The organism is Paenibacillus terreus, assembly GCF_042138595.1.
Lineage (GTDB): Bacteria > Bacillota > Bacilli > Paenibacillales > Paenibacillaceae > Paenibacillus > Paenibacillus terreus.
Genome location: NZ_JBHIRX010000004.1, coordinates 1 through 115,343 on the forward strand (window position 1 = coordinate 1; position 115,343 = coordinate 115,343).

Consider the following 115,343-nt stretch of genomic DNA (forward strand, 5'->3'; position numbering starts at 1 on the left):
GAATTCAAGATTCGATGTCGAGTCCGCTTCCTGACTTCCTTCGTGATCAAAAGATGACTTTTTGAACTACCTCTATACGGAATTGAATTTAGCCTTTGACCGAACCCGCCGTTACCTGGATAAACGTCTTGTTTGCCAGAATATAAGCGAGCAGCATCGGCAGAATCGACAAACATGCTCCCGCCATCATCAGATGGATTTGCATGGCCGCGGAAGAGCCGTAGCGGAGATTCGCCAGCCCGACGGTGAGCGTCTGCAGCTGCGGATTGGTCATCGTGAACACCAGCGGCAGAATGTATTCGTTCCACGCATGGCGGAAGGCGAACAGCCCGGCCACGCCCAGCCCCGGTGTCAAGAGCGGCAGGATAATCAGGAAGAAGGTGCGGATGAACCCCGAGCCGTCCACCATTGCCGCTTCATCAAGCTCGCGGGGAATAGCTTTGAAGAAGCCCTGCAGCATAAAAAACGTGCTGGAATGGGCGCTGATCAGAATAAGGATCACTCCCCACAGCGTGGTATTCAGGTGCAGCGCCACCATCAGGTCAAACTGCGGGCGCAGCACAATGGCGCCGACGGATATAAACATCATCGATGCCTGCACCGTTACATACAGAGATTTGCCGGGAAAATCGCGCCGGTCCACCACATAAGCCGCCATGGAAGCGACCAGCAGGGTACCTGCTGTAACCATAATGCTGACAAAAGCACTGTTCCAGGTATAGCGGGCGAAATTAGCCTGTTTCCAGGCTTCCGCATAGTTGGCGAATTGCAGCTTGGCCGGCAACAGGCTGCCGCCGGTCATCATTTCGGCGCCGGTCTTGAGAGAACCGGACAATGTCATAAGCAGGGGAAACAAAGTCAGCATCGCCGTTGCTAATAAAAACAGCCACATGACCGTGCGGGCCACAAATCTGCCTGCATGACCGGAAATCGGGCGGGCTGCGATTTTCCCGCTCCCGTCCGGCAGTTGGGGTAACATCTGTTTGTTCATTTGCTGATCCTCCTGCACGCTAATACACTTTGTTCATTTTACGGCTCAAGAAGAAATACAAGCCGGTGATCGCACCGACGATAACAGCACTTGCGAAGCCTACGGCACTGCCGTATCCAAGCTGCTGCGTTACGGGTGAACCCGTAGATACCGGGAACAGCAGTTTGTACAGATAGAGATACATGACCTCGGTTTTGCCGATCGGTCCGCCTTCCGTGATGACCATAATGCTCTCATAGCCTTTCAGTGAAGCGATAATCGCCAGCATGATGACCATCTGAGCAACCGGGGCCAGCAGCGGAAGTGTAATGCTCCAGAACCGTCTTCCGGCGTTCGCGCCGTCAATGGCCGCGCTCTCGTACAAATCCTGCGGAATACTCTGCAGCCCGGCCAGAAACAGCAGCATATAATTGCCGACCGCACCCCATACCGCCACAAGAATGACCGTGAGCATCGCATGCTTCGGTCCGAGCCAGTCGATCGGCTGCGAAACCAGGTGCAGCTTCATCAGGACGGTGTTAACCATCCCGTTATATGAATTGAAGATATTATAAAAAACAACGGATATGACTGCGGTACTGATAACCGTCGGCATAAAATAAATGCCCCGCAGCAAATTTCCTCCCCGCAGCTTGCCGCTCAGGATAACCGCCAGCAGCAGGGATAACGGCAGCGTCAGCATCAGCTTGCCTCCGGCAAAGATAAAGGTATTGCCGACCGATTCCCAGAACAGCCCGTCGCGCATCAACCGGCGGAAATTGTCCAGGCCAATGAACAGCGCATCGCCGTACCCGGCATAATCATAGAACATATAGCGCAGCATCCAGAGCAGGGGATAGATGCCTAAGGCGGCCGTCAGAATGATGCTCGGGATCAGGAACAGAGCATTCTCCCCCAGCCGTTTCCATTTAAAGCTCATGATTCGTTCCTCCTTCCTTTTTGAACAACCTCTTCAGGAAAAGAAAAGGGGTATCCGCCAAGAGGTGCGCGGCAGCCCCATCCTCCTGTTATTCTCCCTGCGGTTTGCTTGGATCAAAAGCAGGGTTCGGCGTTACGGTAATCTCTCCTTTCTCCACAGCTTTGGACAAGGCGGTGTTGTATCTTGCGTTCAAATCTGCTGTAATCGCTTTCAAATCTCCCCCGTCGAGGATATATTTGAAGAAAGCATCCGCATAGGTGGAACCTTCCGGAGTTACGCTTGGCGCAGCAGGCCAGAGCGAGTCGTGTTCCCCGACCAGGAAGCCTTCCATCCCGCCGATCTCCGGGTTTTTGGCCTGTTCCACAATACTTGGCACAATGGCAATCCCGAAGCCTTTTTCATGATAGGTCTGCAAAACCTCGTCGCCGTACATATACTGCACGAATTTCCAGGCTGCTTCCTGATGGGCTGATTTGGCGCTGATGCCCAGCCAGGTTCCGGCGGACACGATTTCGGAAGTTCCCTTGATCTGTCCGTCCAGTGTTGGAGCCAGGGCGCCTGCCCAGTTGATTTCCGTCGGGAATTGATCCTTGTACACACCCGGTTCTGTCGAGAAGGAAAGATACATGCCGATTTTGCCTGCCGCGAATTGGGCGCGCAGCGGGTCGATATCCAGCGATTCCGCGCCGGGCAGAATGCTTCCGTCTTCATACATCTGCTTGAAATATTCGATGGACTGCGCGTAAGGCGCGAAATCGAATTGGCCTGTTTTCGGATCAAAGCCAAGTCCTTGATAGCCGCTCAGGGAGAGAATCTCCCGGATGGAACGGTCAAATGCCTGCTTGGGATTTTTGAAGTTCAGCGCGAAGCCGTAGATGCCTTCGGACTTGCCAACTTCGGTGATTTTCCTGGCATCGGCTACCATTTCCTGCAGCGATCCTGGAGGTTTCTCGATGCCCGCTTTGGCAAAGAGATCCTTGTTGTAGACCAGACGCATGGTGAGGCCGGTGTTAGCCAGAGAGTACACCTTGCCGTCAAAACGGTTGACATTGTCGATCAACAGGCTGCCGAATTTCGTTTTCATGTCATCGGTAAGATAATTGTCAATCGGCGCCAGATACCCTTTTTTGACGAACTCGGACGTATTGGCACTCTTCAGACGCAGCACATCCGGCGCCTGGTTGCTGGAAAAGGCAATGTCGACACTTTGCGTGTAATTCTCGGACATCACCGTCAATTCCACCTGGATATTGTCGCCGTTCGTCTCATTAAACTTGTTGATCAATTCCTTGATATACTCTTGGTCGTGACGGTCGTCAGTCCAGTATTTCAACTGTACGGGTGTGCCCGTTTCGGCTGCGGGAGCCGCTGCGTCCCCGCCGGGCGCTCCATTCGCCGCACCGCCATCGCTGTTGTTGGTGCCGTTCCCGCCGCAGCCTGCGATTCCGGCGGCCAGCATGAGACTCAGGCTGAGACCTAACCATTTTTTTCGCATACATTCTACCCCTTTTGATTGACGTTGGTATTGTGAGCTCATATTTATTATGGACCCTCATACTTAGAAAAGGAGTGAGGCAAATTCACTCTCCAGGGACAGAATTCTATGGTTTGCATAGCACGCGCCTCACGCGTCCGGCCGGTCCGGGTGATAACCCGCCCTGAACTCCGATGGCGTCTGGCCGGTGATCTTCTTGAACATCTCGCTGAAATATCGGCGCTCCTCATAGCCTACAGCCGCAGCCACCTCCTGCACCTGTGCCCCCTCCACCAACAGCAGCTTCGCTTTCTGGATGCGCTCCGAGGTCATATACTGGGTGACTGTCATCCCAGTCACTTTCTTGAACAGGCTGGAAAAGTAACTGGCGCTGAGATGAACATGGGCGGCGCATTCACCGACGGTGAGTTCCTCGGACAACCGGCCCTTGATATAGTCCATGGCTTCATAAATCACCCTCTGCCCTTCGGATAAGCTGTTCCGGCGCACCAATCCAGCTCCCTCCGTGCATAAGGCAAGCAATTGACGCTGCAGGGACGCCAGCGACAGCCCCGCTGTCCCTTGCACCGCCCTGAATCGCTGGATCAGCGGCTGAATGTCCGGATATGGAACCATCTCGTAAAAGGTGCGAATGGCTGATGCGGCCAGCTCATCGTATAGACTGAGGAGGTAATCCGGATTTTGCAGGGAGATCAGGCTCTGCACCGTTTCCGAAATCGTGGATAGAATGGCGCCCGTGCGGCCGACATTCCCGGAACGAAGGGCCAGCAGCAACTCATCCTTGTACTCCAGCACCAGCGGCTCCTGGCTTCCGCTCTGGTGAATATCGTCGTACATAATGGCCGCATTGCCTTCGGTGAACAGGTGATGGGAGAGCGCCCGCTGAGCCTGGCGGTAAGCATCCGGCAGCTCGCTGATCTCCTCCACTCTGCCGCCGACCCCGACCGAAACCGTAAACTTGGTATACCGCTCAATATTCCGGCAGCACTGCTCGGCAATTTCGATCGGACTGGACATACCTGCATCGTTCAGTACGGCCAGGTACCGATCATGATGGGCGCGGAAAACGACGCTGCGCGCGTAATCGGCCAGTGTCTCCTGCATGATATTCAGCAGTGAGAAACGGATCAGCTCCATCTCCCGGATGGACAACTCGGCAGCATGCTCCTGGAAACGGTCGATTTCGATCAGCATCACCACGAAGCCCTGAGGCTCCAGCTCAATGTTCAGAAAATCCCACCGCCTCGAAGCCTCTTCCCACGAAGTGCGGTGGCTCACGAGCAGCGCAAAGTATTCCTGCCGCAGCACCGGCATGCTCTCGCGGAGCTTATTCTCCATTTCCCTCAAGCTTAAGCGCTTGGACCTCTCTTCCATAATCTTAGCCTTGGCCCGCAGCACCGTCGACATGATATCTTCCTCTGAAAAAGGCTTCACCACAAAATCAAACGCTCCCAGCTGCACCGCCTGCTGCGCATATTCGAAGTCGGCATAACCGCTGATCAAAATGACCTTGCAGCTGCGGTTCTCTTCCAGAACCGCGCGCAGCAAGCTCAGCCCGTCCATTCTCGGCATCCGTATATCGGTAATGACCAGATCCGGCCGCAACCCGTTGATCAGCTTAAGCCCCTCTTCCCCATTGTTTGATACCCCCGCGACCCGAATTCCCTGTTCTTCCCAGTTCATCGCGGTCAGCCCGTCCACCATGCTTTTGATATCATCGATAATGCAGACACTGACCGCCTCATGATTGCTCATCCGAATGCTCCCCCTTCCTGGGCAAAGAAATCCGTATTTCTGTTCCGTGTTCCGGCGTACTGTCTACATGAAATCCCGCACTGTCCCCGTAATAGAGCTGAAGCCGCCGAATCAGATTGGACACGGCATAGCCCTTCTCCGATTCCCGCCAAAAGAGTGTGCGCACCTGGTCTTTGTCCATACCGCTGCCGTTATCGCGTACGGCAAGCGTCCAGCGTTCCCCGTTTCCGGCAATTTCAATCTCGATCCGGCCGCCGTTCACCAGGTCGCGAAAACCATGCAGAATGCTGTTCTCCACCAGAGGCTGCAAAATGATGCGCGGAATCGACAGCGCGGATAGATCCGGCTCGTGGACATGAATCTCATAGGAGAACAACCCTTCATAGCAGCTTGACTGCAGCTCCAGATACTGGCGCACATGCTCCAGTTCTTTCGCCAATGTCGTAATTTCCTGGCCGTTGTTCAACCCGAGCTGGAACAGCCGGGAGAGCGACATGACCATTTTTTGCGAAGGCCCGACCTGTTGCAAATTCAGCTTCCAGTAGATGGTGTTCAGGGTATTGTACAGAAAATGCGGATCCATCTGCCCCGACAGCGCCTTGATCTCCGCAGACCGCTTATGCATCTGCGCCTGCGTGACCTCTTCAATCAACACCACAATCTGCTCCAGCATCCGGTTAAACCGGAAGCCTACTTGCGCCAGCTCATCTCCGCTGCCGCTCTCAAAACGGGCGGACAAATCATTGTTCTCTACTCGCTTCATCACCTTCAGCAGCCCTTGCAGCGGCTTCAGCAGATAGCGGGTAAACGCGCCGGAAATCAGCGTTGTTACGGCGAAAGCCGCCAGAGCAACCCCGGCGATCAGCCATTTCACATATACCATGTCCTTCAGCACGCCGGCCTGAGACTGGATGGTGGTCATCGTCCAATCCGCAATGCCGAGCCGGGCATAATTGAGCAAATAAGCTTTGCTGTCCAGTTCAAAGGATTGGCTGCCTTCCGGGCGGTTCATCATATGTCTCAGATTTCCTGAGTCCACCGCCTGCCGGACCAGCGGCTCCTTCATAGGGTAGACCGTCTCGCCTTCAGTGTTCAGCAAAAAGCTGGACGCTCCTGTCCCGGTGTCTCCCTGCACCAGTTTGCGGAAGCCGTCCTCGCGGATATTCACGACAATATAGACATCGCTGACCGGAATGTCAAAGATCGGCTGCAGAATCAGCGAGATGACGCGGTCCCTGCCGGAGAAGAGCATATCCTCATGGCCCTCCACCCAGAGGTTCTTTTTCTCCTGTTCGATGCGGTCATACAGAAAGGTATCCTTGAACGTGGTGAGCCTGTTGCGGTTCATGGAGGAAGGATAGAACTCGCCAATCGGCGTAGTAACGTAGATGGACTGTATCAGCGGTTCGGCGATTCGCGCCTGTGAGAAAACGTTGTCAAGATCGTTCAGATGCGTGTAATACCCGCTGGTGTTCCCGGAGGCGGCATCCTTCAGCATGTCGTAAAAAGGTTGGCTGATCATGAACGTCATCATAATCAGCATAAGCTTGTTCAGTTTCTCATCCACGATCTGCGCGGACCTGACCACCGTGTCCTGCGTGAGCTTCAGCGCGTTCTTTTCCAGGGTGGCAGCCGAAATATAATAAGACAGCCCTCCGGTCATCAGCACGGAGATCAGGATGACGGCCAGGAATGCGGCTTTGAGTTTGTTACGGAACGATTGCCTGCGAAGGTAGTCCAAGCTTCTCACGCCTTCCGTTAGAAATCTCTATCCTTCGATTATGTCACTGCAGCCCCCTGATCGACAATGCAAAAAACGAAGCTGTCCCGAACAGCCATTTTATGGCTTTAGGGGCAGCTCCTTCGTATGATCCCATTTACGCTGACCGACCGGTAGATCGGCTCTTTTTTGACCGGTACAGAATACTGTACTTACTAAATCGGGGCAGGTGCCGTAACCAAAGCATCATCGAAATGGACGCCCGCCGAGGTGGTCCGGAATCCTATCCCCCCTGCTGTCAATTCTGTTGCAGGATTGGTCCATTCCATTTTTAATTTTCCATCCACATAACAGGTAATCTTGTTCCCTTGTATAACCGCCTTAACCGTATACCACTGCTTCTCCTTAGCCGTGAACGTAGTACTGGTTACAGACGTCAGTCGACCATTCACGGATTTGTACAACTCCAGCTTTTTATTCGATGAATTGATTCGATACATATAATAATTATTTGCATCCTGTACCCTGAAGACCATGCCAGCATTTGCATCGGTAATGGGCATTTTCATTCTGGCTTCATATGTGTAATCCGTCCATGAGTTACCGCTATTAGCGGTAATCAGGGATGTGGTTGTCTGACTCCCGCTGGACAGCACTTTATTCGTACCGTCTGTTGGTACGGTCCAGCCGCCTGTAACAGTCGTCCATCCCGCCGTATTTCCGTCTTCGAAATTATCGCTGAATAGAGGGGATGTAGAATTGGCAAAAATGACACCGTTTACATTATTGTTGGTGGTAACATTCAAGTCGTTCAGGTTTGTTGCGAGCTTGCCTCCGACATAAACATCTGTGAACGTGACACCGTTAACCATTCCGCCCTTACTGGCATTCCCGGAAAGTCTGGATTTCTGAGATCCCGTCTCGCGAACATTGATGTTCTTTAATATAACATTGCTGACATCACCGGAAGTACTGGTAGAAACCCCAAGCCAGTAGTTCCCGAATTGATTGATGCCGACACGTTCGATATCGATATTTTCAAAAGTAATATCTTGGGCGTAACCTTCCTCCGGAAGCGTATTATATTGGTAACCATGATCAACAAGCAATGCCCGGGCGCTTTGATAGACATACGAATTCCGGATGGTTACGCCGATCTGCGGCTGGGCTACTCCCATGCCAATCTTGAAAGCCGCGCATCTCGTCCAGGCAAAAGCGTCATCAAAGACGACATTTTCCAAGTGTTCAAGCGCTCCCGGCCACCCTTTGGACATTCCCGTCTGCAGCCAGGTTTTGGTGGAAAAAGTATCATCATCCGATATGCCAATGGCATGTTGAACAAGCACGTCCTGACTTTCATTGATATCGATAACGTCATTCTCGATTTTGTATAAATCCTGGAATCCCTTGAGGTTTTTTATGGTCACATGATCGGAACGAACAACCATAAACGACCAGAAGCCGGCATCCCGCAATATTAACCCATCAAACGTAAAATTTGTAGTTGCGATCGGAACGAGCAGGTTATTCAGGAACCCTTCATTTTTATGCGGCGCCGGCATCTTTCGCTCTCGCATCGCTATGCCTTTTCCATCAATGGTTCCCCTTCCCCGTATGGTGATATTGCTGGAGTCTACGGCAGTACGAATAAAATATGTTCCATCCGCGTTTCGTGAATCCTTGCGGAAATCAATCACATAGTCTTCCCCCTTGCCTGTGCCGACAATGACAGCGCCTCCGGCCAGGTAAAAGGTCACATTGCTTTTTAACGTCAGGTTTCCGCTTTTATAGACACCGGCGGGAACAAATACAACGCCGCCGCCAGCTTGATGGGCGTCATCGATCGCCTGCTGAATCGCGTCTGATGCCATCGATGTCCCCGTCTTATCTGCGTTGTATGGCGACGCTGTCACATTATAGATCCCGGCACCTGAGGATGGGGGAATATCTGTCTCCAGGGGATCTGCGGCGATGACCATCTTCTTCTTCCAGTCATTGATTTTCACGATCACATAGGTTGAGGAAGAAAGCGAAAACGTCAGCTTGTTCCCGTTAACCGTACCCTTGATGTTTTTGGCCTGTGGACTGATGGAAAAAGAGGTAATCGGCTCATTGGCGGTAACCTCGATATTGACCGTGCCGGAAAAAGAAAACTGAGCATAGTCATAGTCAGCCAGATAGCTGATGACAGGAATCGCTTTGTTATCCGCTTTCAATGAAAATACACTGGATGCGGTATAGATGGATGGCATCGGGTAATTTTGAATCGTGGCTGGGGCAGCGGCAGTCTGTGCCAAAGCTGCCGGATCAGCAGTATCCGTCATATTCACTGAAGAAATAGAATTGCTCTCAATCTCGGTCGCATCAGCAGTTCGGGGTGAAAAACTTGTGATCATAACGGCAAGCACTATCAACAGACTAATTGCTTTTCTTGTAATGGTATGCATAAAATACCTCCTCAAGATTTTTCATCTGCCCGCGGATAATAAGGCAGTGCAACTCCGTTCGCCCAATTGTATCCTTGCTTGCGGTTCGAAGAAAGCGCTAACATTTTTGTGGAAAAAAGCAACCCCATTTTCTGACGATCAAGCCCCCTTCCATTAAAACTTTTCACTGTCGAGATGGATTATAATCCCTGCCCAAAAAGAAAGGAGTGGGGTAGGCCCACTCTCCAGGGATACATTTTAACTGTCCTCCATGCACATTAGGAATGTTGATCTTCCTTTGAATCTGTTGGATATGCAAAATCTCAATGGGGTGTGCTTACCCTAACTGGCGTTTAAAAGCTTTACTGGCGAAAAAGTAAGCGATGACCATGATCCCGATACACCAGATAAGCGCAATCCAGATATCGCTGCCAACAGATCCTCCGTACAAGAAGGCACGAATCGCATTCACGATGGAAGTCACAGGCTGGTTCTCAGCGAACGCACGGACAATCTTGGGCATGGTTTCCGTGGGAACAAAGGCCGAACTGATAAACGGCAGGAAAATCAGCGGGTACGAGTAGGCTGTCGCCCCTTCCATAGACCCCGCTGTCAATCCGGGAATGACTGCCAGCCATGTCAGCGCCAGCGTAAACAGCCCGAGTATCCCGGCTACCGCGAGCCAATCCAGGATATTAGCGTTGGAACGGAAGCCCATCAAGAGCGCGACGAGGATAACTACCACAAGAGTAAGCGCATTGGAAACAAGCGAGGTCAACACATGAGCCCACAATACCGACGAGCGCTTGATGGGCATGGTAATGAAACGCGACATCAGCCCGCTCTTTACATCCGTAAACAGCCGCACGGAAGTGTAAGCGACACCGGATGCGATGGCCATCAGCAAGATTCCCGGCAATAAATAATTGACGTAATTGTCCGTGCCAGTCTCTATGGCGCCGCCAAATACGTAGACAAATAACAGCATCATCATAATCGGCGTAATTGCCACCGTGATGATCGTATCCGGGCTGCGCATGATGTTGCGCATTAAACGCCCTAGTAATACCCCTGTCTTGCTTTTCATTTACATGTCCTCCTTTTTGCCGATGATCGCGAGGAAAATTTCCTCCAATGTCGGCTGCTTCTCAATGTACTCCACTTTCGCTGGCGGGAGCATCTCTTTAAGTTCGGTAAGGGTACCGGTCGTGATGATTCTTCCGCTATGCAGGATGGCGATACGGTCCGCCAGTTGTTCGGCTTCCTCCAGGTACTGGGTCGTCAGCAAGATGGTCGTGCCGCCGCCGGCAAGCTCCTTGACCGTATCCCAGACTTCAATCCGTGCTTCGGGGTCAAGCCCTGTTGTCGGTTCGTCGAGAAAAATGACTGCTGGCGCCCCGATCAGGCTCATGGCGATGTCAATCCGGCGCTTCATCCCGCCGGAATACTTGTCTGTCCGCCGGTTGGCCGCATCGGTCAGACTGAACCTTGCAAGCAGATTGTCGGCAACTTGAGCAGGATTGGAAACTCCCCGCAACTTGGCGATCATCATCAGGTTTTCCCGTCCGGTGAGCATACCGTCTAAAGCTGCAAACTGCCCTGTCAGGCTGATGCTCTGGCGAACATGCTCCGGTTGACGCTGGACGTCAAAGCCGCAAATACTCACTTCCCCGCCATCGGGCTTCATCAGCGTTGAGAGGATGTTGACCGTCGTCGTCTTGCCTGCTCCATTTGAGCCCAGGAGTGCGAAAATTTCGCCACGCCGTACCTTAAAATCCACCCCTTTTAAGACTTCCTTGTCTTTAAAGGATTTTTTCAACCCTTTTACAGAAATCGCTGTATTGCTCATCATTTTTTCCTCCTTATATAGGAGCTCAGCAAGGCGCTTGAGAGTTCCGGAAATTACGGTCGAGCACCTTGCAGAGCTAGATTACCTATACCCTTCTATCTAGTACGACTGATAACCTGTATTACTTAGTACCAGACCAAAAATATAACTGAATAACATGGCGGCAATTTACATTTGTAGCCAGCTAATCAGTCGGTGTTACCCTTTGAACAGTCGGTACTATCTTTTGAATTTATTTTTTACCCAATCGCTTCATGATACTTTGATTCAAATCTTCACGATACTTGGCGACATAGGTTTTAGCATTTGCGACTAGCTCGTCGGCGAAGGAAGCCACGTCTTCCCCAGTGATTTCCAGCACTTGTCTGCCTTCCGCCGCACCGGCTTCGAACAACTCGATTAATTCATACTGTATGTGGAGCATATCCATTCCGCTGCCTGTTGCGAAATTCCACATATAGTTTTGGATTTTCTTAAATACATACTGGTAATCCTCAGGCAGGGCTTCAACCCGTGCCATCATCATCTTGTACTCTTTTTTATCACCGATCATTTTTTTGAACATTTCCATCATATTATTTTCCTCCTTTTTTAGGTGTTGCGGAATATCTTGTGAAGCTAGGTTGACTTCAAAACGTTGATTTTTGATGATACAAAATCCCACTTTTTCCAAAACAGTTCAAGTTCTTGGCGACCAGCCTCATTCAGTGAGTAAAATTTGCGAGGTGGCCCCATATCTGACGGTTTCTTTTCGATGTTCACCAGTTTTTTCTTTTCTAATCGCATGAGGATGGTGTAGACCGTGCCTTCCACAACCTCGGTAAACCCAAGCTCGTTCAGTCGGCGGGTAATCTCGTAGCCATAGGTTTCATGGCGGCTGATGATTTCCAGCACACAGCCTTCGAGCGAACCCTTCAGCATTTCAGTTAAATTTTCCATGTTCGGAGCCTCCTTTATTTCGTCCCTCCTCTATTTAGTCTGACTTATATTCAGTACAGCATAGTGCCAAGGGAAATTTTTACTTAATGACTTTTGGGGAATCAAGCTATTAAGTATTACTTATTACACGTACATTGTATTACCGAGTAGTGAGGGTGTCAACTGTTTTCTTAATTTATTTTTGCAACCTCACCAATCAGAAAAACGAAGAGTGAATATTTTTCATAATAGTGGCTCCCTTGGTTTATGTTATATAATCCAAATGTTCCTATATGTACCTATTTAAGATGAAATCAACATTAAAAAATGGTCTGCAGCTGCAAGACCATTTTTTAGAATAAGTTACTGTTTGTTTGCAATCACATGATTAAGAAACTTATCTGCGTCGCTATTAAATTTCCAGGTGACCCCGAACTTATCAACCAGCATTCCAAAGCACGAAGACCAAGGCGTATTGGATAACGGCATGATAACATAACCATCTACAGATAAATTGGAAAAGTAGTTTTCCAGTGTCTGTGGATCATCATTAACGATACTAATCAGTATATTGTTGCCTTTAACGAGCTCGCCCGTTACACTCTTCATCGAAGGCAGAAGATCCGACATCATGATTTTCCCGCCCGCGAATTCGATTGAAGACTCCATGATCATATTTAACTCATTTTCCGGCAGCGGATAGTTTGGATCTTGCGGGAAATCCTTGAATTTAATTTTTTTTACTTCAGTCGCTCTTAAAGCCTCCGCATAAAATTCAATCGCTTGTTCTGCAATTCCATCAAAATTTAAATATGCAATAGCTGACATAAAGCAATACCTCCTTCTCGTTATACATGTAGTATAATTGATAAAAGGTGACAGCTGTATGTCACTGTTTATTCATGAAGTAGAGAAAAAGAGGGGCAAATATGGAAAAAGTTGAGAGATTGATATCTATCATCATGATCCTGCTGAAAAAGGATGTCGTTTCAACAAATGAATTTGCACAATTATTTAATGTTTCCAAAAGAACCATACTTCGTGACATGGAAACACTGAGTTTATCCAACATCCCCATCTATTCTGTCAACGGAGTTCATGGTGGTTACGGTATTATGGATGAATACAAGTTTGATAAACGTCTTTTAAGCAACTCGGACTTGGAGAATATATTAACTGCACTGAGCGGATTGGAACAAATTCTAATTAGCGAAGAAGTTGAAGTGACGATAAAAAAAATAGAGGCAATGGTTAGTCCATTGTCTCCGAAAGGTTCAATCCAACTGTCATTTTATGATTGGGAGGGTCGGTCTGAAATTCGTCAAACCTTGAAGAAGTGTCAGGAAGCAATATTAGCGAGAAGATTAATTTCATTTGATTATATTGATAAAAATGGCATGATAACGAATCGAATGGTCGAGCCGTATCAGCTTCATTTTAGCGAAACGAGTTGGTATTTGAAAGGATTCTGTTTGCATCGTATGAGATATAGAACGTTTAAAATATCTCGGATCGATCATCTTCATATGGATGAAAAAACATTTAACCCTAGAGATTATTCGTTAGAACAGGCACATGAAGCAAGTTACCAACCGGAACTGGTCGCTATAAAAGCGTTAATTTCGCCCAGCATAAAAGATCATTTCATTGAAAGGTATGGCCGCAAGAGTATTGAAAACTATAATTCTGAACCTTTCTTGGCAACAATCCATGTTCCGCAAAACAGTATCGGATTTCAATTTTTAGCAAGCTTCGGGACAAATCTGAAAATCATAGAGCCCAAATCATATGTTGAAGAATTTCGAAATTATTTACTTGAAATGGTGAATAAATACTCTTAAGAAGTCCCGTTTTACATCAAAAGCTGCTACAGATCCTGCGGGCCTCTTCTACAATCTGATTTAGGATAGCCTCTGCAGATTGGTTGGATGTTAGCATTCTAGTTCCTTGACCTGCCCAAAGAGCCATGTATTCCAGATTGTTTTGGCGGGCAGAAGCATTTCTGATCTCTCGCGTTAATGTGTTTTGGGTAGGGAAAGGCAGAGGTTTGATATTGGATGCTTCCCAATGTTTTATAAATTCATTCTTTATTCCCCGTGCCGGCCGTCCGGAAAATGCATTTGTAATGACAGTGCTTTCCTCGGTGCTATCAAGTAATGCACGTTTATATACCTCATGTGCACCAGACTCCGCTGATGTCAAAAACCGTGTTCCCATTTGTACACCTTGTGCCCCTAAAGCGAGTGAAGCCACGACCCCTCTGCCATCCATAATTCCGCCGGCAGCAAGAACCGGAATATGGACATGATCTACTATTTGCGGGACGAGTGCCATGGTTCCGATGTTTGCCCCAGCGGGCTGAGATGATACATCGAAAGTTCCTCTATGTCCCCCTGCTTCACTGCCTTGTGCAACTATTACATCACATCCGCGTTTCTCCGCTTGAATAGCTTCCTCTACAGTTGTTGCATTCCCAATAATTTTAATACCTAACGCTTTGGCCTTCCGCATATGATGCTCAGAAAGTAATCCAAACGTTGTGCTGATAATCGGAACTTTTTCTTCCAATAAAATGCCAAACTGTTCTTCAAAATAATTGGGTGTACGTATTTCATCTTTAGCACGGTGTTTCACGCCCAGTGACTCTCGAATGGTATGCATCTCTTTGTTTACGGCATCAAAATTTATGTACTGATCAGGTCCAACATGAGCGAAAATATTTATGGCAAACGGTGCATGAGTCCGTTTTTTGATCTCGCGTACAGCCGTTCTTAGTTCTTCGGGGCTCATATAAGCAGCACCCAGGGTACCCAAACCACCTGCATTAGAAACAGCAGTGACCAGTGGTACCATGTTTGTGAACCCCGCCATCCCCGCGAGAACGATTGGAAAACGGATATTGAAGCTTTCACAGAACTTAGTGCTTAATTGAATAGACATCGAGTGTCCTCCTCATCAATTCAGACTCCATTCTATATCAGTTTACATCCAGTTTATCTATCATGTATAATTCGTAAATCAGATGTTATATATCATGATTTCAGATAGCTCCAGGAAGATTGTATTGTAAAGGGGGGGGGCACTTTGGATATTCACTTGTTGGAGATTTTTATTCAAGCCGCTCATGAAGGAAGTATTTCTAAAACAGCAAAAAAACTAAATTATGCTCAATCCAATGTTACACACAAAATTCAACAGTTAGAGGCAGATCTCCAGACAGCTTTATTTTATCGTCACAAGAAAGGGATTACGCTTACTCCTTCCGGACAAGTTTTAGTCACATATGCTGAAAAGATTTTAAATACGATGAACGAAGCCAGAGCTGCAGTAGGAAGCCGTTCCAGCCCTTCCGGTCCTCTGACTATCGGTTCCATGGAGACAACAGCAGCCGTTCGGCTCCCTTCTGTTTTCACACAATATCATTTAAAATATCCGAATGTAGATTTTTCTTTAGTTACAGGCCCCACTGAAAAGCTGCTTCAAGGAGTCCTCCATTATGAATTGCATGGGGCTTTTGTTTCCGGCCCGATTGAACACCCTGATCTAACGAAAGACAAAGTTATTGAAGAGACGCTTGTTCTTGTAACTTCACCAAAGCATCCTTTAATACAGTCGAGCCATGATTTACAAAATCGTACGATGCTGGTTTTCCCCAAAGGATGCTCATACCGTGCCAAGCTTAGCACATTCCTGCAAGAAGAAGGATTGTTACCTGTGAAATTAATGGAATTTGGAACTCTTGAAACGATCATTGCCTGTGTCAGCGCAGGATTGGGCATCACTTTACTGCCCTATTCCATAATTGCTGATTATGAATCTCGGGGAAAAGTAACCTGCCACTCCTTACCGGACAAGTATTCGTCAGTAACTACCATGTTTGTTAAACGAAAAGATACCCTGATTACACCGGCACTATCTGCTTTCTTGGAAGAGACCAAACATTCTCTAAATGCTGGATAGCCTTAGTTGACCAGGCACCGATGCCGATCAACATTGTCATTTATCATATCCAGTGCATATGTCCTCTCTATTCCTTCAGAGGTACGAAAATGGATATAGACAGTATTCAGAGTCCGGTATTGCATGGTTAGAAATTATAAATACTTCCGAGCAATGGGAATGCCTGTTCGGGAGGAACTTGAGAAGATGTTGGAGAAAATCGACATTAGAACAGACGTTAATGAAAAATCATGTGAAGTTATTCTAGGTTTGACAGGAACTATATCATTAATGCAAAAAAGCCGCCTCGTTGGCGGCTTTTTAAGCGTACATGTTCTTGTCGTCCGACGATATGCGATGTTTTCCCTTGAAATACGTTTTATTTGCAATATGTTGACCAACCTACAGCCCTTGCGGCCACGCCCGGTTGCACAATAAAATTGTTCAAACTCAGGATGATCCCTAAAGCCTGAAGAGCCATGCCGGCTGATGATCCATCCTCTTCTATCGGTTCTATAAACCGGTCATTTCTTCTCATCGCCTGCCCAGGTGGTCATCTACTTTAGGTGGCAGGGCCCCTTAGAACCGTCTACGCATGTGGTTCCATTTGTTGTGTTCCCGAGTACAGTAGCCGAATACGACAGGATAACGGGGATTGGATTTCCGTAATAATCCTTGTACACCTGGTTAAATTCACCCGGCTCAGTCGATACTTGCGCCGAGCGCATATCAAGCCCATCCATGTTGGCGCCGGTGCAGTCCGTCCCGCGTATATCCGCTTCATAGAAGCTGGCATCCGGGTTGGGAGGCTGCGTGGCCGGGATCAACTGTGCTTGCCTGAAGCTTGCGCCAACCATGACGGCATTGCCAAAATCGCAGCCAGCCAGTTGGGCGTTATCCAATTCAGCTTGAATCAAAACCGCTTTATTGAATTTCGCCAGATTCATGGTGGCACCGTGCGCGCTGGCTCTACCATCGGGATTGAGACCCGGGTAGGTCATGAATAGTGCACCTGAGAAGTCCACCCCGTCGCAGAAAGTGCCATTCAGGTTCGTGTCGATCATGAACGCTTCGGTGACGACAGCAGCTTCACGCTTGTTTGTGCTCTGATGAATCTGAGTCATGCTTTCGGATACGAGATACGCACTGTCCAAATTAGCCATCGTTAGATTGGCTCTGATCAGCTTTGCCCCTTTCAACCGGGCATGCATGAGCTGTGCCTTCTCCAGGTTGGCATTCTGAAGCTGAATCTCATACATCCGGCTGCCGATGAACGAAGCGTTGCGAAGATCCTTCTTGCTGAGGTCCAATCCATTCGGCAGTAGCGTATAGTTCGCGTTCAACGATGCGAGAACCTCTGGGATATCCGAAATTGTGGCGTCGGATAGATCAAGATAAGACCAGTTGAGGCCAAGCAGCCTATAAGGCACGACAGCCTGCACGAAGGAGGTGCGGTCCGCCTCGGCACGGGTGAAGTCAGGTGGGTACGAGAAGGAAACCGTGCTCAGATCACAGTGGTCAAACCGGGTATGATGCAGGATGGCGCTATCAAGTTTCGTGTTTACCAACGATGCACCAGTGAGATCTGCGCCAGTCAAGTCCGCTCCGCTCAGATTGGCTCCGTCCAATATCGCGCCGGTCAGATTCGCGTGCGTCAGATTCGACTTGGACAGGTCGACGCCTTTCAGATTGGCTTTGGACAGATTGGCGTAGGATAGCTGCGCCGGTGAAGGCAAAATCTTCGTTAGATTCGTTCCACTGAAATCGGCATGCGTAAAATTCGCACCTTTCAAGCTCTTGCCATCGAAAATAGCATGCTGCAGATTGGCATTGACGAATTGCGCATTCTGAAAGGATTGCACTTGGGTAAAGTTGGCCATTCTCAACACTGCATTGGTCAGATCCGCATTGTCCAAATTCAACCCGGTCAGATTCGCACCGGACAGATCCAAATCCCGGGCAGAATTCGTGATGATCAGAATAGGCAGGAGATCGCCGTCCACCTTGAACATCGTTTCTTGCCCGATTCCCACGCTGGCATTTCCGTAATCCCAATTGACCGGGTACCAGCCGCCCTTGGTGACTTGGATATACTTTCCGGATAAATGGCCGGCAGCACATTGGAAAGATACTTGGCCATGTCCTTTATTGATAAGCCGGAACTTCTGCTCGTCCCCGATTTGATCGGACTTAAAGTTGTGATCGATGTTATTCCACAGCATCATGCTGTCATTATAATGGCTATTCCAGTACCATCCCGTTTTCGGATCTTGCAGAGCAACCAGTCCGCCGCCCAGGTTGTAAATTTCATATGAACGATTGCCGGAGTCAGTGCCTACACAAATGACTGCCAAGCCGCCTGCATAGCCTAGCTGATGATAATAGCTTCCAGCATACCCTAATTGCTCTACGGACAATGTCCATTTCGTGATTGGATTCATACAGATCCATCCTTTCTTGGCGTGCTTGGCGTCCATTCGCTGACCGAAGGCTCCGTTCGACCCGGAGGGGGGCTGATTTGCTGGAAATTGAGGGTATATAAATTCCGCCACAGGTCAACCGCCAACGACGCAGCGACCAAGCCTCTCTGTGTAAGCAAGTGACTTCCGGCAGGGGTGTAAATATCCAAATAGTATTGATCCGCCTCATATCCGTTGCCATATTGGCTCAGGACATAGATGTGGCCTTGAATTTCAACGCTCATGGAGAGGTACTTGATGTCCTGCGAAGCATCGTGATTCACCAGTTCAATCCAATATGGATGATCAGGGTTGGCAAAAGCGGCTACGGGATGTCCCCCGCGGCTGAATGCCTGGATCCGCTGGTTGCCTTTTTCCAATATATAGATCGTCTGATTCGGTGCGATAGCCACCAGCTCCGGCTGCAGCAGCAGCCCCTCCCTCGTGCCAGGTCCAAGTGTGATCAACGCCCATGGCGCTTGGTCGTCAGGCTTGCCGGTGGACGGGATCCGTAAAATCTGCATGACGGGGTGAGCTGGATCGACGGCAATGATATAACCATTGGAATGGTACGCCATCGATGTCGGAAGCAGGTTGAATCGGCCCCAGCTCTCCCCTGCAGACAAATCGAATTCCCGATGCGGGTTATTCTGTGGAACCGAAGGATCGTTGATCGGTTTGATCCGCCTAAGGTGAAAGCCGCTCACTGAATCTCCTGTCGGGTCCAGGTAAAAATAAACGGCAGATCCGTCCTCCGTGCCAAACTGCGGGTAAGCAAGCAGCGGAGCTTTGTTATAGCCTGCAGGCGTATTCATGACGCCGGCATTCGGGTCCGGGCCGTATGTAATGTTCTTGAATGCATACAGCTGCAGATTGTCCCCATCGTCTCCATCAATAGGCGGAATATTCAAGCCGGATGCCTGCCAAATATAACCCAACAGACCCATATTTGAATTCAGCGTGATCCCTGCCAGGCCCTCCAATACATGTCCAGTTCCCCCTGTTCCGAGATCTGCCGCCGTTTCTGAAGGGGGTTGAGAGGTTTGCTGCCACAGATATTGACCATCCTGGTGGATCAGCAACTGGCTGTGCCGATAGTTGGTCTGTTCATTGAGCGGATACAACATCTGCTTCACGTTCACGGATGCGACCAACCGCTCCTTGCCAGGGGTAAGCAAGTTATCCAATAAGTCCGATTTACCTCCGCCAACGAGCCATCCTTCTTTGGAGTATACGGCTGCCAGAAAGGTCACTTTACCGCCGACCGGGACGTTCTTCAGCTCGAACGATAGACTGGCCACCTTCGGATCGGGAATATCGCCTCTGTACGTGCGGGTGGTATTGTCGCTATATTGTGCCGTCACAATGTAGTAGGCTGCAGTGGCTGCGAATTCGGGCTGCTGCCCACCGTCTGCCAGGGCATTAAGCGTGATTGACGCATCCATCGTCACGGTCAGTTCAAAATCGACCACTCTCGGCGCTGCGATGACCTCGCCGACCGTTTGGGCCAACTGAGCAACCGTCCCCTCAAGCGCCAAAACCTTCAGTCCCCAACCTACGACGGGAATGGCTTCTTCAACTTCTTCGGCCGACAAAATCGCGGCGAGCTCCTCTATAAATTCCGACCCTGTCAGAAGTGTGGATACAATCCGGTCTGCAAGCGAAGTAATCATGTTTTTCACGTCATTGCCTGTATTGCTTGAGTCGTTGATGATATCTTTCACGACCGTATAGATGGAATAGACGGTTGGAGCGATAAATTTGATTTTTTTGAACAACGTATCGAACATCTTGCTGCTCTCGGTGCCTACCGTCATGATCAGCGATACGGTAGGGATGACCAGATCCATCAGCGCCGTTGCCCCGATCCCGATCCACGCCGCATTAGGGTCAGCGTCGGAATGTGAGTTGCCGTTGCCGAGGCTTCCGATGGATAGGCGGAGCTTGCCGATTGGATCGGTGGTCGGCAATTTGAAGGAGAGCACGGAAGAAGCTTCCGTCACGGGAATGCCAAGGAAGGTCCCCTCCGCGCTGACGGTACTAATGAATTTCAACGATTTGGTTCCCAGAAGGAGCTGCTCCGCTTCCCCCAATGCATCCATCCATTGTTTCACTTCGAGAAGATTTTCTCCCCTCAGCAAAGCAAGCAGCGCATCCGCATTCATCTCAATGGGAGTGACGCCATCCCCTTTGTAGAAAGTCGCGTAGACCGACATATGCCGGATGAAATTATTGGTCACCTTCAGATCAAGCTCGAACGAATCGGTCAGTTTATCGACCGATACCGAAACACCGTATTGAGGTCCGCCATCCTTCAGGTTATAGTGATATCCCCCCGTACTTATGGTCGAGGCGGTGAGATTCCTCTGGTTTACCGGGATGTGACTGACGCCTTGTTGAACATTCCATCGTACGCCTCGCAGGGTAGAATCGCTGTAAATCTTCTTTTTGATGCCAACCGAAGCACCGGCGGTGAGATTTAACAAGTACGGGTGCAGGTCGTAAGTGTAGTATGGATTTCCAGATTTATCCAGAACAGGCTGTCCTTTCTCGTCCATTATGATCGTTGGCGTATTCCAGCCGTCCTTCAGCTGCTCAAGCATAAATACCATCTGACGAAGCTCGTCGGAATCATCCATATGATTCAATACGGTGTCCGAGTGGTCAGGCGTAAGGACTGTAATGCTCGGATTAAGGAATAAGATGGCTTTGGCTGTATCGGCTGCAGTGAACACTTTGCCGCTAGCGGAGGTGGAGATGGCTGCTGCTTTGAGCGTAGGGATTCCTTGGTGGTCTGGTGGGCCATAGACGCGGATCAACTGGACTTTGGAGCTGTCGTGAGGCACGGAGGAGCAATAATGAGTAGGATGTAGTTCTTTCGATTCAGAAGAGAAGCCGTTGGCCCTCAATGAATCGTTGCTGTGCTTGACAAGCGGATACGAGGCGGATCCTGCTTTCAAAATAAACGGTCCTTCTTGCGCTTCTTCGCTCAGAAATCGAAGATCATAATGAATATCGAGATTTCTGACGTTTGGTTGACTTGGATCCATAAATTACCCCTTCCCAAATTCGCATCTTTGGAAACATTATCCTATTCTTTGCATTCTCATTATAGTAAATGGGTAGATCCTATGTATTGAGTCTTTGGAACTACAAACCCTATTAACTGCGTCATTTCTTTGCAGCTTGATAGATATGAACATGCGACCCCCTGGTCCCAACCAGGGGGTCTGCCAAGCTGAACTAATTACTTCTTGATCAGGACGCCGTTCAAGTCGACCAGGCCCCATTGATAAGCTTTCATAATCGCTTCATACCGATTTCGCGCAAATTCGTTCTCACCATTCTGCTGTTGATAAATGCGGTTATACTCCTCTTCTTCAGACGGTGTCTGACGCGCAAAGTTTGGATTGATTACGCGTTGATCATCAAGTGCTGACATAAATTGATCAAAGGTCATGGAACGTGAAGGTTGAGGCTGTGGGCTCCCCTTCAATTCATTTAGAAAACGGTTGACTAAAGTCAACTTGGTGTAAGCCGCAAACTCTGGCGTAAACTTTCCGTTCGTTACAGCTGGACTTGTCATCTCTATTTCACCTCCTTTAGAGGAACCGGCTGGTTCTGCCTTATCATCTCAGGTTTCAATCGGTTGCCAACAAAGAACCCGCCAGCATTCCCCGTGCCCGATGCAGACGAGATCTGACGGCGCCTTCCGAAATCTCCAATATATCCGAAATTTGCTTGATCGTCAGGTCCTGATAATAAAACAAATGAATGACCAATCTCGGCGCATCGTCCAGCCGGTCAACGGCCTCCTGAATGTCGATCCTCTGATGATCCCCGCCATATGGCGCTAAGACCTCCTTCGGTTCGGGAAGTTTGTCCATCACGATGGCTCGTTTCCGGTTGCGCAGCAATTGGCTGCATTCGTTGATCAGAATCCGAAAGATCCAAGTAGTGAAATATTCCGGATTTTTCAAGGTATTTAGCGACTTATATGCCTTAAACAATGTTTCCTGCATTGCATCCGCGCAGTCTTCATCACGCTTCACAATGGACTTTGCCAAGCCATACATCCGCGAATCCAGTCGGCGCAAGAGCCGGACAAAGGCATCCAGATCTCCGTTTTGAGCTTTTTTGACTTCCAGTCTCATTTCCAGCAAGTTGTATCGCTCCTCTTCAAGTCTCTCCATGAATGAGATGGATCGGCCGCATGACATATGATTTGATTTGACATTATTCTTGCAGCTCGATAAGATAATTCTAAAATGACCGTGTAGTTTTTTCAAGAACTAATTGGTCATTTTGTGTTGGCGTGATCTTTTTTAAGGGGAAAAAGGTCTTCCGCCCGATGATTTTACAGAAAGCAGGGAGAACATAATGTCAAACAATATTGCAGCTCAAACCCTTCACGAACCGGGCGGGTTCTCAATGAAGAAAATCGTTGCCTCGCTTCTTGCCGTCGTAATCGGCACCTTTATGGTCATTCTTGACAGCACGGTCGTAAATGTCGCTATTCCCACGCTGGTTCAAGATTTTGGCAGTACGCTGCATACCATTCAATGGTCCGTAACTGCCTATACGCTGTCCTTATCCGCCGTTATTCCCCTTGCCGGTTGGATGTCGGATAAATTCCGGGCAAAACGAGTGTTTCTGGTCTCTGTCGGCCTGTTTACCTTTGGTTCGGTCCTGTGTGCTTTTGCCCAAACTCCGTCCCAGTTGATACTTTTTCGAATTCTGCAGGGACTCGGCGGCGGCATGGTATCTCCGATCGGGATGGCCATGGTTTATCGCATTGCGCCCCCGGAGAGAAGAGGCTCCATTATCGGGATGTTCGGAATTCCGATGCTGCTGGCTCCCGCCCTGGGTCCTGTGTTATCCGGCTGGCTCCTTGAATACGTTAGCTGGCAGTGGATTTTCTTGATCAATCTGCCCATCGGCATTCTCGGCATTGTGATCGGAATCAAATTTTTGCCATCCTTTCCGGGACATGAAGCACCCCATTTGGATATTTTAGGTATGATTTTGGGGCCGATTGCCTTTGCCCTGATCACGTTCGGCATCAGTGAAGGCAGCGTCAGTTGGACATCAGGCCGGGCATTGTCCGGTCTCATCATCGGAGGTGCTGCACTTGCAGCGTTTATCGTGTCATGCCTGATCAAAAAGCAGCCCTTGCTGGAGCTTAGAGTGTTTAAATCTTCGGATTTTACCCGCGGCATCGTGGCCTCGTGGATCATGCAAGCAGCCATGTTTGGAACGGTGCTTCTTTTTCCGCTTCTGCTTCAGCAGGTTAAGCACTACTCTCCTCTGGCCACGGGGCTTATCCTGCTGCCGCAGGCTGCCGGATCAATGATTTTCATGCCGTTGGCCGGCCGGATTTTCGATAAAGTGGGGGCTCGTCCACCCCTGATTGCCGGGATGACGTTGATTGCGGGCGGGTTGTTCGCCATGTCTTTCCTGCAGTCCGCTACCCCGTTGGGGTACATGATGATCACCCTATTCTTACTCGGTTCGGGGATGGGTCTGTCCATGATGTCATTGAACACCCACGTGCTGAACGCGACTCCGCGTCATTTGGTCAGCCGGGTCACTCCCTTGACCAGCGCGTCGCAGCAGATCGTGGCCTCGCTTGCCATCGCGGGCTTTACCGGTTATTTATCCTCCCGAATGACGGTGCATCTAAGTCAGGTGTCCGTAAAACAAGGCATGCTGGAAGCCGGCATAGCCTCCTTCAGGGAGACTTTTTTGGCAGCTGCATGCATCGCATGTGCAGGGCTTGTCCTAAGCTTCTTTATCCGCAGACCCAAGCCGGTTCTCGCAGAAGCATTCAAGTCCGAGGCAACCTGAAAGGTTCTATGCAATGCCGGCCCCGGTGCCGGAAAATATGATTATGCTGGAGGGTAGGATTATGAAATCGTTTTTTGATATCAAGGTAATGACTGCAGTCGTTATCCTTTCATTTTTGTTATCGATTGCCGTGATGGGCTTCTGTCCCCTTCACATTCCGATTCATTTTAATGGCGGTCATGCCGATCGGTTCATTAATAAGTATGTTGGGCTGTTAATTTTTCCGGTGCTGATGACCGTCGCACTGCTTCTGCAGAAACTGGAGTTCAAGACAGTCTGGGGTATTTACTTCTGCGCGCTGCTGCATCTCTATCTGCTCTACAATGCCGTCGTCGCATGACTTTTGCAGGGGACACAACTTGCTTCCCTTCAGCCGCAATTCCAGAGACTTAGATGATCGGGAGTAGTGGATGACATAATAAAAAAGCGGTAAGATAGATTCGATTTATTGAGAGATAATGACCTGAATCTTGTGTTCGGAAGCATATCTCAGCCTGATATGAATTCTTGTTAGACGTCATCTAAGGAGGCGGCACGGATGAGTGTGCTGAAGGAGAAAATTTTGCAGTCGGCGATTCGGCTGTTCGCGGAAAAAGGGTACCAGGCGACATCCATACAGGATATCGCCGATGATTGCAGCATTGCCAAGGGTTCGTTGTACAAGCATTTTGGCTCGAAAGAGGAACTGTACATCAGCATTTTGGAGAAGCGTCAGCAGGACATGATCGATGCGGTCGATCGAATCCGAAAAATGCAGCTGCCCAAAAGAGAAACCTACCTGGAGGAGATTGCCTGCCAGTTCGATTTTTACGTAGAGCACGGCTATTATATTTCGCGGGATCATAACGAGCTCCCTCCCGTCAACAACGATAAAATCGAAAACGTTCTGAGCAGGATGAGAAGAAGCATGTTTCTGTATTATCAAGACATTCTCACCCGGCAGTACGGGCAGGCCATCGAGCAATGGAAATGGGATGCTACCGCCATGCTGAGCGGCCTCATCCGGGAATATACCTTTCACCTGCTTTTCGGATACATGCCTATCGATAAAAAAGAGTTGGCATTGTTCCTTGCTGAACGAATGGACGATCTTGTGGAGGGATTGAGAAAACGATCAGGTCCCCCCCTTCTTACCGATGAGCTCATGACGGAATATGCTCAAATCGATCTCAAGGGGCTGTATGCGTCCCGCGAAGGGAGAAGAGAAGCGCTGATCCACAAAATATCGTCCATCATTCCGGATATCGCCGTGCCGAACCAGAGAAAGCAGGAATTGGCGGAGGTCACCGCCATGCTCCAGGAGGAATCCGCGCAGGAACAGCCGAGACGTTTCCTGCAGCTTGCGCTCCTTCGTGATTTGCAGTCGGAAAGCGAGCTTTCCTTTTATGCGAATCAGCTATTTCCATTGATTTAAGATACAGACACCACAGGAGGAAAAACGATATATGAAAAAATGGAATTCCATCACCTTTTCGGCTGCTGCTCTTTCGCTGCTGCTGTCGGCTGTCCCGATTTACGCGGCACCTCAATCCATGCCTGTTGAAGCGCAAACTGACCAATCATCTTCCGTCAGCCTGGACCCCGCAATCGAGGCTCAATTGACAAAAGTTCTGAATAAGTTAGCTGGCAACGCCAAGATCGAATTTACGAGCAAGGATACCGATTCAAATGGCCAACCCCTATTTGTCTCCGGGAAGCTCAGCGGCCAAATGAATGCCGAATTTAATCAGCAGTATAACCCGGCCAAAAAACGTGTGGAATCGACCAGCATTATCTACAAGTCTTCGGATATGAATACGATTTTGGGTGCAGCCCTCGCCAATAAAACAGCCGATTTTGTGAAAACCTTTGATACGGATCACAAGTTCAAGACGGAAGCCATTTGGCGCGTATACTCCCCATATCAGGATAATTCTCCCCGGAATTATTGGGTCCTCTGGGGAAACAATCAGAGCCTGTACATCGATCTGGATCATGGAAACCAAATTTCGGCCAGCATGACTTATTCTTTAGCCTCCGTCAAAGCGCAGCTTGCCAATAAAGCAAATCAGTCCCTTAAATCGCTTGGCATTAGCACCTCCCGACCGTTCGAATATGTGCTGCGCGAAAAAACTGCGAACAAGGAGTTTGTCTGGAGTTTTCGGGACGACGAAGATAATAACCATGTCGTTATCGGTGTGAAGACCGGTAAGGTATGGGAGATTCAAAACTTATACGGCCAGGATTGGACGAGCGACCAGGATTTCGCCAAATCGTTTGCCAAGCCTGTCCTCAGCAAAAACCAGGCCCTTTCCGCGATCAAACCCAAGGCCAAGGCCATATTCGGGATTCAAATGAGCGGATACTCGGTGCAAATCAAGCAGAATGAGTATGTCTTTACCAAGAAAGGCGCAGTCACCATCACCGGGAAGATTAATAAAAAAGGGAAGTTTTACCTTCTCCGAATGACACCTTTAAACGGAATCCGCAACTGATTCCTTCCCGACTACAGGGGGAATATGCTGAACCGATTTGAGGACCCAGACGCTAAGCAAAACAGCAGCGATACCAAATTTCATAAGGTTTCGCCGCTGTTTTGCTTACTTTAATATTCTCCTTTAATTACAAAAAACGAGCCCCGAATGGTTCCAGCCAGTTTAGACTTCTGCCTGGCAAACTTAAACTTCCCTTCTAACTCCTTTGGTACCTCCATCCCCTCAGAAAGCTTAAAACCAACGGCCCGCTTCTTGGGGTCATCAACCGTATACATGACATTGAGCCCCAGACCATCCTCATAAAAGACGTAGGTAAATTGGATATTTTCCACTTGAAAACGCGATGTTTCCAAAGGTTTGGCCGCAAACTCAAGATCACGTTCTTCTTTCAAAATTCGGTTCACATAATCAAGGGTCTCCTGGCTTTCACTAGCGGGTACAACCGTAAATTCATGCTTATATTTGTTCATAAAGTAACGGGCCTCATTAGCTCGTAAACCAGCCAGCGCTTCAGCTACTGGTGAAGACTCCAGGCCAACCGTAGACACATTTTTAAAATCAACGATATAGGACATTTCATTCCTCCTGAAAGTTTTGTGAGGGTTGCTTCTTAGAATCTGCTTCGAACAAAACTCACATCGGAAGCATTTGCTTAAAGTTTTGTGAGCGTTACTTCCTAACAACAGGAATCCACATTTCGCCAAATACCAATCCGTTTCGCTGCCCCATCTCAACCGTTGTATTTGGCCCGCCAACATAAGCATAATCCGTTGCTTGCGGCAAGGCTTGGCCAAAGGCAATGCCAGTAAGGGTATTACTCAACTCTTCAGCCGTCTTCCCTTCTCCTTTTACAACCAGGTATTCCCCCTTAGGAAACTGGATAACCCTGGTTGCTTCTGGCAGCGTTGTCTCTGTCATGACGCCGGCATAATGCATCATCTTGTTATTCACCGCTTCGTTCACGGCAAAAATGTAGTCATTTTCAGCTATGGCCTTTAAAGTGTCAAGCCTTCCATCTTCTTTCACCGCCTGCCAAAAGTCTGCTTTTTCCTTGTTAATGCCGGCATAATCTGTGTAATCGCTCTTAAGCTCAATTCCAATGCCTAAAACGATAAAGCTGTCTTTTTCCTCAAGAGTATAATTTGCCATATTCAAAACCGTCCTTTTTTTAAAATTAATCAAATGATGTTGTCTTTTCACTTGATGAGTTTATAATAACCATTAATCATGTCAAAAAATGAACCTGTTTAGGGGTACAAGATGAAAAAAGTTGAACGGATTAATACCATCATGCGTTATGTCAACAACCGCGCCCACTTTACCATTTCTGAAATCATGCGAGAATTTAACATCTCTCGTTCGACAGCTCTTAGAGATATCCGAGAAATTGAAGCCATGGGGTTACCACTAGTCGCTGAAGTTGGCAGGGATGGCGGGTATTTTGTTATGAACAACTCTGTCCTGCCCACGGTTCGCTTCACCGATAATGAGATTAAAGCTCTGTTTATTGCCTTTATGGCCACAAGAAATCAACAGCTCCCTTATCTGAAGAGCCGCCAGTCATTAGCCGAAAAATTACTGGGCCTCATCTCGGAAAGCCAGCAGGATGACCTTGTTCTTTTAAATCAAATATTGCTCTTTGAAGGGACCAACCCCCATAATCCCGATCTGCTTGATCTGTCAGACCTGCCCCATCCTATGCTGGAAAAACTTATCGAAATCCTTCTTTTGGATAGCTATTTATTGGTCACCATCGAGGAGGAAAAGGAAATAAAGTCTTATTCCATTGTTCTCTTGCACCTTTATCGGGAAAAAAGCTTATGGTTAATTGAAGGTTATGACTTAGAGGAAGAAAAGAGGCGGATTATTCCTGTCGACCATCTCACTGATGTTAAACCCTATCCTGGGAAGAAAAGAGTAAGCAAGAAAAAGATTTTAGAAAAACTAAGCAAGCAGGAGGAAGTCATCAATCTTGTTTTGGAGCTTGGTCCAAAGGCGATTGCCCAGTTCAAAAAATACCATCCTTTAAAAATTTCACTTTCCTATACGAATCCTTACCAAACGACAGCTATTTTAAAGGCTTTTATCAATGTTCATCATTCAGAAGAATTAACCGAAATCACAAATTGGCTGCTTTTCCTGGGTGAGGATATCAAAGTCAGAGAATTGCCGGATGAAGTCCTGGAAGGTTTACAAGAGAGATTACACTCATACTGCCCATAAGCAGTGCCGGCCAGGCATCAACCCATAGCAAATCAAAATATTAGAGAAGATGCCTGATCACCCCGACAGCTTGTACAACTCCAATTGCAAGTTCTTGTCCCCTGACCATTCATTTATACGCTGACAATGCAAACATAGCGATCGTGATCACTTCTTCGAGATCTTCTCGGCTGGCCCCGTTCGCTGCTTGGATCGTCATGCCGCCCACGAGGGTTGCGACATACCGGGCCAGGGCGACAGCATCGGCGGACTCGGGCAAATCCCCATCTTTCCTGGCTTGCTCCAACCGGGTACTTAGCGCTTTTTCGATTTGAATGCGTAGATCGGTCAACAATTGTTTGATCGGATCGGATTCCTCGCTGCATGCAAGGGCTCCTTTGACCGTTAAACATCCTGGAGAATAGTCGGGATTGACAACCGAATCCGCTGTTACACGAAGAAGTTTCTCGATGACTGATCGAGCTGTCAGTTCGTTCAGCGCAGCCACTGCAGCTTGAACCGGCCCTTCTTTTGTATATAAATCAAGCGCCATATGAAACAGGTTCTCTTTGCTGCCGAAGGTCGCATAAAAGCTTGAACGGTTGATCTTCATGGCTTCGGTCAGGTCGGACAACGAAGCTCCTTCATATCCTTTTTGCCGAAAAATCTCCACGGCGCGCTCAAGCGCTTGTTTAATGTCAAATTCCCGCGGACGTCCGGCTGCCATAACCATCTCACCTTTCATAAATCAGATAAGTGATATTTTACTACACAGCTCGTAATTTGCAATGTTTTCGGAAAATATGAAAAGATCCAAACTGCCCGGTAAGATCGGTGGCCATCCGATCTCATGACAGTCTGGATCATTATGCTTGCATAACCCGTTCCTTGTTAATCTGGCCTCCTTACGGAAACCGCTAGTGGTTAAACGCTCCCGCCTCCGTCGACATTCAGGGTTGCCCCGGTAATATAGCTGGCTTCAGGTGAGGCGATGTAAGCCACCAAACTTGCAATTTCGGATGCTCTGCCGTATCTTCCCAGCGGAACCATGTTTACGACTGAAGCAGAGGGGCCATTCGCAGGATTCATATCCGTATCGATCAATCCTGGTTGAATGTTATTGACTGTAACGCCTTGAGGCGCCAGATCGCGCGCCAGCGCCCGTGTCAATCCGGCTACCGCCGCTTTTGTCGAGACATACAGACTGTTTCCAGGGAATGGATTAAATTCGGCGGCAACACTGCCAATGTTGATGACGCGACCGCCTGGTTTCATTTGCGGGCCGGCAGCTTGAACGGCAACGAATACCGCCTTCATATTAACAGCAACCATTCGATCGAATTCTTCAAGATCAAACTGGTCATAAGGCGTTAAGCTTGCAATGCCGGCATTATTTACAAGAATATCGATACCGCCAAATGCTTGGATTGCCTCTTCGACAGCACCTTTCACTGCCCCGGCATCGGCGCTGTCCGCGCGAATCGCCAAAGCCTGACCACCTGCGCTTTTAATTTCTTGTACCAGTTCATCTGCCTTGCTTTGTGCGCTGACGTAAGTAAAGGCAACTGATGCGCCGTCTGCTGCGAGTCTTTTCACGATTGCTGCGCCAATGCCGCGAGCTCCTCCCGTGACCAATGCTTTTTTGCCGGCCAAGGGTTTATTCATTGTGCTTGTCGTATTCAAATGTAAAACTCCTCTCAATTCATTTTTGAACCTTTCGGTTCATAATTAGGCATGAGGCTATTATGTACCGAAAGGTTCAAAATTGCAAGCAGTAATTTTTATGCTTGTCAGCGGTCAAAGCTGTCGTCATCATAATTGAGGATAAATTAACGAGGGAGAAAAAGCGGGCCAAATGATCCGAGACATCTCTTTTTCCTTCTGTTCCTTGTTACTTGATGAGATGCCGCCTATATGTCAGAGGGGTTACACCCATAATCTCGCTGAAAATTTTACTGAAATACGACGGATTCGGAATCCCTACTCGGTAGCCAATTTCCGATAAAGGCAAGGTTGACTTGCGCAGCAATGAGCAGGCATGCCGGATTCGGGTCGCCCGGGTATAAGCAACAATGGTCGTGCCGGTCGATTCCTTGAACAGATGAGCTACATGGTAAGACGATAAATGAAGCTCGTCCGCCAGATCCTCCAGCCGGAAAGGCTCCATATAATGCTTCTCAATCCACCTAATGATATCTTCTACGTGATGATGATGTTTTTTCAGAAAAGCCGATTCACCGTCAGGACTTAGCTTAAGCTGATGCACAAGACTGAGCAGAAAGACACCCACATTCTCCTCGAATTCCACCTCTCTTATGCTGCCCATCGTTGAACTGAATTGCTTAAGCAGGGTTACAAACGGCTCGGTCTCCGCCATGGCGATCACCGGATGAACATTCGCCTGCTGCAGCGTTAACCGCTGGAAGAAGCTCTTCAGGCTCGGGAATTCGTGCAAATAGCCATGCAGCATAGCCGGCTCAAATACCAGCACACTCCGTATAAAAGGCTCCTCCTCCGTCACCTGAATCTGAATCCGGTGCATCCGGAATGGCGGGAATACAAGCAGCGTACTTGGCTCGATCGAATACGATTTTCCGTCGATAATGAGCAGCCCCCTGCCCTCATGCACATAAGTCAGCTCCATTTGGGAATGGGCATGAAACACCTCGCGGAAATAGTCCGTTGATGTTCTGCGATACTCGTATTGAAACCAATTATCCTGAACCATCCGTTCTCCCGCCCTTTCAAGATAACCACAAGATATAAACATTTTACCGCAAAATCGAGCGATAAAAATTCTCTTTTTCCATATATTCTAGTAGTAATTCCACTGAAGGAGATGTAATTCGCTTGAAGAGGAGATGATGGTACATTGTTGAAAATAGCCATTATTGGAGCCGGAGCCATCAGCAGGGCCCATATCGAAGCTTATCTGGCGTTTCCGGAGAGATGCACGATCGTTGCTGTCTCGGATATTTATAAGGACAAGGCCGAGAGCCGAATTGCTCAGTACCAGCTTAATGAAGCAAAAGCTTACAGTGATTACGAGGAACTGCTTAGCCAGGATATCGATATGGTTTCGGTGTGCACTCCCCCTTACACTCATGCTGAGGTGACTGTCAACTTTCTGAGGGCAGGCAAACATGTTCTGGTCGAAAAACCTATGGCCTCTTCTCTGGAAGAATGCGATGCAATGATTCAAGCAGCGGACGAAAGCGGCAAGCTTCTGTCGGTAGTCGCCCAGAACCGCTTCCGTACACCGATGATGAAGCTGAAGTCTGTACTTGACAGCGGGCTGATAGGCCCTGTCGTCCACTCGCAGGTTGATTCCTTCTGGTGGCGCGGTCATTGCTACTATGATCTGTGGTGGCGTGGAACCTGGGAAAAGGAAGGCGGCGGCTGCACACTGAACCATGCCGTCCATCATATTGACGCGCTGCTGTGGATGATGGGACGGCCAACCGAGCTTCTGGCCTTTATGAGCAATACTTCACACGATAATGCGGAAGTAGAGGATTTGTCGATTGCGATTCTGAAATTCGCCGATGGCAGCCTTGGCCAAATTACGAGCTCTGTCGTCCATCATGGCGAAAAGCAGCAGCTTATTTTCCAAGGAAAAGAGGCCCGGATTTCCGCGCCATGGGAGCTGGTCGCTTCCAGCTCTATGGATAACGGATTCCCGACTCCGAATCCAACGCTCTCCGCGGAGATTCAAGCCTATTACGACAACCTGCCGGAGGTGGCCTATGAAGGGCATGCCGGTCAGATCGATAATGTGTTTTCCGCCATCGAGAATGGGGACCCTCTGCTCATCGACGGACAGAGCGGCCGGGCAACGCTGGAGCTGATCCTCGGAATCTACAAATCCGCGAGCACCGAGAATAAAGTACAATTCCCGCTTACAGCCGATGATCCGTTCTATACACGGAAAGGCATACAGGAAAACGTTCCGCATTTCTACGAGAAAAGTTCTTCCGTCGAGAACTTCCAGGACCGCTCGATTACGATGGGCAGCAGCCTGAAAAAAGTTTAAACAGATAAAAATAGAGCCGTTAAGACCCTTATGGGATCTTAATGGCTTTTATAGTTTCAACTATTCCAGACTAAACAATCTGTTCATGGGCACTTGCAGATCTTTAAAAACGATAGAGTGGATTATCTCTTGCTCCGTATACAGATTACGTATTTGGTAGCTGCCATTCTGCAGAGAATATACATGAACTGTCCGGTTTCCTGGATCGACAATCCAATATTCCTGTACCCCGTACTTCTGATATAAATTGAACTTCTCATTAAAATCTTTCAGTGCGGTTGCTGGGGATAGCACTTCTATAATTAACGTTGGAGCTCCCAGACAGCCATTTTTAGATATTTGATCCTTCGAGCATATGACCGAGAGGTCAGGCAGAGTGACATGATCAGGCGACTTATAATCTTCACCTTCACTGAAAAACACATCAAAAGGAGCCACGAACACAAAGCAATTACGATTCTGAAAAAATGTCCGCAGTGCAAACTGAAGCTCTCCAACAATAAATTGATGTAATGAGGTCGGAGATGTTCAACCTCCTTCTGATATTTTGTGATTAGTAAATGTACTATGATCAAGCTCGGTGGAACTAACCTTTTATCCCATTATAAGTTAAGTATTACTCAAAAGAAATCTGTTGTTCCAATTACAATATTTCGATATACCCCTCTGTTCCATGCACGCGGATTCGTTGCCCGTCTTTGATCAGTTTGGTGGCATTCTCCACGCCGACAACGGCCGGCAAGCCATATTCACGTGCGATTACTGCTCCATGGGTCATCAGTCCGCCAACTTCGGTGACCAGGCCTTTGAAGGATACAAACAATGGTGTCCAGCTAGGGTCCGTAAAGGAGGTGACTAATATATCTCCATCTTCCAGGTTAGCATCTTCCATATTTAAAATGACACGTGCTCGTCCCTCGATCACTCCGGAAGATACAGCCAGACCTGCAATAGCTCCGGCTGGGAGATTTTCTCGTTTGTATTCACCTGTTATGATCTCACCATCAGACGTGAGCACGCGTGGTGGAGTCAGTTTTTCGTATAGTTTATACTCATCTTTTCGTTTGCTGATGATCTGGTGATCCAGTTTGTTGGTGCGTACGGCTTCGTGAAGTTCTGCAAAAGAGAGATAATATATATCTTCTTTTTCATGAATAACACCAGCTTGTACGAGCTGTTCGGCCTCTTTCAGCAAAGCCTGCTTATAAACAAAATAGCGGTTAACCATACCGTATTTTGGATATTCCCGATAGCCTATGAAATTCCGGACCAGGTCGATCATGCGTTTGGTTTCTTTAGCCTTTTGGTCACCATCCGGTAGTTGCTTTAATCGCTCCAATAACTCTTGTTCTTTGGCCAAAGCTTCCTGCCGCCCTTGCTCAAATTTCTGCTGGCTGGCATTAGGCGCAAAGTTTTTGACATTCCCCAGAATCAACGGGATAAGTGTAATTGGTTTTTCGCTCCAACGAGTTCTCGTAATATCGATTTCTCCGGCACATCGCATTCCGTATTTGCTGAGATAATCATTGATCGCATCAAGGGCTTCCTGCCCACCCTCAAGCTTAAGCAACTCATCCATAAAGTGATCATCTTTTACCTGCTGCAAATAAGCAACGACTTCCGGATAAGGACGAATCACATCCGCGACATCCAATAACGCCAGACCCATTTCCGATGTAATATTGTTGGGTACAGATTGAGAAAGCGTATCTGCTGCGTTTTTTTCACCCAACCACTTGTTCATGTTTTCATTGATCCATGCTGAAGCATCCATAGCAGCCATAAACACAGCCGTACTTTGCGGGTCAAATAAAATCTTCTTTAATTGCTGCTCAATATCTTCCAGGATAAAATCAAATAAATCTGATCCGGATTTTGTTTGGATATTTTGTTTTAACTCTTCGATCGAGGTTTGACTTCTCTTAATCAAATTAGAAACGATGGTAGGATCGTTCTCGATTTGTGTACGAGCACCTGCAGAGGGCATAGCTTTATTGCTTTTAGCTGGTTCTATTTCATCATTTGGTAGCAATTTGATGAAATCTCGCTCGATTATGGTCATAAGTGCGTCTTTGAAGAGCGGGTCGGATCCCACGGTATTTAATAAAGCTTCCCGGCCGACAGGTGTAGCCAACCTGGGTGCAACATCAACAAACAACCTTCCACCGGCTATACGCATGGGTGCAGGAGTCGTTAACAGCCAAACAGACAATCCCAACGGTTTCATGGGGTCTGTCATCATTTGTTGATGACCAACAGATAAATAGACGTGATTTTCTTGATCATTCTCTTCAGGGATCGGGTATAAAGTCGTGATGGGCCGGCTCTGGACAATATAAAAGGTATCATCAGCCAAACACCATTCGATATCTTGCGGCTGGCCGAAATAAGCTTCGATCTGTCTGCCGATGTGTGCCAGCTGTAAAATTTGCTCATCCGTAAGGGTTTGAATGTTTTGCTGCTCAGGAGCGATCTGCTGAGTCTCTGTTCCGCCTTCTTTTCGTCCATAGATCGCCAATTTTTTGGCTGCTATCCGCTTATCGACGATTTGCCCTTCCTGTACTTTATAACCATCGGCAGATACCAAGCCGGAGACCAGCGCTTCTCCAAGTCCAAAACTGGCGTCGATGGACAACAGCTTGCGGTTAGAAGTAATGGGATCAGCGGTAAATAATATCCCTGAAGCCTGCGGGAAAACCATCCTTTGCACGATAACGGATAAATGAACCTGGCTGTGGTCAAATCCGTTTTGCATACGGTAGATGACCGCACGATCCGTAAATAAGGAAGCCCAACATTTGCTGATATGCTGCAGGATGGCATCGATGCCGATGATATTTAAATAGGTGTCTTGTTGACCGGCAAAAGAGGCATGCGGCAAATCTTCAGCGGTTGCACTGGATCGCACTGCATACGCATGTTCCTCGCCAAACCGGGAGAGATAGTGTGCGACTGCTTTGACAACATCGGAAGGAATTTCTGCTTCCATAATGATTTGCCGAATCTTCCTGCTGATTTCACCAATTTGTTCTCGATCCTCTGCTTTTAAAATGGTTAGTTGATCCAATAAAGCTTGAAACGCTTCGTTTTGTTCGATGGCTTTTTGATATCCGACGGTTGTAACACAAAATCCTGCTGGTACTTGTATTCCTTCAATTTTTGATAATTCCCCTAAATTTAACCCTTTTCCGCCAACAAGCATAAGCTGCGTTTTTTCCATTTCCTGAAAACCGAGAACCAAAGAACTCATTCTGCATCTCTCCTGACCATTAAAATGAGAAAAAAACATTTGACAAGAATTTGCCGGCGTGGTACTATTAAAGTGTAAGATACGACTTTTATGTCTATTCGATCATGCGCAGTCGTGATTTGATTATATCATCGTATTTCTTCATATGCAAACAAAAAGAACCTGGTAAAATTGTCCAGGTTCTTTTTTAATTTTCCACTCATATTACGGCAAATGGTTACTTCCAAAATGTAATCTTGTCTGGACCTAACCGAACCGACTCATGTCCCTCTTCTTTGGCTTTTCCTATTGAAATAATCATTACCGGGGCATAACGTTCTTCATCCAAATCAAATGCTTTAGCCAACTGATCAGCTTCAAATCCAGCCATTGGATTCGTATCATACCCATGTGCACGAGCAACTAACATCAACTGCATGGCAAAGAGACTGCTATCGACTTTTGCAACTTCAACTTTCAACTCTTTTGATAAAGCCGGATACATCGATAGTATGGTTTCGAGCTGACGATCTCGTACTTCAGCTGGCATTTTTCCTTGTTCCACAGCCGTATTGTAAATTTCTTCTGCATATAAATAGCTTTGGGTATCACCAAAAATTAATAACATGGCTGATGAAGTATCATTCTGTAATGTATTGAAACGCACAAGAGGTCTTAGTTTTTCTTTTCCTTCAGGAGTGTCAACCACAATGACACGCCAAGGCTGCATATTTGCGGAGGATGGAGCCAAACTGGCTTCCGAAATCATTTCACTCATCTCTTCTTTCGATATTTTAATGTTCTCATCATACTTCCGGACAGAACGTCGTCCCTTGACTATATTGACGAAATCGTTATTCAGGATATGGTTAAACATAAAATCTCTCCTTTTGATAACATTAGATTTTTTGACATTGTGTATGTCGTTCGTTATCATATCCGTATTATGAACTATGAACCTAGGTTCATAGCAAGAAGAGGTCATATGATGAAAATAAATGAGGTTTCAAAGCGAACCGGTCTGCCCATATCAACATTGAGATTCTATGAACGTAAAAAACTGATTCCGGACGAATTCGTTAAAAGGGATGAAAATAACTATCGCATTTATTCTGAGGAGATTGTTGAGTTTCTGGATGATGTGAAGGCACTTTTATCCGTGGACTTTTCCATAGAAGAATTAAGTTTGCTGGTCAATCAGCAGCTTAACTTATCATACGAGGTAAAGAAGAACATGGTTGAGCAAAAAATCAAAGAAATTGAAGATATCCAGAAGCGATTGAGAAAGTCAAAAAAATTCTTGAGTGCAATTTTGGAAGGGAAAGCAAAATTTCAAACAAAATGTTAGCACCACCATTCGCTCTGGAAATTCCGGCAAGAGATCTGTAAATATTCAGGAGACAGCCTGATCGGCAGAATGATTTTTTATAAAAAAATCCCTTCCGGGAGGCGGCGTTAAAGACATCTGGCCAGATGTCTTTTTTCGTTCTCTGCCGTGAAGGGATATCACCGGATTGGTGGTTTGCTATTGCATTATTTATTGTTGTTGACTCTTCTTGCTTCCAGCTCCGATACAATGGCATCATGTGGCTTTTCCCATTTATAGACAAAGGCCATAATAAGGATAGCTACCACACCTAAAATAATAGGCAGCCAGATGTAGCTTAAAGATATCATTTGCAATGCTGCAGAGGTTTGCTGCTGGTTGGCGATATAACCTCCGGCAGCAAGCAGCCAAACCGGAATGGCTGCCCCAAGACCTGAACCTAATTTATTGGCGATCCCTGAAGCGGACATGAGAATTCCCGGCGCACGGACACCAGACTTCCACTCACCATAGTCAACCGTATCAGCCTTCAAAACAAACAACAATCCTGCGGGAAAGCCCATACCGATCGACCCGATGATTGTGCCCGCAATGATTAAAGATACATTTGCGCCAGCCATATAGATAATGAACTGGCCCACGATATTTATAGCAATCCCGGTAATCACCAATGCTTTTTTACTATATTTCTTCGTTAAGAAAGGGATTGCCAATATACCTATAAGCGAGCTCATCGCAAGCGTATTGACCGTGGAAATGATGTCAGGCTTGTTGATGTAATACGTCATATAATAAATACCTGCTGACAATTTCATGATATACATCGTGTAATAAGTAATTCCGAATAAGGACACGCCTATCCACGGGAAGTTCCCTCTAATCGCTTTTAACCCTTCTTTTACAGGAATAGACTCATTTCCGGAAACACTCTGTACGCGTTCCCTGGTGTTGAAGAAGGTAATCAAGAACAGGATTAATGCGGCTAACGAGAATAGTGTCATTGTATAGAAGAACCCTTTTTGCTGATCGCCGGCGCCAAAGTAAGCTACAAGCGGCAGCAGAGTCAAGTTTACAATTAATCCGCCGATTTGTCCTCCGAACATACGGAAGGTATTGGCCACGGTTCTTTCCTGAATGTTGCTTGTCATACTGGGCAGCATGGTCTGTAACGGGTTATTCACTGCTGCATATAACACGTTGGCTGCAATGTAGAAGATATAGACATAGGCCATTTTACCGGAGGCGCTTAACTCAGGGCCCATAAACAGAAGAATGGAAACGATGGAGAAAGGAATACATGACCATAAGATCCAGGGCCGGGATTTCCCCCATCTTGTGTTTGTTTTATCAATCAGGATTCCCAGGATCGGGCTGTCGATCATATCTACAATTCTGGCAATCAGCATAAGAGTACCAACTGCAGCGGCACCAATTCCATAAATATCTGTAAAGTAAAAGGTTAAATACGTAGTAATAACGGTATAGATTAGGTTGGAACCGGTATCCCCCAGACCGTAACTGATTTTTTCCAGCAAAGGGATCTTTTGATTATTGCCAATCCCCCGTCCTTCGGTCAGCTCATCCTTTATCTTTACTTCCATCACGTTCACTCCCTGAATTATGATTAAAGCGTTTACATTTTAGGTAAATACGAATACCTTTAAAAGGCACTCGGGATAGGAGGTTAGTATGCTCTTACACTCTTATTACCGTTGTTATATGACGTTATTCAAGATTTGCCTGTTGCATTGAAAGGTTAGTGCGGGACAATCGATTCCAAACAACAAATAAGGCTGGATAGTAATGTCATACTTCGCACCTGTTTGCTGCTTGGAATGATGACCGCAGAATCCATTCGTACCCTTCTCTGCCGGAAGCTAAAAATAGATAGAGGAATCCCCTGATTTCAATACGGCGATTGTCGCCCGAATATGATTTCTCATCAATTCTTCGGCCAAGTCGCCGTCCCTCTTCCCGATTGCGTCAATGATCGCCATATGCTCAGGATATGTCTCATCAGGCGAACGATATAGACCTTTCGTAAGGCTGGTTTGGATAACTTTGCATGACTCCAATGACCTGGATAAATGAAAATCTTTGGTTTCCGATGCGATTAAATTATGAAATTTCTTGTCGGCTAAATAATAGGCATCTTTGTCATGTTCTTGCCTCTTTTGATAGGCACTTTGAAAGATGGCCCGCATATAGACAATTTTATCGTCTTCAATGACCGGCGCCAACAGTCGACAGGCCAAACCTTCCAACACAGCACGCAGCTCGAATGCGGATATCATGTCCTCGAGAGTAAATTTCTTCGCATACCAGCCCTTCGACGTCCTGTATAGAAGCCCCTCCATCTCCAGCTCCGCCATTGCTTTGCGCAGAGGTGTGCGGCTGACACCCAGTGTCTCTGTCAGTTGGTTCTGGATAATCAACTGATCTGGAGGAAATTCGCCATTTATAATCATTTCTCGCAGTCGCAAGTACACGGTTTGATCCAGGGTATCCTTAACTATCCCAATATTGTTCATGCTCTCATCCTTCTATATTTTATGGTTGCACTCATATTACCATAAACGGGGAGGCTTGTATCCGGAATGATCGAGAAAATCCCTTGCTGTATCCGAACCTAGAACAGCAGGATTCAAGCCTGTCATTTTAGTAATGGCAGCCATTTTGCAGGTCATTTCGATGGTCTCAAGACACATCCGGGCTTCCTGCATAGAAGTATCAAACACGATAAGCCCGTGGTTTTTCAGAATAATAACATTAGCTTCTTTTGCATTTTCCCCGACAGCTGCCCCCAATTCCCTGCTTCCGGGATGATAATAGTCCACATAGGCGATGCGTTCAGCATAATACATGCTCTCGATAAACAGCTTGCTTTCGATCTGTAAGTCTGAGCACGCAGCCAAAGTCGTCCAGAATGGAGAAGAGTGAATCACGAACCCGGCATCGGGACGTGCCTTATAAATTGCAGCATGCATCGGGATTTCTTTGGAGGGCCGCTTCCCGCCCCCATCATACCATCCTGAAGATATCGTCACTTTAACCAGATCCGTTTCATCCAGATGTCCCATGTATGTGCCAGATCCCGTTATTAGCATCGTGTCATCGTCAATGCGCTTGCTTATATTGCCCGAATTTCCCCAAGCCAGCCCATAGGTCATCATATACTGTCCAACATTAATAATCTCTTGCCATGACGTACTGATCGTTCTCACCTCCTTCTCATCTTTTCCTTTATAGAAGTTCTTTCTTCACTCTTAAAAAATAATCTTCTTGTCCAAGCTGTCCCCCTTTGAGAGCAAGCTCCAATCCGTCTACAAGGGGATCGCAGGAATAGCATCGGTTTAAAGGCGCTCCCGGCGCGACCGGAGCAGCTATTTCCATTGCAGAGACTCCAAGCTCCTTTGTTGCGAATCCGGAAGTATCCCCGCCGGCAACGACAAACCTTCGTGTGCATTTCCGCGTAATAATACCCTTCATGATTCGCCCCAGTAATTGTCCAAGCAATTTCCCGCTTTTATCTGCCTGGATTCCTGTGGAATTCAGAGTTTCTTTCATCTCCGGAATTGAAGGATCATGGGGACCTTTTGCGGTATACAGAATAACGTCTTTGCCTGCACTTAGCAGTTTTTCCGTTGTGTCCAACATGCTTTCCAGAGCAATCTCGCCAGTATCCATATTCCAAAGGTCCTTTAACGGGAGACGTATGGTAACGAACCCTTCCTTCTCTGCGGCTTCGATCTGCTTTCTCGTAATATCAGAGGCGCTGCCAGAGAGTACTGCTATTGGATTGGATTCATCCGTGGTTGCAGGATTGACAGTATAATCCGGGACAGGACGCTTTAAACCGGGTATCGACTCCCATACTCCGGTCAATGCATGCTCTACCCCGGAGGAACCGACTACAAAGAGTGGCGTGTTGGCTTGGGCCAGTCTCCAAAGAATCTTCCCGGCAGCCATGGTATCACTTTGTTTCAGCGAGTCGAACAATATGACAGAGTCCTTCTTGTCGGTAAAGCGCTGCCAAACTTCTTCATCACCGCCTTCCAGATCAAGAACGGACATCAACCCGATCGGAAGATCCGTTTGTTTTTCAAGGTGAAGCCGAAGATCCGCCTCATCCATGGGGGTAGCCGGATGAACGGACATGATGGGATGACGGTCCAGCCGATGAATGGCATCTCCGGCCGCGGCGAAGTGCTGACCAAATACCGTATACCGGGCTAGTGGAGGTGCGCCGGCCAAAACCGGCGTAACCTGTTGATTAGTAAAACAACTTCTCCCGATGTCTATGACGCGCCCAATGCTCCCGATCTGTGGTGTAGAGTCAAATGTCGAACAGACTTTGTAGTGAACAACAGATGGCCGATAAGCCAGCAAACGCTCAAAGATCGGAACAAGCTCTTCCTCCATCTCTTCACTCTGCAAGGAACGACTTATTCCCGCGATGCCAATGCAATCAACATCCGGATAATTCCTTTTCAGTTCATCCGGATCAGGCGGATCAAGGAACAATATCGTGCGGTATCCTCGTGTTGCCAGCATTTCCATGGCATCTGTGGACCCGGTAAAATCGTCACCATAAAAAGCCAGCAGCAACGAACTCATATCAGCTCACCCCCTTCCGGCCATCGACTTTAATATTCTGCAAGGCTTGGATCAACGTACGCTTCGCGCCTGCGATCAACAGTCCGGGTTCTTCATCAACCGCTGTCATGATCTCTATGCCCAGGCCTGCTTTACGTTCAAGGGTTAAATAGCCGACATCATGAAGTGCTTGCAGGAATCGGGTTACCTCGGTTACATGATGACAACCATTGGGATAACCGAAATACGGATGTTTGTCTCCGTATCGCGCATCATCCCGTTTAGTGGAGCAATTGCCGATATGCACGTGCCCCAACCATGTCTTTGTATTGAAGACAGTATCCTCAATGGTTTCCCGCAGCAGTGGCACATGGCTCAAATCAACAAGCAGTGAAAGGTTTGTTGTTTGTTTTTCAAGTCGCCCCATCAATTTTGCTGCCATTGTGCTGTCACCAAACAACCTTTTTTTGTCTACATCCGTATCGAATAATTCCAAATCAAGCTGAAGCTTTCGCTCTGTTGCTGCCTGATCCAGAAGCAGCAGCAAATCGCAAAGCCGATCCAATTGAGCCTCGGTGTCTTCTTGCGGAGCTTTCGGACCGCTGATCACGGCTACGCGATCTGCCCCCGATTCAACTGCTTCATCCATAGCCTCAATGATTCGGTTTACCGCAAGCATTTTCTCTCCGGTATCCGAAGATTGAAGATCGTATCCGTTACCGAAAATAAGAGGCTGCAGCAAATAGGTGGCTTTCATATTGGCAATGCGCAACCATTCGTTAAATTGCTGTCTGCGCTGCTGATCGGCAATGGGAGCTATTTCAATTCGTTCGAAGAATGGATCTTCCAGCACCGAACGAACAGAGTGTTCCCATTCCTTTACATCCGAAGCGGAAGACGGCCACAGTCCGGGATGAACGATGCTGATTTCCAGCTTTTCTCTCCAATTCCCCATGGATACCTCCTAAGAAATAGAAACGACTCGCCGTTCACTAGCTGATTGATAACATGCGTAAACGATCCGTTGGGAGATCATATATTTCTCGCCTTCTGTCTCAAAATAATTGTTGTCCCCTGAAAGCAATCCGTCGATAAAATGCTGATGAGCAGAAATTACGCTGCCGCCTTTCCACCCATCAGGAATATCATAAGCATGCTCTTGCTCTGTCTCGCCGCGCAATGTAATAAAAATACGGCCGTTTTCATCAAGCCGCAAATTGCCAAGCTCGCCCTCCAGGCTCATCCAGCCATAGGTTGGCGGGCGAACCTCTGCCGTATAAACCACCCGATTGGCATCATATATGCCTGTCATCCCATTGATGAAATTGAACAGCACAATCGCGTCATCCTCACCTTTTATCAAAGGATTCCAAGTTCTCAGCTGGCAGTACACGCTCTCGATTTCTCCAAATAAATACCTGAAAGTATCGATCCAATGCACCCCGGTCTCATATAAAAGAAACTTCTCCATGTCTTTAAAATAAGGCTGCAGCGGATAAGGAGATGGGCCGAACCCATCCCCGGGACGCATCGAAAAGTATACCCGGAAAAGGCGTCCAAGCTGCCCCGAATCAATGATCTTGCGTATTTCTCTGTACCAACCTTGCCAGCGCCAATTCTCATTAATCATGACTGGCACACCCTTATCTCTACAGTAGCGCACCAGCTGCTCGCTTTCTTGCTGAGTAGGAGCAACAGGCTTTTGGCATAACACCGAAATCCCTTGATCTGCAGCGATTTTGGCATATTTAAAATGAGAATCCGGTGGAGTACAGATATCCAGAAAATCCGGTTTTAGCTTATGAATCAGCTCATCAATATCCGAGTCTGCTCCCCAATGGGGAATCTGATGAGCCTCTGCCAGCCTTCTCGCTCCTTCCGCATCCTGGCTGACAACTGCTATGATCACGCCGCCCTTAACTTGTGCCCATGCGTCCATTTGAATTTGGGCAAAATGTCCTGAGCCTACTATGATTCCTTGGAGACGCTTCACGGCTGTGCCTCCTCATGCTGATTGATTAATTCCCGAACAACCGCATCTCCCACTTCCGATGTCGAGGATTTGCCCCCAATATCTCCCGTGCGAATAATTCCTTCCTTCAATACCGCCGCCACTGCTGCCTCAATGTCTTTCCCTGCTTGAATTAAGCTGTTATCCTGATGCTGTTCGCCCAGCCAATCCAGCATCATCCCGCCAGACAGGATGGTGGCAATGGGGTTGGCTATTTGCTTGCCTGCGATTCCCGGCGCCGAGCCATGCGAAGGCTGGAACATTGCATGACGGTCGCCAATGTCACCCGAAGGCGCAAGTCCGAGTCCGCCAATGGTCGCTGAAGAAAGATCGGACAGGATATCTGCAAACATATTTTCGGCAACCAGCACGTCGTATTGGGAAGGTTGAATAACTTGATAGAAAGCCATGGCATCCACATAAGCATAGTCTTTTTCGATACCTGGATAATTTGCCGCAACCTCGTCGTAAATTTTGCGGAAGTAGGCATAAGAGCTCAACACATTGGCTTTATCCACACAGGTTACCATCGATTTGCCGTCCACCGGACGGCCTTGCCGTTTGCATGCCAGGCGGAACGCATAGTCGACAATCTTCTTCGTGCCGGTCTTTGTAATGATAATGGTATCTGTTGCTATCTCGTCACGGACATTACAGCCTCCTGTCCGCGATGCGTACAAACCTTCGATATTTTCCCGAACCACTACGTAATCGATTCCTTTTCCCTGATCGCGAAGCGGGCCGGGTACTCCTTCATAGAGCTTCACAGGGCGAACGCCTGCATACAGATCCAGATCGAAACGCAGCCGGAAAATTACGTCCCCGTTGACTTCCCTACCATCCTGATGGCGGGCTTCGAACAATCCTATTGCACCCATCAGCATGGCATCGGCTGATTTACATTGAGCAAACTGCTCTTCGGTCATGGCTTTCCCCATCTTCAGAAATTGACCGGAGCTCGCTCCGTTATTTTCAAATTCAAGATCGAAAGTGCCATGCATCTGCTGTACAGCGCGTAATACCTTTAATGCCTCCTCCGTTACTTCAGGGCCAATACCATCTCCTGCCAGCACGGAAATATTGTATCTGCTCATTTTCTATTTCTCCTCGTCTCCTAGTATGGTTTGTTATCCAAGGTTGTGCCTGTTCTATTTAAGAAGCACTTTCTTTTCGAGCACGTCTCCGGATTTCAGATGTATAACGGCCTTCCATTCCGTATCCTCCGGTTTTTCGAGCGAAGGGCTTTGATACCAATTGAATACAAAGTTCATCAAAAACGGCTCATCGTAACTTTGATATTCCAATTGACCGTTCCGGAAAAATTCTACATAATCGATCGTTTCCGGATATAAGCTGGCCAATCGTATCCACCGCTTTCCATCGAGGGTGATCTCTTTTTCCAGACCCTGCAAATAAAACTGCTGCTCAAAAGGGATTTCCGGCAGCGAAATTCCAATGATTTTGGCCATGCGGTGTGCGAAGAAACGATCTTCTCCATCTGTAATCCGCCAGTCTGTCGGCGGCTCCTGTTTGGTCAAGTTGTTATAATAGCCCCATGATGTGTGCAGGCGAGCCGCCACTTCCATATTGCCTACAGCCTGGGAATCCTCATTACAAACAATCGGAGCATTCGGGGCCCATTTCCTAAGCTGGCAAACATCATTATAGTATTGCTGCCTGGTACGGCCATTTCCATGGTAGAATACAACATCGCTCTCTTTTGCCACTTCTTCGCTAATAAAACTGGCGGTTGAACTGCACCCTACAGGAAGTCCGCCAGATTCATGTCGCGCTATTTCCAATAGAGCTACGATCCCTTCGGGATATTCAAGCAAGGAATGCTTCTTGGTCAGATCATGCTCATTGGCAATTTCGATGATCACATTCGTATATCCGCCTTGCCTGAGGAAGCGTGACGCCGTACGGGTTGCTTCCAATATGGCACGCCCATTCTTCAACTTTTCCGCCTGAAAAAAATAGAAGAAGCTTACGATGACCACCATCCCAATCTCATCAGCCGCACGGATTAAGCGGTCCAACCGATTGGCGTATGCAGGATCCAGGCTTGTGCCGTCTTCGCCAAAGGGATTATTGTGTAACTTCTCGTTGAACAATGTAAAACAAGGTCCGCCGCCTTGCAGTCCTACCGTAAATGCGCGGAGACCGTGCGCGTACCATTCCGGAAGAGCCGTGATCAAATCATCTGTGTTCCGCTCCGGATCAAATGTCCTCCCGAAACGATGGAAGCGGCCTGGGTCTTCACTGTCATCGAAGATTCCCTGAATAAATCTGGCGTTCATTAACAGGCCATGTGCTTCCGGCCGGCTGCCCTTGATTTCTTCATACACTTTTTTGCCATTGATATAAAAATCCGTTCCTTCGATGCTTAGTACGGTTTTACCCATGTTGATTACTCCCTTCTGGCGAAACAAAACTTAGTGCGAAGATATCCGTTTCCCCTCTAATCATTCGACTTACTTCTTTAAAATAATCATTATACCGGTTTTCTCTGATGCCACTATTCCAGGCCATGCAGTCTGAATATCCGTTTGGGATTTTCATAAAAAATAGCTTCTAACTGCTGATCCGTTAAACCAATATTGTGATACTTGGCCAGCTCCACTGGAATATTGCTGATATGATCGGAGCCCATTATGATTTTTTCCACCCCGACTTGGTCAATCATCTTTCGCGTCATATAAGTTTGGCACCATGATGGCTCAAGATAGATGTTCTCACAATACTTTGCCGTGACCAGTGCTTCATCCGCATACACAGCAAATCCCGCATGACAGAGAATAAAAGAGACATTTGGATAACGCTTAGCCGGATCCATCATCAGTGAGGGCAAAGAAAAAGGATTTCCTGTACCAGTATGAACTAAAACAGGAACCTGGTATTGATCAGCCATTTCGTAAATTTTGTCGCAATGTTTGGATAACGGGCTGATGTTGTGCCCTAACGGATGCAGTTTGATTGCAACAAATCCAAATTGCTTGATACAGCGCTCTACTTCTTTTACATAGACCTCTTCTTCCAGCCAAGGGTCCGGACTGGCCATTCCGTAAATTCGCTTTGGATACTTTTCCATCATGTCAGCAATGCGAGTATGGACATCGAAAACATTCTCCAATGTTGGTTGAGGCATGACGAAACCGGTTGCAATTTCGAACTGATCCATTGCTTTTATCAGATCCTCTTCCGTTGTACTCACTCCCGAAAACTTGGAAAGACCCAAATGCATGTGAGTATCAATGATTTTAATCAGGAATCATCCCTTCGCATGTTTTTTTGTATACGTTGTATACAATGTATACAGTGATTTTAATCGCTTACATTTTCGTTGTCAAACATATTTTTTAAACCCTTTACATTATTTATGAAATCTGAACATGATGAAGCGCTTAATCCTTCTAAGCTTAAAGCTTATCCTGAAGGTTAAGCGCTTCATTTCATGATAAACAGCATCCCCCATAAACCATGCCTAGCTGACTTCGGACGGGCTTTTTCCGGTAAGCATCTTGAATACCTGGCTGAAATAGGTGGCATTCCGAAATCCCGTCATCTCGCTCACCTCATACACCATGTAATGTCCCGACTTCAGCAGCTCCATCGCCCTTTGAATCCGGTATTTATTGAGATAGCTTACGAAGTTCTCTCCCGTTACCCGTTTGAACAGCTGACTCAAATATTTGGGATGAACATATAATCCCCGCGCGATGGCCTCAAAGCTGATCTCTTCCGCATAGTGCTCTTCCACATACTGTTTCACCCGGGCTACGAGCTTGTTGTTTTTCTTCTCGGCCGTCTCTTTCCGCGTTTGCTCCAGCCAGCATTGGATAATACCGTCGATCCAGCATATCAGATCCGGCAGGGTGTATTTAAGCTGAATGCCCTTCAGAAATTCACTCATGGCCAGCGGAGGGTCAAGTCTGGGGTAGCGGCGGTTCCAGCTATGGATCAGTGTGTCGAACAGGCTCACGGCCACCACCTGTACATCCTGAATGCTGGTACCTCCCCCTTCCTCCACCAAGGCACGAATCCTCTGCCACACCTCTTCTGCCAAATCAGGTCGCATATCGGCCCAAGCTTCATTCCATTGCTGCAGATACAGAGAATAATCGGGAGCTGACGGCTCAGTCCACCCGGACGCCTCATAGCAGTACACACGGCTTCCTCCCTGGAATTCAGCCGCTTCAAGCGCCTCCCGGCTCTCCAGATAGGAATCCATCAGCTCGCACAGATGAGCCTTGCGGGTTCCGATACCGGCGCTCATCTCCATCTTGAGATACGTAAATACCTGGTCGATCATTCGCTGAAGCAGCGGCTCCAAAGGCTCAGTCACATGCTCATCCTCAAGCAGCACCAGCACGAACACCCGGTCCGAGTAATCGAGCACCTCGATTTGGCCACCTGCCATCGTGTGCACGAATGTCTGTACGGTCTCCCGGATGATGTCCGCTGCCCCATAGCGAAGCAGCTGCCAGTCCCGCTCCTTCATCCGTGTCAGAAATTCAGGACGGTTTAGCTGAAGGCTGACTGCACGTACGTGCTCAGGCCTGCGGAGTCCCACGTAATCCATGCGTTCGGGGGAAAGCTCATCCTGACGATAGCGCGTGGTGAGCAGCTCGTGCAAAATCTGTTTTCTCAAATAGGGAAGCACTCGTCCAATCTCCTGCCTGTAGGTTCGCTCCAGCCGCTCGTGCCGCTCACGCACATCCAGCTCCAGCAGCACTTCGCGCAGCACGGCCTCAATCTCTTCCACTTCGGCAGGCTTCAGCAGAAAATGATTCACTCCCCAGCGCATCGCCGCACGGGCATTCTCGAATTCGTCATATCCGCTCAGGATGATAATCGGCAGATGTGGATGATCACGCCTCAGCGTCTGTGTAATCTCAAGCCCTGTCATGCCGGGCAAATATACGTCCGTCATTACCAGATCAGGCTGCACATGGCGGAACAGCTCCAGCGCATCGGTACCGCTTGAAGCCGTGCCTGCGATGCGCAATCCAAGAGATGACCAGTCAATGTGATCGGTCAGCGCCCGGATCATATGCGGATCATCATCCACCAGCATGATGGTTTTCATGCGCTCTCACCACCCAGCCAAAGTTTCAACTTCTCCTCATGATCAATGCGCGGCAATGTGATGGTTACTTCCACACCGCCCGAGTCGGCAGACCTCAGCAGTACACCATAGGCCGCTCCGCAATACAGTTGAATGCGTTGATGCACATTACGCACACCAATGCCGCAGGCTTCCTCCAGCGTCCATCCCTCCGGCAGCCCCTGCCCGTTATCCGTGATGCGAATGATCACTTTACCCTGCGGACCGCCAACATCCGCCTGCATCTCCACCCGAATGCGGAGCACTCCCTCAATCGGATGACCATGCATGACGGCATTTTCAATGAAGGGCTGCAGTATGATTTTCGGAATGTAGCAGCCGCGCACACGCGGATCAATCCGTTCGTCGTAATCAATGGAAAAAGGCAGACGCTCCGCCTGAATGCTGACATAACAGCGGGCATGCTCCAGCTCATCCCGGACCCGGATGAACAGCCTGCCCCCGCTCAATCCGATGCGCAGCAGCTTGCTCAGCTGCACAATCATGCGGCTGATATCGCGTGCCTGATAATCCATGGCACGCCAATGGATCATGTCCAGTGTATTGTACAGAAAATGCGGTTTGATTTGCGCCTCCAGCAAGCCGGTCTGCGCTTCCCGCTTCGCCCGGCTCTCCTCGCGAACCTGATCCATCAGCCCGGTCAACCGGGATGCCATATGGTTAAAACCATTCGCCAGATGGGCATATTCCTCGGTGAAGGACAGCTCGATGCGTGTATCGAAGTCCCCGCCTTCCAGCTGCCGCATCCGATGGATTAACTGCTTTAATGGCCGTACAATGCCGCGCACGAACAGCCAGGCGAGCACGGCCGAGCACATGAGCCCCAGAACGGCAACCCCCAGTACCTGCCATCCTGCTGTTTTGACCGGAGCAAGCAGCGTATGTACGGGAATGATTTGTACGAGACGCCACTGCAGCGTCGCAGGCCGGGAATAGAGAACTAGCCTCGAACCGCCCGGACCGGAGACCACCTCGAATCCGTCCCCGCCACGCGCAGCGTGTTCCTCAAGCCAGGCCTGATTAATGACGGGTTCCGGCTCCCTGCCAACTGCCATTTTCGGGTACGACGAGCCGTCAGAGCTGCCAGTCGTCTCCGCCATTTCTGTTTCACCCATTTGCATGATGAGGCTGCCCGCCGTGTCCACAAGCAGAACCTGTCCATCAAGAACAAGCGGCAGATCGGCAAACCTGCTAATGATGTCCTCTCGGCTTAAACGGATCAGAACGAAGGCCACCGTGCCTCCGTGACTGTCGAAAATGCGCTGGGCATATCCGATCAGCGAATGGCCCGATGCATTCTCCTTTAACGGCACCCAGGCTGCATCCGCCTGCTCCAATGTGCCGAACCATGGATCGGAAGTGATCGTATCTACGGGATAGATGCGGTCTGCCGTCGCTACGGTCACGCCGTTAAAGGCATCGGTGTAAAGCTCCACGGAGGTGATGCCTTCGCTTACCACCAAGGTATGCTCCAGTATTTTGGCGGCTTCACGCCGCTGGTGAATTTGTGTCAGTCTTCCTGCCCCCGTCGTATCCAGCAGATTTGACAGCTCGCGGTTGCTTGCCAGGGAGTAGGCCGTCCCCGTCACACTTGTTATGAAGTCAAAGCCCCGCCGTGTGCTCTCATTGAGCAGGGCGAGGCGCGCCTTGCTGATCTCCGTAAACGTAACCGTAGCGAACGACTGGTAGGCAAGCCACACGATCACCGACACGAGCAGCAGATTAAACGCAATAAAGCAAGTCACCATCAATGTGGTGAGCTTGCTTTGCTGCAGCTTTTGGCGGATGAACAAGGACCAGCTTCGTTTCCTCATGCAGTATCCCTCGCTTCGTCTTGGAATTATCCTTTGAGCCCGGAGGTTGCGATGCCTTCCACGAAGTATTTCTGACATACGATAAAAACAACAAAGCATGGCACCAGCGAAAGAATGGACATCGCGAACATCGGTCCCCAGTCGGATTGAGAGCTGGAATCCAGGAAAAGGCGAAGACCGAGCGGTACCGTATACTTGCTTACATCGCTCAGATAGATCAGCTGGCTGAAGAAGTCGTCCCATGTCCACAAAAAGGTAAAGATCATCGTTGTCACCAGTGCCGGAAAAGCGAGCGGAAGGATGATCTTGGTGTAAATGCTAACCAGTCCGCAGCCGTCGATCGTAGCCGCTTCGTCCAGCTCTTTGGGCAGTCCGCGGAAGAACTGCACCATCAGGAAAATGAAGAAGGCATCCGTTGCGAGCCATTTCGGCACGACAAGCGGCAGATACGTATTAATCCATTCCAGGTGGTTGAACAGAATGTACTGTGGAATGAGCGTTACGTGATGCGGCAGCATAATCGTCATCAGCATCAGTCCGAAGCAGATCGATTTGAAGCGAAAATCGAGTCTGGCAAAGGCATAAGCGGCCATGGAGCAGGAGATGACATTGCCCAGCACCGCCCCGAGCGACAGCATAACCGAGTTGATCAGGAAACGGGAGAACGGATTGCCCTGAATCCCTGTCCAGCCGTTCACGTAATTGCTCCAGTTCCATTCCCTCGGCCAAAACCATGTTTCCGTAAAAATCATATGTCCCGGCTTGAACGAGCTGCCGAGCATCCAGAGCACCGGATACAGCATGACAAAGGCAATGGCCGAAATCAGCACATGCTTCGTGACGATCCATGCCGTAGAGCTGCGTTGTCCGATCATGATTTTCTACCGTCCTCATAGTGCACCCACAGTCTGCTGCTGCGGAACACGAGCAATGTAAACACGCCGATCAGAATCACGAGTATCCATGCCATCGCGGACGCGTAACCCATCTGATAAAACGAAAATCCCTTTTTATAAAGGTACAGGGAGTACATCAGCGTTGAATTGACGGGGCCGCCGCTGCCATTGCTGACGACGAAGGCCTGCGTAAACGATTGGAATGACGTGATCAGCTGCATGACCAGATTGAAGAAGATGACCGGTGACAGAATCGGCAGGGTAATGCTGAAGAATCGCCGGACCGGACTCGCTCCGTCCACGGCTGAAGCTTCCTCATATTCCGGTGGAATTTGCTTCAGGCCTGCCAGGAAAATAATCATGGACGAACCGAACTGCCACACGGACAGCAGCACGATGGAATACAGGGCATATTTCGGGTTGGCAACCCAATCCGGGGCCTGGATGCCGATCATGGCCAGCAGCCCGTTCAGCAAGCCGTCACCGCCCAGCATTTTGCGCCACAGCATGGCGATGGCCACGCTGCCGCCGAGCAGTGTAGGAATGTAATATACGGTACGGTAAATGCCAAGCCCGCGAATGCCCTTGTTCAGCAGCAGCGCCACGAGCAGCGCGAAGATCAGCTTGATCGGTACGGAAACGGCAACATAGGTAAACGTAACCTTTAGGGACTGGATGAACAATGGATCTGAAGTAAACATCGTAATGTAGTTATTCAGACCGACCCACACAGGGGCGGTCAGGATACTGTATTCGGTAAACGAAATGTATAATGAGGCAGCCATGGGACCAAGTGTCAGCAGCAGCAGACCAACCAGCCACGGAGCCAGGAACAGGAGAGCTGCCCGGTTGTGGGCATATCTCCGCTTCACCGCCCGGGCCGCCACACGCTCGGCTCGCGTATGGCTGACCTGTGTTGTACTCATGTTAAAACCTACCTCCCCGCTCATTTAAGTTCGGTCGCATGCAAGCGGTTATTGCCCTAAGGCAAGCGCGGCCTTGGCATTTTCAATGAACTGTGCAATGACGTCCTGAGTGCTGCCCTGACCAAATGCGATCTGTTCGCTTGCGGTCTTGAAGCTTGAATCCACTTCGGAATATCCTTGCGGGTATGGCGGATCAATCTCGCTGGAGTGTTGTGACACAAGGTCGATAAATTTGAAAATCTCCTTCTCCGCGTCTGACAGCGAAGGCTGCAGCTGCTCACGAACGCTGGAGTTGACGGGAACACCGCGCTCCGAGCCCAGAATGGCTGTTGCTTCCGGATCATTCACCATAAAGTCGATAAACATGGCTACCTCTTTGGGGTGCTTCGTTTTGGCATAACCGGAGATGAACTGGCCCGGCTTCAAGTATTCACCGATTTGCTTTTCACCCACACCATGGGGAATGACCTGGATCGCCAGCTTGTGGTCCTGATTTTTGTTGACCTGCTGAAATGTGAGCAGCTGGTTCGACCAGGTAAACTCCATGGCAGCCGTCCCGACAGAGATCGGCCGTGTCTCCAGCGCGCTGGTCGTGGAGGCTGTTACTTCGGCAGGCGTGGCTCCACCGTTCTTGCGGAGCGCAGCCCACATGTCAAACCACTGCTGCAGATCCTCGCTGGTAGCCGTCATGGTTCCTCCATCGAACAGCCCCTTGCCCTTTTGGCGGATAAAAATTTCGAACATGTTCGTCGTTCCTGAAATGTCCACCGAGCCATAGAAGCCTTCGCCCTTGGCAGCCGCGATCTTGGCGGCAATCTTGCCAAAGTCCTCCCACGTCCAGCTTTCTCTCGGTTCCTCGATGCCCAGCTCCTTGAACAGCGTGGCATCGTAAATGACGCCAGGGGCGTTCACGCCAAGCGTGATGGCGTACAGCTTATCATCAACCGTCCCGGCCTTGAGCATGCTTTTGTCATGCTCTTCGGTGCGCAGTTCCTTGCTCTCCGCATAAGGAGTCAGATCCAGCAGCGCACCGCGCCGGGCAAAGTCGGTCAAAAAGGCATAATCCATCTGCAAGATGTCCGGGGCGTTAGAGCCGGCGACCTGAGTCGTCAGCTTGTCAAAATAGCCGTCCCAACCGGAGTATTCCGGTTTGATCGTAATGCCGGGGTGCTTTTCTTCAAACAGCTTGATGACCTTGGTTGTCAGATCATGGCGGGTCTGCGAGCCCCACCACGTCATGCGCAGCTCGATTTGACTGGTGCCTCCTCCCTGATCCTTGTCACCGGACCCGGATGATGTGCCGGAGGTTCCGCCCGAACAGGCTGTAGCGAACAATAACAGGGTCAGGCAGCACAGGGTTGCCCACTTTTTCATATGCAGCATGAATGAATTTCCTCCCCTTCTTTTTATGTAATCGCTTACATTTGTATTGTAACGGGATTCCTCCACTTAGGACATAAACAAAAGTAAGCTATCCTGTCAAAAAAGTAAGGGGGGATTAAATTGGAGATAGAGTGATGGTAAAGGTCTTGTCGAATGGGGTCAGAAAGTTGACCAACACTGCCTTGCAGTTATCCTGCAGCTTCGCCTCGCGCACCGTGGCAGCCAGATGGCCCAGCTCGCCCCCTGTCAGTTCGATCCAGTCCTTGCCGCAATCATAGCGGAGCTTGCCACCGCTCCAGAGATAACAGTCCTCTCTTACAGGCCGGAGTTCTCCCGAAGTGAAGCTCCCTTCCCTTCCAAAAATGAAGGAAAGCTGTGTCATGACTTCCCCTGGCTCATCACCATGCAGCCGGAGTGTCCAGCCCTCGTCAGTGCGCTGAACCTCCGCCTCCACACGGAACGTTTGTTCATGAGTAAGCGGGCGGATATGGTGTGGGAGCAAATACCAAGGGCTTACCGGCGTTCCGGATGTCGGCGGAAGCAGCGCTCCTTCGACTGGGCCGTAATATCCCTTCTTTTGCTCTCCTGCCAGACGGTATCCTACGGGCAGCTTAGTCATTTCCTGCATCGGCACAAATCCCGGGTAAAAGTAAGAAGCCAGCTGCACGGCCAGCAGTCTCACCTCTCCATGGCGAAGAGCAAAAAAAGAAGGCGTCTCCGTAATCAGCGTCACACTGGTACCGCCGTCCCTGTAGCGGGCAACAGGTGCGCCGAAATCGGTATGCAAACGGCTGTGGAAGATTCGCCCTTGATGGCCGGCGGCCTCCATATTCTGCAAATAGCCGTGCCGCAGAAAATCACCATTCAGTATTTTCTCGTATTTCACGGGAAGGTCCTCCGTTGCCTCAAACGGCTGCTGAAGCTCCGGCTCCAGCAGCATGCGTACAAGCACGTTGACGGAGCAGACACCCGGATCAGCAAGCGACCGGCCGGCCCATTCAGCCATGCCCGCGAATACAGGATTCTTGTCGCAACGGGCCAGAATGGCATAAGGCAAATAATACGCAGACAGATCGTGAATGCTTCCCAAATCCTGCCGCCCGGAGTAATCGGTAACGACCTCTCCTGAAGGATGGACCAGGTATACCATCATGTGCAGATTCAAGCGGACCGGATCGAGCAGCTGCGGCCGATCCAGCAAACGTGCGGCATGAATAAGCATGATGTCGCTGACTGCGTTGTAAATCCCGTTGCTGCGCTCCGTCCATTCACCGTCCGGCGTAATGTCCATCCCTTCAGCCAGCCACTGATCCGCCCGTTGAACAGCCTCTTCCAGTCCAAACAGCTTATACAGAAAACCAAGTGCAGCGCACAGCACCCAGCGATGATTTGGCGTATGCACGCCCCCCGTAAGCATGACGGGAATGGTTCGTTTAAGAAACAGCAGCATATTATCCAGCACAGGCTGCAGTGGCACCCACTCCTGCTGTGCCAGCAATTGGTACAGCTGAGCGTAGCCGACGATAACAAAGGCCGTATCCGGCGGAGAATGGTAGTTGGTCCAGCCAGGCGAGATAGCACCATCCTCATGCTGTGCGTGCAGCACAAACTCCGTCGCCAGCAGCAGCCGTGCCAGCAGCTGCTCATCCCGGTAATACGCAGAATCGGGATTCACCAGAGCAGCCCCCCAATAACACATGTCCGTTGGCGTGCCTGTAGTGTGATTAACCCAGGCAATGCCCGTACCCGGATCAAGTGTCCCCCCATAATAACGGCTCTGCGGATCAAGCACCTGCCGGGATAGCCCTATCTCCACCGCTCTGTCATTACTTTCCACCAATTTCTTGTACATTGTCATTCCCTCCCGATTGCCTTCTGCGCGCCAGCTTGGCAGCCAGCAGCCGATGGCTTTCATGGATTTCTTCCGGCCGGCAGGCCGCCTTTAGTTCATACACCTTGACCTGCGCCCGCTCAATCATCGGCAAATAAGCGTCATAGAAATCCTTGTTCTTACTATTTACATAGGGGCACCAGTGGTCGGAGAGGCCAATGGCCTCATGAATGTGGACACCAACAATATCATCCATCAGATCGTCCATTTCTCCCACACTGTCGTACAGACCCAGCCGATCCATCATTATGGCATGACCGGTATCATACCATATGCCGACAGGCGCTCCCTTCAAAGCCTTTATAATTGTTTTTGCTTCCGCAAGTGTCGGAATCTGCTGTGGTTTGGAGCGTGTTTCGAGACCCAAGCGGATGTCTATGCCCTTGGAGGCTGCTCTGTTGCATACTTCATCGAGGCTCTTGATAATTTTCTGCACATAACCTGCACTGTAAGCCTCCCTCCGCCCCATCAGCTCCGCCCATTTGCTGCGGAATTCTTCCGAATCTCGGCCCTGCCTGTTATAGATCTGCTCCAGCTCTTTGCTGATATCATTCGGAAAGGGCACTTCACCGGGATGCACAACAACGGCCTCGCCGCCGTAGCGCTGGGCGTATTCGGCCGATCTCATCAGCAGTTCAATCGCCCGCTGGCGTTTCTCCTCTTTCTCAAAGCCGAGCAGCACGGAATCCGTTCCATAATCGGGGTCCGGAACATGCGGGAAGGTGTTGTGGACACTGGATATGCCAATCTCCCCCCGCTCAATCATCGGCTCAATGTCAGCCAGCATTTCCTTAGTCACATTGTAGTTCAGCTCCACCCGGCGAAAGCCGAGAGTTTTGATTTCCTGCACCATCTCACTGCCAACAGCATGGCGCTTAACGTTCCAGCATGTTGAAAAAGAGAAGGCTCCTTTGTCCTCCATCACGGTGTACTCCTTTCGATCACGCCTTGCTCACGGTTCAACCTTTGACGGCACCAAGCATAACCCCGTTGACAAAATATTTCTGGAGCCACGGATAAACGAGAAGAATCGGTACCGTGGCGAAAATGACCGTGGCCGCTTTGAGGCTTTCCGGCGTCAGCGGGGTCCGGTTCGCACCTTCCAGCTGCGTCAGTTCAGAAACCATGTTGTTCTGCACCATCTGGAACAGCTTAAGCTGCAGCGGATACAGGTCCGGGTTGTTAATATACATGAGGGAATCCTGGAAGCCGTTCCACCGTCCTACGGCATAAAAGAGTGCCAATGTGGCCATAACCGGCATGGACAGCGGAACTACAACACTCAACAATGTGCGGAAATGGGAACTGCCATCGATTTCAGCAGATTCCTCCAGGCTGGGAGGAATGTTGTTGAAAAAGGAAATGAGAATGATCAGGTTAAAGGGGCTGACCAGACCGGGCAGAATAAGCGCCCAGACCGAATTGAGCAAATGCAGATCGCGGATCAGCAAATACTCGGGAATAATGCCGCCGCTGAAGAACATTGTGATAATGATCAGGTACATAAAAAATTTGCGGCCCTTGAGATTTCTTTTGGTCAGCGGATAAGCAGCCGCGATCGTGAAGAGCATGCACAGCAGCGTTGTGGCAACCGTCAGAACAATCGTGAAGATGAGCGAGCGGATCATGGCATTATCGGAAAATACTTTAATGTACGCACTCCAGTTCAACTCTACGGGGAAAAGTGTAACTTCTCCGGAAGTGATTGCGCGGTTTGAGCTGAGCGACACGGCAATTACATGCAAAAACGGAGCCAGACAGAACAAAACGAACAAGGCCACAAACATAATATTAACGATATCGAATATTCGGTTAGAGGTACGTTCACTCATTGCACTCACTCCCTTCTTGATAAGAAAAACATCAACCTTTACAAAATACCGTCTCCGGTCACTTTTTTCGAAATATAGTTGGAGCCGAGAATGAACACCAGTCCCACCACGGCCTGGAACAATCCGACTACGGTAGCCAGCGTATATTGACCGGATTCCAGACCGATCCGGTACACAAAGGTGCTAAGCACATCGGAATATTCGCGCACAGCTGTATTTCCGATAATGTAAGGACGGTCAAAGCCGATGCTGACCATTTTGCCGAGATTAAGGATCAGCAGTGTCACAATGGTTGGTTTGATGCTGGGAAGCGTGATATAACGGATTTTCTTCAGCCTTGTCGCTCCATCCACTTCAGCAGCTTCAAACAGCTCCTTGTTAACGCCAGTCAGCGCTGCCAGGTAGAGGATGGTTCCCCAGCCGGCACTTTGCCAGACGCCTGTGAACAAATAAGTGATCAGCCATGGATTTTTTTCGGTCAGAAACGGGATTGGTGCGAGCCCCAGACTCTCCAGAACACCGTTCACCATACCGGACTGATTGCCGAACAACTGATAAACGATGCCTCCGATGATCACCCAGGAAATAAAATGGGGAATGTACAAAATGGTCTGCGATATTTTTTTGAACCATACCGACCGGATTTCATACAGCATAATAGCCAGGATGATCGGAGCCGGGAAAGAGACGAGCAAATCCAGAAAATTCAGCATAAAGGTATTGCGCAGGGTGCTGTAGAACTCTCTCATTCCAAAAACTTCGCGGAAGGCGTCAAATCCGATCCACTCGCTGCCTCCAATTCCCTGAAACAGATTGAAATCCTTAAAAGCAATCTGCACACCATACATCGGACCGTAACGAAATAGCAGGAAATAGATAATTGGCAGCGAAAGCAGCGCGTATAATTGCCAATACCGTCTTAAGTATGTCGCTTTGCTCAATTCGGTTTTCCTCCTGTGGGTAAAAACCGCGTGAAGCGGCATCCCCGCCCCACCGGTTTCCCATATTATTAGTTTATTGAGCCGGAAGCTCCTTTAGCGCATGCTCGAGCTCTTCCTTCAGTTCAGCTCCGCCCAGTGACATATAATCCTTCATTTCCTGCTCGTAAACCGCTTCGAATTCCTCCGGCTTGGCCATTGCCGTCTTCACAATAATCACGGAGAGTTTATCATTGAGTGTGGTTCCATATTTGGCTTCGGCTTCGATCGGCTTACCGAAGACGATAGGGCCGATCGTGTCGGTGTTTGCGATCGCGATCGATTGCTTCAGCATTTCCTGGTTGCGTTCCGGGAAGCCGCTCACCCATGCTTTTTCGTTGGTAGCCTGATCTCCGATGTTTTTGCCGTTGGAGATGATGACCATGTCGCCGGCGTTGTAAATACGGTTCACAACTTCCTGAGAGGCATCGGCTTTAACGACCGGAATGCCACCGACCAGATCATAATTTTCACCTTCAACGCCGCTGTACATATCGATCAGATTATTGTCTGAGGCCATCCAGTCCAAATACTTAATCGCCTCCACGGCACGCTTGCTGCTTTTGGGAATCATGATGTACATGCCGTTCGAGGCATAGCGGGATTTAATATGCTTGTTTTCAACCTTGGGGTTGGTTAGGACATCTACTGGAACCACCTTGCTTCCCTCTACATTTTTGTAGAGGTTATCCAGCGTGCCATCGGCATAGAACAGGACATCTACGTCTTCCGACCAGTAACCGACATTGCCGTTCTGAATATCTTTGGCCAATTGGGTTTTATCTTCATCCAGACTGAAATCCTTACTGATCAGCCCTTCGTTATAGAGCTTGTTCAGAAATTGCATCGCATCCTTAAAGCCCTCATGAAGCGGCAGCTCATAACGCTGGCCGTAAGTCAGATCGCCTCTGATCGGCTTAATGAAGGAATAAATCAGGGTTTCAAACTGGGCCGGAGCCAGCGCCATGCCCATCGGGATGTTTTGGCTGCCAAGACCCCCCGGGTCCTTCTCTTTAAACGCTTTCAAGGTTGTATACAGCTCATCGGTCGTCGTTGGTACAGGCAAGTTCAGTTTATCCAGCCAATCCTGGCGGATGTATGAGCTATAGCGGCCCGTGATCGCCCGTTTGCCGGGGATCGCGAACTGTTTCCCATCAAGCTGACCAAATGAAAGTGTTTCGTCACCAATAAATTTCTTCAGGTTCGGACCATATTCATCGAGCAATTCCCCTACATCGGTCAGACCGCCCTGCTGGGCGTAACGGTAAAATACGCTGGAATCATACGTAAAGACGATATCGGGCACATCGGTATTGCTCGCCATTAAAACGTTCAGCTTGGCAACCTCCTCAGAGCGCTGAATCGGTACAAACTCGATATCGATATGATTTGGATCGCCGAACCGCTCCTGCACCAGCTTCGTCAAATAGTTGCTGGTAATGGTATACGGTTCCGGGCTGTTCCCGCGGTCAAACACTTCAACCTTCAACGTGACTCGCCCGCCGTTTTTCCCTTCTGCCGCCGAATCCCCGTTTGCGCAGCCCGCCAGCAGGGAAATCGCCATGACCGCGGTCATTCCGAGCCCTACAGCCTTCTTCAGAACTCCTTGGAATATGTCCATTCCTTCATCCCCTTCCCCTTTGCGTATTTTAATTGTGATGTTCCAGGATGCCCACAGTATTTCATGAATTTCAGCGGTTTGACAATAAACCTGTTTCGGATGCTGCCAATCGGACTTTCTGTTTATCCATACAACCATTTTCGTGTAATAAACCGCTTTCAAAAGGGCGCAAATAAAGACCGCATTCGTGTTTGCCTCCTCCTGGCGGAGGAGTACGAGCAGGAATGCGGTCTCAAAATAACTAATATAAGATCAGCTGTTCATATTCAATCTGAAATGCTTGTGTATCATGTTCTGGAAATTGGGCGGCCGCGATGCAAAGAGCGGTAATCGCCCGGCGTGATTCCGGCTACCCGTTTAAATACTCTGCCAAACGTAATGGCATTGGCGTAACCCACCTTGAACGCAATATCCTTTAAAGAATACTCCGTCTCCAGCAGCAGTTGCTCGGCTTTCTTCATCCTCAACTCCGTAACGAAATCAACAAATTTCATATTAAATTCCGTTTTAAAAAGATAGCTGGCATATTTGCCGGACACCTGAAACCGATCGCTTAAATGCTTCAGGGAAAGATCGGAATTGGCAAAGTTCTCTTCAATATAATTTTTCATTTCGTTGACCATTGCCCGGTAGCTTTTCGTTTCGCTGGCCGAGACATAGGTGCGGAATAAACCGGTCAAGTATTCAAACAGAATGCCCTTCACCTTATGAATGGATTCCGCCTCTTCCAGCCGCTTCAGCTGTATCGAAGCTTTTTCCGTCGACAGTTCATCCTGCAGCTGCTCCGACATCACAGCTACTTCCCTGCTCAGCATTTGCAGCATGGCCTGGATTAGAGAGCGAATATCATCGTCCTGCAGAAAATCCTGTTCGAACGCTGTAAAAATCTCTTCCAGCCGCTCCCGCCACTGACCGCTTGACATCCGAAACTGCTTGACAAACTCGGCAATCATCTGTAAATACTTGTACGTTTCAATGAGAGGCTGGCGCGCTTCCCCGTATTCCACCAGAGCAATATCTTGGTGCATCAAGAGCTTGTGCTGCATCACATTGTGGGCTGCCGCGTAAGAATCCCGAATTGCATCCGGACTGGCTACCACCGGTCCGATACCGAAGCTGAGGGAGATACGCAAATTCTGCTCTACCCAGGAACGGCATTTCTCGGCGAAGATACGGATTTTCTCCGTCATCTCCTCATCATTCCCGGTTGACAGGAAGAGAATCGCTGCCCGGTCCGTGCTGATCCACTCCGCCCAGCCCTGCAAATTCGCCCCCCGCGCCAATTCCTGAAAGACATTCATCAGGGCAAATTTGAGCGTGTTCTGGTCGTCTCTTGTATAACGATCCTGAAATACCTGCTCGTAACGGTTGATTTCGCTGAGTACAACTGAAAAGCGGGACGAGGAGTGAACGCCTGTGAGCGGTGACAGCTCCTCCATCCGCTGAACGGCATTGTCCAGCCGCTCATTATGCAGCAGATCGGTGAACAGCTTGCTGCGCTGCAGCAGCAGGTTTTCTCTGCTCTTTTTGTCATAATCCGTCATATGGTTGATTAGATCTTCCAGCACCCCGTCAATGAGCTTCATTTCGTCCGGTCTGTAAGTGGAATGATCCATGGTCCGGATTTGGTGGCCTTCAATCCGGTTCATAATCACCTGAATGGGCTTGTAGTTGCGACGAGTAACATAGACCAGGTATATAATCGCACAGACAACCGTTCCGAGAGCAATAGCCACCCAGAGATAGGAAATCACAGACACCCAGCCGAACAGATTTCCCGCCTTGATGCCGCTGGAGAACGTCCAGCCAAGCCTTTCCAGGTAAATCGTGTTCAACTGCTTTCCATTTTTGGCGCCTTCATTGTCCGAATGCGCCTGGTATACAGTCTGTCCGTCGCGGTCAAGGATCGTCAGGAAGGACAGCTGTTCATTGACCATACTGTCGACGATCTGTTCAATCCCGCTCATTTTGATATTGATGACAAGCATACCCTCCGAGCCAAAAGGCAGAGGCATTCCTTTATTTATGGTAAGCACACGCACAGGCGTACGCTGAGCGAACTCGCCCTGGTATTCCCTGACAGGCTGCCAACCCTCCGGCAAAGAACCTGAGACCATACTGCGAATCCAGTCTTCGTCTGCAAATCCTGAAAGATCTTTTAGGCCTGTCTCTGTTAAAACGCTTTCATTTTTCCTGTCATATAGATAGATGGATTGAATGTAAGGTGTTTCGTCAGTCAGATTGCGCAGGCTCTGGGCAACCGCATATATTGTCCCCCTATCCGTCTGGCCATTACTGTTGAAATAACGTTTATAGGCATCACTTCGTTCAGCAGCCGCCAACACTGACAGTTCAATTTCCTTTATCGTCCGGTCTACATTATCCACGATATAGCTGGTGGAGATGCGGTCCGCTTTCCTGGTTTCCATCCGTGAAATATCATTGATAAACACAAAAGAGGCAAAAATCAGGATCGTTACGGTAAGTAAAAAAATAGGAAAGTAGGACAGCAGCAATCGGCGATACCAGGTACGGATCAATAGACATCCCCCTCCATATAAGCATTGCGTTACGTACTCACCATTATAATCCAGCCCCGAGAAGTTTTGTTCAAAACTGAGTATATATTCTTGCATCAGTTTGACTGCTGCCGGTTTATTCTGATCCTTCATTGCTTCTTTGATTTTTTGTATGCCGCGTCTCTCCTTTCCTTCTATAATGCAATGGCGCATTGCCCGTGACCGTCTTGAACACTCGGCCGAAATGTGTCACGCTCCCGAAGCCCACCTTGCTCGCGATCAGGTTCACCTTCATGGAAGAGCTCTCCAGCAGCTTCTTGGCTTCCTTGATCCGCACGCTGTTCACGTACTCTACAAACGAGAAGCCTGTTGCCTCCTTGAAGGATCGGCTCAAGTAATAAGGACTGATAAAAAACCTGTCCGCCAGCAAATGAAGCGATAGCTCCTCCATGTAATGATCGTTAATATAACGGACGATCTCCGACACTCGTTCGTGCATGGGACTTGGTGATGTCAGAGGCTCCGCATCATGCTGCCGGAAGTGCCTGCAGCACATGATGAGCAGCTGCACGGCGAGTGTCCGGGCAAACAATTCGAAGCCCTTTCCGCGTTCCTGCATCTCCTGAATCATTGCTCTGGAAAGCGTTTCGATCGGCTCCTTAGTGCGCAAGGAACCGTTCATAATCAGATAATCCCGTTCCAGCAAAGGCTGAAGCGCTTCCTTATGAGAACCATCCGGCGAAAAATACCGCTCATGCATATTGATAATGAGCCGCTCATGCTTCGGCCGCTCCGCATTGGTTGTACGGTGCAGAATATTGGGTGCAATAATGACGACATCGCCCTCGCTAATGGTAATCGTCCGGTCTTGAATAAAAATTTCCCGCTTGCCTGACATCAGGTAATAGATTTCGTAAGTGCTGTGAAAATGGCTTACCGGCATATGGTGGCTTAACGCTTTCCGGTGGGATACCTGGAAAGTACCTGTATTATTTTCGAAATATAGATCTCCCAAGCTCCTCCCCTCCTCCTTCCTTACCTGTTGTTTATTATAGCGCAAGAAATAAGAAGAAAATGAGACATTCCGCAAAACATGTACATATTCCGGTGCTAGAATAGGAGTACAAACAACCAAGGAGGAAGGATGCGCATGCAAACTGCTTCATCCATTATGAGCCCCATTCAATGGGCGCTGAAAGCCTGCGAAGCGTTGATGAACAAATTCGAGCCGGAACAACTTCCGCCGGACCGATTCCACTACCATCAGGGTGTTTTCCTGTCCGGCATGGAGAAATGCTGGCGCCAGACCGGAGAACAGAGGCTGTACGACTACATGAAAGGGTGGGTGGATAGCCAGATCCTGGAGGACGGCAGCATCAAGAAGTTTATGTCCGACGAGCTTGACGACATCCAGCCTGGCGTGCTTCTCTTCACCCTCTACGAGCAGACGGGAGACGAGCGGTACAAAAAAGCGCTGCATACCCTGGTGCCCTTGCTGAAGTCCTGGCCGACAAATCCGTCCGGCGGATTCTGGCACAAGGGACATTGCCCGAATCAAATGTGGCTGGACGGCTTATATATGGCCGGACCGATTGCCGTGCAATTCGCCAAAACATTTGGCGATAGCGATTATTTTGACATGATGGCCTTCCAGGCGCTGCTTATGGAGAAGCATACGAAGGACCCTGTCACCGGTTTGCTGTATCACGGCTGGGACGAAACCAAGCAGGCCAAATGGGCCGACCCCGTCACGGGCCTCGCTCCGGAGTTCTGGGGACGCGCCATCGGCTGGTATCCCGTCGCCTTGCTTGAAATGTTCGAATACATGCCGGAGGATCATCCGGATAAAGAAAAGCTCGTAACCATTGTGCAGGATCTGCTTATCGCTCTGACGAAATATCAGGATCCTGCTACCGGATTATGGTATCAAGTTGTCGACAAAGGCGACCGCCCGGATAATTGGCATGAAAACTCCTGCACATCCCTGTATGTGCATGCCATTGCCAAAGCCGTTCGGTTCGGCTATCTGGATGCTCAATACATGGAATATGCCTGGAAAGGCTACCAAGGCGTAATCGATACGCTGAAGTTCGACGAGAACGGCAACGTTGTGATCGGCAACATTTGCATTGGCACGGGAATCGGCGACTATGCCCACTATATTGCCCGTCCAACCAGCGAAAACGACCTGCACGGAGCGGGTGCTTTCATCCTCATGTGCGCAGAGATGAATCTGGCTGCAAAATAGGCCATTATCCAAAAGAATGAGGCACCTGATCGCAATATACATTGGTACAAAAATATCGCTGCTTTTGTGGTCAATATTCCGTATCCCTTATATTCTTGAAGCAGAAGAGTTAAATAAAAAAATAAGCGGCAGCCCAGGACGTCAGATTCACATGTCCCAGGCTGCCGCTTCTGTTGTTACTGGAAGGCGGGTCATTCACTATCTGCACTATTCTCCACCACTTTAGCCGGAACACCATAGGCTTTGCAGAAATCCGGAATTGATTTCACCACAACGGATCCGGCCCCTACTGTTGTCCAGTGTCCGACAGATTTCTGTTGAATGACCACCGTACCAGCGCCTATTAAAGCTCCTTCTCCAATTACCGTGTTCCCCGATATATTGCAGCCTGGCAGTATGGATGCATAGGATTCAATGACCGAATCATGACTAACCGTAGCGCCATAGTTTACGAGTACATGGTTACCGATACGGACATTCGTTGTAAGCACTGCATGTGCGCCTACAATGGTCCCTTCCCCTATTTTGAGATCATCTCCGATAACTGCTGTTGGATGAACTAAGGTAGCAAACCTGGCCTCGGGTATTGCTGCCACCACCTGTTGTATGGCGTTGAAACGCGATTTTGGGTGGCCTATTGCACAGATGATTCGGCTCTCTGAAGTCAAGTGCTCCCGCAAACAGTCAATGTTCCCGATGACGGGATAGCCATAAATGATATCACCATGGAGCTGTAAACGTTCATCAATATATCCCATGATCGCCCACCGGGGAAGGGCACGGTTGATATCCATAATTAGCTGCACCGTCTCCCTTGTCTGTCCCCCGCTTCCTATAATGAATATCGGTTTTGGGAGTTCCGGCTTCTCGAGTGCTACCATGCTGTCCATCCACCGTCGACAATCAGGTTATGGCCGTTCACATAGGAGGAAGCATCAGAGGCCAGAAAAAGCAGTGCACCAATTAATTCGTCCGCATGAGCCATCCGACCAAGCGGGACCTTCGCGCTGTATCGCTCAGTAAAGCTCGTATTCTGTCCTGAAGCCACGCCCCCCGGTGTTATCGCATTCGTGCGAATGCCTTTATGGCCCCAATACGTGGCCAGATAACGCGTCATGGCAATGACAGCCCCCTTGGATACGGAGTATATTAATGGTGTATTGATCGGCCCGCCTAGCTCCTCGTACCAAGAGCCTTCATAAATTCGTTGGTCCGGTCCCACCAGACCGTAAATTGAGCTTATATTTATAATGCTGCCTTTGCCTTTTGCCGCCATGTTTGGTCCAAGCTCACGCACTACCAGAAACATCGCTGTCACATTCACATTCATAACGAAATTCCAGTCCACTAAGGAATAAGACTCCAGTGGTTCAAAGAAATTCGGAGACTTCACTGCCGCATTGTTTACGATGATATCCGCACCCGCTGGCGCTATCTCATGTATTCGTTGCGCCCAGGCTCGAATATGGTCCTCTTCCGCTAAATCCACAGCCAGACCGACTGGTTCGGGTGAGGAAGGATGGCTAAGATGAATCCGTTTTGCTAAAGCTTCACAAGCTTCTTGATGCAGGTCTGCAATAATGACCTTGGCTCCTGAGGCGGCTAACGCTTGACAGTAATGACTGCCAAGCATTCCTGTACCGCCTGTAACGACGGCCACCTTTTGCATCAGACAATCCGACTGAAACATAATATCCCGGCTGCCTCCCTTACTTCACTAGTTCGAGGATTCCCCAATTCAGATGCAGGCTGCCTGAGAATTGACGGCGTTCCCCGTTCTCCAGCCGGACCGTATAGGTGCCTAGTCCTTTATGAATATCCGGCAAATCGATATTTATGTTGAAAGGATACAGCTTTATTTCCTCTACCTTGGCGCTTAGCCATTTCCGGATTGTTGACATGCTGAACGTATTATATGGGGTATAATGGCCCTCCCCGCCGGATTTCCTTGTGAGATCAATCATTCTGGCATAGATGTCTACGTCATGAACAGGATCAAATAAGGAGCTGATATAGATTCTCCCTCTCTTTCGTGTAATCCGTATTAATTCTTCCAAGGCTTGTTGAGGATTCTCGAGACATAGCAGCGTTTGCCAGCAAAAGGTTGCATCGTATTCATTGTCCTTTAGCTCGGAAAGATCATAGATATTCTGAACATAATACGAAAACTGATCTCCTTGATTCACCTTCTTGGCCTCTTCTATTAAATCGTCATTCAGGTCGGCCATCGTGAAGCGTGCTTCCGGATACTTCTTACTGAGCCAATAGGTTAAAGCCCCGCTTGCACAGGCTATGTCTGCCGCATTCTCCATTTGTACGTTGTTCTCTTCAAGAATCTGCTCAAGAAACTTCTGCTGTTCCGACTTGAACCCGACAAACGAATTGAATTTGTCAATGACAAAGCTGCCGTCTTTCTTCAATGCTGAAATGTATTGATCTTCATGCATCGCAGGTTCCTCCATTAGTCCACTTGTTTTTATGCGCCAGAATAGCTTCCACGCAAATGAAATCAACCCAGTCATCAATCTCAAGTGCCTTATATTTAGGCATAATGAAAGGAAGGGTTCGTTCATGGTAAAAGGTTCGGTGCTGTAAAAAAGAGGATGTATATGAAATGTATAAAGAACCGTCAAGATGATACAGTGGCGTGATATCCTGCCTTCTTCCAGGCTGTCTTGATATAGTTTGATAGGGTCTAAGATATCCCTGGTCCGTGATAGCCATCGCAAATTCCGGATGGGCTGCCGTTATGACTCCAACACCGACAATCGCAGTGGCTCTCTGCCCACAATGGATTAGCTTTTCCAACGCGTGATCCACATCATTGGCCTCCGTTAATGGAGAGGTTGGTTCAAGGAGTACCAGTATCTCATATGACTCGCCGGCCTGTGCCAGCTGTTGAAGCATATGGACAACTACATCCGAACTGGAGGCTTGATCCGTAGCCAGCGATGCGGGTCGCAGCACCGGAATATGTGCACCACAGCTTCTTGCATAAGAGGCGTAACTCTCACTGTCCGTAGATACAACAACCCTATCGACATAACGGGAGGCGAGAGCCGTTTCAATGGGCCATGCAAGAAGCGGTTTGCCAAGAAGCGACATCATATTTTTGCCTGGCAATCCCTTGGAACCGCTTCTTGCAGGTACGATCACAAGGACTCGTTTACCCTCGATCATCGTCTGCACACCTTTGGGAATCATATTTTTCGAAAATAAGCTTATAGTCTTCATTGGCTTTCTCGTAATCTGGCATTCTGCCAATGTCCAGCCAATATTCATGAATGGGAAAATGAACAACCGGCTCACTGTTCGCCAATGCGGCTTCAATAAGCTGGGTCATATCAAAGTATTCATTATCAGGTATATAATGTATCAGGCCAGGATTCACACAATACATCCCAGCACTTACAAGGAACTGATAAAGCGGCTTCTCTGTTATATACTTGACCCTCGCCTCGTTTGATTCAATGACTCCGTATGGTACCCGGAACTCATAAGGAACGGATGCGATCGTGAGCGATGCCTGCTGTTGTAAATGAAAGCTCATAAATCGGCGAAAATTCAGCTTCGTCATGATGTCACCATTGATCACTAAGAAAGGTTGTTGAAGCAGCTGACTCGCTAATCGAATCGCCCCGGCTGTACCCATTCGCTTCTGCTCGTCAACATAATGTATATGAACGCCATAGGCTTCACCAGCTCCAAAATACTGCTGAATTTCCTCTTTGCGATAATGAATGGACAAGATCATCTCCCGAAAGCCTTCCAGTTGAAGGCGCTCAATCAAGGTATGCAAAAGCGGCTTGCCGCCTACGTGAACCATCGGTTTTGGAGTTTGATCCGTTAGCGGTCTCAGCCTCGTGCCCAAGCCGCCGGCCATGATCAATACAGGAATTGTTGACATCTCGGGAGACGGAGTGCGGCGGTTCATGAGCAGTAGATCGACGATTTCCCTTCTCCGGTTAATGATCGGCATTTGACGAATATGAAGCTCGGTCATCCGCTGCCAGACCCATTCTTTTGGTTCGTCATTAAAAGCATAAATGTAGCTTTTATTGACTATACGATCAACTGGATCTTGCATGGTTGCTCCTTTAAGCATGCCCTTGCGAACGTCACTGTCGGTAACAATCCCATACAGCTTCCCTTCTTCGCCTATTAAAGCAATCTCTTCCCCAGTCCGTTCAATCGTTTCCAAGGCTTCCCTGATGGTGGATCGCCGTGTGAGCATATGCTTCTTCAATGGCCCCTGCTTATCGCTGCCTTCTTCCATTTCCCTCCCTCCTTGCTCAAGTCAGTCTTTTAAATCCTGCATGGGCAATCGAAGATTTCAACCTCTGCATCACCGAATTCGTCGCCAGTGCCTGCTTAAGCAACTCGAAAACTTCATGAAGACGTGCTTCATATAAATCTAATATTTCATCTGAATAAGACAAGGTCGAATACACAGAAGCTCCTGCCAAGATGCCTTTCTCCAGCATTTCCTGTGTAAATAAGGTCTGAACCGCCTCTGCGGACTCTGTACGAAATGCAGCGTGCAGCAGCGGGGCAATGCCCGAAATTTGCACGGGAATCTCGTGCAGCTTCGAAGCGCTGGTCCAGATGTCCGCCACTCTCTTCCCTGCCCGGATTAATTGCGATGGCACGTCTAACATTTCCATTTTCGTCAGCACAGCCAGGGCGGCTGCGTATCCGGTTCGCTCGGTCCAAAAAGTGGAGCTGATAAAGCTCTCCTGGGCAGCATCCATCACCGCTTTGGTTCCCAGCACGGCAGTAATCGGAAATCCGTTGCCAAGTGCCTTGCCAAACACAGCCATATCCGGCTTTACTCCCATGGTTAGATGAATTCCGCCAACATTCATACGAAATCCGGACGTGATCTCATCAAATATCAGGACAGCTCCAATCTTGTCGGCCGCTTTTCTGACTCCTTCCAAAAAACCGGGAGCAGGCTCCGTCTCTCTTCTGGGCTCCATTATAATCACGCCGATATCATTTCCGTGTTCAGCTGTAAGCTTCTCTAGCTGGTCAAGCTGATTATAGTAGAACGGCAGTACGGTTCCCTTCAAGTCACGGGGGACTCCCCGTGGCGCTAAGCCAGGCAGCAGCATCGTATCCAGCTGGTCCGTGTCCGCATGATTCGCAGATAAATACCAGTCATGCCAGCCATGATATCCGCATATCGCTACCTTGTTTTTACCGGTCGCAGCCCGGGCAATCCGAACGGCAATTGCGCAGGCTTCTCCGCCGGTTCGTGCGAATCGGACCTGTTCGGACCACGGATGCAAGGCGATTAATCTCTCCGCCAGTTCAACTTCCTCATAGCAATTTAAGGTACACATCGAACCATGAAGCATGGCTTCATGTACCGCTTCGTTGACGTCGTCATCTGCATATCCTAGAATGCAGGTTCCCACTCCCATTTGGGCGAAATCGTAGTAATGCCTATCCTCGAGATCCCATACTTCACAGCCTTTTGCACGCTTGTAATAAGCAGGCCACAGATCAGGGAGGAACCGTTCGCTTCGTTTGGATAACAGCTGATTGCCGCCGGGAATAATCTGCTTGGCTTTATTCCACAGCTGATTCCCATGCATCATGTCCACCCCTTTTCAATGAGCCATCATCCTTCAATTCGTTCATCCGGCTCGTAGTCACGTGTTGCCGTTTTGCCAATCAGATCAAAGTAGCGCATCGCTGAAATTCCTGTGCCGGCACGCTTGACGGTAAGATTCTCTGATGTAAAAGGTTCTCCGGTAAGAATCGGCTTGGCAGCCACTACACTCTTCCGAACAGCCTCGACATTTACGATTTCTGCTGCCGATGGTCGTTTCACATTTGAGCCCAGGGCGGCTTCCACTTCGCGAATTGCCTTCGTCATAGCTGAGAATTCCTCAGGCTCCAAGGAGCCCGCATGATCCGGTCCCGGGAGGGAGCGATCCAATGTTAGATGCTTTTCGATCACTGCAGCTCCTCTTGCAACTGCGGCAATCGGCACGGTGATGCCGAGCGTATGGTCAGAATAACCCACTTGCAAATGAAAAGCAGAAGCGAGTGTATTCATCATGCGCAAATGAACCTCCCCGACAGGAGAAGGATACTCTGTTGTACAATGCAGAAGCGTAACTCGTTCCTGAAGCAGCAGTTGACCCTCATCGGAACGATAAGCCTCTTGAAATGCTTTTGTCGATGGACTGATTCCGCTCGCCGCCCAATTTAAATATCCGTAAGCAATCACTCCTAACGCAGCCTCAATGTCGCCGAGCAAGCACATGCCTGTAGATAAAATGATCGGTTTTTGGGAGCTTGCCATAGCAAGCAGCAAGGGAGCGTTGGTGATTTCTCCCGAGGATGATTTCAAGCGCGGAAGATTATACTTATGAACCAGTAAGTTCACGCTAGAAAGATCAAAGGGGGTCGAGAGAAAATCAATACCTTTTTCCATGCTGTAAGCAATCAGGCGGTCATGCATTTCTTCAGTTAGCTCAAGCGCTCGCAGCATCGAAAGCTGTGATTCGTCACCGCCGGTTTGATGCCGCTGATAATGAGCCTTCATCGCATAGGGAGCTGCGATTTGAAGAGCCTTGAACGTTTGGAACTTAACCGCATCCGCTCCTGCGCTCTTAGCCGCATCGATTAATTCCATTGCCCTGTCCAAAGAGCCGTTATGATTAACCCCCGCTTCCGCAATGATGTAGGTTCTGTTCAATTCTTCACCTCCAGGTCATAAAAGCTTTTGACTAGAAGCGGCTGAAGGGAAGTCTTTTTGATGATTTCTTTAATCGTAAAAGCGGTTCGTCCACTGCCATATGGCGGCATCATCGTCTTCAACCTTTCAAGAAAAGCATCCGACATCGCCGTTCGGATGGCTTCTGCAATCTCGGCTGCATTGATGTTCACATCAAGAATGGAATCCGCTCGAAGCCTTCCCTTTTGACGGTCACCAATATTAATAGAGGGCTTTTGCATCGCGGGAGCTTCTATAATACCGCTGGACGAATTGCCAAGGACCGCTGTACAGTGATACATTGCGCTCAGATATAGCTCATTCAGTGAAGGAACCGACTTTACTTTCTTCGGATTGCGTCGGGCATAGTCAAGCAGCAGCTCGTTGATTTGCTGGCTGCCTGCATCCGCATTAGGCATCGTGATCACCTTGGAAGCTTCCGGGAACTGTTCGAAAGCTTCAATGAGTGAACGAACAAGCAATTCGTTTCGCTGCGGATTCAGTGTTTCCGGGTGAAGAGTAACCAGAAAAAACGGCTCATTCAAACGTTGGCCCAAGGCCTGCTCCAGCTGGAAACGGCTAACAGGTACGTATTCACGGATATGGTCAACCCCCAGCGAACCGACATTGAACACGGTGGCTGGATTCTCCCCCATTTGTATGACTCTCCGCCGATAAGGCTCGGCGGCGGTGAAGTGCACATGCGCCAGCTTCGTAATCGCATGGCGGATGGCATTATCGACTGCACCTTCCGTAATCTCCCCGCCATGAATATGAGCAATCGGCACATTCAGCAGCATGGCTGCTTGCGCGGCGGCCAAGGCTTCAAAGCGATCGCCCAGAATGACGATGACATCGGGCCTTGCTTCGGCGATAGCGGCGGATAAACCGCTCACTCCTTGCGCCATGGCCGAGGCAATTCCCAAAGGCGTATTATCGGCTAAGTCTATCGGAATGCGAGCATGAATGTGAAAACCATCCCTTTCGATCCACTTAAATGTTAGCCCGTACTTGGCAGATAGATGTGTTCCTGTTACGAAGGTCATAAGCGTTAAATCCGCATCTTTTAGAACCTCACTCATCAAACCCCTAAGCAGTCCGTACTCTGCTCTAGTACCTGTTACTACACCGATTTTCAATGCCAGCTCTCCTTACGCCCTTTCTCCGGCTACCAAGCTTACACTACTCGGAAGATTAATAATCCTTTGTTCCAACTGCTCCGAGATCGAAAGATCCATTCTTGGTGAGTTCGTGTATACCCGTAATTTATGCAGCAGGTTCCAGCATGGCCTGGTCATGAGTCCCTGTGCATGGGTTTGTTTCAAGATTTCATCGCGGACCCCACGGTCTGCCTCCTGCAGGATAAGGGCGTTTAACCAGTAATTGCTGCGTGCATAACCTGCTTCAGTATACAGCTTTACCCCCAGTACAGTAGAGAAAGCAGCCTTGTAAGCATGTGCAAGCTTTCGCTTTCTTGCGATAAAATCAGGAAGCTGCTCCAATTGAGCACAGCCTAAAGCTGCATTAAGATTTGGCATCCGGTAATTGTATCCAAGCTGGTCATGTTCGTATGCCCATGGATGCGGCAGCTTGGCGGTTGTTGTAACGTGCCTTACCCACAAGGCGAGCGATTCATCGTTTGTCAGAACGGCTCCTCCGCCTCCTGTAGTTACAATCTTGTTCCCGTTAAAGCTGATCGCTGAGATTCTCCCCAATCCGCCTACATGCTGCCCTTTGTAATACGAACCCAGCGCCTGTGCCGCATCCTCTATAAGCTCTAAAGAATAGGCTTCGCACAGTGCAATAAGCGCCTCCATATCGGCAGGATGACCGAATGTGTGCATGACAACCAGAGCCTTGAGCCGGCGGCCTGTATTTTTGTTTATCCAGCGGTCTTGGCTGAATACAGCAATATCCTGTAAATACGCTCTCAGCTTGTGTGGATCCACTCCGAGCGATCGTTCCTCAACGTCAACAAAATGGGGCACCGCTCCGCAGTATTGAATCGCGTTAGCCGTTGCCACGAAGGTGAGAGCAGGCAGCAGTACTTCGTCATTGCCGGAGACTCCTGCCGCCAGCAGTGCCGCATGTAATGCAGCAGTCCCGCTATTTACAGCTATCGCATGCTTTACACCTGTAAACTCTCTAATCCGCTCTTCCAGTTCCATCACATAGCGGCCGGCCGAGGAAATCCAGCCAGAATCCAGACACTCCTTCACATACTTCCATTCATTGCCTCCCAAAAGGGGCTCGTGCAGGGGGACTGCAGACGACTTCATTGTAATCACTTGGTTGATCGCTTTCAGAACTTGTGCGATATCGGCCTGTTTTCTCATATTTGGTACAATCCCTGTTTATATCTCTGTAAATTCGCCGGATTCGTAAACCACTCCGCCGTCTCCGCAAGCCCCCGCTTGAGTCCCTCTATTTCGCCGTAGGCTGGCACCCACCCGGTTAACTGCTTCAGCTTACTGTTATCGGCCCATAATCTATGCACTTCACTTGAGCTTGGGCGGATTCGCTGAGGATCCTGCTTAATCTCAATCTGTGCATTCATGACCTCGGCAATGAGCTTGGCGGTATCACCGACGGATATTTCAAAATTACTGCCGATGTTGACTGTTTCACCGATGGTCTGTTTTGACTGTCCCGCTGCGATGAAACCGCTGACCGTGTCCTTTATATAGTTGAAATCTCGGGTTGGTGTCAGGTCCCCTAATCGAATGTTCCCGCTGCCGCTGGCGATTTGCGTGATGATGGCCGGAATGACAGCCCTTGCCGATTGCCGCGGGCCGTACGTATTGAATGGACGTACAATAGTGACTGGCAATTGATAGGTATGGAAATAAGAAAGCGCAATCTGGTCTGCACCGGATTTGGAAGCCGCATATGGGGATTGGGGATGTAGAGGATGACGCTCATGAATGGGAACAAACTGTGCTGTGCCATACACTTCACTTGTAGAAGTATGAATGAATCTGCTCACAGAGTGCTCTCTGGCTGCTTGCAGAGCCTGAAAGGTGCCTTTCACATTCGTGTCCAAATAAGATTCCGGGGCCTGATATGAATACGGGATCGAGATAAGCGCCGCTAAATGATACACCGTCTCCATCCCGCGCATGGCTTCCCTGACAGTCTGGTAATCACGAATATCGCCCGAGTATACCTCTATCTCATCACGTATCTCCGGTGAAACATCATCGAGCCAGCCCCACTGGTGAAACGAATTATAGAACACAAAGGCCCTGACCTGATGGCCTTCCCTCACGAGCGCTTCTGTCAGATGGGAACCAATGAAACCGTCAGCCCCTGTTACTAATATCCTCTCTGAATTCATTGTCATTACGCCCTCCCCCGGTATTTGTGCATTACATACTATGAATCACCTGTGGGATGTGCGTTCACGGATTCTAACACGTTGTGGAGGGAATAGCTTGTACAGTTGGATGGGAGCAGGTTACTATTATTTCTCTTTTCAAGATACCATCAAGGCGAAGTCCTTTCTTGAGCACATTTACAATGATTTTACGTATGAATTCTGGGTCAACCCGGCGGCCGAGCATCATATCGACCTTCCGAGTTTAAGTGGCACAGACGGTATCAGCGGTAAACGTTACGTGATCGCTCCCGGGCACGGCCTTCATCCCGGTCAAGCCGGAATAGGCGTCTCCGTGGGCACGAACGGTGTCTCCATCTATGAGCATACCTACTGCCATTTACCTGCTGTGCTGGTCCATCCATCTCCCATTTCCGGATGGACGCATATTGCGGTCGTCTACAGTCGGAGAGTCCCATATCTTTATATAAATGGAAAGCTGGTTCAAGTAGGCGGTCCAAGCGCGATAGCAAGCGTGCATGCTTCTGCCGCATTCGGCGGACTTTCACCCTATGGATTTTTCATTGGGGGACTCGACGAAGTTCGTTTGTGGAATGTTGCACGGACGGAGCAGGAAATTGCTCTATCCATGCATAGCCAGCTGCAAGGAGATGAGCCGGGTCTAGCCGGTTATTGGAGATTTGACGATGGAAACGGGATTGTGGAGTCCAATCAGGTCGCTAATGGTGATATTGCACATGTTCTCGGGGCAAATTGGGTGCCTGGCCGTACCTTTAATAAAGGTCGTATCGGGGTAATTATTCATTCCAGCGCTTATGATGCCACCAGGCATTTCGCCTTTGATTTGACAAAAGCTTTGATACAGTCGGATTATATTGTCGAAGTGATCGATCTACTTCAGCCCACTGCACAATCAAAATTGGATAACTTGCTCATGCAGCAGGACCTTGAATTAATTGTTGGAATGAACGGCCACGGGATCGATCAGCTTCGCGGCAGTTTATATGCAGGTCTGCTGCCCGTTCCCTTTTTGTGCTATTTGGTCGACCATCCCATGTTCCACGTTGATCGCATCCCGTTCGAACGAAATCTGTCACAACTTATCATTGCCTGCGTGGATAGGGAACATATTCGCTATCTCGAAAAGTATTTTAATAACAGTTCACTAAAGCTATTCTCTCCGCAGCCGGCACTGAATAAGCTGCCGACAACACCGGTTAAAGACATGAGTGAGCGAAGCATAGATCTGCTCTTCGCAGGTACGTCCTTAAGTCCTGATCAACAGCGGCAATGGTGGAAGCAGGATCTTCAATACGGTGCAATATTAGACGAGATCGCGGAACGGTCTATGTATCAATACGATTATTCTCTCCTGGAGATCTGCGAACAAACATTTCGGATTCACGGGCTCCCGTTTAATTACACTCAAGACAGCAGGCTGGTTCAACTTCTGCAGAAAGTGGATATGTATATTCGAGGACGGAGAAGGCTGGAGATCGTCGAAATGTTGGGTGACTTGCCGATGACTATCTTTACGGACAATCCAAGGGAGTTTCCGAACCGAAAGAATATAAAATACCGTGAGCCTGTAAGCCTTAAAACACTACAAGCTCACATGTATGATTCGAAGATCGTTTTAAATGTATTAGCTAATCTTGTGTACGGCGCACATGAGCGTATTTTTACCGCCATGCAGGCAGGTGCGGTTAGTTTAACCGACTCCAACCAGTTTTTGGATGAGAATTTTCAGGATGGAAAGAACATTCTGCTGATCCCGTACCGGAATCAAAACATTTCCGAACGAATCGGAAGACTGTTAGAGCAGCCCGACCAGCTGCAATTGATTGCAAATGCGGCAGCTCAATGGGTGCCTGCGCATACTTGGCACGCCAGGGCACAGCAATTTATCGGGGCAATACAAGCAATTAAGAAAGAAATCTCATGATGGTGTTGACGACCCTTTGTGTACTGCCCTCTATTTCTCCGAACATTTGATCCGTCCATTGCTTTTGGTTATTGAGCAAACTTTCCCTATATGAAGAATCCGTAATTACTTTTTGAATGATACTGTTAAGGGTTTGGGCTGATGCGGCGCGCGTAAATACGAGATGAGTCTCATTGTGGTGAGGAAGAAATATTTGTATGACAGGAATCCCCAAAGCCGCAGCCTCAAATACGGAGGAGGAATTGTCTCCGACCACAAGATCCGTTTCCAATAATAATTCGTTCATATGCCGTGTAGATAATTGCTGTTGGGCAATCCGATTTTGGCTCACATATTCGTTATAATCAGTTATGCTCTCCACAGGATGCAATTTATAGGTGACTTCAATTCCGGATATGGAATTGAACGCCTCTATGGCTAATTCCAGGTTTTCTCTACTTTTCATGCTGCGCTGAGGCGAATCGGAGGAAATATACAAAACTCTCGATATGTTAGGGGCAGCAGTCCAATTCGGTTTAAGCTTAAACTGCTCATACACATATTCCAGCTTCGGATTTCCAACAGAGATGGATGCTCGTGCGTCGGTTTTATGATCCAGAAACCTTTTATGATAGTCTCCCCATAACAGCACTTGGTCGGCCCCTTTAAAATCATGACTATCGACTTCATCCCCGAATAGAAAGCCGTGCTGCATAAGGAATATACGAATTGGATTTTGTTCACCCATGTTGCGAATAGCGTCGAGATATCCTGATTCAGATATAAAATGCAGAGCATAAACAATCTTCGGTTTTATTTCATGCAATAAGGCCGTCATGGTCATAAAGTCAATTGCATACTGCCTGTAGGATTGTTCTAGATGTATCTGATATTTTGTCGGTACGCCTTCGCCAAGAAACCACTGGGATAGTGCCGGGGCCAGGTGCTCTTTGTAGTATTGATTCGCCAGCTGCAGGATTTGTTGGGAAGCCGATATATCCTGCAGCGTTTTGATGGCTACATTATGGTGAAAAATTAATCGTTCATTGGCTTCTTCCCGGGGCACGGCAAGCACGACAGATCGTCCTTGCCGTGCCAATGCATTTGCTACAGGAGCATACAGTTGAAGATAATCGTAACGATATACATTGAACATCATAAGCACATCTGTTTGATAACCGCTCCATCTCGTATTCCGTACAATTTGCTGAATCTGTTCACTGTTGCCATCGGTGAAATAATATCGTGCCAAGTAATCAAGATTGTTCGTTATAAACTTTGGATAACTTCCCTGCCAGCGCAATGCTCCAACGGTATGCCGGACACGGTGCTGTGTCCCTTGAAGTGTTCCATGATACCTGTTTTTCGTACAATCCAACGCAGTATTTGGAGTCTGCTCATTAAAGGACCAGCATCCGACTAATCCGTCTTCAGCACCAGTCAGTTCCACATGCATGAGAGCTGCGATCTGCTCCTTGTTCCGGGCTGTTTTCCAGATGCGCAAATCGTCTAAAGCGCCGGTATAATAGCCGTATGGTGGAAGAGCTCCAAAAACTCCGCATGGATAGACTATCGATTTATTGCTGGTAAGCCCTATTTTAAGCAATTGCCCGTTGATATACAAAAGAGGCGTCTTCTCTTCATAAACGACCGCAATGTGGACCCAGTCTTGAATTTCTGTGGGATACACAAGTACCGGCGGTAAATGGTTTATTGTATGTTCGAAGACAGTAACCCCATTTATGCCAACAGAAACGCCTACTCCGGCATGGTTAACGTCGCCTGTATTTTGAGCACCGATGACATATCTCTGACCGTGCATCCCTTCTGCACCAGTTGCATTCTGGGGAGGCAGCATAATTTTTGCTGCAGGCTTCGCCCAAAATTCATATGTAAAGGAATTAGGAGCCTCATGAAAATGAGATTGAACTTTCATAATATCTTTCCCTCTGAAATAAAGATAGCCTCCACCCAGCATATTTCACCTCATTCAAAGTCATGATTGTTATCATAGTATTCTCTATAGAAGAATTTATGCAGGTGTATCAGGCGGGCAGATTCTTTTCAGAACCATTATCGTCATGAGATAGATAGACACACAGTATGAACGACATTCTTAGTGCCCAACTAAGAACCCATTTCATAGTATAAATGAAGATCATGATGAGGAGTTGATGTGATTTGATATCAAAGGACAGTTCCGTAACAGGTTTTGTTCCCGGTCATACTCATGGTTCAGTGGACTATACATCTGTTGACCACGGGCATGTTCATCAGTGTCTGGATGTAACGTCACCGGCCATTGCAACCGAAGACGGAAGTCATATCCATTATACGGAAGGTTATGTATTATTCGAGAACGGTCATGTTCATCATTACAGAGCCTATTCAGGCCCTGCGATTCCTGTGGGTGATGGAAGACATGTTCATTACTATGATTTTTATACTACTTTCGATCACGGACATAGACACAGGGTGCGAGGGGTCGATATGCCTGCTCCCGGTACAAGATAGTTACCGGCTAACAATGGTATACAAAACTGTTACTGGTGCCCCATAAAAAAATAACCTCGGCAGAATAACTGTCAAGGTTATTTGCATATGGACGAATCGGAGCAGATTCGCGATTAGTGGCTCATCATCGCCGGGTCCGGATTGTCCCCGCCAGCTGCCAGCGGTTTTGCTTGTTTGGGAGTTGACATAGTTCCCTGCTTTCTGCTCATCGAGCTGTGTTTGGATGGAAATCATGGTCACTCCCGATCCGTCAATAGGCTGCTATCTCATATAAATTCGCAGGCAATGCCTGCACGAACGGTGACCAATCACCCGTCGTGTACAGATGAAGCCGGTGCATGGCCCGCGTGCATGCCGTATACAGAAGCTTGCGTTCATTGTCCCGGCCGTAAGCTTGAGGTGAAGCCTCATAAATCAAAACTGCATCGAACTCAATCCCCTTGGCGAGGTATACGGGAATAACCATTACTCCTTTCTCAAAGGCAAGTGTCTCCTTCGTAATGAGCTGCAATGCTTCGCCTCCTTTCATCTGTAATGATTCGAAGGCTGCGCGGCTCTCAGCCGCAGTCTTCGTAATGACGGCAATAGAGTCGAAGCCTTCGGCTTGAAGTGCCGCGATGTCTTTCAACAATTGCGCGTCACGCTTCTCTCCGCCTTCCAATCTAACAAGAACAGGTTTTGGTCCGCTTCTTTCAAAGGGGATGATTTCCGCCCCGTCAGAGAGCAGCTCCTTCGTAAATTGCACAATCTCCCGCGTTGAACGATAACTGCGCACAAGACGGATCAAGCTTGTTTCGGTTTCGCCATAAAGCCGAAACAGCGGCGAATCGGATTCCTGCAGGTTGGTAGCCTGCATAAAGATCGCCTGCCCGAAATCGCCGAGCACAGTCATGCGGGCACGAGGAAACAGTTTTTTCAGATACTCATATTGAAACGGCGAATAATCCTGCCCCTCATCGACGAAAACATGCCGAATCTCCGTATTCGTCCGTACACCTTCGATCAATTCTTTTAAATACAAAAACGGAGTCGCATCTTCGTAAAATAATTCGTGCCGGACCAGCTTTTCTTTGGTTTGCTTGCAGATTTCAGGCCATCGAACAGGGATCTCGGCCTCATTCGTCTTCTCCCGGTATGCTGCTTCATCACCAAACAATTGGGCATACAGGCCTTGGACATCGATAAACGAAAATTTCCTTATGCTTTGCCTTAACGGTTTGAAGCTTGCCTTCACGATCCTTTGGCTGAGCAATTCTTCTTCCCGTTCGGCGAAGTTAAAATCGCCCTCATCTCCCCTGCGCTTGTTGCTTATTTTCTCGTGAACTGCGGCGTAACGCTCGGCAATATCAAAGACTTCCCTGTCCTTGTGCAGCTCGCCGAAAACCTCCGCATATTGCTCGTTGTCGAGATATTGAAGCTCCTCCTCTACCCAGGACGCACTGCGTTCTTTGCGTTCCAGTTGTGCCAGCTCCTTCAGAATCCATTTCTGCAGGAGTTCGACACGATTGGCCAAGCGCAAAGAGGGATCATAACTGTAAAATTGTGATCTCATCTGCTCTGCGGTAATCAGATCACGGTCCCGAAACCGGATGCCGTTGAAAAGCATGCCTTCCCGCCCCAACCAGTGCGCATAGTTTTGCAGGGCAATCGAGAAAGCCTCCGACGCCTTGTATTTCATCCCCTGCAGGCGAGCCTCATAATTGGGAGCTGATTGTGCGGTCAGCACATATTCGATCTGATCGAAGGGATCCTCCAGACGTAAGGATGAACCAAGCCAATATTCGAGATATTCCTGCAAAGTCGTCTGCTGCATGTTCTCCTCGCCGAGCTCGGGCAGGACGGAGGACACATAACTGTTAAAAATCGGATTCGGCGAGAAAAGAACGATCTGATCAGCCTTAAGCGAATCGCGGTGTTTGTAGAGCAAATACGCCACGCGCTGCAAGGCTGCGGAAGTCTTCCCGCTGCCAGCTGCCCCCTGCACGATAAGCAGCCGGTTATGATCGTTGCGGATGATGGCGTTTTGCTCCTTCTGGATGGTGGATACGATACTCTTCATTTGTGAGTTTGCGCCTTTGGCCAGCATTTGCTGGAGCAGCTCGTCACCGATCGTTACGCTCGCATCAAACATATTGCGGATTTGACCATCGTGAATCTGATACTGCCGTTTCAGCTCCATCGTACCCATGATCCGCCCGCCCGGCGTGTCGTAAGAAGCCGCACCGGGGGAATGGTCGTAGTAGAGACTTGCGATGGGACTGCGCCAATCATATACCAGGAAGCTCAATCCATCTTCGTCAACGAAGGAAGAGACGCCGATATAAATCTGCTCGCTCAGGTTCAGGCCGTCCTCCAGAAAGTCGATACGCCCGAAATACGGAGATGGGAGCAGCCGATTTAAGCTCTTCCATTGTTGCGTCAGAAGCCGGTGGCTGCGCTCACGTTCGGCTAACACCGCGGCTTGCTGTTTGATCGTATAGAATGTTTCTTCGAATTCTTCGTCCGAGCCCGTGTTGACCGTAACTTCTTCCCAGAACCGTCTGCGAATCTCAGCAGCCTGATCGTGAAGTCCGGCAACCTTCGGTTCCAGCTCATCAATCCTTGCTTTCAGCTTTTCCCTAACCTCATGCAGCCGTTCTTGTTCTGTCCTCCATTCCTTCTCCTCCATGGTTTTTTGGACACACTCCTTTTCTATTTGGTCTGAAAAAAAGAGCATTGACAAATCAGAGGCCACTGGTGTACAATAAATTTAGGAAAAGTAATTATAATACCAGTTCTACATAATTTATCAATTGCGCTACCGATTATAACATAGCGCTTTTTTGTGTTCAATTATTTTTTTCTTGGCTTATCTGCCAAGTTTTTTTATTTTACGGGTCTGTCCGTAAAGATCTGTCAGCCTCACAGCAAATTAAACCTTTTTTCCTTGAATGTACATAAATAATCGCCGCTCTGCTTCCATCTTAAGAAGCGAGCGGCGATTATTTTTTTCAGGACCTTTTGCATTGCTATCCTATCAATTAACCAATTAAAAAAGCTATTTATAGTCACCTTTCGGGCGAGTATAAATAGCTTAATTTGCTTTGCAGCGTCTGGTGTGTTCTATTTAAAATTTTCCAGGAAATTGTTTGACAATACCTTCTGTCAGGATATCCGCCAAATGGATCATATGGATCTCGTTTTTGTCGGTTGCCGCAATATCCGCTTTCCAATCTCCTCTGAGACAGTCAAGAACATTTTTTTATACAGAGCATTATTGCGTCGTTCCGCCATTAAACCCAACTTGTAAAAAACAGATCACTTGATGAGCACTAGATATCATGAAGTGATCTATTTATGATAATAATTACTTTAAATATCTTCCCGTAATCGACTGCTCCGCATGAATGATCTGTTCAGGTGTGCCCTCGAACACGACTTGGCCGCCCTTGCTGCCTCCGTCCGGTCCCATATCGATGATCCAATCCGCCTGGCTGATCACTTCAAGGTTGTGCTCGATGACGATCACCGTATTGCCGGCATCCACAAGGCGGTTCATGATTCCCAGAAGGTGACCGATATCCGACATGTGCAGGCCGGTCGTCGGCTCGTCCATCACATAGATACTGCCCTTCTTATGCAGCTCGCTTGCCAGCTTGATGCGCTGGCATTCCCCGCCCGAGAGCGTGCTGAGCGGCTGGCCGAGCGTAATATAGTTCAGCCCCACATCACTCATTGCCTGGAGCTTGCGCACGATCTCTTTTTGTTCAAAAAATTCCAAGGCCTGCTCCACCGTCATCTCCAGCACTTCCGCAATGGACTTGTCGTTCAGCTTATACGCGAGCACTTCTTCCTTGAATCGTCTGCCCCCGCATACTTCACATGGCAGCTTCACGCTGTCGAAGTATGAAAGGTCTATATATACAACGCCCAGTCCTTGACAGTTCTCGCAAGCTCCTTTGGAATTGAAGCTGAACAACCCTTGATTCACTTTGTTCGCGGAAGCAAACGCCTTGCGCACATCATCCATAATGCCCGTGTAGGTTGCGGGATTCGAGCGTGTTGACACACCAACCGCCGATTGGTCGATGACGATCGCATCCGGGTGCTGGCTGAGAAATACCTCATTAATCAGCGTACTCTTGCCCGAGCCGGCGACACCTGTAACGACAGTCAACACTCCTGTTGGAATATCTACGCTCACGTTTCGCAGATTGTGCAATGTGGCATCCTTGATGAGCAGTTTGCCGGATGGCTGCCTGCAATCATGCTTCAAATGGAGCGGGCGCTTCATATGGTTGCCTGTCAGCGTGTTGGCCTCCAGCAGACCTTCATAGTTTCCTTCGTACACAATGGACCCGCCGCGACTGCCGGCGTGTGGCCCGACGTCCACGATATGATCCGCGACCTTGATCACATCGGGATCATGCTCGACGACGATCACGGTATTGCCCTTGTCGCGCAGCTTCTGCAGCAGCTCATTCAGCCGGTGTACATCACGGGGATACAAACCAACACTGGGTTCATCAAAGATATAAGTGACATCCACCAGACTGCCGCTCAAATGCTTCACCATCTTGACACGCTGCGACTCGCCGCCGGACAATGTATCCGTCTCGCGGTCCAGCGTCAAGTAATCAAGTCCGATATCCACCAGATGCTGCAGCCGCTCTGTCAGAGACTTGGCAATCGGCCTGACGGCAGCATTGTCAATTTCCCGTATGTCATGAATGAGCTGCCCTACCTCCATAGAGGACAGATCCGCAATATTGAGTCCGTTGATCCTGCAGCCCAGCGCAGCCTGGCTGAGTCTTGCACCGTGGCAGCTGGAGCAAGAGCCCTCGGAGATAAACGGCGCAACCGTTTTTTGTGTGCGCTCGGACTTTGTTTTCACATCCTGCCTGATGTATTTGTTGGTAAATTTCTCAATGACGCCTTCCACTGTAATGTTCGTCGCCTTTCCGGCGAAATCCATCTTCACTTTCCTTGCCTTGGCGTACAGTAGCTGCTCCAGTTCCTCATCCGAATAATCGCTCAGCTTCTTGTCGAGATCGAAGTCTCCCGACTGTACAAGCATGTTCCATTCCCAGCTGTTTACCGAATAGCCTGGCAACAAAATTGCTCCTTCGTTGAGCGACTTGGACATGTCTACCGCTTTGCTCATATCGACACACAAGCTGCGGCCGATCCCGTTGCATTCGGGACACATGCCTTGCGGATCATTGAACGAGAACATGTTCACCCCTCCAACATAGGGCTGACCCACTCGGGAGAAGAGAAGACGGAGAATGGGTGAGATATCGGTAATTGTGCCCACCGTGGAATGGGAGCCGCCGCCAAGCCGCTTCTGATCCACGATGACAGCCATGCTCAGGTTCTCGATCGCGTCCGCATCCGGTTGCGGTAAACGCGGCAGAAAGGTGCGGACAAACGTACTGAAGTTTTCATTCAGCAAACGCTGGGATTCAGTGGCAATTGTATCGAAGACGATCGATGACTTGCCAGATCCGGATACCCCGGTAAAGATCGTGATTTTTCGCTTGGGGATGCGCAAGGACACGTTCTTAAGATTGTTTTCCCTCGCACCCGAGATAACGATATACTCCTGATTCGATTCGCTCATGCTTAACTCCCCTCCCAATCATGTTGATTTCCTGCTTGTAGTCAAATGCCTTAAGCAAACAAACCGGCTGCAAATTACATGCAGTCGGTTTATGTTGTTTGGCTTATCAATAATTGGACACCATTTAGAGAGGCTTTGATTATAGGCCACCATTTGGTGTCGTGTCAATCCACTTTGCGGCCTGCATGGCCTTTTTTCTTTTACGAGAATCAAGAATTTGCGTTAGTTTATGACGCTCTCGCTTGCGATCTTCCAGTAACAGCTTGACTCCCCGAATCAGAAGTCTGTATCTCATTTCATCGTCATGACCAAGCTTGTGCATTTCTTCGAAATAATTCTTGTTCAATTACAATCTCACTCCAGACCTCTCTCCGATTTTATTAAATCGTACCATATGGCCCTAGACATTTTCTAAACATGACTAATTGAATCGCCATTATAAGGTCTTATGGCCTATAAATGTAATGAAAGCTGGGTAGCTTCGCTTATCTTCGACAAGTTTAGCCGTTTGGCAGGCCCAGATTGATCAAATGAAAATGGAAAAACTTTCAAACCCAAGGATTGGCCAGTGTGCAAAATGCGAAAAAGTATGACCCGCTCGGGCAAAGCGTTCATTTTGTCCAAACATTCTGTTGAAAAATAAATAATGCCCCTGACAGCAGAGCGGATAGATTTGCTGTCAGGGGCATTTTTGAAGATTCCAGAAAGTATAAGGTAAAACCTTTAACATGTTCCCCTTGAAAATTCGAAAATCTCATCGACGGCTTGATGATACCCGCCTGATTTTCGAAAGGATTCCCCAACACTTGCAGCAGCTTGCTTGAACGATGGCAGGTTTAACACATGATCCGCGGCTTCCCGCAGTTGAGTTGCAGTCAAGCTTTGCATTTGTAATTTCATGCCTGCCCCGATCTTGGCGACTTGCTCCGCAATGATCGGCTGATCCGCGCTTTGCGGGATTACAATGAGCGGTACCCCGCAATAGAGACCTTCATGGGCGCTGTTCATTCCCCCATGTGTGATGAATAATTCAGCGTATTGCAGTACATCAGTTTGCGGCACATAATTTTTTACGATAAAGTTTTCAGGAATGACACCTAATTCTGAGATTTGGGTTTTGCTGCCAATAGACATAACAATCGTGTGATCCGTGTTCCCGAACGCCTCAAAACAAAGCTTATAAAAATCAATGGCCTGGTTAAAGACGGTGCCCAGTGAAATGTAAATGGGGCTTTTCCCCTTGACTGCAGTTAAGTCGAAGTTTTCTTGAGCGAGTCGTGAAGAGATCGATGGGCCAACAAATTTATAAGTTTGGTCGAATGCTTCTCCATCAGGTTGAAACTCCCTTGTTGTATATACGAGGGTAAGCGGAGCAGGATTACAGAACACTTCGTAAGGAGATTGGATATCCACGTCATATTTCTCTTTCACCATTGCCGTCAGGCTTTGAAATTGATCGGTTATAGGTTTAACTGTTTCTGCAGGGACATTTGTAGAGAATTGTTCCAACATCGTATCGAATGATTCCTTTGTCTGCGCAAAAGAAGTACAGGAGTTGATTGCAGGAAGCTTTAGAATCTGAGCCAGCAAACGTCCACAACCAAACATGGAATCATGGATGATGTAATCAAAATGCTCCCCGTTGATCTGTTCAAGCACGCTGGGTATGACGATATCTGACGTAAGTAAAAGACCGTTGATTCTTTCGAGCAAGTAATTTCTTCCGCCCGAGATAAAGGCTTTTATAAATTTCTGATCATCAAATGTTCGTACTGAAGCTCCCGTCTTCTCAATACGCTCCCGAAAAGCTTCTATACAAAAGTACACCACCTCTTCTCCGCGCGAAACAAGCTCTTGCACAACTCCAATCGTCGGATTGATATGTCCCTCTGAGCCGCCATTAATAAATAAAACACGCGCCATTTTCACCACTCCTTAGGAATACTGTTCACTTCATTGAATAAAAAATGGGGCTCTGTCCCATACATCTGTTAACCATTTTTCCCTCTCCAATAATAATAAACCACTGATATTCTTTTTTCATCAGGAGACGTTGCAACAAGACAAGGCACTCTCCTGAAAAATGAGAGTGCCTTGTCATTCAATGAGTGAAATATTCTGCTTTACTGTTGAGCAGCCCTGAAGGCGACTTCTTATGCTTATATGTTCGATTATGTCGTCCGCTAAAGATCATAATTCTGCAAGGTATTTTACGGTACGAATCATCTGGCTGGTAAAGGAATTTTCATTATCGTACCATGCAGCGATTTTTACGAGCGTATCTGTTCCTAACTCCGTTACCTTCGTCTGGGTTGCGTCAAACAGGCTGCCGTAAGTCATACCGATGATATCAGACGAAACAAGCGGTTCATCTGTATATCCGTATTCATCCGATTGGGACTGCTCCATTTTCTTATTAACCTGCTCTGCTGTCACGGAGCCGCCCACCACTGCTGTCAACTCTGTCAATGAGCCTGCCATAACCGGCACCCTTTGCGATGTTCCATCCAGCTTGCCATCCAGGGACGGGATTACGAGCCCGATTGCTTTTGCTGCCCCGGTTGAGGTTGGGATGATGTTGCCCGCCGCGGAACGCGCCCGGCGCAAGTCGCCTTTGGCGTGAGGACCATCCAGCGTATTCTGATCGTTGGTGTAGGCGTGTATCGTGGTCATAAAGCCCTTTTTGAGTGGTGCAAGCTCGTTCAAGAAATACGCCATTGGCGCAAGGCAGTTCGTCGTGCAGGAAGCCGCCGAAACAATGGTATCGTCCTTAGTCAACGTGTGTTCATTGATCCCAAAAACGATGGTCGGAACATCTTTCCCGGCGGTGGTGGATATCAGTACCTTTTTGGCGCCTGCTTCAATATGTGCTGCTGACGCTTTTTTGGATGCGAAAAAGCCTGTGCACTCCAGAACAACATCAATTTGCAGTTCTTTCCACGGGAGCCTGCCGGGATCTTTTTCGGCATAGATCGGAATATTCACACCGTTCACGGTCAAGCTGTTCTCGCTATATCCAATCTTGGCGTCATAACGCCCCTGCGTTGTGTCATGCTTCAGTAAATGCGCAAGCATCTGCGGACTTGTAAGATCATTGATGGCTGCAACTCTATATCCTTCCGTATCAAAAAGCTGTCGAAATGCGAGTCTGCCAATTCTGCCAAAACCATTAATTGCGATGTTCATTGCCATCATCATAACCACCTTTCTTTGTCTTCATCCAAATTATATCCCTTGAATTTTTGTGATACACTATCATAAGTGAAGCATTTAACTATACTATCTGTCAGGTGAGAACCATGCCGCAAATTGACCGCCATAAAAACAGAACTGTAAATATTGAATTTGTAGCTGCCGAGGATTTTACTCATTTTCCCTACCCGGAGCGGTTGACTCTGGCTTTTGTTACGAATGGAAGTATAAAAGGGATATTAAACGAACGCCCGGTCACCATTTCAGCACCCGCTATTCTTTGTTTGTCTGCAGAGGATACGTTACAAGTTTTAGATAAGCATAACGTTTCGGCATCATCGTTTTGTTTTCATCCGGATTTTCTTGATTCGACCCCCCTTTCTGAAACACAAGATTACTTTCCGACCAATCTGAAAATACAAACAGGTCTTTCGCTGTTTCGTAAGTCTCCTGCACGCACCGGGATACCGCGTATAACCGAGAAAGCATATCCACAATTATTTGAGTGGTTTTTTGTGCTTGGCACAGAAGTGTATGCACAAAGCGATGCACTCTGGGCATGCAGAATCAAAAAATACCTCATACAAATATTGGGGATGCTTGAGGATTTGAACCGATACAGCGAACGATCCCCTGTTGATTTAGTTCTGGAATATATACACACAAATTATTCCGACAAAATCACCCTGGAAGATTTAACGAAATGCGCGTACTTGAACCGCGTTTCTCTCAATAAGATGTTTCAGGAAAGATGCGGGTGCACGGCAATGGCTTACTTACTGTCGCACCGCTTGAAGGTTGCGGGGGATCTTCTGACTCATACAGACATGAGCTTGAATGAAATTGCGCGTGCTACCGGATTTGAGTATGACACTTATTTTATAAAACAATTTACGGCAAAAAGAGGCTTGTCCCCTACAGCATATCGGGAAGCCTCCCGCAAGTTCTCTGCTGCCCAATAAATGAACATAACTTTGACCGGCTTTGGGGCGCAATACGACTGGCAAATTAACGCGAATGTTCCTTCTTCAAAATCTCACACGCAGCCGTTGGGGCAGCAAGACAAAGAGCCGCCTTACTGGCGGCCTTTTGAGCAACTATATTTTGTCCTCTTGCATGATAATGAAACCGATCACCCCTTCTGCGCTTCGCGCCAATCGCGGCCGCGCCTTCTCAAAGCTCAAGCCTTTTGCAGCCCGACCGCCCTACGCTGTGTCGACCGCAGCGGCCGAATTAGCCCGTGTGTGCGACGGCGCTGACTTCTACCAGTTGCTCAGGGAACGCCAGGTATGTCACGCCGATCATACTGCCGGCTGGCCGGTGTTCTCCCACGTATTCCTTGAACATCTGGATGACTTGCTCGGAATGCTCCGGCGCGTTTGTCAGATAGAGCTCAACATAAGCGAGGTTCGACTTCGTTACACCAAATCCCGCCAGCACACGATCAAGATTTTCCAGCGTCTGCCGGGTCTGTGCCTCGATATCGCCCTCGCCCACGAAAGTCCCCTCCGTATCGTGGGAAAATTGTCCGGAAATGTAGATGGTGCCGTTAACCCTGTAACCCTGGGTGATGCCGTGATCCCAAAGATCGTGATTATAGGTTTTGACATTAGCCATTTTGTTTTCTCCTTTACTTCAAAGTAAGGTTAGTATAAACTGAGCACAAATTAAAATGTAGTACGCACTTTTTTGACAGGTACTACCCGGAAGGATAGTGTAAATATGAGTATGGCTGATTATAAAAGAGAAGGTAATATTCAAGAAACACCTTTTGGTTATACATTGTCAGTGATTGGTGGTAAGTGGAAAATGCTTATTCTTTACCTGCTGGCAGAAAAGCAGCCCGTTCGCTTTAATGATATGAAAAGACAAATAGGAGCCATCACTTTCAAAACATTGAGTTCACAGCTTAAAGAGTTGGAAGCAGATGGTATGGTGAACCGGAAAGAGTATCCGCAGGTTCCCCCTAAAGTCGAGTACAGTCTTACAGAAAAAGCGGAATCGCTATTACCTATTATGGAACAGCTATGTGATTGGGGAGTTAAAAACAAAAATAATTGAATCCGGTACTGTGCAATCGAAGCCATCGTCCGCACATGATTCCACGGCATCCAACCGGCGATATAGCGTCCCCACACCCCGGCTGCATACAATGCCCAGAATCAAGCATAGAGCGGTCATCCCCATAAACACGACTAAACAACTTTAGTTATCCTTGGTTTTAGCTAATCGCTCATATAAAAAATCAACCACATGTTGGACTTCCATCGATTTGCTGTCGCCGTGCTTTTCTACACCCAGCTTCATTTGGAGCAAACAGCCCGGGTTGCTGGTTAACAAGTATCGTGCTCCTGTTGCGTTCACATTCTCCATTTTGTGCTCCAGGATTTGACCAGCCATTTCCGGCTGTGTCACATTGTAGATTCCGGCCGATCCGCAGCAACGATCCGCTTCCTTCATCTCTTCGAAAGTAACGTTGGTCACCTGACGGATGAGCTCTCTTGGGGCTGCGCCGCTATGCATGACATTGCGCAAATGGCATGAATCCTGATAAGTTACGATGACAGGCTCGCTGTTTGACTCCGATGATTCGGCAAAGGCTGGCAGCCTTCCGTGTTCCAAAAGCAGCCTGCTGATATCCACAACCCTGCTTGCAAACCAGGATGCTTGTTCTTTCCAAGCCACATCCTGTTGCAGGAGATGATCATATTCGATTAGTAATGCGCCGCAGCCGCCCGCATTGGAAACGATGTAATCCACATTCAACTCCTTGAATACCCTGACGTTAATTCTTGCCAAATCTCTGGCCTGCTCCATTTCTCCGCTGTGGGCATGAAGAGCGCCGCAGCAGACCTGCTCTGGAGGGATGACAACCTCAAACCCTGCTTCCGACAGCAGTTTAACGGTATTGCAATTCGTGTCGGCAAACATCACATCCATAATGCAACCTCTGAATAAAGCGACGCGCGCAATGGGAGTGCCTGTGGCCGGGTAGACGGTCCCGAGCTGCTCCACAACTCCATTAGAGGTGGCGTCCGGCAGAATGCTCTCCATTTGCTGCAGATGGCGGGGGAACAGCTTCATCATTCCGGTTCCTCTTGCAACACGTCTTAAACCGGATTTCTGATAAAATTTCATTGCTCCGCCCAGTACTTTCAAACGGTTTCGATGCGGGAAAACGCCTTTAAAAAACAGCTTGCGCATTCCCTTGACCGAGAGCGAGTGGTTCGGATGATCCTCAATCGCGTCTCTGGCCTGCTCGATCAGCTGGCCGTATTTAACGTCTGCCGGGCATACCGGCTCACAGGCTCTGCAGCCCAGACAGTGGTTCATCTGATCACGGAACATGTCGTCAGGCTCCATCATCCCGTCAACTACGGCCTTCATTAAAGCGATGCGCCCGCGCGGCGATTCCGGCTCAACCCCGGTTTCCCTGAACGTAGGGCAAGCCGGCAGACAAAAACCGCAGCGCATACAATTGGTTAATTGATCGTAATCCAGTTTTTCCAGCAAGGTGCGGGACAAGGGATTGGTGTGGTTGATCTGTGGTTTATTGTCCAGGCTGGGGTGAGTGTTGGATTGTTTAGCCATGATTGATAACCACCCTTTTCCGAGTTTGCTTGGCAAAAACCTTGCCCGGATTTAACAAATTGTCGGGATCAAACACCTTTTTGATCCCCTTCATGAGCTCCACACCGGAAGCGCCGATCTTCCACTCAAGGAACGGAGCTTTTACCACGCCTACTCCATGCTCACCGGTAATGGTACCGCCAAGTTCAAGAGCAGCTGCAAAAATCTCTTCGAAAGCCTGCTCCACCCGATGAATTTCTTCTGTATCTCTGGCATCAGTTGTCGCCGTAGGGTGCAGATTCCCATCACCGGCATGACCGAAGGTGGCAATGATAACATTGTATTTTTTGGCAATCTCATTGATCCGCAGAACCATGTCGGCAATTTTGGAGCGTGGAACGGTAGCGTCCTCCAAAATGGTTGTCGGTCGCAGTCGCGCCAGTGCCGTAAAGGCACTTCTCCTTGCCGTCAGCAGCCGCTCCGCTTCCTCCCGAGTGGCGGCAACCTGAATCGAGTCCGCCTGCTCGCGCTCGCAGATTTGGCGAATCATCTCAATATCTCTTGCTACGGTTTCGGGGTCGCCGTCTTGTTCAATCAGCAGAATGGCTTCCATATCCAGCGGGAGCCCCAGTTTGGCAAAATCGTCAACGACACGTATGGTCGGATTGTCCATAAACTCCAGGGTTGCCGGAATGATCCGGGATTCGATAATGGCGGATACAGTGCGGGCTGCTCCATATAAGTCGCGGAACATGGCGAGCATGGTCATTTTGCACTTTGGCGGAGGAATCAGCTTTAACGTCGCCTCCGTTATAATCGCCAGTGTGCCCTCGGAGCCGACCAGCAGCTTGGTTAAATCGTATCCTGCCACGTCCTTCATCAGCTTTCCGCCAGTACGAATGATCTCACCATTGGCAAGTACGGCCTCCAATCCGATCACGTAATCCTTGGTCGTACCGTATTTCAAGCCTCGGAGACCTCCGGAGCATTCAGCGATATTGCCGCCGATCGTGGATATGCGCATACTGCTCGGATCCGGGGGATAGAACAAGCCCGAGGATTCGATATGATGAATAAAGTCCGCGGTAATCATACCCGGTTGAACCGTGGCCGTTAAATTTTCCGTATCCAGTTCAAGCAGCCGGTTCATCCGATGCATCACCATCACGACACCGCCCTGCACCGGAACGGTTCCGCCACATAGATTGGAACCAGACCCTCTGGAAATCAGGGGAACCTTGTAAGAGGATAACGCTTCCATAATAGCGGAAACTTGTTCCGTACTTTCAGGATAGACCACTGCATCCGGAATTGCCTGCAGCATAGGGGTTCCGTCATAGGAGTGGGTTATTAATGCTTCCTTGTCATCCCGGAAGTGGGCATCTCCGACGATGATACGCAGCCGTGCCGCAAGAGCCGAGTCTAACATATTAAAATTTCCTCCCTTACTAAATCAGTCATCTGATGCTTGAGCCTTTTTGGGCTCCAATCCGGCAAAGGCCGCAAAGGCCACCATTTACTTCGGGTCCTCTAATGGCCGAATGTGTTGATGTCAAGAAAGGACCTCGCAGCCGCCGCAGGTCCTTTCTTGGCATCATGGTACTGATGGAAACGAGCGCATATTTACTCCTGAATCCGCAGAGCAAAGCTACCGTTTTTTGATCATCTGCAGAAAGCTTATTCCGTATTCCGGCGCTCCAATACCTGTATATTCCGCCATCGTGGCTGCAATATCAGCCATTGTATTCCGTTCTCCTATGGATACAGGCAGAATTTGTTTTCCTGTAATCAGAATCGGCGTCTGTTCTCGCGTATGATTGGAGTGACCGATGGTAGGATCGTTGCCGTGATCGGCTGTGATCATGAGCATATCCTCATCCCCCAGCTCCTGAATAAAGGTCTCCAGAAACCGGTCCGATTCTTCGAGTACCTCTTTATACCAGAGGCAATCCTCTTTATGCCCGGCAAGATCAGTCTCCTGCACATTGACCAGAAAGACGGCATTATGCTCGGCTTCCTGATACTTCCGGCGATATGTGGTCAGGACGTTCTTCGTTTCCACAACCGGATCGCTGAACCCGTTAGCCTGAATGACATCCGCCGTTTTTCCGATACGATACACCGGTATTCCGTTTCTCTCCGCCATATAAGCGAACTGTTTCTCGAAATCGACCCCATAGCCGAGATGCACCACTTGGTAGCCTTTACCGTAAACATTGGCCTTTGGCGCATCCACACCCCATTGGCCCGGATGATTTTCCCGTACAACCGATAAAATGACGTTGATATTTGTCTTTTTATTGCCGAACACAATCACCCGGCTTGTATCCACATGGGCACGGACAATCTTTCCGATCTTCACAATTTCTTCAAAGGCCAGCAGATTCAGATCGCCTACCACGTTGATAATGTTGCCTAGCTGCGATTCCAGATTATCCCCCACAACGACAGCGCCTTCCACAAGCAAAACTGTTGCGCTCGCAATCGGAGCCTCCACCCGATACCCGGCCGCTTCAAGCGCAGCTTTTAGCACAGGACCAACCTCTGACATCAGACGTTTGGCAGGCATGCCGGGTTTGCTGCCCATCAGCTCCTGGTGCCCCATAAAGGTATCGGCCCCATGATGAGCCAGATTGCTGCGGCCGTAAGCGCCGAGCGGCTCGCCGGCATCATCCACCAGCTTGCCAAGTCCCAAACTGTACAGTACCGGAATTTTCAACGATACCGTTTCCCGGATGTGTTTGTACGTATTGGCATGCATATCTTCAGGTTTGAGTGACTCACAATCTGCCATAGCTCCTATACCGAACCCATCCAGTACGAGCAAGGTGAGTTTTCCCATGTTAAATCCCTCTTTTCTGGAAATGAACCATTTCCGGTCTGAGGCTGTTTACCCCTCTTACATAAGCAACATGAGCTCTCGTTACAAAAATTTGCGTACGGAAAGCATAGATTACTGTATCCCCCACCTTCATCGGCAGCTCCCGCTCCAAACAACCATAGTAATCAATATTTCCCACGGAAATTTGGCTGACCTTCGCCTTCTGGGTCGTAATCTCATTCGCTGTTGAACCATATAAGGCCAGTTTCATATGAGACCGGGCATAAAAGCCACCGGCAATTGTATATGCGTACTCATCGTCCATGTGGGAAATCTCCGATACATAGACGATACTTGGAATTTCGGCTAGCTGATCGTTGTAAGCATGCAGCGGCGTCGTGCCTGTCAGCGCATGGCCAGGTTCGCCATGAGTAACCCCATGCTGCTTCAGCAGCGGAATCGTATAACAGCTTGTTGCACTGGGGGCATTCACCTGCTTTACCTCAATGCCGTGCGATTCAAGGGTTTCCACTGCAGCCAGCAGTGTCTCCAGATTCGACGTGAAATCAAAATCCGTGTTCTGCGCATTGATCTGCAACACAGGAAAGCTGGTCACACCCACAATTCGGATTCCCCTAAGTTTCTGCAGCTCGGGCAGCAGTTGCTCAAGCTTATGCAGCAGAAATCCCCCGAATTGTCCGGGGAAAATGGCATCGCCGGGCCGGATGACTCTCAGTATGACATCCTGTACATGCCCGAGCGCCAAAGCGGCCTGCGACAATTGGACGGCCCGTTCCAGAGAGAACAGGGTGATCACCTCGGGCTTGAGTCGACGCAGAACATCCCCCCATTGGCTTTTGCCGGGCTGTACGATATGCCCGATATTGCCGATGCTGCATCCAGCTTCGGACAGGGCGTAAGCTTCATCGATATCAACGGCCACGGCCTGCTTGATCCCGTTTTGTTCAATCAGCTTTCCGGCATATCCGCCACGCCCGATCTGCTTGGTCATGTAATAGAGCTTCATGTCATGCCGATCCGCCGTTTCGGACAGCACGCGGGTATTATGCGTAAGCCCATCCGCATCAATCACATACGTATTGGCCGGTATCTCCCCCCTCTGGTGAAGGAGCATTGCCGCTCGGATCAACCCCTCATTCCGTTTTAAAGTCATATCTACAAACATTCAGTTACCCCCTAAATTCCTGAAGAACATGTTCTAAGATGCGGATAACCGTGTCTGCAGAGGCTTTCATCGGATTGATGCGCAGACCGTACTCCTTGAGCCTTGGTTGACTTTCCAGAAAGCTCCCCGACACCCGATAAATCATCGGCACCAGCTCAAAGCGGGATTCCGCCCCTACTGGATAGGTGGCCGCGCCATAGCGGGAAGCACGTTCAATAATCATTGATGCGAGCGGCTGCTCCAGCTCCACAATGACGTTTTTCGACTGTGAATTCGTAATATAAACTTCCTTGATTCCTGCAACTTCTCCGCTTGCCAGACGATGACACAGCTTTTCCACCTGTTCGTTTTGAATCGCCAGCATGACGGGGGCAAACACCATGCTGCGCAGAAGCTCATGCGCTTCGTATCCCTGTACCTGTCCGCCGCCTGAATAGTTGCGGGCATGCAGCTTCTCGATCCCTTCCCGTTTGCCAATAATGACGCCGATTCCTTGGGGGCCCATTAGCTTGAATCCTGAAAATGTTGAATAGTCCGCCCCATATTCCGTACCGATCCCTTGCATTTTCATGGCACAGTAGTTATCGTCCACCACAATTGGCAGATCGGGCCGTTTGTTTTTAACAAACGCAATCAGGTCCTGAAGCTGGTACGTATCCGTTGGCTGCTGCCGTGCATGCTGTACATAAAACACCCTGGAGCTCCGATCTTTCTCAAGCAGCTCCCCCACAGCATTCATATCATTGAAATCCGCAGTGGACTGCTGCAGTCCCATCAAACGAAAGGTTTCCTTGGTCGTAGTGTACATCGGGGCCATATGGACGATCACGGAATCCCCCGGCTCAACGAGCACACTTAAAATCCCCCGAATTGCTCCAGTACCGCTTCCCCGTACCAGTGCACAATGTTCTCCGCCAAACGTTTGGGCCAGTACCTTTTCAACACGGGCGGTAACCAGCGGTCTGTGGTACTCCGGATGCAGCCCCACATCTCCGACCTGAAAAAAATCATTGTCTGTGAACTCTTTAGTAATTTCATCAATCAATTTAAACTGCAGCTGCTGCGCCTGCTCCATCGAGCGGTTTTTCAATACCGATTCCTCATATCTCATGCCAAGATGTCACCAGCCTTTCTAATACTGAATGCCCGCTGTGGATTGGCTGCCAGCAGCTTGTTGATGACTGCATCCGTTATCCCCCGGTCTCGCAATGAAGGTACAAAGACCCGCAGTACCACATCATAGCCTTGTCCTCCAAGCGCACGCAGGTGCGATTTTCGGGTCAGATCGGTCGATAACAGCAGTTGGTCCTCGTAACCGCGCTCAATAAACTTCAATATGGATTCCAAGCGAGCCTTGTCGCTGCGATAGTTTTCCTTGCCAATCGTATCCATCGCCACATAAGCTCCTGATTTCAGCACCTCCAGAACCACTTCGTCCTGCTCATTAAGATCCTGGTGACCGATAATAATCTGATTCAGCGGCATCCCTTCTCTGGTAAACAGCTCAATCTGCTCCAGCGCACAGGTTCCAAGCGTCGTATGTGTGGATAGCGGAAGACCGGTTTTTTTGGCCGCTGCGATGGCTCCGTGAAACAACTCCGTCTCAATTGGTTTGAATTCGTTGAGGCTGCTGCCGATCTCACCGATCACTCCGGGCTTGATTCCCGTATCCGCAATGCCGTGCTGAATTTCCCGAATCATCCATTCGGCAAATTGATCCCGGTTCCACTGCAACTTCTCCTCGGGAATAAAAGGATCTTTATAACATCCGGTACTGGCTATAATATGGATATTTGCGGTTTTACTGATCTCGGCAAGCTTGTTTGCATCCCGTCCCATTCCGTCATTGGTAACCTCGACAATCGCACGGCCACCGTAGGCGTAAAAGCTTTGCAAATCATCCAATACAAGTCCCGTATCCTGCAGACAGGTGTCCTCGTTTTTTTTAATCCGGCTCAGGTCTACATAAAGATGCTCGTGACAGGCGCAAATGCCAAGCTCTTCCGGCTGTATTTGTCCAAGTACAGTCTGGATGTACATTCTCTCTCTCCTTTCTCTCTCCTTACTGTGGCGGTGTATACATTCCCAGCAGAACCAGAATGTTACCCAGGATACCGACAGCAATAGCTCCCACAGGTCCTACAGCCATCCGAACAATCGGACGTCCTGCTGCTTCATTCAACAGATAGAAGCCGGCAATTCCAAAATATCCGAGTCCCGGAACAATGGCATTAGCCGCATTGGCCCCACCGATTAGAAGCGCAACCTCAAGCACTCTGGTCATCGCAGTCCGAATAGTTTCACCGGAAGCGCGGATACCCGGATACCTGTCCAGAAATTTGGCCATTTTGGACAGCAGCTGAATTTCAAGGAAAATCACAACTGCGCCGAGCAGTGCAGCAATCAACGGATTCGGTGAAAATATGCCTACCCCGAATACAAATGTGAATCCGACCGGGCCAAAAACACCGGTAGCGATTGCCGTACTGGCAATAAGGGGGACAAATCCGATGGCTTTAGCCAAGGCGGCAATTCCGCCTTCGGAAATTTTTCCGTCCGCCAGCAGACTAAGTGAGATTGGATCGCCGGCGATGAGCAGGAGATGGGTGGCCGCAGCGGCTAATCCGCCGCTGATCATGACGATCCATGAGAACTTTTTAATTCGCGCCACACGGTCCGTGAACATGGAGGCCAGCATGGAAAGGCTCTGATCCTCGGATTTTTCCTTCATCGCAAACGCGATTAAAAACGCCATTCCCACAATAAGCGCGATCCCTTCCGGGCTCAAAACAACCGGTGTGCCGTCAATTTGAATAAGCTGTTTGGTATTGCTGAAAACAACGAGCTGTCTGGCCAATGCCGCCACCAGAAAGGCGATAATCCCTTTTTTGATCGAGAATTGGAGCGCAATCGCCAAGGCGGGAAATACCATAAAGGAGACAACGACGGGCTCGCCAATTTTGTTAAATCCGTCAATAAAATTGAGCGGCAGCATTTCAAAGGCTTTAACAACTGCCTGGAGCCCGAAATAAATGCCTGCCCCGTACACTCCGCCCAGCGCACCGGCAGCGGCTGTACTCAGCTTTCCGCGTTTAAAAGCCAATCCGATGATATCGGTTCCAAGCAGAATACTATGAATAAGCAAAATGCTGCCTGATATCGAAATGGGTATACCGTAACCGATCACGAGTCCAAAGCTCATGGCAAAAGCGGTGACGCCCAGTTCCTTCCGGCTCATCCTCCCTTCTAGATTTTCAGGGACAATGGGTCTAAGACCGTCATTAAATACAGCGATCCCCAGATTGGCCATGATGGCAGTCACAATGCCCAGCCCGATTAATAACAAAGCTTCCAGCATAAGATGTCCCCCTAATTGTTAAAAGTACGCCTACTTAGTAAGTGCTTTCATCACAAGTTCAACAGCTTTCTCTTTATGGTCAGCGGTAAATCCAAATGCATTCGCACCTTGAGCGATGGCTTGATCCACCTTCTCTTGTGTCGGCGGCTGCCCAGGCATGGAAATCGTCGTGCAATTTGACTTTCCTACCATTGCAATCGCCATAGCCAAAGCACCACCCCCTCCGGTATAACAAGCACCCAAGTAATAATCGGCTTGTCCCATTTTGAGTGCCATTGCAGCCTCCAAATCGGATTTCACGATGACCTCCACGTCAGGCCCGCCATGCTGTTTAACCAAAGCCTCGATTTCTTTCTTCTCTACTTGTCCGCCAATAACAATTTTCATGTTGTTCTCCTCTTTTCTGAATGTTTTTTAATGTGAAGCGTTTACAAAATGCATAATCAGGTACTGTCTTTCCTCATCAGGCAGTACTATGTCCGTCTGTGACTCGATCCATTTCACATGTTCAACAGCTTGAGGGAAATGCGAAGACTGTCTGATTTCCTGCATGATCTCCTCCGGAGGAGCGGTCAGTTCTTCTTCCCGCTCTACTCGTGTGATGGCCATGGCCAAGTGGGTAATCAGCTTCCTGTAATCCTTCTCATTTTCTGAATGTATAAATTTTTCAATCGTTGCTTCACACAGCTTCATGGCGCTTGGGGTTATGGTGCTGGTTGAAAATAAAATATCAAGCCTTTCCCGCAAATCACTCACTTTTCTTCACACTCCTGTCAGTATTTAGGGATCAGTGTGCCAAGCTCCACCTGATTCTGGATCTGCATGACATAATCGGTGGATATCTGATTAAACATAAACTCCATTTTGGGATTGTTTTTGTTTACGACACAAACGGCCTGACTCATTTCCTTGTCCATTTCCAAAGCTTCAGCAGAAGATAGTTCAGTCAAATAAAATGAACTGCTGTCGATTTCATCCACATTCCAAACCATCGCATCAATCGATTTTGTTTTTAAATGCTCCAGCAAATGCATATAGTTCAGGTTAATAAACTCGACATTCTTGTCTTTCACTTCCAGGTTCGTCAGCACTTGTTGGTCGATGGAGTAGCTGTCGATTCCGATTTTCATCCCATCCTGGATTCCGCTTGTTTCCTCAGCAAAAACAACAGCATGGCGGGAAACGTAAGAGCCGTTTCCGAATTCCTTTACAATCATCAGATCGTCAGACTTTTGGATGGCTGACAAGGCGGCATATTTGGACACCAATGCAAAATCATATCTGCCGTCAATGACATTATCCAAGCGTATGGTCGCTCCCCGCATAAATGCACAATGCAGAGGAATGCCAAACTTTTCGAAGCTTGCGTGCATCGCCGTAGCCAACCCTTCGTATTTACGGGAATATGGAAGCGGCATGACGCCGATGATGCTGCTGACCCCGCAGCATTGAAGAAGCAAATCCATGTTCTTATGGCGGAGGAAGGTGCCAAGATGCCCTCTGGACTCCAGAGCAATACAGCTGCTTTCCTCCATCTTTTTCAAAACATTTTGGATCGTTCCGCGGCCTACTCCATATTTATTGGATAACTCCTCAATCCTGGGAATTCGGGTATCCAGTTCAATAAAGAGAAGTTCTTCCGCAAGATTTTTTAATACCACGCTGCTTTTAGAGTTCAATCCTTGAATCATGGCTCGTGTCTCACCTCCTCAATATACAATATTCTGTATTTTGTATTGCATACATCATATCATCGTGTTACATTGAGTTCAATAGTTTTTCGCTTTTCTAAGTTAACTTTTTTTACATAAGAATCGTGAGGTGAACGTAGTTAGGTCACAATATATAACATTAGGAGGAGTGAACATGTTTAATATCATTAAAGTAAACCATGAGGAAGAATTTAACGAAACAGGGGCGGCGATCATCGCCGGTCTGCTGCAGGCAAACCCAAAAGCGGTTTTAGGATTGGCTACAGGAAGCACGCCGATTGGAGTGTACAAAAAACTGATCGAAAGGTGTCAAAAGGGGCTGCTCTCTTTCCGCCAGGTAACTACCTACAATCTCGATGAATATGTCGGGCTGCCCAAGGACCATGAGCAGAGCTATCATCGCTTTATGGACGAGCATCTCTTTCGGCATGTGGATATCAATCCGCTAAATACGTTTATTCCGGACGGGAATTCGGGGGATCCCGACCAATCCGCTGCATACTATAACACTTTACTTGAAAAATCGCCGTTTTTTGACCTGCAGCTGTTGGGGATAGGTCACAATGGTCATATCGGATTCAACGAACCGGGAAACGAACTGATCGGAAATACTCATGTCGTTACTCTACATGAATCAACACGTGCGGCCAATGCACGCTTCTTTGCATCTTCGGAAGACGTTCCGACACATGCCATTACGATGGGAATTGGGGCCATCCTGCATGCAAAACAAATTTTGCTCCTTGTCAAAGGGAAGGAAAAATCGGAAGTTCTTCGAAGAGCAATTTATGGGCCCATCACGCCGCAATGCCCGGCATCATTTCTGCAGGTCCATCCCCGTGTTCTTATATTGACGGATGTTGAAGCGGGCGCCTTCTTATAGATGCAAGGATTTACAATAACCATCATAGATGCGTTCTGAGGAGCAATTGAAAACATATCCGGGCCTTCTGAAGATGAATAAGTTGAGAAGGAACCGACAAAAGGCCACTTACCCTTCCAAGAAGGACGGGAGCGGCCTTTTGCGGCTTTGTTCAACACAGCAGACTTCAATAAAGGTAATCAGCGGGCAAGTTTAAAATACACATGATAACGTTCATCTTGAATTTGGTACAGGGGAACAAACTTAGTCTCATCAAGAACAAACGTCAAAGGGGCATCCTTTTGTTGAATGATTTGATCCAGAAATTCTTGCTCGCTGTATGACCAGGAGATATAATCCCGTTCCCCGCTTATTGCCGCCAGCACATACGGTCCATAAGCGAGACTTTTAAGGGAGTGGTCATCGGGAGCGCTCGCCAGTCTCAAAGAGCACGGCAGCGTCAGTTCGATTTCATCCTTTTCCCATACCTTGCGCAGCTTTACATATCCATGCTCATACTCCAGATCGCGAAGGGGTTCTCCGTTGATCTTGACTTGAATGGGCCCTGATACCCAATCGGGAATTCTGAACAGAATGGTCGATTCTGTACCGCCCTCCATATAAAAACGGATCGCTTCCAGGCTGCCTTGAATCCGGCTCTGTCTCAATCTGAGCCCCTGCTCGCTCCAATCCAGTTGTGATGGAATATACAAATTGACATACAGTCTGTCTTCATCATGGAAATAGACGGATTCCTGGTATTTAAAATGATTTTCCAGACCGGTACCATGACAGCAGGTATTTTCATGTGTATCAAATTTCTTGACAGATCCGGGCGCGAGCGGCATGAAGTAGGTGCTTCCGCCTTCCGCTTTCTGGCTGTTCTCCGAGGCGAGAATATGGTTATAAAGCGCCTTCTCATAATAATCCATATATGTTTTGTTCGGGTTAAATTGAAAAAGCTCTTTGGTCAGCTTCAGCATATTATAGCTCGCACAGGTTTCCGCCGTCTTATCGCTGAGAAAACCGGCAATAGCGTCAGGCTCTCTGAACATTTCCGTCTCTCCGGTGCCGCCGATGGCGTAAATATGACTTTGTGTTACCATCGTCCAGAAGTTCTCAGCGATCTCGAAATAATCCTTGTTGCCTGTAACCTCGAACAGCTTCAACGCTCCAATCACCTGCGGAATGTGCTGGTTGGCATGCATATTTCCGAGTGTGTCCACATTCTCCTTCATGGGGAGGAACAGCTTTTCATTGTCAAAATATTTCGCTGTGATCAAATAATTTTCATTGCCGGTGATGGCATATAATTTGGCCAATACCTCATTCATTCCGCCAAATTCTCCGGCAATATACATGGACCACATTTTATTCAGCTGCTCTCGCGGAAGCCGGCTTAAGCGGTTGTGGAGCCATTGGCCCAGCTTATCGCAAATATCCAAAGCTTCCTGCTGCCCCGCAAGCTGGTAACAATCCAGCAGTCCGGCCATAATCTTGTGCAGCGTATAATAAGGAGCCCATATTTCCGGATAAGTCGTATACTGCTCCAGCAAATCAAACTGCTCTTCCGAATACGCGCTCAGAAAACCCCGGCCATAGCCCCTCTGTTCAAACATGGCTGTTTGGCATTTCCCCAATTCTGCTACCATGTATCGAATTTTCCCCAGCAGTCCGGAATCTGTGGCATGATAAGCAAGCGCCAGAGAGGAAAGGTAATGCCCGGTGGTATGCCCCTTCAGATTGCATTCCGGAGCGTCCCATCCCGTCATCGGCTGCGCACCTTGGGTGTCGCAAGCCGCCGCTGCTCTGAAATTGTACAGCATCTGGTCATCGTCCACAGACCGCACATACTGCAGGAAACGGTCCATGGCCGCTGCAAATTCGCTTTCCTTTTCCAGCCTTACGTCGTGCCCATTAAATTCTTGGACCCGCTTGGTAAAAGCGGCCGTTTCCTCAGCCTTATCCACCACTTGAATCGTGGCCAGTGCTTTCAAGGGACTTCCGGCTACTTGCCCATGGATTGAGAAAGTTCCCGTTTGCTTATAATCTTCCTCATGGATCGGGTCCCAGGAAACCTGGGTCACCGTATAACCTCCGGTATCATTTTTCACAATGACCACAGTTGGCAGCTCCGGCTGATTCCCAACGTTCGTGCGCACGTTTAACGGATTTACCGCAACGATCTTTGCTTTATATTCTTCCTGGAGGACCGTTGCTTCAAAGATTTTGCGGGTGACCACTCCTTCATATGTCAACGTTGCGACAAGGGCAACTTTCCGGTTGCCTACCCCAAAGGTGGGTCTGGTAACCTTGCCTGAATGACTTATAAATAGCGTCTCTTTCGATTCCCACTGAATGGTTGAACCGTACTTGCCCTTCAGCGGAAGATTCAAATCTGCTTCTACTGTATTCAAATTTCCCAAATAAATCGCATTGCCGTCCAGTTCTGTGATCTCTTTTGCTTTTGCCGATCCGGCGGCGTTTTGCCCCAGTTCCATCTCCCATCCGCCTTTCTGTATTTACGCTTGTGACACAGCACCTATTTTTTGCTTGATCCAGTTCTTGCCTTCAATCATCCGTGAAATCACCATGCTAATGGCCGGATCACCGGTTACATTCACCATCGTGCACAGCGGGTCTGTAATGGTTCCCAAAATAACCAGGATCGGAACCGCTTCCATCGGAAAGCCGAAGGCGGTACAGATGAAGAGTTCACCAATAAAGCCGCCGCTCGGAATCGTGCCCACAATAATGCCGCTGATCAAGGCTACCAGAACGGCTTTGACCATATCTCCCGTGCCCATCGTCATATTGAAAATCCCAAACATAAAGAGAATTTTGATCATTTGTACGGCGACTACACCATTTTTATGCATGTTTGCGCCTAGCGGCACGATAATATCACCGATTTCATCGGGAATGCCCATTTGATTTACGGCCAGTCTGTTCACGGGAATACAAGCTGTACTGCTGCAGGTTCCCATCGCTGTGGTCAGCGGCAGCCAAATATTTTTCCAAAAACGCTTCATTCCGGTTTTGCCTCCACCAAAATACGTGACCAAGAAGGAGAACAGAATGAAAAACAAGATACAAAATACCACGTAAATAACGGACGCCCGGGCAACGGACCACACAATCTGATTGCCTACCTTGCCGATCAGTGTTGCGAAGTAGCAGGCGATGCCCACAGGAGCGTAATGCATAACAATAGAAACGATTTTATTCAACACAGCGGATAAACTATTAAGCAATTTGGAAACAGGAGCCCCCTCTTCTCCAATAGAGCTTACGGAAATTCCGAACAAGATTGCAAAAACAATCAGAGCCATCATATGCTTCAAGGACAATAATTCAACGAAATCGCTTACAGTTATCAGCCCAACAAAATCAAATGAAGCCGCCTGCTCCTTAACAGCCTCTCCAAAGCTGACCTCGGCGTTCAGGGCCGGATTAAAGATCAGACCGGTGATCAATGCCAAGACTGCAGTAATGATACCCGTAACCACGATCACCAAAAAGAAAATGCCCAAAATTTTACCCAGCTTTTTCAAATTGGTCATGCTCGCAATAGAACCGGCTATGGATACAAACACCAGCGGCACAATGATCACAAATACCATGTTCAGAAAAACATCGGCAAAGGGCTGCAGGACAGCGGATTTTTCGCCCATAATCGTGCCTGCGATCGCGCCAAGTACAACACCGGCAAGCAGTATAATCGAGAATTTATAGTTTTTTAATACTTGCACCCTTCTTCCCCCCCCAGTAAATTTTGATGTCAGGGCTCATTCCGTCGACTGAATGAAAGCGTTAAACTTTTTAAGCGGACCGTCTTATAGATACAAGTATGCCACCCTGGCAGGGGGATTAAAATCATTGAAATAAACAAAAAATATAATATTATTGGCATCGGAAATATAACATTATTAGCTTTTTTATTTTTTTCGATTGGTGGGTAATACCCGCAATCTTGGCTTTTGCTTGGAATTTATTGATCGTGACAGCGTTTCCATGCTATGATTTATATAATAAAATTGATTTGAGGTGGCAGAATTGCTATATATCCATTTCACCTGTCCTCCCTTGCCTCATCTGATCGTCGGGGGAATATCGCTGTTCCGGAGAGGAGATCTTCATGAACGCCGCGTTCTTGATCATACCTTTGACTTGATCTTTGTCTTTTCAGGAGCTCTTTATCTGGAAGAAGATGGGCGCAAATATACGATTGAGCCTGGCCAATATTTAATTTTGACCCCCGGTAAGCTGCATAAAGGCTACAAAGCCTGCACTTCCGACACGACCTTCTCCTGGGTTCATTTCTATACGACGGGAGATTTCTTCTATTCCGAGAATCCCATTACTCATGTGGATTACAAAATGAACAAAACGAAATATTATAAAAAAGATGTATTTTATATCTCGCTTCCCCAATACGGACGGATTGACGACAGCCTGCATGAAATGTTGAAGAATTATATGGACAGCATCTCCCAGGTCAAAATTGATAAATATCATAATGAGAAGCTGTTTTATTCATCAACAAAATCCCAAATCGAATACCAGCAGTTATTTCTGAAAATATTGACGATTTTCTGCGATTTACGGGAACACGAAAAAGAAAAGGAATTGGCGGATGAAATTTTTGATTACTTTTCTTTGCATTATCAGGACGCTTTCGATCTAAACCGGCTTGCAGCGCAGTATTCCTTTCATCCGGCCCATATCATTCGCTCTGTAAAGAAAAAATACGGACTGAGCCCGTTGCAATTGCTGCTCTCCATCCGAGTCCAAAAAGCAATGAAGCTGTTGGAAGAAGAGCGTCGCACCGTCGGGGAAATCGCATCCCTTGTCGGCTTTGCCGACGCTGCTTACTTTTGCAAGCAGTTCAAAAAGATCACTTCTTTAACGCCCTTGCAATACCGCAATCAGCAGCGACAGCATGAATGGTTCAACTAATACTCTAAAAAGGAAGGCTATGTTAAATCCTGATGTTGATTTTTACGATCTTATTGAGCTTAACGTCGCTTATTTATTGCCGAGCTGTTCCGCCAAACCGATGAGAAGTCCTTCATTTCCACGAATGTAGCAGAGTCGATACGAGTCCTCATACTGAACCACTTCGCCAACGAGCTGAGCACCATACTTTGTGAGTCTGGATACCATTTCGTCAATGTCTTCAACGGTGAACATAACGCGTAGATAACCGAGGGCATTTACAGGAGCAGTTCGGTGATCTGATACAGTAGGTGGGGTGAGAAATCGCGAAAGTTCAATTCGGCTGTGGCCATCTGGGGTAACCATCATAGCAATCTCTACACTTTGTGAACCCAGCCCGGTTACACGACCAGCCCATTCACCTTCGACGGTAGCCCGCCCTTCGAGCTTCAAGCCAATCTCCTCGAAGAAAGAGATTGCGTCATCAAGGGATTCTACAACGATGCCAACATTGTCCATTCTTAGTAATTTGTTTTCTGCCATAGTTTTATCTCCTTATGTTTATTACCTGATCATCTTCATATTTATTTTATCAATAAAATTACTAATCCCTTCCAAGCAATTAACATCTTGTCATAGTTCATGACAAGGAAAAAACGAATCCTTTTCCGGGTAGGAAAGAGTTCGTTTCTTCTGCTATTCTAGCAATACTGACCAATCAGGGTCTTTATAGCGTCTATCCACCACTTCTCTTACCAGGGTAAGCTCCTCCGGAATCTCGTCTAATCCCGTAATCCGGAATTCATAAGGCTGCTGTGTGCTGGGATCCCCCATGGCGATAAGCCCCTCCCTCGTCCTCCATTCTTCATAAATTGTACATTTATTACGAATTTCCATATGATATCGTTTTCTTTGTGAAATCTTGTAATTTATGGTTGAATGATTTGATAATTATGGTATTATTATTGTGTCGGCCGACATATTACAATAAATGGAGGAAATTCAATGAAAAAATCGATCTTTAAATCGATACTCTGTTTATCGTTATTAGCGCTGATAACACCTATGAATCTGCAAACAGCCTCCGCTGCTGATAACAACCAAGACACTTTGGTCTATAATTTAGACAACTCGATTACTTCTGTTTTTGATTCTGTTTATACTATTGAGTCCCACTTAAGTACCCCTGGTAATACAGTTGTTTTTGAAGGTAGCGAAATTGATAAGCTTCCACTTTATCAGAATATTTTTCAACCAATGAACATACCTCTATTCTTAGAGGATGATGAATTTAAGGAAATCAACCCTGATGCTATATTAAATGAACAAGAAGAAACCATCAATGGTGAGAAAAACGTTATTGTGCCAACAAAGACCACCTTAATAGCACTTTATAATGCCAATGGTAAGATAACAGTCTTACAAAATGACGAACCAATTGATGAATCTGTTAACAAAATTAAGTCCTTTAAATCTTATGTAAATACTAACAATCAAGAATCATTTATTAGTGATTTTAAAGATGACATGGATGATCTTTTCTCTAAAGGCTCCGTTTCACCTGCTAATGTCAGTGTTGCCGCTGAACAAGGTGATATACTAACGAGTATTCGAAAAACTTTGTCTGCTAACGGCAGCTATACGGTAGTTGGTGGTTCTAAAGTTAACTATGTAGCAGGCAAAGCCGTAACTGACTATATACTTTATGCCAACAGTAAAGGAACTCACTTTTATGTTTTAGCTGATTCACAGATTTATCCTGCTGGTGTGGCCGATAATGACAATGCTACTTGGACAACGGGCTATAAATCCAACATTAGAACGAATTCTAGTACCAATTCATTGATAAACTGGTCACCAAACACTACTGGCCTTAGTTTGGATAGTAATGATCAATTTCAAGTCGGAATCTCAGCAAGTGCTACAGGTATTGAGTTGAGTTTCAATTATACTTGGAATGGGACTTCTAGTGTAAAATTAGAGTCTACTGGAAGCAAAACTTCAGGATTAACCACTGAATACATTTATAAAAATAATGGAAATGCTATTGCCTCTGATACTTTCACAAAGGGGCATGGTGCCTTAATCCAAGCAACAAACAAAGTTCTTTCATTCTCTGCAAGTCATCAGTTCAGAAATGAAAATGTTTATTCTAATGGAAGTACTTGGTACTCAACAAACACAACCAACCTTTCGTATAGTTTCTAATCTTTAATGAAACAATCTCTCTCCTGCCTGTTTATTCAGGTAGGAGAGTTATGTTTTCTTTCCAGAAGGAGGTCCATAAATGCTCAAATTATTTCTCGGATGTACATCCATTTTATCTTCAGTGATAATATTATGTACTGGTTTCTTGATCTCAGCTCTTAAATCAGTAGAACGTTCTGCTGACATCAATAGTGGAGCCTTTCGATATAATATCTTTAATATTCATTTATGGTGGTTTGCGATTCCGTTTCTTCTATTTATAATTGGTTTTTGGCTTATATACTTGTATAGTAAAGATGCAGAAAAATAATCATGGGGGAGTAACGATCTATCTTTGTTTTCGTTGCTCGCCCTATATTTCTTTTATAAAATGGGACTTTCAACAATATTTAACTGAAATATTGTTCCTAACAGAGACTCCATTTGAGCGTATATGTGGAATCAATCGAAAAAGAGCCTGTCTCATGATAACATCGTGAGCCGGCGCTTTTTCTGTCGGGAGTTTTCCAAACAAACGATGGTCAGATTCTGCTATTCTAGCAATATTGACCAATCAGGGTCTTTATAGCGTCTATCCACCACTTCTCTTACCAGGGTAAGCTCCTCCGGAATCTCGTCTAATCCCGTAATCCGGAATTCGTAAGGCTGCTGTGTGCTGCGATCCCCCATGGCGATAAGCCCCTCCCTCCAACGATCAGGCAAAGAATTTACAACAGTTGATGTCCCCCTCATACTTACATCATACTGCTTGCCTGTTGAATCGTAGGCTTTCCATTCATCATGGCTTATTTCATTTTCCATTTCTCCGTAAAATGAGACAGATGTTTCATATAAGCCATCACCCTTTTGCGCTTTCTCAAGCGAGGTCCCAACCAGTTCCACTTTATCCTCCAATAGTTTGAAAGCTTTGGGATTCGTCAGCTCCGACGGCCGGATTGAAATCCTGCTGCCGTCCATTTCCGCGATTGAGTATCCATCCAGGACAAATCGGTACGCTTCTTGCTCAGGGAGGTACTTGAAAGTATAACTCCAACGCATTTTTCCTTTCCCAATCACGGTATGATCAGAGGTCATCAGGCTGTCCATGTAACCCCCTTTTCTCGGATTTACTGAATGAATTTCTTCTCCCTCCAGAGTCTCGAAATGAAAGCTCAGCATCTGCTGTTCCCATAGATCCCCTGGGGATCTTGTCATTGCCGTTTCATCAAGCTCGGTCTCCAGTTCGAGACGTACACCTTGCACCATTCTCGTCAGCCTTTTTAATGTGACAGTCATGCCATGCGGTGTTGTGTAGCTGCCTGTCAGTTCCTCAATTCTGGTCTGCCTGTTTGCCTCTTTCATATCCATCTCAAAGCTAAAGTCCCAATTTCCTTTTATTGCAGGTTCGTTCCATTCTCCAAGAGATCCAATATTCCCTTCTATCGTAATACTGTCTGTTTGCAGCGGCTCGCTAAAGTAAGCAACCATATAATAAAAATCATGTGTGTATCCCATATCGTACATGCTGTCTACTGTGTTTCCTTTATCATCTTTGATCGTAATCTTGTTCGTATCGCTAAGGATCAGCTTGTCGCGATCATGCTTTCCTTTTTCATCAAAAAGCTGTAAAGCAATCGTCACTCGGGCGGGATCCGCAACAGCTTCATCAATCACCAGCGTGTAACCTTTATCCTTCACTTTAATATGCGGATCATACACCAATCCCAGTTCCTGTGCCCGCAGCAGCCCGGTATCCGGGTTGTCTTTGGCAAATAAAGACCTGATCATTTCGGCAAATGTCGGCACTGTAAAGATTGAAACCGTACCGAGGAGAAATAAGAGGGCTATGGCTGCCACCGTCCATCTCCATCGTTTATGGGGGGCTCTCTTTTTCATATTCTGCTCAGAGAGTGAGGAAAGCGTGTTCCCCACAGCGAACTGTACAGCATCAGGGATGACCAAGTCTTGTGTTTTGGATTTGAAAAATTGTTTAAGCTCGCGGTCAACCGGATCATGATAATTCATATCTGGCACCCCCTTTCCCTGGCAGAACGAGCTCGGATAATTGCTGTCTGGCCCTGAATAAACGTGATTTTACTGTTCCTTCGGAAACTTCGAGTACTTTAGATATTTCCCTGACCGATAAATCCTCGATATAAAAAAGCGTCACGATGATTTGAAGCGGTTCATCCAGTTCGTCAATGATTTCAAACAGCTCGATTTGTTCATAATCACCCTGATATGATGTCTTTCTCATATCATAAGGGACGGGGTATACCCGCTTCTTTTTCCTGATGATCCTGTTGCACTCGTTGATCAAAATCCGAATGATCCAAGTTTTAAAATAAGCAGGCTCTTTCAGAGTATGTATATTAGAAAAAGCTTTAGTAATGGTCTCCTGCATCGCATCCGCACAATCTTCGTCGTTTTTCACGATTGATCTTGCTATGACAAACAGACTTTGCTGGACAGCTCGTACTAAATACACGAAAGCTTCCTTATCCCCTTGTCTTGCAAGATCTGCTTTCTCTGATAAATCCACGCAGGCCTCCCCTTTCCTCTCAAGTCTATCTATTCAATTAGATCATCAAAGACTTGATCTGGTTCATAGGAGCAACACAAAGTTTAAAAGTCTTGCAGCGTGGGCGCAGACACCAGGGGACATATATGACCTTAAAACAAAAAAAGCGCCATTCAGGCGACTTTCGAAGCGATGTGTTCTTATCCGAGCTTTTGCCAAGCAAAAAGACGTGACCGGACTGATCGTTCACAGCGACCATGGCTTCCAGTACACGTCTCACGCTTACCACGACATGCTGCCAAAGGTTGGCGCCCAAATCAGCATGTCTCGCCGAGGCAATTGCTTAGAACAACGCCTCCATGGAGAGCTTCTTCTCGCATCTTAAAACGGAAGGTCTCTATCCAAATGATATCCGAAATCTGGCGGAAACGCAAAGAAGAATCAAGAAATATATACGGTTTTACAACCAAAGACGGCCACAGCGGAAATTAAAAAACTGATGCCGATAGAGTACCGGCGCCAGTTTGCAGCCTAGATGTTTTTTCAATGTCCACTAAGTGGGGGCTTGCCAGTTATAGAGACGGGGGTTTACCCGCTATACCACTCTAATTCATTTCATAATGTGAATTTATGGCGATATCTTTTCCGGTAGCTCTTGTTCCTTTCCGCTTGATTAGTATTTCTCATGAGACTGTTAACCACTTATCAATTTCTCGTCTTTTGGCAGAAGGAACGCGAAAATACCGAGAAGCGGCAAATAGGAACAGAGATGGATCGTGAACTCTACGCTGGTCTGATCCGTCAGCCAGCCCAGTACGACGGAACCGAGACCAGCCAAACCAAAGGAAAGCCCGAAGAACAAGCCGGCGATCATACCGACCCGCCCTGGCAGCATTTCCTGCGCGTAAACGATGATGACCGAGAATCCTGACATCAGAATAGCGCCGACAGGCACGCACAGCAGGATGGCACCGAGTGGTCCGGCATAGGGCAGCAGCAAGGAAAATGGTGCTGTGCCAAGAATGGAAAACCAGATGACCTGCTTGCGGCCGAACCGGTCCGCCAAAGGACCGCCTAGCAGGGTTCCAACCATCCCTGCAAACTGCAAAACGAACAGGGCAGCCTGTGCACGACCTAAGGAAAGGCCGTACTGTTCCATGAAATAGAACGCATAATAACCTGTCATACCTGCCAAATAAACGAACTTGGAAAAGAGCAGAGCAAGAAGTACGCCGACAACAAAACAAACATAACCTGTCGAGCGGGCTGTCCGAACACTCGGAGCGGTCAATTTCAATTCAGTACCTTGTTCTATAAGCAGCCGTGACCTGTACCAGCGGGCAATATATGACTGAATGACGAATCCTGCTGCTGCCAGCAGCGTGAACCAGAGGAAGGCAGCTTGACCACGCGGAGTAACAATATAAGCGACAAGTAGTGGCGCAAGCGCTTGTCCGGCATTTCCGCCTACTTGGAAAATCGATTGCGCCAGTCCTTTCCCCTTGCCTGCAGCCAAATGGGCCACACGTGAAGATTCGGGGTGCAAGACTGAAGATCCGATCCCGATGAACGCAGCAGATAAGATGAGCGAGGTCAGGTTGGGCGAAAGCGCCAGTCCTGCCATGCCAAGCAGTGTGAAAACCATGCCGAGAGGCAGCATTATAGGGCTCGGCCGTCGATCTGTATAAGCTCCGATAAGTGGTTGCAGGATAGATGCCGTCAGATTAAGCGTAAAAGCAATCCAGCCGATTTGGGTGAAGCTGAGCTTCATCGACTGTTGAAACATGGGAAACACGGCGGGAACGGTATTCTGCATTAGATCATTTAACAAATGTGCTGCGCTAACGCCTAACAGCGTAGTGCTGACAGCATGTTTTGCTGTAGTTGTTACAGAAAGACGGGACATATCGATCACCTTTTCGTTTTCTAGATTTCTCCCCATCCTACCCGATTTCAAGCGGGCTCGTCATCAGAATTGTTGCGCGATCAGTGACCAAAAGTGCCGGATATTTATGATACAATGGTGTTCGGGTGAAGACAATGATTGTACAAATCACAACACCGTTGCTAGAGTTGTGGCGGATTGACGGGGAATTTACGAATCAGCCTCATGCGCATGATTCCGAATATCAAATTACTATGCCTGTACATGGCAATTGCCAATTTACACAGGAGAACAAGGAGTACAGGCTGAATGGTGGTGAAGCGCTGATTCAGCATCCCGGTGAACATCATTCCTTCACTGCCGCTGGTACCACTGGATTGCTTATCTTTAAAATCCGGCAGGAAGGCATGGGCAGCTCCAAGCTGGGTCCAGCAGTCGAATGGCAGGTGAAGCAGCAGTTTGATCCGATGCAGCTGAATCGGTATTTTTGCAATTGGACGGCTGCCCTTATGGGAAGCGATCCATGCGACCGGTTGATTCGGGAGCAAACGGAAATACAGGTGATCGAGTATCTAACTGCCACGATGAACGGGAGCAAGCTTCCATCTCTTTGTTATTCAGCATCCACCAAACCGGATACCGGCAAGGGTCATCATCTGCATCAAGTACTTGACTATATTCACAGTCATTATCGGGAGGAAATTTCGGTTGATACATTGGCAGGGATCGCCATGCAAAGCCGATACCATTTCATTCGTCTATTCAAATCCGCAACAGGTGAAACCCCCTATCAATATGTGCTGAAACTCAGAATGAGAGAGGCAATGCATCTTCTGCGGACTAGCCAAACAAGCGTTACGGATATCGCTCTCAGCCTGGGCTATTCAAGTACCAGCCCATTCTACCGTGCTTTCGCCAAAACCTACGGAGTTAGGCCTGAGCAGTGCCGCAGCAGGGTTGTACGTCGATAATTCCGGCATTGGACACTTTTGGTAACCTGCAGGCTGGTTGAACAATTGTAGTGTAATTCTTCGAGCCTGTTGATACCTGGCGAGGTCTTTCTAAAAATGAAGAGAATATGAGGTGCCTGCATGGATATTAAACTTATGGACCGTATCAAGGGTGGGCTGTACGGATTGGCAGTGGGCGACGCTCTCGGCGGAACGACGGAATTTATGAGTACGAGGGAAATTGAGGCGAAATACGGCTATTTGACAGAGATCATCGGCGGAGGGGTATGGAGCCTGAAACCAGGCGAAGTGACCGACGATACCATGATGACGCTTTGCGTGGCGGAAGGGATTCTCGAAAATCCTGACGACCCGGTGGAGGCGATTGGGCGTTATTTTGTGGAATGGTACCAATCGCGTCCCAAAGACATAGGGAATATCATTCGTCATGTTTTTGAAAAATACGAGGGAGACTGGATTGAGGCGGCCTTTATTGCGCACATGGATTTAGGGCAAAGCGGCGGGAACGGTTCCCTTATGCGATGTCTGCCGGCAGCACTGGCCTACAAGGACACGGTGGCCATGGAGCGTGTGACGGTGATTCAGTCACGAATGACACATTATGATCC

100 protein-coding genes and 2 pseudogenes (1 of these 102 running past the window's edge) are annotated in these 115,343 nt (G+C 48.2%); 22 read left to right on the forward strand and 80 right to left on the reverse strand.

The annotated features are described in order from the left end of the window. Positions 1-88: 88 nt before the first annotated feature. The 11 genes from ACE5KN_RS09195 to ACE5KN_RS09245 form a co-directional block, all read right to left on the reverse strand. On the reverse strand, positions 89-991 hold the full coding sequence (locus ACE5KN_RS09195) for a carbohydrate ABC transporter permease (protein ID WP_375525426.1): 903 nt from the start codon (positions 989-991) through the stop codon (positions 89-91). Between the two features lie 19 nt (positions 992-1,010). Beyond that, positions 1,011-1,910: a carbohydrate ABC transporter permease gene (locus tag ACE5KN_RS09200; protein ID WP_375525425.1), complete on the reverse strand. Its 900-nt coding sequence runs from the start codon at positions 1,908-1,910 to the stop codon at positions 1,011-1,013. 88 nt (positions 1,911-1,998) lie between these two features. Next, positions 1,999-3,405: an ABC transporter substrate-binding protein gene (locus ACE5KN_RS09205; RefSeq protein ID WP_375525424.1), complete on the reverse strand. Its 1,407-nt coding sequence runs from the start codon at positions 3,403-3,405 to the stop codon at positions 1,999-2,001. 129 nt (positions 3,406-3,534) lie between these two features. After that, a complete protein-coding gene (locus tag ACE5KN_RS09210; protein WP_375525423.1) occupies positions 3,535-5,160 on the reverse strand; it encodes a response regulator in 1,626 nt (541 codons plus the stop codon). Further along, on the reverse strand, positions 5,147-6,910 hold the full coding sequence (locus ACE5KN_RS09215; protein ID WP_375525422.1) for a cache domain-containing sensor histidine kinase: 1,764 nt from the start codon (positions 6,908-6,910) through the stop codon (positions 5,147-5,149). Before ACE5KN_RS09215 ends, ACE5KN_RS09210 begins: the two co-directional genes overlap by 14 nt. A 185-nt stretch (positions 6,911-7,095) precedes the next feature. Beyond that, positions 7,096-9,327 carry a 3-keto-alpha-glucoside-1,2-lyase-like domain-containing protein gene (locus ACE5KN_RS09220; protein WP_375533064.1) on the reverse strand — a complete coding sequence of 744 codons (2,232 nt, stop codon included), beginning with the start codon at positions 9,325-9,327 and terminating at the stop codon, positions 7,096-7,098. 316 nt (positions 9,328-9,643) lie between these two features. Continuing rightward, on the reverse strand, positions 9,644-10,393 hold the full coding sequence (locus tag ACE5KN_RS09225) for an ABC transporter permease (RefSeq protein WP_375525421.1): 750 nt from the start codon (positions 10,391-10,393) through the stop codon (positions 9,644-9,646). After that, on the reverse strand, positions 10,394-11,155 hold the full coding sequence (locus ACE5KN_RS09230) for an ABC transporter ATP-binding protein (protein WP_375525420.1): 762 nt from the start codon (positions 11,153-11,155) through the stop codon (positions 10,394-10,396). 232 nt (positions 11,156-11,387) lie between these two features. Then, positions 11,388-11,729: a DUF1048 domain-containing protein gene (locus tag ACE5KN_RS09235; RefSeq protein WP_375525431.1), complete on the reverse strand. Its 342-nt coding sequence runs from the start codon at positions 11,727-11,729 to the stop codon at positions 11,388-11,390. A 44-nt stretch (positions 11,730-11,773) separates the two neighbouring features. Further along, positions 11,774-12,094 (reverse strand): PadR family transcriptional regulator, encoded by a 321-nt coding sequence (locus ACE5KN_RS09240; RefSeq protein ID WP_006637664.1) that lies wholly within the window; start codon positions 12,092-12,094, stop codon positions 11,774-11,776. A 342-nt stretch (positions 12,095-12,436) separates the two neighbouring features. Next, complete coding sequence (locus ACE5KN_RS09245) at positions 12,437-12,901, reverse strand: VOC family protein (protein WP_375525419.1); 465 nt, start codon at positions 12,899-12,901, stop codon at positions 12,437-12,439. A 101-nt stretch (positions 12,902-13,002) separates the two neighbouring features. Between ACE5KN_RS09245 and ACE5KN_RS09250 the strand changes: the two genes are divergently transcribed. Continuing rightward, positions 13,003-13,914, forward strand: coding sequence for a helix-turn-helix transcriptional regulator (locus tag ACE5KN_RS09250; protein ID WP_375525418.1), 912 nt, complete (start codon positions 13,003-13,005; stop codon positions 13,912-13,914). A 16-nt stretch (positions 13,915-13,930) separates the two neighbouring features. On the opposite strand, the gene ACE5KN_RS09255 is transcribed toward ACE5KN_RS09250, so the two are convergent. Continuing rightward, positions 13,931-15,013: an NAD(P)H-dependent flavin oxidoreductase gene (locus ACE5KN_RS09255; protein WP_375525417.1), complete on the reverse strand. Its 1,083-nt coding sequence runs from the start codon at positions 15,011-15,013 to the stop codon at positions 13,931-13,933. Between the two features lie 144 nt (positions 15,014-15,157). Here ACE5KN_RS09255 and ACE5KN_RS09260 point away from each other — a divergent pair, with 144 nt between their 5' ends. Next, entirely contained in the window at positions 15,158-16,033 is an 876-nt protein-coding gene (locus ACE5KN_RS09260) for a LysR family transcriptional regulator (RefSeq protein ID WP_375525416.1), read from the forward strand. A 186-nt stretch (positions 16,034-16,219) separates the two neighbouring features. Further along, positions 16,220-16,450: a hypothetical protein gene (locus tag ACE5KN_RS09265; RefSeq protein WP_375533065.1), complete on the forward strand. Its 231-nt coding sequence runs from the start codon at positions 16,220-16,222 to the stop codon at positions 16,448-16,450. Between the two features lie 119 nt (positions 16,451-16,569). On the opposite strand, the gene ACE5KN_RS09270 is transcribed toward ACE5KN_RS09265, so the two are convergent. From ACE5KN_RS09270 to ACE5KN_RS09285, 4 genes are all read right to left on the reverse strand, one after another. Next, complete coding sequence (locus ACE5KN_RS09270) at positions 16,570-18,453, reverse strand: pentapeptide repeat-containing protein (RefSeq protein WP_375525414.1); 1,884 nt, start codon at positions 18,451-18,453, stop codon at positions 16,570-16,572. After that, positions 18,450-21,521, reverse strand: coding sequence for an NHL repeat-containing protein (locus tag ACE5KN_RS09275; protein WP_375525413.1), 3,072 nt, complete (start codon positions 21,519-21,521; stop codon positions 18,450-18,452). Before ACE5KN_RS09275 ends, ACE5KN_RS09270 begins: the two co-directional genes overlap by 4 nt. A gap of 197 nt (positions 21,522-21,718) precedes the next feature. Then, positions 21,719-22,057, reverse strand: a complete 339-nt coding sequence (locus ACE5KN_RS09280) for a YolB family phage-derived protein (RefSeq protein ID WP_375525412.1) — start codon at positions 22,055-22,057, stop codon at positions 21,719-21,721. A 55-nt stretch (positions 22,058-22,112) separates the two neighbouring features. Further along, positions 22,113-22,664, reverse strand: a complete 552-nt coding sequence (locus tag ACE5KN_RS09285) for a sigma-70 family RNA polymerase sigma factor (RefSeq protein ID WP_375525411.1) — start codon at positions 22,662-22,664, stop codon at positions 22,113-22,115. A 187-nt stretch (positions 22,665-22,851) separates the two neighbouring features. On the opposite strand from ACE5KN_RS09285, the gene ACE5KN_RS09290 reads away from it, so the two are divergent. From ACE5KN_RS09290 to ACE5KN_RS09305, 4 genes are all read left to right on the forward strand, one after another. Then, entirely contained in the window at positions 22,852-24,318 is a 1,467-nt protein-coding gene (locus ACE5KN_RS09290; RefSeq protein ID WP_375525410.1) for an MDR family MFS transporter, read from the forward strand. 61 nt (positions 24,319-24,379) lie between these two features. Further along, positions 24,380-24,658, forward strand: a complete 279-nt coding sequence (locus tag ACE5KN_RS09295) for a DUF1648 domain-containing protein (protein ID WP_375525409.1) — start codon at positions 24,380-24,382, stop codon at positions 24,656-24,658. A gap of 198 nt (positions 24,659-24,856) precedes the next feature. After that, positions 24,857-25,732 (forward strand): TetR/AcrR family transcriptional regulator, encoded by an 876-nt coding sequence (locus ACE5KN_RS09300; RefSeq protein ID WP_375525408.1) that lies wholly within the window; start codon positions 24,857-24,859, stop codon positions 25,730-25,732. A gap of 31 nt (positions 25,733-25,763) precedes the next feature. Next, positions 25,764-26,792: a hypothetical protein gene (locus tag ACE5KN_RS09305; RefSeq protein ID WP_375525407.1), complete on the forward strand. Its 1,029-nt coding sequence runs from the start codon at positions 25,764-25,766 to the stop codon at positions 26,790-26,792. 110 nt (positions 26,793-26,902) lie between these two features. Here the strand turns inward: ACE5KN_RS09305 and ACE5KN_RS09310 are convergent, their stop codons facing one another. Beyond that, positions 26,903-27,367 carry a DUF8821 family protein gene (locus ACE5KN_RS09310; RefSeq protein WP_375525406.1) on the reverse strand — a complete coding sequence of 155 codons (465 nt, stop codon included), beginning with the start codon at positions 27,365-27,367 and terminating at the stop codon, positions 26,903-26,905. Between the two features lie 94 nt (positions 27,368-27,461). Beyond that, positions 27,462-27,941, reverse strand: a complete 480-nt coding sequence (locus ACE5KN_RS09315; protein ID WP_375525405.1) for a GyrI-like domain-containing protein — start codon at positions 27,939-27,941, stop codon at positions 27,462-27,464. A gap of 111 nt (positions 27,942-28,052) precedes the next feature. Between ACE5KN_RS09315 and ACE5KN_RS09320 the strand changes: the two genes are divergently transcribed. Then, positions 28,053-29,015 (forward strand): helix-turn-helix transcriptional regulator, encoded by a 963-nt coding sequence (locus tag ACE5KN_RS09320; protein WP_375525404.1) that lies wholly within the window; start codon positions 28,053-28,055, stop codon positions 29,013-29,015. Between the two features lie 109 nt (positions 29,016-29,124). Here the strand turns inward: ACE5KN_RS09320 and ACE5KN_RS09325 are convergent, their stop codons facing one another. From ACE5KN_RS09325 to ACE5KN_RS09335, 3 genes are all read right to left on the reverse strand, one after another. Then, positions 29,125-29,721 (reverse strand): TetR/AcrR family transcriptional regulator, encoded by a 597-nt coding sequence (locus ACE5KN_RS09325; RefSeq protein WP_375525403.1) that lies wholly within the window; start codon positions 29,719-29,721, stop codon positions 29,125-29,127. Between the two features lie 197 nt (positions 29,722-29,918). Continuing rightward, the gene (locus ACE5KN_RS09330; protein WP_375525402.1) at positions 29,919-30,677 is read right to left on the reverse strand and encodes a 3-oxoacyl-ACP reductase family protein; all 759 of its coding nucleotides are present in this window, start codon (positions 30,675-30,677) and stop codon (positions 29,919-29,921) included. Positions 30,678-30,885: 208 nt separating this feature from the next. After that, positions 30,886-31,764: a helix-turn-helix domain-containing protein gene (locus tag ACE5KN_RS09335; RefSeq protein ID WP_375533066.1), complete on the reverse strand. Its 879-nt coding sequence runs from the start codon at positions 31,762-31,764 to the stop codon at positions 30,886-30,888. A 102-nt stretch (positions 31,765-31,866) separates the two neighbouring features. On the opposite strand from ACE5KN_RS09335, the gene ACE5KN_RS09340 reads away from it, so the two are divergent. Continuing rightward, positions 31,867-33,027 carry a Gfo/Idh/MocA family protein gene (locus tag ACE5KN_RS09340; protein ID WP_375525400.1) on the forward strand — a complete coding sequence of 387 codons (1,161 nt, stop codon included), beginning with the start codon at positions 31,867-31,869 and terminating at the stop codon, positions 33,025-33,027. Positions 33,028-33,087: 60 nt separating this feature from the next. On the opposite strand, the pseudogene ACE5KN_RS09345 reads toward ACE5KN_RS09340, so the two are convergent. The 3 genes and pseudogenes from ACE5KN_RS09345 to ACE5KN_RS09355 form a co-directional block, all read right to left on the reverse strand. Beyond that, a pseudogene (locus ACE5KN_RS09345) lies at positions 33,088-33,537 on the reverse strand (Uma2 family endonuclease); the annotation flags it as partial. 133 nt (positions 33,538-33,670) lie between these two features. Beyond that, a complete protein-coding gene (ppsA, locus tag ACE5KN_RS09350; RefSeq protein ID WP_375525399.1) occupies positions 33,671-36,277 on the reverse strand; it encodes a phosphoenolpyruvate synthase in 2,607 nt (868 codons plus the stop codon). 217 nt (positions 36,278-36,494) lie between these two features. Beyond that, complete coding sequence (locus tag ACE5KN_RS09355; RefSeq protein WP_375525398.1) at positions 36,495-37,133, reverse strand: nitroreductase family protein; 639 nt, start codon at positions 37,131-37,133, stop codon at positions 36,495-36,497. Positions 37,134-37,244: 111 nt separating this feature from the next. Here ACE5KN_RS09355 and ACE5KN_RS09360 point away from each other — a divergent pair, with 111 nt between their 5' ends. Next, entirely contained in the window at positions 37,245-37,604 is a 360-nt protein-coding gene (locus ACE5KN_RS09360; RefSeq protein WP_375525397.1) for a MerR family transcriptional regulator, read from the forward strand. Between the two features lie 185 nt (positions 37,605-37,789). Here ACE5KN_RS09360 and ACE5KN_RS09365 read toward each other — a convergent pair whose 3' ends face one another. The 21 genes from ACE5KN_RS09365 to ACE5KN_RS09465 form a co-directional block, all read right to left on the reverse strand. Then, positions 37,790-39,184 carry a glycoside-pentoside-hexuronide (GPH):cation symporter gene (locus tag ACE5KN_RS09365; protein WP_375525396.1) on the reverse strand — a complete coding sequence of 465 codons (1,395 nt, stop codon included), beginning with the start codon at positions 39,182-39,184 and terminating at the stop codon, positions 37,790-37,792. Between the two features lie 276 nt (positions 39,185-39,460). Then, complete coding sequence (locus tag ACE5KN_RS09370; RefSeq protein ID WP_375525395.1) at positions 39,461-40,114, reverse strand: GntR family transcriptional regulator; 654 nt, start codon at positions 40,112-40,114, stop codon at positions 39,461-39,463. Positions 40,115-40,150: 36 nt separating this feature from the next. Further along, complete coding sequence (locus ACE5KN_RS09375; RefSeq protein ID WP_375525394.1) at positions 40,151-40,807, reverse strand: class II aldolase/adducin family protein; 657 nt, start codon at positions 40,805-40,807, stop codon at positions 40,151-40,153. A gap of 19 nt (positions 40,808-40,826) precedes the next feature. Beyond that, positions 40,827-42,200 (reverse strand): four-carbon acid sugar kinase family protein, encoded by a 1,374-nt coding sequence (locus ACE5KN_RS09380; protein WP_375525393.1) that lies wholly within the window; start codon positions 42,198-42,200, stop codon positions 40,827-40,829. 1 nt (position 42,201) lies between these two features. Beyond that, positions 42,202-43,134: a TIM barrel protein gene (locus tag ACE5KN_RS09385; RefSeq protein WP_375525392.1), complete on the reverse strand. Its 933-nt coding sequence runs from the start codon at positions 43,132-43,134 to the stop codon at positions 42,202-42,204. Positions 43,135-43,143: 9 nt separating this feature from the next. Continuing rightward, positions 43,144-44,172 (reverse strand): Gfo/Idh/MocA family protein, encoded by a 1,029-nt coding sequence (locus ACE5KN_RS09390; protein WP_375525391.1) that lies wholly within the window; start codon positions 44,170-44,172, stop codon positions 43,144-43,146. Next, positions 44,169-45,284, reverse strand: a complete 1,116-nt coding sequence (locus ACE5KN_RS09395) for an isocitrate/isopropylmalate dehydrogenase family protein (RefSeq protein WP_375525390.1) — start codon at positions 45,282-45,284, stop codon at positions 44,169-44,171. The genes ACE5KN_RS09390 and ACE5KN_RS09395 overlap by 4 nt, the downstream gene beginning before the upstream one ends. A 54-nt stretch (positions 45,285-45,338) precedes the next feature. Then, a complete protein-coding gene (locus tag ACE5KN_RS09400) occupies positions 45,339-46,595 on the reverse strand; it encodes a hypothetical protein (protein WP_375525389.1) in 1,257 nt (418 codons plus the stop codon). Positions 46,596-46,708: 113 nt separating this feature from the next. Next, positions 46,709-47,371 (reverse strand): amidohydrolase family protein, encoded by a 663-nt coding sequence (locus tag ACE5KN_RS09405; RefSeq protein ID WP_375533067.1) that lies wholly within the window; start codon positions 47,369-47,371, stop codon positions 46,709-46,711. A gap of 303 nt (positions 47,372-47,674) precedes the next feature. Further along, positions 47,675-49,279, reverse strand: coding sequence for a response regulator (locus tag ACE5KN_RS09410; RefSeq protein WP_375525387.1), 1,605 nt, complete (start codon positions 49,277-49,279; stop codon positions 47,675-47,677). Then, a complete protein-coding gene (locus ACE5KN_RS09415; protein WP_375525386.1) occupies positions 49,276-51,132 on the reverse strand; it encodes a cache domain-containing sensor histidine kinase in 1,857 nt (618 codons plus the stop codon). The genes ACE5KN_RS09410 and ACE5KN_RS09415 overlap by 4 nt, the downstream gene beginning before the upstream one ends. A 26-nt stretch (positions 51,133-51,158) precedes the next feature. Then, entirely contained in the window at positions 51,159-52,007 is an 849-nt protein-coding gene (locus tag ACE5KN_RS09420) for a carbohydrate ABC transporter permease (RefSeq protein WP_355317919.1), read from the reverse strand. Further along, complete coding sequence (locus ACE5KN_RS09425; protein WP_375525385.1) at positions 52,004-52,954, reverse strand: carbohydrate ABC transporter permease; 951 nt, start codon at positions 52,952-52,954, stop codon at positions 52,004-52,006. Before ACE5KN_RS09425 ends, ACE5KN_RS09420 begins: the two co-directional genes overlap by 4 nt. Positions 52,955-53,002: 48 nt before the next feature. Beyond that, complete coding sequence (locus ACE5KN_RS09430; protein ID WP_375525384.1) at positions 53,003-54,337, reverse strand: ABC transporter substrate-binding protein; 1,335 nt, start codon at positions 54,335-54,337, stop codon at positions 53,003-53,005. A gap of 115 nt (positions 54,338-54,452) precedes the next feature. After that, a complete protein-coding gene (locus ACE5KN_RS09435) occupies positions 54,453-56,189 on the reverse strand; it encodes a hypothetical protein (protein WP_375525383.1) in 1,737 nt (578 codons plus the stop codon). Continuing rightward, positions 56,164-57,150 carry a sugar phosphate isomerase/epimerase family protein gene (locus ACE5KN_RS09440; protein ID WP_375525382.1) on the reverse strand — a complete coding sequence of 329 codons (987 nt, stop codon included), beginning with the start codon at positions 57,148-57,150 and terminating at the stop codon, positions 56,164-56,166. The genes ACE5KN_RS09435 and ACE5KN_RS09440 overlap by 26 nt, the downstream gene beginning before the upstream one ends. Before the next feature lie 37 nt (positions 57,151-57,187). Beyond that, positions 57,188-58,060 (reverse strand): carbohydrate ABC transporter permease, encoded by an 873-nt coding sequence (locus tag ACE5KN_RS09445; protein ID WP_375525381.1) that lies wholly within the window; start codon positions 58,058-58,060, stop codon positions 57,188-57,190. A 38-nt stretch (positions 58,061-58,098) separates the two neighbouring features. Further along, positions 58,099-59,043 carry an ABC transporter permease gene (locus ACE5KN_RS09450; protein ID WP_375525380.1) on the reverse strand — a complete coding sequence of 315 codons (945 nt, stop codon included), beginning with the start codon at positions 59,041-59,043 and terminating at the stop codon, positions 58,099-58,101. A gap of 31 nt (positions 59,044-59,074) precedes the next feature. Then, the gene (locus tag ACE5KN_RS09455) at positions 59,075-60,658 is read right to left on the reverse strand and encodes an extracellular solute-binding protein (protein ID WP_375525379.1); all 1,584 of its coding nucleotides are present in this window, start codon (positions 60,656-60,658) and stop codon (positions 59,075-59,077) included. A gap of 287 nt (positions 60,659-60,945) precedes the next feature. Beyond that, positions 60,946-63,198, reverse strand: coding sequence for a helix-turn-helix domain-containing protein (locus tag ACE5KN_RS09460; RefSeq protein WP_375525378.1), 2,253 nt, complete (start codon positions 63,196-63,198; stop codon positions 60,946-60,948). Between the two features lie 115 nt (positions 63,199-63,313). Further along, positions 63,314-64,192 (reverse strand): helix-turn-helix domain-containing protein, encoded by an 879-nt coding sequence (locus tag ACE5KN_RS09465; RefSeq protein ID WP_375525377.1) that lies wholly within the window; start codon positions 64,190-64,192, stop codon positions 63,314-63,316. Positions 64,193-64,327: 135 nt separating this feature from the next. Between ACE5KN_RS09465 and ACE5KN_RS09470 the strand changes: the two genes are divergently transcribed. After that, positions 64,328-65,425, forward strand: a complete 1,098-nt coding sequence (locus ACE5KN_RS09470; protein ID WP_375525376.1) for a glycoside hydrolase family 88/105 protein — start codon at positions 64,328-64,330, stop codon at positions 65,423-65,425. 191 nt (positions 65,426-65,616) lie between these two features. Here ACE5KN_RS09470 and ACE5KN_RS09475 read toward each other — a convergent pair whose 3' ends face one another. Genes ACE5KN_RS09475 through ACE5KN_RS09520 form a run of 10 tightly spaced genes read right to left on the reverse strand, consistent with a single transcriptional unit; the run spans position 65,617 to position 75,498 of the window. Further along, positions 65,617-66,315, reverse strand: a complete 699-nt coding sequence (locus tag ACE5KN_RS09475) for an acetyltransferase (protein WP_375533068.1) — start codon at positions 66,313-66,315, stop codon at positions 65,617-65,619. Continuing rightward, complete coding sequence (locus ACE5KN_RS09480; RefSeq protein ID WP_375533069.1) at positions 66,300-67,115, reverse strand: SDR family oxidoreductase; 816 nt, start codon at positions 67,113-67,115, stop codon at positions 66,300-66,302. The genes ACE5KN_RS09475 and ACE5KN_RS09480 overlap by 16 nt, the downstream gene beginning before the upstream one ends. Before the next feature lie 19 nt (positions 67,116-67,134). Then, positions 67,135-67,872: a class I SAM-dependent methyltransferase gene (locus tag ACE5KN_RS09485; RefSeq protein ID WP_375525373.1), complete on the reverse strand. Its 738-nt coding sequence runs from the start codon at positions 67,870-67,872 to the stop codon at positions 67,135-67,137. Further along, entirely contained in the window at positions 67,865-68,629 is a 765-nt protein-coding gene (locus ACE5KN_RS09490) for an acylneuraminate cytidylyltransferase family protein (RefSeq protein WP_375525372.1), read from the reverse strand. The genes ACE5KN_RS09485 and ACE5KN_RS09490 overlap by 8 nt, the downstream gene beginning before the upstream one ends. Then, positions 68,592-69,701: a nucleotidyltransferase family protein gene (locus ACE5KN_RS09495; protein WP_375525371.1), complete on the reverse strand. Its 1,110-nt coding sequence runs from the start codon at positions 69,699-69,701 to the stop codon at positions 68,592-68,594. The genes ACE5KN_RS09490 and ACE5KN_RS09495 overlap by 38 nt, the downstream gene beginning before the upstream one ends. 16 nt (positions 69,702-69,717) lie before the next feature. Then, positions 69,718-71,025, reverse strand: a complete 1,308-nt coding sequence (locus ACE5KN_RS09500) for an aminotransferase class III-fold pyridoxal phosphate-dependent enzyme (protein WP_375525370.1) — start codon at positions 71,023-71,025, stop codon at positions 69,718-69,720. 26 nt (positions 71,026-71,051) lie between these two features. After that, complete coding sequence (gene neuB, locus ACE5KN_RS09505; RefSeq protein WP_375525369.1) at positions 71,052-72,137, reverse strand: N-acetylneuraminate synthase; 1,086 nt, start codon at positions 72,135-72,137, stop codon at positions 71,052-71,054. Beyond that, positions 72,134-73,294 carry a UDP-N-acetylglucosamine 2-epimerase gene (gene neuC, locus ACE5KN_RS09510; protein WP_375525368.1) on the reverse strand — a complete coding sequence of 387 codons (1,161 nt, stop codon included), beginning with the start codon at positions 73,292-73,294 and terminating at the stop codon, positions 72,134-72,136. The genes neuB and neuC overlap by 4 nt, the downstream gene beginning before the upstream one ends. 12 nt (positions 73,295-73,306) lie before the next feature. Further along, positions 73,307-74,491: a LegC family aminotransferase gene (locus ACE5KN_RS09515; protein ID WP_375525367.1), complete on the reverse strand. Its 1,185-nt coding sequence runs from the start codon at positions 74,489-74,491 to the stop codon at positions 73,307-73,309. After that, positions 74,488-75,498 carry an NAD-dependent 4,6-dehydratase LegB gene (locus ACE5KN_RS09520; RefSeq protein WP_375525366.1) on the reverse strand — a complete coding sequence of 337 codons (1,011 nt, stop codon included), beginning with the start codon at positions 75,496-75,498 and terminating at the stop codon, positions 74,488-74,490. Before ACE5KN_RS09520 ends, ACE5KN_RS09515 begins: the two co-directional genes overlap by 4 nt. A gap of 91 nt (positions 75,499-75,589) precedes the next feature. Between ACE5KN_RS09520 and ACE5KN_RS09525 the strand changes: the two genes are divergently transcribed. Then, complete coding sequence (locus ACE5KN_RS09525; protein WP_375525365.1) at positions 75,590-77,437, forward strand: LamG-like jellyroll fold domain-containing protein; 1,848 nt, start codon at positions 75,590-75,592, stop codon at positions 77,435-77,437. On the opposite strand, the gene ACE5KN_RS09530 is transcribed toward ACE5KN_RS09525, so the two are convergent. Continuing rightward, positions 77,418-79,394 carry a LamG-like jellyroll fold domain-containing protein gene (locus ACE5KN_RS09530; protein WP_375525364.1) on the reverse strand — a complete coding sequence of 659 codons (1,977 nt, stop codon included), beginning with the start codon at positions 79,392-79,394 and terminating at the stop codon, positions 77,418-77,420. The two genes, ACE5KN_RS09525 and ACE5KN_RS09530, sit on opposite strands and share 20 nt — an antisense overlap. A 203-nt stretch (positions 79,395-79,597) precedes the next feature. On the opposite strand from ACE5KN_RS09530, the gene ACE5KN_RS09535 reads away from it, so the two are divergent. Continuing rightward, positions 79,598-79,930: a YmaF family protein gene (locus ACE5KN_RS09535; RefSeq protein WP_375525363.1), complete on the forward strand. Its 333-nt coding sequence runs from the start codon at positions 79,598-79,600 to the stop codon at positions 79,928-79,930. Between the two features lie 250 nt (positions 79,931-80,180). Here ACE5KN_RS09535 and helD read toward each other — a convergent pair whose 3' ends face one another. The 6 genes and pseudogenes from helD to gap form a co-directional block, all read right to left on the reverse strand. Next, the gene (gene helD / locus ACE5KN_RS09540; protein WP_375525362.1) at positions 80,181-82,598 is read right to left on the reverse strand and encodes an RNA polymerase recycling motor HelD; all 2,418 of its coding nucleotides are present in this window, start codon (positions 82,596-82,598) and stop codon (positions 80,181-80,183) included. Positions 82,599-83,036: 438 nt separating this feature from the next. Then, positions 83,037-83,165, reverse strand: a pseudogene (locus tag ACE5KN_RS09545) (glycosyltransferase); the annotation flags it as partial. A gap of 111 nt (positions 83,166-83,276) precedes the next feature. Continuing rightward, positions 83,277-85,532 carry an ATP-binding cassette domain-containing protein gene (locus ACE5KN_RS09550; RefSeq protein ID WP_375525361.1) on the reverse strand — a complete coding sequence of 752 codons (2,256 nt, stop codon included), beginning with the start codon at positions 85,530-85,532 and terminating at the stop codon, positions 83,277-83,279. A gap of 139 nt (positions 85,533-85,671) precedes the next feature. Next, on the reverse strand, positions 85,672-85,878 hold the full coding sequence (locus ACE5KN_RS09555; protein ID WP_375525360.1) for a hypothetical protein: 207 nt from the start codon (positions 85,876-85,878) through the stop codon (positions 85,672-85,674). 377 nt (positions 85,879-86,255) lie between these two features. Further along, positions 86,256-87,455 (reverse strand): macrolide family glycosyltransferase, encoded by a 1,200-nt coding sequence (locus tag ACE5KN_RS09560; RefSeq protein ID WP_375525359.1) that lies wholly within the window; start codon positions 87,453-87,455, stop codon positions 86,256-86,258. 267 nt (positions 87,456-87,722) lie between these two features. Next, entirely contained in the window at positions 87,723-88,724 is a 1,002-nt protein-coding gene (gene gap, locus ACE5KN_RS09565; protein ID WP_375525358.1) for a type I glyceraldehyde-3-phosphate dehydrogenase, read from the reverse strand. A gap of 107 nt (positions 88,725-88,831) precedes the next feature. Between gap and ACE5KN_RS09570 the strand changes: the two genes are divergently transcribed. After that, complete coding sequence (locus ACE5KN_RS09570; RefSeq protein ID WP_375525357.1) at positions 88,832-89,686, forward strand: helix-turn-helix domain-containing protein; 855 nt, start codon at positions 88,832-88,834, stop codon at positions 89,684-89,686. 271 nt (positions 89,687-89,957) lie between these two features. On the opposite strand, the gene ACE5KN_RS09575 is transcribed toward ACE5KN_RS09570, so the two are convergent. Further along, complete coding sequence (locus ACE5KN_RS09575; RefSeq protein ID WP_375525356.1) at positions 89,958-90,341, reverse strand: RidA family protein; 384 nt, start codon at positions 90,339-90,341, stop codon at positions 89,958-89,960. 105 nt (positions 90,342-90,446) lie between these two features. On the opposite strand from ACE5KN_RS09575, the gene ACE5KN_RS09580 reads away from it, so the two are divergent. Next, positions 90,447-90,785: a winged helix-turn-helix transcriptional regulator gene (locus tag ACE5KN_RS09580; RefSeq protein ID WP_375525355.1), complete on the forward strand. Its 339-nt coding sequence runs from the start codon at positions 90,447-90,449 to the stop codon at positions 90,783-90,785. A 144-nt stretch (positions 90,786-90,929) separates the two neighbouring features. Here ACE5KN_RS09580 and ACE5KN_RS09585 read toward each other — a convergent pair whose 3' ends face one another. The 10 genes from ACE5KN_RS09585 to yhfZ all read right to left on the reverse strand — a co-directional run bounded on the left by ACE5KN_RS09585 (position 90,930) and on the right by yhfZ (position 101,350). After that, entirely contained in the window at positions 90,930-92,315 is a 1,386-nt protein-coding gene (locus ACE5KN_RS09585; protein ID WP_375525354.1) for a (Fe-S)-binding protein, read from the reverse strand. Beyond that, a complete protein-coding gene (locus tag ACE5KN_RS09590; RefSeq protein ID WP_375525353.1) occupies positions 92,308-93,723 on the reverse strand; it encodes an FAD-binding oxidoreductase in 1,416 nt (471 codons plus the stop codon). Before ACE5KN_RS09590 ends, ACE5KN_RS09585 begins: the two co-directional genes overlap by 8 nt. Positions 93,724-93,942: 219 nt before the next feature. Beyond that, the gene (locus ACE5KN_RS09595; RefSeq protein ID WP_375525352.1) at positions 93,943-95,136 is read right to left on the reverse strand and encodes a phosphopentomutase; all 1,194 of its coding nucleotides are present in this window, start codon (positions 95,134-95,136) and stop codon (positions 93,943-93,945) included. 1 nt (position 95,137) lies between these two features. Beyond that, positions 95,138-96,301, reverse strand: coding sequence for a YhfX family PLP-dependent enzyme (locus ACE5KN_RS09600; RefSeq protein WP_375525351.1), 1,164 nt, complete (start codon positions 96,299-96,301; stop codon positions 95,138-95,140). A gap of 4 nt (positions 96,302-96,305) precedes the next feature. Then, positions 96,306-97,412 (reverse strand): aminotransferase class V-fold PLP-dependent enzyme, encoded by a 1,107-nt coding sequence (locus ACE5KN_RS09605; RefSeq protein WP_375525350.1) that lies wholly within the window; start codon positions 97,410-97,412, stop codon positions 96,306-96,308. Further along, the gene (locus ACE5KN_RS09610) at positions 97,409-98,341 is read right to left on the reverse strand and encodes a phosphotriesterase family protein (protein ID WP_375525349.1); all 933 of its coding nucleotides are present in this window, start codon (positions 98,339-98,341) and stop codon (positions 97,409-97,411) included. Before ACE5KN_RS09610 ends, ACE5KN_RS09605 begins: the two co-directional genes overlap by 4 nt. Positions 98,342-98,363: 22 nt before the next feature. Further along, positions 98,364-99,659: a YhfT family protein gene (locus ACE5KN_RS09615; RefSeq protein WP_375525348.1), complete on the reverse strand. Its 1,296-nt coding sequence runs from the start codon at positions 99,657-99,659 to the stop codon at positions 98,364-98,366. Between the two features lie 30 nt (positions 99,660-99,689). Continuing rightward, on the reverse strand, positions 99,690-100,046 hold the full coding sequence (locus tag ACE5KN_RS09620; RefSeq protein WP_375525347.1) for a DUF2620 domain-containing protein: 357 nt from the start codon (positions 100,044-100,046) through the stop codon (positions 99,690-99,692). A 27-nt stretch (positions 100,047-100,073) separates the two neighbouring features. Further along, positions 100,074-100,415 carry a PRD domain-containing protein gene (locus ACE5KN_RS09625; protein ID WP_375525346.1) on the reverse strand — a complete coding sequence of 114 codons (342 nt, stop codon included), beginning with the start codon at positions 100,413-100,415 and terminating at the stop codon, positions 100,074-100,076. Between the two features lie 17 nt (positions 100,416-100,432). Continuing rightward, a complete protein-coding gene (gene yhfZ / locus ACE5KN_RS09630; RefSeq protein WP_375525345.1) occupies positions 100,433-101,350 on the reverse strand; it encodes a GntR family transcriptional regulator YhfZ in 918 nt (305 codons plus the stop codon). A 175-nt stretch (positions 101,351-101,525) separates the two neighbouring features. Here yhfZ and nagB point away from each other — a divergent pair, with 175 nt between their 5' ends. Further along, positions 101,526-102,254 (forward strand): glucosamine-6-phosphate deaminase, encoded by a 729-nt coding sequence (gene nagB, locus ACE5KN_RS09635; RefSeq protein WP_375525344.1) that lies wholly within the window; start codon positions 101,526-101,528, stop codon positions 102,252-102,254. 179 nt (positions 102,255-102,433) lie between these two features. On the opposite strand, the gene ACE5KN_RS09640 is transcribed toward nagB, so the two are convergent. Next, positions 102,434-104,734, reverse strand: a complete 2,301-nt coding sequence (locus tag ACE5KN_RS09640; protein WP_375525343.1) for a beta-L-arabinofuranosidase domain-containing protein — start codon at positions 104,732-104,734, stop codon at positions 102,434-102,436. A gap of 21 nt (positions 104,735-104,755) precedes the next feature. Next, positions 104,756-105,985 carry a dicarboxylate/amino acid:cation symporter gene (locus tag ACE5KN_RS09645; RefSeq protein ID WP_375525342.1) on the reverse strand — a complete coding sequence of 410 codons (1,230 nt, stop codon included), beginning with the start codon at positions 105,983-105,985 and terminating at the stop codon, positions 104,756-104,758. A 334-nt stretch (positions 105,986-106,319) separates the two neighbouring features. On the opposite strand from ACE5KN_RS09645, the gene ACE5KN_RS09650 reads away from it, so the two are divergent. Next, the gene (locus ACE5KN_RS09650; protein WP_375525341.1) at positions 106,320-107,192 is read left to right on the forward strand and encodes a helix-turn-helix domain-containing protein; all 873 of its coding nucleotides are present in this window, start codon (positions 106,320-106,322) and stop codon (positions 107,190-107,192) included. Positions 107,193-107,261: 69 nt separating this feature from the next. Here ACE5KN_RS09650 and ACE5KN_RS09655 read toward each other — a convergent pair whose 3' ends face one another. After that, a complete protein-coding gene (locus ACE5KN_RS09655; RefSeq protein WP_375525340.1) occupies positions 107,262-107,714 on the reverse strand; it encodes a VOC family protein in 453 nt (150 codons plus the stop codon). Positions 107,715-107,867: 153 nt separating this feature from the next. Continuing rightward, positions 107,868-108,005, reverse strand: a complete 138-nt coding sequence (locus ACE5KN_RS09660; RefSeq protein WP_375525339.1) for a hypothetical protein — start codon at positions 108,003-108,005, stop codon at positions 107,868-107,870. 171 nt (positions 108,006-108,176) lie between these two features. Here ACE5KN_RS09660 and ACE5KN_RS09665 point away from each other — a divergent pair, with 171 nt between their 5' ends. Then, complete coding sequence (locus ACE5KN_RS09665) at positions 108,177-109,379, forward strand: hypothetical protein (RefSeq protein ID WP_375525338.1); 1,203 nt, start codon at positions 108,177-108,179, stop codon at positions 109,377-109,379. 531 nt (positions 109,380-109,910) lie between these two features. Here the strand turns inward: ACE5KN_RS09665 and ACE5KN_RS09670 are convergent. After that, positions 109,911-111,383, reverse strand: coding sequence for a DUF4179 domain-containing protein (locus ACE5KN_RS09670; RefSeq protein WP_375525337.1), 1,473 nt, complete (start codon positions 111,381-111,383; stop codon positions 109,911-109,913). After that, the gene (locus tag ACE5KN_RS09675; RefSeq protein ID WP_375525336.1) at positions 111,370-111,900 is read right to left on the reverse strand and encodes a sigma-70 family RNA polymerase sigma factor; all 531 of its coding nucleotides are present in this window, start codon (positions 111,898-111,900) and stop codon (positions 111,370-111,372) included. Before ACE5KN_RS09675 ends, ACE5KN_RS09670 begins: the two co-directional genes overlap by 14 nt. Here ACE5KN_RS09675 and ACE5KN_RS09680 point away from each other — a divergent pair. After that, positions 111,806-112,264 carry a DDE-type integrase/transposase/recombinase gene (locus ACE5KN_RS09680; RefSeq protein WP_375525335.1) on the forward strand — a complete coding sequence of 153 codons (459 nt, stop codon included), beginning with the start codon at positions 111,806-111,808 and terminating at the stop codon, positions 112,262-112,264. The two genes, ACE5KN_RS09675 and ACE5KN_RS09680, sit on opposite strands and share 95 nt — an antisense overlap. Beyond that, on the forward strand, positions 112,239-112,379 hold the full coding sequence (locus ACE5KN_RS09685; protein ID WP_375525334.1) for an IS3 family transposase: 141 nt from the start codon (positions 112,239-112,241) through the stop codon (positions 112,377-112,379). The genes ACE5KN_RS09680 and ACE5KN_RS09685 overlap by 26 nt, the downstream gene beginning before the upstream one ends. Positions 112,380-112,573: 194 nt before the next feature. Here the strand turns inward: ACE5KN_RS09685 and ACE5KN_RS09690 are convergent, their stop codons facing one another. Then, positions 112,574-113,785, reverse strand: coding sequence for an MFS transporter (locus ACE5KN_RS09690; protein WP_375525430.1), 1,212 nt, complete (start codon positions 113,783-113,785; stop codon positions 112,574-112,576). A 158-nt stretch (positions 113,786-113,943) separates the two neighbouring features. On the opposite strand from ACE5KN_RS09690, the gene ACE5KN_RS09695 reads away from it, so the two are divergent. Together ACE5KN_RS09695 and ACE5KN_RS09700 are read left to right on the forward strand one after the other, a co-directional pair. Beyond that, the gene (locus tag ACE5KN_RS09695; RefSeq protein ID WP_375533070.1) at positions 113,944-114,735 is read left to right on the forward strand and encodes a helix-turn-helix domain-containing protein; all 792 of its coding nucleotides are present in this window, start codon (positions 113,944-113,946) and stop codon (positions 114,733-114,735) included. A 120-nt stretch (positions 114,736-114,855) separates the two neighbouring features. After that, on the forward strand, positions 114,856-115,343 hold the 5' portion of the coding sequence (locus tag ACE5KN_RS09700) for an ADP-ribosylglycohydrolase family protein (RefSeq protein ID WP_375525332.1). 394 nt of this gene lie beyond the right edge of the window; only the first 488 of its 882 coding nucleotides appear in the window; the start codon lies at positions 114,856-114,858; the stop codon falls past the right edge of the window.

Coding starts and splice junctions, on each gene's coding strand:
- ACE5KN_RS09425 (WP_375525385.1), bottom strand. CDS start 52,954: ATGAGTACAACACAGGTCAGCCATACGCGAGCCGAGCGTGTGGCGGCC.
- nagB (WP_375525344.1), top strand. CDS start 101,526: ATGTTTAATATCATTAAAGTAAACCATGAGGAAGAATTTAACGAAACA.
- ACE5KN_RS09595 (WP_375525352.1), bottom strand. CDS start 95,136: ATGGGAAAACTCACCTTGCTCGTACTGGATGGGTTCGGTATAGGAGCT.
- ACE5KN_RS09515 (WP_375525367.1), bottom strand. CDS start 74,491: ATGAGAAAACAGGCCGATATCGCACAAGTTCTGAAAGCGATCAACCAA.
- ACE5KN_RS09300 (WP_375525408.1), top strand. CDS start 24,857: ATGAGTGTGCTGAAGGAGAAAATTTTGCAGTCGGCGATTCGGCTGTTC.
- ACE5KN_RS09435 (WP_375525383.1), bottom strand. CDS start 56,189: ATGTACAAGAAATTGGTGGAAAGTAATGACAGAGCGGTGGAGATAGGG.
- ACE5KN_RS09485 (WP_375525373.1), bottom strand. CDS start 67,872: ATGCATGAAGATCAATACATTTCAGCATTGAAGAAAGACGGCAGCTTT.
- ACE5KN_RS09470 (WP_375525376.1), top strand. CDS start 64,328: ATGCAAACTGCTTCATCCATTATGAGCCCCATTCAATGGGCGCTGAAA.
- ACE5KN_RS09520 (WP_375525366.1), bottom strand. CDS start 75,498: ATGACAATGAATTCAGAGAGGATATTAGTAACAGGGGCTGACGGTTTC.
- ACE5KN_RS09225 (WP_375525421.1), bottom strand. CDS start 10,393: ATGAAAAGCAAGACAGGGGTATTACTAGGGCGTTTAATGCGCAACATC.
- ACE5KN_RS09200 (WP_375525425.1), bottom strand. CDS start 1,910: ATGAGCTTTAAATGGAAACGGCTGGGGGAGAATGCTCTGTTCCTGATC.
- ACE5KN_RS09355 (WP_375525398.1), bottom strand. CDS start 37,133: ATGTTTAACCATATCCTGAATAACGATTTCGTCAATATAGTCAAGGGA.
- ACE5KN_RS09235 (WP_375525431.1), bottom strand. CDS start 11,729: ATGATGGAAATGTTCAAAAAAATGATCGGTGATAAAAAAGAGTACAAG.
- ACE5KN_RS09415 (WP_375525386.1), bottom strand. CDS start 51,132: ATGAGGAAACGAAGCTGGTCCTTGTTCATCCGCCAAAAGCTGCAGCAA.
- ACE5KN_RS09475 (WP_375533068.1), bottom strand. CDS start 66,315: ATGGACAGCATGGTAGCACTCGAGAAGCCGGAACTCCCAAAACCGATA.
- ACE5KN_RS09320 (WP_375525404.1), top strand. CDS start 28,053: ATGAAAAAAGTTGAACGGATTAATACCATCATGCGTTATGTCAACAAC.
- ACE5KN_RS09550 (WP_375525361.1), bottom strand. CDS start 85,532: ATGAGCGAATCGAATCAGGAGTATATCGTTATCTCGGGTGCGAGGGAA.
- ACE5KN_RS09370 (WP_375525395.1), bottom strand. CDS start 40,114: ATGAACAATATTGGGATAGTTAAGGATACCCTGGATCAAACCGTGTAC.
- ACE5KN_RS09600 (WP_375525351.1), bottom strand. CDS start 96,301: ATGTTTGTAGATATGACTTTAAAACGGAATGAGGGGTTGATCCGAGCG.
- ACE5KN_RS09365 (WP_375525396.1), bottom strand. CDS start 39,184: ATGGAAGTAAAGATAAAGGATGAGCTGACCGAAGGACGGGGGATTGGC.
- ACE5KN_RS09230 (WP_375525420.1), bottom strand. CDS start 11,155: ATGAGCAATACAGCGATTTCTGTAAAAGGGTTGAAAAAATCCTTTAAA.
- ACE5KN_RS09265 (WP_375533065.1), top strand. CDS start 16,220: ATGTTGGAGAAAATCGACATTAGAACAGACGTTAATGAAAAATCATGT.
- ACE5KN_RS09455 (WP_375525379.1), bottom strand. CDS start 60,658: ATGGACATATTCCAAGGAGTTCTGAAGAAGGCTGTAGGGCTCGGAATG.
- ppsA (WP_375525399.1), bottom strand. CDS start 36,277: ATGAGTTCTTTGGTTCTCGGTTTTCAGGAAATGGAAAAAACGCAGCTT.
- ACE5KN_RS09385 (WP_375525392.1), bottom strand. CDS start 43,134: ATGGGGAATTGGAGAGAAAAGCTGGAAATCAGCATCGTTCATCCCGGA.
- ACE5KN_RS09580 (WP_375525355.1), top strand. CDS start 90,447: ATGAGTATGGCTGATTATAAAAGAGAAGGTAATATTCAAGAAACACCT.
- ACE5KN_RS09220 (WP_375533064.1), bottom strand. CDS start 9,327: ATGCATACCATTACAAGAAAAGCAATTAGTCTGTTGATAGTGCTTGCC.
- ACE5KN_RS09680 (WP_375525335.1), top strand. CDS start 111,806: ATGACAAACAGACTTTGCTGGACAGCTCGTACTAAATACACGAAAGCT.
- ACE5KN_RS09275 (WP_375525413.1), bottom strand. CDS start 21,521: ATGGATCCAAGTCAACCAAACGTCAGAAATCTCGATATTCATTATGAT.
- ACE5KN_RS09445 (WP_375525381.1), bottom strand. CDS start 58,060: ATGAGTGAACGTACCTCTAACCGAATATTCGATATCGTTAATATTATG.
- ACE5KN_RS09380 (WP_375525393.1), bottom strand. CDS start 42,200: ATGAGTTCGTTGCTGCTGGCTTTTTATGGTGACGATTTTACCGGGTCC.
- ACE5KN_RS09295 (WP_375525409.1), top strand. CDS start 24,380: ATGAAATCGTTTTTTGATATCAAGGTAATGACTGCAGTCGTTATCCTT.
- ACE5KN_RS09250 (WP_375525418.1), top strand. CDS start 13,003: ATGGAAAAAGTTGAGAGATTGATATCTATCATCATGATCCTGCTGAAA.
- ACE5KN_RS09660 (WP_375525339.1), bottom strand. CDS start 108,005: ATGGGGGATCCCAGCACACAGCAGCCTTATGAATTCCGGATTACGGGA.
- ACE5KN_RS09205 (WP_375525424.1), bottom strand. CDS start 3,405: ATGCGAAAAAAATGGTTAGGTCTCAGCCTGAGTCTCATGCTGGCCGCC.
- ACE5KN_RS09450 (WP_375525380.1), bottom strand. CDS start 59,043: ATGCCGCTTCACGCGGTTTTTACCCACAGGAGGAAAACCGAATTGAGC.
- ACE5KN_RS09495 (WP_375525371.1), bottom strand. CDS start 69,701: ATGGAAGAAGGCAGCGATAAGCAGGGGCCATTGAAGAAGCATATGCTC.
- ACE5KN_RS09665 (WP_375525338.1), top strand. CDS start 108,177: ATGAAAAAATCGATCTTTAAATCGATACTCTGTTTATCGTTATTAGCG.
- ACE5KN_RS09420 (WP_355317919.1), bottom strand. CDS start 52,007: ATGATCGGACAACGCAGCTCTACGGCATGGATCGTCACGAAGCATGTG.
- ACE5KN_RS09585 (WP_375525354.1), bottom strand. CDS start 92,315: ATGGCTAAACAATCCAACACTCACCCCAGCCTGGACAATAAACCACAG.
- ACE5KN_RS09360 (WP_375525397.1), top strand. CDS start 37,245: ATGAAAATAAATGAGGTTTCAAAGCGAACCGGTCTGCCCATATCAACA.
- ACE5KN_RS09400 (WP_375525389.1), bottom strand. CDS start 46,595: ATGGGTAAAACCGTACTAAGCATCGAAGGAACGGATTTTTATATCAAT.
- ACE5KN_RS09480 (WP_375533069.1), bottom strand. CDS start 67,115: ATGTTTCAGTCGGATTGTCTGATGCAAAAGGTGGCCGTCGTTACAGGC.
- ACE5KN_RS09210 (WP_375525423.1), bottom strand. CDS start 5,160: ATGAGCAATCATGAGGCGGTCAGTGTCTGCATTATCGATGATATCAAA.
- ACE5KN_RS09280 (WP_375525412.1), bottom strand. CDS start 22,057: ATGACAAGTCCAGCTGTAACGAACGGAAAGTTTACGCCAGAGTTTGCG.
- helD (WP_375525362.1), bottom strand. CDS start 82,598: ATGGAGGAGAAGGAATGGAGGACAGAACAAGAACGGCTGCATGAGGTT.
- ACE5KN_RS09575 (WP_375525356.1), bottom strand. CDS start 90,341: ATGGCTAATGTCAAAACCTATAATCACGATCTTTGGGATCACGGCATC.
- ACE5KN_RS09245 (WP_375525419.1), bottom strand. CDS start 12,901: ATGTCAGCTATTGCATATTTAAATTTTGATGGAATTGCAGAACAAGCG.
- ACE5KN_RS09270 (WP_375525414.1), bottom strand. CDS start 18,453: ATGAATCCAATCACGAAATGGACATTGTCCGTAGAGCAATTAGGGTAT.
- yhfZ (WP_375525345.1), bottom strand. CDS start 101,350: ATGATTCAAGGATTGAACTCTAAAAGCAGCGTGGTATTAAAAAATCTT.
- ACE5KN_RS09610 (WP_375525349.1), bottom strand. CDS start 98,341: ATGTACATCCAGACTGTACTTGGACAAATACAGCCGGAAGAGCTTGGC.
- ACE5KN_RS09315 (WP_375525405.1), bottom strand. CDS start 27,941: ATGGCAAATTATACTCTTGAGGAAAAAGACAGCTTTATCGTTTTAGGC.
- ACE5KN_RS09560 (WP_375525359.1), bottom strand. CDS start 87,455: ATGGCGCGTGTTTTATTTATTAATGGCGGCTCAGAGGGACATATCAAT.
- ACE5KN_RS09240 (WP_006637664.1), bottom strand. CDS start 12,094: ATGGAAAATTTAACTGAAATGCTGAAGGGTTCGCTCGAAGGCTGTGTG.
- ACE5KN_RS09590 (WP_375525353.1), bottom strand. CDS start 93,723: ATGTTAGACTCGGCTCTTGCGGCACGGCTGCGTATCATCGTCGGAGAT.
- ACE5KN_RS09530 (WP_375525364.1), bottom strand. CDS start 79,394: ATGCTGGGTGGAGGCTATCTTTATTTCAGAGGGAAAGATATTATGAAA.
- ACE5KN_RS09570 (WP_375525357.1), top strand. CDS start 88,832: ATGCCGCAAATTGACCGCCATAAAAACAGAACTGTAAATATTGAATTT.
- ACE5KN_RS09255 (WP_375525417.1), bottom strand. CDS start 15,013: ATGTCTATTCAATTAAGCACTAAGTTCTGTGAAAGCTTCAATATCCGT.
- ACE5KN_RS09440 (WP_375525382.1), bottom strand. CDS start 57,150: ATGGAGGACAAAGGAGCCTTCTCTTTTTCAACATGCTGGAACGTTAAG.
- ACE5KN_RS09655 (WP_375525340.1), bottom strand. CDS start 107,714: ATGGCAGAAAACAAATTACTAAGAATGGACAATGTTGGCATCGTTGTA.
- ACE5KN_RS09430 (WP_375525384.1), bottom strand. CDS start 54,337: ATGCTGCATATGAAAAAGTGGGCAACCCTGTGCTGCCTGACCCTGTTA.
- ACE5KN_RS09405 (WP_375533067.1), bottom strand. CDS start 47,371: ATGGATCAGTTCGAAATTGCAACCGGTTTCGTCATGCCTCAACCAACA.
- ACE5KN_RS09690 (WP_375525430.1), bottom strand. CDS start 113,785: ATGTCCCGTCTTTCTGTAACAACTACAGCAAAACATGCTGTCAGCACT.
- ACE5KN_RS09605 (WP_375525350.1), bottom strand. CDS start 97,412: ATGAGATATGAGGAATCGGTATTGAAAAACCGCTCGATGGAGCAGGCG.
- ACE5KN_RS09195 (WP_375525426.1), bottom strand. CDS start 991: ATGAACAAACAGATGTTACCCCAACTGCCGGACGGGAGCGGGAAAATC.
- ACE5KN_RS09325 (WP_375525403.1), bottom strand. CDS start 29,721: ATGGCAGCCGGACGTCCGCGGGAATTTGACATTAAACAAGCGCTTGAG.
- ACE5KN_RS09490 (WP_375525372.1), bottom strand. CDS start 68,629: ATGATTCCCAAAGGTGTGCAGACGATGATCGAGGGTAAACGAGTCCTT.
- ACE5KN_RS09310 (WP_375525406.1), bottom strand. CDS start 27,367: ATGTCCTATATCGTTGATTTTAAAAATGTGTCTACGGTTGGCCTGGAG.
- ACE5KN_RS09500 (WP_375525370.1), bottom strand. CDS start 71,025: ATGCATGGGAATCAGCTGTGGAATAAAGCCAAGCAGATTATTCCCGGC.
- ACE5KN_RS09620 (WP_375525347.1), bottom strand. CDS start 100,046: ATGAAAATTGTTATTGGCGGACAAGTAGAGAAGAAAGAAATCGAGGCT.
- ACE5KN_RS09285 (WP_375525411.1), bottom strand. CDS start 22,664: ATGGAGAGACTTGAAGAGGAGCGATACAACTTGCTGGAAATGAGACTG.
- ACE5KN_RS09335 (WP_375533066.1), bottom strand. CDS start 31,764: ATGTTTATATCTTGTGGTTATCTTGAAAGGGCGGGAGAACGGATGGTT.
- gap (WP_375525358.1), bottom strand. CDS start 88,724: ATGGCAATGAACATCGCAATTAATGGTTTTGGCAGAATTGGCAGACTC.
- ACE5KN_RS09305 (WP_375525407.1), top strand. CDS start 25,764: ATGAAAAAATGGAATTCCATCACCTTTTCGGCTGCTGCTCTTTCGCTG.
- ACE5KN_RS09670 (WP_375525337.1), bottom strand. CDS start 111,383: ATGAATTATCATGATCCGGTTGACCGCGAGCTTAAACAATTTTTCAAA.
- ACE5KN_RS09685 (WP_375525334.1), top strand. CDS start 112,239: ATGGAGAGCTTCTTCTCGCATCTTAAAACGGAAGGTCTCTATCCAAAT.
- ACE5KN_RS09640 (WP_375525343.1), bottom strand. CDS start 104,734: ATGGAACTGGGGCAAAACGCCGCCGGATCGGCAAAAGCAAAAGAGATC.
- ACE5KN_RS09615 (WP_375525348.1), bottom strand. CDS start 99,659: ATGCTGGAAGCTTTGTTATTAATCGGGCTGGGCATTGTGACTGCCATC.
- ACE5KN_RS09410 (WP_375525387.1), bottom strand. CDS start 49,279: ATGAAAACCATCATGCTGGTGGATGATGATCCGCATATGATCCGGGCG.
- ACE5KN_RS09290 (WP_375525410.1), top strand. CDS start 22,852: ATGTCAAACAATATTGCAGCTCAAACCCTTCACGAACCGGGCGGGTTC.
- ACE5KN_RS09395 (WP_375525390.1), bottom strand. CDS start 45,284: ATGAGCAGATACAATATTTCCGTGCTGGCAGGAGATGGTATTGGCCCT.